Raw genomic sequence first — 113,002 nt, forward strand, 5'->3', positions numbered from 1 at the left:
CGGATAAAGTCGTCCCGGCAGCCGCTCTTCGCCTGCCTTGGCGTGCCAAGGAAGATGTCTTCGAATATCAGCCGGTTGCCCTCGATCCTCGCGCGGCCTTCAGTAACAATATCTTCCGGGGTCTGGTTGCCGCCTTCGACTTCAAAGCTGAAATTCCCGGTCGCCGGATCATAATCAAATGCTGCCCAGTAATCCTTGTAGACCTCGAACGGCGTCCAGGTCACTGACAGCTCGCCGCCGCCAGTAAAGACGAGTTCCTGAACCGCACTATTTGGCGGGCAGTTCTCATTATCCTGGCGCCAGTAGCCGACAAACGGGTTCTGCTCTGCACTGAAGACGGCGATCGGGCCGCCAATTGGGTGGCGGCCTCGATAAGTCCCCTCAACGCGAATGCGCGTACCCACGTCGAGATCTGGCGAAATAGTCAGCAGCGCTGCGCCAGCCTCGTCGCGCGAAAAGTGGCCAGCCTCTGCCGGAGCGACGTTGAGATTACCGATACAGCCCGCCGGCACCGAATTGTAGCCGCCAGGCATGTCGGCCCAATAAGGCTGAAGCATAATCGTCTCACCCGGTTCAGCCGACTTTGGCTCCATCCAGAAGAAGAAGACCTTGTCGCCTACCGCCGGACAGGCCTCGCCCGCCAACACGGCGCGCCGCGCTCCCTCCTGCGGGTCTACCGGGTTAGCCTGACAGGCCGGGGCGCTGATAACGCCACCCGCCGCTATTAGGCTAACGAAAACTGCGTGCTTCATACCCTGCCCCTCTCAACTCATGGCGAGACTACATCGCAGAGATGCCGCCATCCACCTTGAGCTCGATGCCAGTCACCAGCTTGCTCTCATCAGAGGCGAGATACAGCACCGCATAGGCGATATCATCTGGCTCCCCGACCTTGCCGAGCGGGATCTGGCGGCCGAGCTTCTTGAGGCCTTCTTCCTCACCAAACATTTCCTTGGTGCGGTCCAGGATCGGCGTGTTGATAAAGACGGGGTGCACCGAGTTACAACGGATCTGGCCGCCGGTCTTGGCGCAGTGAAGCGCGATCGATTTCGACATGTGGCGCACAGCTGCCTTGGCCGTGTTGTAGGCGATATAGTTGCCGCTCGCGATGATGCCGGCGATGGACGAGATATTCACGATCGAGCCAAGGCCATGATCGCGCATCAACGGGATCGCGTATTTGCAGCCATGGAATATCGAGTCGACATCGACTTCCTGGACCTTGCGGAACATCTCGTAATTCTCATCCTCGACAGAACCGAGCGAGCCGATACCCGCATTGTTGACGAGCACATTGAGCCCGCCCATCGCGTCATGCGCTTCTTTCAGAACGGTTTGCCAACGGTCTGCGTCGGTAACATCATGCTGCCAAGCGAATGCGGTACCATCGCCAAGCTCTGCATTGATTGCGGCGGCGACCTTGGTCGCACCATCGCCATTCACGTCTGTGACGGCGACCTTCGCACCTTCCCGGGCGAGCATCCATGCAGTTGCCTCGCCAAGCCCCTGCGCGCCGCCTGTGATGAATGCCTTCTTGCCTGAAACTCTGCCCATGATGCGCGCTCCTCTCGCCTTGTTTTATCTGCTGTAGGGCTTGCAGTTCCAGCTTCGCCACGCTGCGTCAAGGCAGAACCTCCCGGGTTCAAAACCTGCTTCTTCCGAACGTGAAGCTTTTTTAAATGATTTTGGGGTCTTCTCAGCGGCAAAAATATATGGGGAGAGGCGCTTGGCGCACCGCAACGAAATCAATCTGTCGCTCAATCAGGTCCTTGATGCCGTCGCGGGCATCGAGAACGGATTTGCCCTGCATGGCCCGAACTTCGAACTTCTCTTCGTGAATGAGACGGCCCGGCTCCACTTCCCGGAATTCTATGCTCAGCTCTCAGCGGGCAGGAATCTCGACGAAGCCATGCTCGCCAGTACGCGCTCGATCATCGAAGACAGCGAGAGGTTCAGCACGGTCGATTATTCACGCCAGCTGGTCGAAAAGATTCGGTCTTTCGGCACGATCGACGTACAGACAAGCGAAGGCAATACGATCAAGGCAAGCTTCTCGCCCATGCCGGACGGCAACGTCCTTTGCCTCAGCCACGACATCACCGACATTCAGGAAAACCAGCGCAAGCTGCGTCACGCCAAGCGCGAAGCACAGGCGGCAAGCGAGGCGAAATCTGAATTCCTGGCCTCGATGAGCCATGAGATCCGCACACCGCTCAACGGCATACTCGGCATGGCGCAGGCGCTGGCGTCCCGCCAACTCGATACTGATGAGCGGGAAATGGTCGGCGCCATCCTCGATTGCTCGAAATCGTTGATGACGCTTCTCAACGACATTCTGGACCTCTCGAAGATCGAGGCTGGCAAGCTCGACATCGCGCCGATCGCCGACGACTTTCGCCACAAGCTCAAGCGGACCGAGCGTTTCTACCGCCCGAAGGCCGAAGAGAAGGGCCTTTTCCTGCGTGTGATCGTGGACAAGTCCGTCCCCTCTGTCCTCGAATTTGACCCCGTTCGCTTCCGCCAGTGCATCGACAATCTCGTGTCGAACGCCCTCAAGTTCACGTCCGAAGGCGGCGTGATCGTTGCCGCGACGTGTGAGCCGACCGACAGGGAAGGACATGTCCGTTTGAAGATCCATGTGTCCGACACTGGTATCGGCATGGATGAGGGCCAGGTCGCGAGCCTGTTCGAGAACTTCCAGCAGGCAGATCGCTCCACGACCCGTATCTATGGCGGCACAGGACTAGGCCTTGCCATTACCAGAAAGCTCGCCCGCATGATGGGCGGCGATGTCAGCGTCGTCAGCAAGCCAGGCAAGGGCTCCATCTTCACGCTCAGCTTTGAAGCAACCCTTCCCGAATACGCAGCGCCGCCTCAGATCCCGGAAAGCTTCAAACCACACGAGGTCAAAGTCCGCGACGAACGCGTCGTCGACTTTCGTGGCAAGACGGCCCTCGTCGTGGACGACAACCGCATCAATCGCCGCGTTGCGCGTCTCTTTATTGAGCCGGTGGGACTGCACGTCCTCGAAGCATCGAGTGGCGAGGAGGCTCTCGAAGTCCTCCAGACTTCAAAAATCGACATTGTGCTACTCGACATACACATGCCGAAGATGGACGGGCCTGAAACCCTCAAACGCCTGCGCGAGATGGGCGGCGCCTTTGAAAGCGTACCTGTCATCGCGCTCACCGCGGATGCCATGGCCGGCGACCGCGAGCGTTACATGAAGATGGGCATGTCTGACTACGTGTCCAAGCCCATCGATGAGCGCGAGCTTATCGCAACCATGAGCCGGTGCATGTCAGCGGCAGGTCCCGAAGTCGCCGCACAGCGCAACGCCGAAGATGCGGAGACGCTGGGCGCCCTCGACAGCCTCATCCAGCGGATGAGCGCCTAGGCCAGCTTGGCGGCAAAGCCGTCCATCTTGTTGGCGAGGTCAATGTCCTTTTGCGTAACGCCGCCCGCATCATGCGTGGTCAGTGTAACCTCAACCGTATTATAGACATTGAACCACTCAGGATGGTGGTCAGCTTTTTCCGCTTGCGTCGCACTGGCGCTCATGAAGCCAAAGGCGGTCGAAAAGTCCTCGAACTTGAACGTCTTGGTGATCGCGTCCGTATCGCCGTCTGCGGCTTTCCAGCCTTGGACCTTGGTCAGGACGTCTTCGACTTTCATCTTGTCGGCCATTGCTATTCCTCGCCTGTTATCTCGTGAACGTAATAGAGCCAGCGGCCATCGTCGGCGATTGCCGTGCGAATCCCTGGATAACCGCGCCCTTCCCTGACCTGTGCAATCCCCGCCTCGCCGACCAGTTCCTCAAGCCGCGCCCTCTGGCTGAAGTTCAGCCTTTCCGGGAGGAGCGCCTCAGGCTCCAGCGCGGCAAGTTCTGGCCAGACATACCAGGTTTCCCCTGCCACCATCTTCACCCCGTACGGTCCGTCGAGCAACTCCTCGAGGCGAAGGATGGGGTCAAACCCGGTCCGGCGCAGCAAGTCCCAATGGTCACCATGCGACGCACCAGCGAAATTGGAGATAAAGCCAGACTGTGATCCGGCGAGCCGCGTCAGCTGGCGCAGCGAATTGCTTTCGATAATCCCGCGAAGCTGCCCGATCGTGCCCTGCGCAGGCGCACTCAGCACCGTGCGATCAGCCTCCGGCTCCCGGCTGGGCAACATATATTCAGGCGCTTGCTCGACCTGCAGCGTGACCGTCTCACGTACATCTTCCTCACCACAGGCGACCAGCCCGGCCATCAGGACGGCGCCCGTGAGGAGGCGGATTGAAGTCAGTCTGTAAGCATCCATCCAGTCGCGGCTTCCAGGTCAGACAGAAGCTGATCCTCATTCAGTACCTTGATCGTCGTCATCCCCATCGCCCGGGCAGGTTTCAGGTTGATGCCGAGATCATCGAGATAGACACAATTCTTCGGGTCGACATCCAGCGCTTCACACATCAGCGCATAAATCCGCGGATCAGGTTTGCGGATGCCGAGTTTCGAACTCTCGATCATCTCGTCGAACAGGCCGAACACCTTTTCAATCTCGCCTGCCCTGCCTTCATCGGCCTGCATGCCCGCGCCCTTACCGACCGGCGCATTATTGGTGATGCAGCCCACCTTCACCTTCGCCTTACAGCGCTTCAGCGCCTCGACAACGCGCGGGCGCAGATCGCCCGACAACAGGCCCAGTATGTCCTTGCCCGGCACCGAGTGACCCAGCGCTTCGGCTTCCTTGCGAAACAGCTCGTCAAACTCCTCCGCGGTTACCTTTGACTGCTCCAGCTTCGCCCAGGCATTCGTGTCGCCATTGACGGCATTCACACCGCGAATGAAGTCCTTGGGAAGGCCTCTTTCGGCCTCATAGCGATTGAACGCTTCGAAGGGCGAGGAGGTGAGCACACCGCCAAAGTCCCAGATCACGGCTTGGATATTGTCTGTCATGGCAAAAGCTGTAGCCCGCACTCCTGCGGCTGTCGACCATGCCGCTCCGACAAGACCAGGATCAATTTGTCAGGCGCCGATCAGCCGGGTTTTGGCCTTGGGCTGAGCAGTCGCGGTTTCTTCCCGGCTGGCATGCTCAAAGCCCATCGCGCCCAGCAGTGCCTCGTCCCGCGTCTCGCCTGGATTATCGGTCGTCAGCAACCGGTCGCCTACGAAAATCGAATTGGCCCCAGCCAGCATGCAGAGCGCCTGACCTTCCTCGCTCATCTCATCACGGCCAGCCGACAGACGAACCCAGCTTTTCGGAAAAACGATCCGGCAGACAGCGATGGCTCGCGCCATCTCGATCACGCTGACCGGCGGGCTTTCGCCGAGCGGCGTGCCCTTGATCGGCACCAGCATGTTGATCGGCACGCTTTCTGGATGAGGATCAAGCTTGGATAGCTCATGGATCAGCCCGATGCGGTCATCGCGCCCTTCGCCCATGCCCAGAATGCCGCCGACACACAGGTTCAGTCCTGCCTCCCGGCAATGCGCCAGCGTCTCCAAGCGGTCCTCATAAGTTCGGGTCGAGACGACGCTGGTATAGTACTCGCGGGAGGTATCGAGATTGTGGTTGTAATAGTCGAGGCCCGCTTCCTTGAGCGCGACAGCCTGTTGCGGTTCCAGCATGCCGGCGGTGACGCAGGTCTCCAGACCTTCTGCCTTCACGGCTGAAATCATGGCAGCGATCTTGGGCACATCGCGTTCTTTCAGATTCCGCCAGGCTGCGCCCATGCAGAAACGGTCCGCACCGCCTTCTTTTGCTTCGCGTGCGGCGGCGACCACGTCTTCAAGCGGCATCAGCTTTTCAGCCTTCAGCCCCGTATCAAAGTGCGCAGACTGGCTGCAATAGCCACAGTCTTCGGCGCAGCCGCCAGTTTTGATGGAGAGAAGCTGGCTCTTCTGAACTTTGCCATCCGCCCAGTTCGCGGACTTCACGGCCAGCGCCTGACCCATCAAGCTATCCAGAGGCAGGGCGTACAGATTCCCAATCTCTTCTCGTGACCAGTCATGCCGGGGTGTGAGTCCACTAAAAGCCATGAAAATATCTCTCCGTCTGGTGCCCGTTCGCTATGCAGAGAAGCATATGCGAGCGGCCTTCAGATGCGTTTTCAAGGTAAAGCAGGCGCGGTTCAACCCGCCACATCCATTGACGGCGCGATTTTTTGGGGTGCGTTACGCAGATGCGCGTGCAGGCGCGACATCCCAATCGGTCTGACGACTGACCGTCGCTGTCACTGGCAGCCAGCAGACAACTTCGGTTCCGCCGCCGGGGGTCGACTTGATACCGACATTACCGCCATGCAGGTCGACAAAGTTCTTTACGAGCGCAAGGCCAAGCCCGGCACCGCGCTGGTCAGACGAGGTAAAGCTGTCAAAGCTTGAGGCTTGATGCTCGGCATCAATGCCCTTGCCGGTGTCGCGCACGGACAGGATCGCCATGTTCTCGACGCGCGTCGCAGAGACAGTGATTTCGCCGCCCGGCTCGGTAAACCGCATGGAGTTCGAAAGCAGGTTAAACAGGATCTGGCGGATACGGCGCTTGTCGGCATGGATTGTGCCGAGATTGTCACCGATCTCCGCATGAACATTGATTTCGGTATCCGATGCCTTGCCGACAGTCAGGTCGATGCCCTCCTGCACGATTTCGACAAGAGCAAAGTCCTCAAGGTCAAGATCCATTCGTCCGGCCTCTATCAGGGCGAGGTCGAGAATGTTCTCAATCAGCTTGTTGAGATGGTCGGAGGCGGTCAGGATCGAATTCACATTGTCCATCTGACGCGAATTTAGTTCACCATTAGTTTCCGACTGGAGAAATTCTGCATAGCCGAGGATGGTCGTCAGCGGAGAGCGTAGCTGATAGCTGACATTCCGCACGAACTCTGTCTTCAACCTGTCAGCCGCCTCAAACGCCTCAGCGCGCCCACGGAGCGCGCCTTCAACGGCCCGCTGGGCCGTCTCGTCAGCAAAGGCGATCAGCGTGTTTCCATCCGGCAAAGGCTGGGTGATGTAGTGCAGCACAGTGCCATCCGCGCGCTGCATCTCGCCTTCGGTGGTCCGGCGTGCATTCGCTGAAGGGTCGGTGATATGGCCCTTGATCTCGCTCCAGCGGTTTCGGTCGCTGAAGAGCGGCAGGCATGCTTCGATGACATCATCATAGTCCGGCGTATTCTTCACGTCGCTCGCATCAAGATGCCAGAGCGATTCGAATGCCTTGTTGGAAAGCTTCAGTCGGCCGTCAGAACCGAACACCGCCACAGCCTGACGAAGGCTATCAAGCGTCGAGGTCTGCGTCTTGATCAACGCATTGAAGCGCGTCTGCAGGTCAAGCTCGCCGGTGATGTCCTTGAACAGCAGCAGCAGCCCGCCCATCGGGTGGCGCTGGCGCGTGACAGAGAGCGTACGCCCATCAGGCAGAGACCAGGTGTCTTCCTCGATACCGGTAATTTCACGGTAGTGAGACAGCTCATCGGCCCGCCAGGTCGCATATTCAGCCTGCGCCGGAAGCTTCCTGTCCTGACGCAGCCGGTCCAGCAGCTCACCATGGGTCGGCGAATCGAGCAGGTAGCTCTCATCGAGATCCCACATTTGGGAGAAGGCGCGGTTGTAGAATGTCAGGCGCCGGTCCGGGCCAAAGATGGCGACGCCATCGGCGACATGGTTCAGCGTCTCATCATGCGCGCGCACATGGCGGTTCAGCTCGTCGCGGGCAGCTTCCTGCTCTGACACATCAAAGGCAATCGCGCCTGCGCCGCCAGACAGCGGGAAGCTCAAGATGCGCATGGAGCGACGCTCGCCATCAATGACGAGGTTACGCACAGCATCAATGTCGCGCTGCTCGGTAATCGTGCGGCGCAATTGCTCATCAGTCTTGTCATCCAGCTTTAGCTGGCGATCGAGCGCTTGGTCCAACGACTTGCCGTCCACAGCTTTCAGATAGACGTCGTTCGCCCATTGCAGCCGCCCGACACCTGACACACGCCAGGCCGGGAAAGGCAGCTTACCCAGCATGTCGAGGAAGGCGGTCGGGTCGCGTGCGATGATCTGGCGGGTCTCTTCCAGCTTGCCGCGTGCAGAGCTTTCTTCCAGGCCCTTGATCGTCGAATCGGTAATCCAGACGACGGCCCGCGCGCCAGCCGTACGTCCATCTGCTTCAAGGAAGCGGCCTGATGGGCCGATCAGCGTCAGCGAGAAAGGCTGGCCATGCTCGCGCAGTTCACGCAGGCGTTCGCGCAGCGTGGTGTCCTTGCCAGCGCCGTCGCGCGCTTCAAGGTCGGCAAGCCCCTCAATGATCCGGATAGACGGGTCCTCGGACACCGCCTCATCGGTGAACTTCAACAGCCCTGCCAGCGCGACCGGGGAGCCATGTATCTGCGGCGGCGCAATATCGTCGTCTTCGTCCTCGAGCTCATCGCCCTGCCAGACAAGTATCACGCCGGGATGTGCACCAAGCACAGACTGGAGCGCAGCGAGATCCGTCTCAGCTTCGGCAGAGCGCTCGCGATACTTGCGCGCCGCGCCGCGCGCGCCGTCAGATGTCCGCAAGGCCCACAGGATGAAGGCAAGGCCAAGCGCCAGCGCACCGCCAGAGATGATCAGGGAGACGTTATCAGCAGTCATCCGTTACCTTCGCCACTTTCCCACAGGTCGCGCCACAATGCGCAAATGTTAACCGATTGACCCGTTCGCGTTAAGCCCGGGTTAACGCGGTGGTAACCCTTATGGCACGCGGCTCAGAAGATGTTCGGCGCCGGTGATGACCGCGTCGAGGTCGCCTTCCTCCCGGCCCTCTGCCGTTTCCAGCAGGATCGAGGCGAACGCCCGTATGTTTTTGCGACGCGCGTCAGCCTCGCCATCTGCGAGCGCATCCTGCCAGGTGTCATGCGGCGCAGGGTTTGCCAGCACCTCCATCCAGATCGCAATCTGCTCCTCGGTCAGCAGGCCGCGCTGCACCAGAAACAGGATCGGGCGGGCGAGGCGCTCTGGTTCTTCAAAGCTGAAGACAGGTGCCTCTTCCGCGCCGATCGCGTCAAACACCGCCTTGGCAATCATGAACGCCTCACCCTCACCGATTTCCGGGTTGAGGCTCAGCTGCATCAGAAGGTCCGCGCCATGCGCCACCCCGTGCCGCCAGCCCTCGCCTTCGATGAAGCCGCGATAGTCGCGCAAATTAGCCGTATAGTCAGCGCCAGCCGCCAGAAGCGTTCGCCGCTCGCCCTGGCTCATCCACGACTCGATCCGGTCCGTCCGCGCGACTTCAGCCAGAGCCAGCGCTGCGAAGGGACGCGAAAACCCAAGTGGGTCGTTTTCTGTATTCACCAGACGGGTCAGCAAACGCTGCTTCAGCTCGCGTAGCTCCGCTTCTTGCGCGCGGTCAGAGCGCAGAATGTCGGTAATGCCTTCATAGGCGATGCCATCGCGAATGTCGGGGTTGGGGTCGGCCAGACAATGCTCCAGCATCGAAAGATAGCCCGCCGAGCCCTCTCCATCCGAAAGAGGAAACCCGCTCTCTTTCCAGCGCAGCAGGATCTCATGGGTCCAGCCTTCTGGGATGCACTGCCCGCCATCCAGCAGCGGCTGTTCATCCGGGGCGGCATGCTCGGCCAGCTCATCCACCATTGAAAGGATCAGGGGCGCCGGCAGGGACCGCCCATCACCGGCCTGCGATGCATCCCAGAGACAGTCAGGATTGATGCCGAGTACAAATTCGGAAAGCCACTCGATGTCCGGCACCGCCTCGTCTCCTGCAAAGCCGTGGGGCGCGGCTTCATCGGCTTCAACATAGGCAGCAAGATAGCGCGACGCGGTTGGTATGTATGACCAGTGCCATCGTTCTGGCTCATAGCCCAGCTTGCGTCCGCTCGCCCGCGCTGAATAGACCTCGCAGAAGCCATATTCAGCCGCATGCGCCTTCAGCCAGTCATAGACGGGCTTGCCCTCTGGTGTGTCGAAATAAGCATTGTTGAAAGCGTTGAGGTCGACTTCAGTCCCCCAGTGATGGCGGGAGGTTCCCGGCATGGCGCTGTAGCGCATGATGTTGAGCGCAATATCTCGCGCGCTAACCCCGGGCAGTCGCTCATGCCGATCCTGCCACTTGCTCTCCCAGATAAAGCGCTGGTGCCTGAACGAGCGGAAGGCAGACAAGATGACGAGGTGAACGCCGTCACGCGCAGCGGCCTCGCGCATGCGTCCATACGCTTCCAACGTGTCGTGTTCGGCATACATGCCCCCGCGCACTGCCCAGCTTTCGGGGACTTCCCAGAAGACTTCATAAGGGTCGACATCCCCGCGCAAGATGCGGGTGCGGTCAGGATAATCCTCCGGCAGGCGCAGCTTCGGCCGGTCCATCCACGCACTGGCCGACGCCATGACAGGTTCGCGGACCGTGTCCTCGTCGCCTTCTTGAGCGGCCTCGGATCGCAACGCCTCTTCCTCGACGGCTGCGACCTCTTCGGATTGACCAACCTCTTCAACGTCCGGCACTTCTTCAGCCGTCACATGCGCCGCATGCGAAAGCACCATAAAAGCCGCCGTCAGGGCCAGTTTCTGAAAAAGCGATGACGCCATGCTTTGACCCCAGCTGCGCGAACCCGCTGGCATCATGCGGCCAGCCGATCAGCGGGGCAAGCATACCTTCCTGTATTGAGCAGGCCTGCCCGCTATTTGAGCTGGCTGTCCTTTGAGCCGCGTCGATTGATGCCGCCGCGCGCACTGCGTTCGGCATCCAGTTCCCTCTGACACTCGATACAATGGCGCACCCCTGGGACCAGTTCACGACGCTTTTCAGGGATAGGTTCGCCGCATTCAGCGCAATGGGTCAGGCTCTCACCCGCAGGGCGGGTCGCTTGTATGCGCGCCAGCTCATCCTTGATGGAATCGTCGATCTGATCCTGCACCGCGCCGTCGCGCGACCATCCGCCTGCCATGAAAACCTCCTGTCGAGTGTAGGGACTCAACAGTCAGGCGGTAGGCGGGTTCCGAGCCGGGTAGACTTCCGACCCGGCCTTCAGTTCTCCGAGGGCATGTCCTCAATCCACGCCCGGACGAGTTCAACGCCCGCATCATCGATCAAGGCGCGGCCAAGTTCCGGCATGGCGACACCTGCCTCGGCCGAATCCATACGGTACACCATGATCGACGCCTCCGGCGCCCCGGGCTCAATCACCACAGTCCCACTGCCTGATCCGCGACCTGCAGCCGTTGGATGCTTGCCGAACCCGATCCGTACGGCCTCCTGCTCCTCCCAGCCAAGCCATAGGCCAGAATTGGAGGCAGAGCCTTCGGCCCGGTGGCAATGGGCGCAATTGATATCGAGGTAGGCCCGCGCCCGCGCATTGAGCGGCAAACTCGCATCATGCATATCGGCAACCGCTTCGACGCTATCCGGCGCCACGGTCAGCATGCCGCGCGCCGTCCAGTCCTCGATCTGGCCGACACCCAGCGGCCCTTCATGGCTGAGATTGCGCGCCTTCGGACCGATCGGCGCGATGGCATCGCCGAGCTGGTGACAGGTCTTGCACTGGTTCTGGTTCGGGACCCGGTAGTCGATCTCGACAGGCATGCCCGACGGGTCGGTAAAGGCGAGATCGAGCCACGCCCCGGCGGGCGCATAGCGCGCTTCGGTCTCATCCTCGTTCCAGACATAGGGGTAAGCGGCCCAGCCTTCGGCCTTGTGAATCAGAAGCCGGGTTTCACGATAGCGCTCGCCTTCATCAGGCGTGCGCATGTCCGGTGCAAATGCGAACGTCTTGATGAGGACCGTGCCAACCGGAAAGTCGAGCACCTGTTCGCCGCCGCGATAGGAAGCCGCCTGCCCGTCGGGTACATAGACGAGCCGGTGCTTGCTCGCATGATCGGAAAAGAGCGGGTTGATCAGTTCGTAAGGGATAACGTTCGCTGCGGGCTCTCGCGCCGATGCATCCGTAAAAAGCCCATAATCGGCCAGCGTCTCGGCTGGCCCCGCCGCAAGAATGGCTTCCATGTCCGGCCCTGTCGGCACCTGTTGCTGCCCGCAGGCAGGCAGCAACAGGGCAAGACAAGCGGCGAGCGCTCTTCTCATTCGGCGTGAGAGAGCTTCACAGTTGGGATGGCCCCGATGCTTTCCCCGGCCGGGCGGTCCATGCTCGGCGAAGCAGCCGAGACATCCATCGGATAGGATCCAAGGCCAAGGTTCACGAAGCCAACACTCTCAGGCTCATTGATGAAGATGTTCACATCCGTCTCATCATTGCCGCCCCAGCTGGTGACCCCATCCCAGATGATCGGTGGCAAGTTGCCGCCAATGAGAGATGCCAGTTCACCCAGGTCGCCCTGCGGGTTGTAGCCGCTCTCGCCATAAGTGTTGTTGCGCACTTCGATATTGCGCGGCAGCGGGTTGTAATCCTCATCGCTGAAGTCCTGCGAGTAGGCAGTAATCAGGACATGAGCGGTCTGGTTGTTGGCAAAACTGTTGTCGCGCACCATGACCTTTTCATTCGCCATGATGATGACACCGGTGCCGGACGGAACGCTCGCCACGATATTACCAGGAGGGGCGAAGTTCCGGGTATTGTTGTCTTCGATCAGATTGTTTCTGATCAGGGTCGTGTTTCCGCCCATGACCGGCAGGTCTGGAAGGTCAAAGACGAGAATGCCGCCCGCATTGTTGCGAACGACATTGCCGTTGACGACGGCGTTCGAGGAATTCTCGATCTCGATACCGGCGACGTTGAATTCAGCGATATTGTCGCGAACGATGATATTATCGGACTGGCCGACATAGATGCCTGCATCGGACGCACCGCGCACATGGCTGCCTTCAACAAGAACGTCCGTGCTCTCGACAGGGTAGATACCGTAAGCGCCATTGTCTTCGCTCGGCTCGCCCAGCCACTCGACCTTCACGTTTGAATAGGTGATGCGGTCGGCGCCTTTTGACTTGATGCCGTCGCCTTTGGTGTCGCGGACGGTGAAATTTGTCAGCGTGACATCATCAGACGTGACAAGAAGCCCCTCGCCAGACCCCATCTGGTTCTTGAAGTCTAGAATGGTTTCGGACGGGGAGGCCCCGCGTAGGGTTACACCATCGACGTCCAGTGTCAGACCGTCCGTCATGGCGAACGTGCCAGCCGGCAGCGTGATCGTGCTGCCGGGTTGAGCTTCGATGAGCGCCGTCTGGAGGCGCAGTGCGAAGTCATCGCCCGCCTCGATGGTGCCGCCGGAAGCGCCGCTGGTGGTCCCATTTACAGACGACTGGTTGCCCGACGCGTCGCTGTCAGAGCCGTCCCCAGCGCCGCCGCACGCAGCCAGAACACTCACACTCGCTGCGGCGAACAATAGTTTGCGCATAACTGATTCCTTCAACTGATAAATCGGTCTTCACTTTCGCTATTTCCGGCTGCTTCGGCAACCCGGCGTAAAAAAAGGGCGCCGGATTTTTCCAGCGCCCTCTTTCACGTGTCTGAACAGCTGCCGCCTAGTAGCGGTAGTGGTCTGGCTTGAACGGGCCTTCTGTGGTCACGCCAATATAGTCGGCCTGCTCGGTGGACAGTTCCGTAAGACCGAGGCCCAGCTTGCCGAGGTGCAGGCGTGCCACCTTCTCGTCGAGGTGCTTGGGCAGTGTGTAAACGTCGTTCTTGTATTCGCCCTGGTTCTTGTGAAGGGCGATCTGGGCCAGCGTCTGGTTGGTGAAGGACGCCGACATCACGAAGGATGGGTGGCCCGTCGCATTGCCGAGGTTCACGAGACGTCCTTCAGACAGCAGGATGATGCGCTTGCCATCCGGGAAAGTGATCATGTCGACTTGCGGCTTGATGTTTTCCCATTTGAAATTGCGCAGGCCTTCGACCTGGATCTCATTATCGAAGTGACCGATGTTACAGACGATCGCCATGTCTTTCATGGCGCGCATGTGATCGACCGTGATGATGTCCTTGTTACCGGTTGCGGTGACAAAGATATCAGCCTCGCTGACATAGTCTTCCAGCGTCTGGACGTCGAAGCCGTCCATGGCCGCCTGCAGCGCACAGATCGGGTCAACTTCGGAGACCGTGACGCGTGCGCCGGAGCCTGCGAGCGACGCTGCAGAGCCCTTGCCCACATCACCATATCCAGCGACGAACGCCTTCTTGCCGGCCATCATGACATCGGTGCCGCGGCGAATCGCGTCGACGAGCGATTCCTTACAGCCATACTTGTTGTCGAATTTCGACTTGGTGACCGAGTCGTTGACGTTGATCGCCGGGAAAGGCAGCTCGCCGCGCTTGGCGAGTTGGTAAAGGCGGTTCACGCCGGTCGTGGTCTCTTCGGACACGCCGCGAATTTCCTTTTTCACCCTGGCGAACCAGCCCGGCGTTGCAGCGATACGCTTCTTGATCTGCTTGAAGAGGTAGATCTCTTCCTCGGATTTCGGATCGTTGAGGAGAGACGGGTCATTCTCGGCCTTCTCGCCAAGGATGATGTACATGGTCGCGTCGCCGCCATCATCGAGGATGAGGTTGATAAGCTCGCCATTCGGCCATTCGAAGATCTTGTCGCAGAAGTCCCAATACTCTTCCAGCGTCTCGCCCTTGTGAGCAAAGACCGGCGTGCCGGCATCGGCGATTGCCGCTGCCGCGTGGTCCTGCGTGGAGTAAATGTTGCAGCTTGCCCAGCGCACTTCAGCGCCCAGCGCTTCCAGGGTCTGAATAAGCACGGCGGTCTGGATGGTCATGTGCAGCGAACCAGCGATGCGCGCGCCCTTCAGCGGCTGCTCTGCGCCATACTCTTCGCGCGCAGCCATGAGGCCTGGCATCTCGGTTTCGGCAATTGCGATTTCCTTGCGGCCAAATCCCGCCAGGGAGAGGTCCGCGACGGCGTAGTCATTAGCCATATCAATGATCCTTTATATGATTTATTTTGCCACTTAACCCAGCGTCCTGCCGGGATCAAGCAGGCGAGCCGCACTAATGACGCATTCTGGTTGTGGTAATTCTGCAACGCCCACGCTAGTTTGTGTTCTGGGCTGGTAGATTGGAGACTTCATGCCCCGCTTTTTGAGCCTCGGCCTCATCGCTTTCGCCTGCGCCTTGCCTTCGCTCGCGCAGGACCGGTTGGTGGTCACTGAAGTCAGCACGGACGACGTTACCATCGAAGACGAGGACGCAATTGTCCGCCTGCCGGCCAATGGTGAAGTCCGCTCCCGGCGCGACCGGGAGCGCCTGCAGGCCGACAAGCTGAAGCTTGGCGGCGGCCTTCTTGCCTCTTTCGATACGAATGAAGACGGCATCGTAAGCCGCACCGATCTCTCAGCTGGCATCGAAGCGGCGTTCGCGGACGCCGATGCGAATGGCGATGGAGAGCTCACCGCACTCGAACAGCAGGCATGGGCGCGTAGCCTGCCGACCCGTGACAACTCTCTGGCCAACCCGGTCCGCTTCGACCCGAACCTCGACCGGCGCGTCAGCTTCGAAGAGTTTTCCGCCGTCATTACCGATCTCTGGAATGACTACAGGGCCGATGGCGATGATATGCTCAAGGTGTCCGCACTGAAGGCACCTGAAGAAAAGAAAAACCGCTTCCCCAACCTTCTCGACGGGGAACTGACCTCTCGGGCCGGATCAACCATCCCGCAGTTCAGGCGCTAATAGCCGTCCTGCGATGCGCCGGGATGGTCAGCTCAAGAACGTAACCTTCGGAACTGGAACTACGGGAGATGGCCGCCCCGATCCGCGAAGCTGCTGACTCCACGATCTTTGTGCCAAGCCCTGAGTTTCTCGACTGTCGGTCAGCGGCGTCTTTATGGCCCGACCAATCGTCACTTTCTCCAATGCCATTGTCCGCACATCGGATGACCATGTCATCCCCAGACCCGCGCACCTCGATCGTGATGCGGCCTTCGCGGTCATCGGGAAAACCATGCTTGACCGAATTGGCGACAAACTCGCTCACAATAATGCCCACAGCGCCTGCCACTTGCGATGTGACCTCGGCTTCGAGCGTCTGCAGATCAATTGAAATTCGCTCAGGCAGGCTATCGCGGATATACCGCACAAGGTCCTCCAGATAATCATCCAGCGGCACGACCTTTCCATCAGCGGATTTGTGAAGGGCACCGTGCAAGGCGGAAACCGCTTCAATCTTGCTGGCGACGGAATTCAGGACCGTGGCCGCGTCGATCTCGCCCTTTTTAAACTGTTTCGTGTAAACGCGGACATAGGACGCAACGGTCTGCAACGAGTTCTTCACCCGGTGGTCCATCTCATTGCGCAGGATCTCGTGCTCGCGCAGCGCCAGTCTTAGATCGAGCTCGCGCATAACCCGCCGAGCGAGTATGCCCAGGGCTTCCTTCTGATAGTCGGTCAGCTTACGCGGTTTGTGATCGAGCACGCACAGCGTCCCGAGCGGCAAACCATTCTGTGGCTTCAACAGGTAGCCCGCATAGAATCGCAGCCCGCCCTCCGGCGCCAGGCAAAGCTCATTTTCAGCGGTACGCGGGTCCTGCAGCGTGTCCGGAATCTCAACAAAGTCGGACTCCAGGATCACATGGGAGCAGATCGAGGTTGGCAGGGGGGTCTCGCGCGTCCCGAGGCCGATTTCCGCCTTGAACCACTGGCGGTGCTCGTCAATCATGTTGACCACTGAAATCGGTGTTTCGCAGATCTTCGCGGCAAGTTCGACGATCTCGTCAAAGTCTCGCTCTCGCGGCGTATCAAGGATTTCGTAGCGGTGCAGCGTTGCTATACGCTGGCGCTGTAGGGGGTGAGGCTGCGCGGACATATTCTTCGTTCTGACTTCGTTGAATTCCAAAGAGTTTCGGCGCGTCTACCACGCATTGATACCGTAGCACCATATACGTGGCGTCAGCCCTGCTGCATTGCGGTGCCCGGTTGCCCCTACCACAAGACGGCCTGGATCGCTAAACAATCGAGCTCAACAAGGATTCTGCCCATGCCAACCGCACCGATCAATGAAGACAGCCACCTCTACCTGATCGATGCGAGCGCATACATCTTCCGCGCTTTCCATGCCCTGCCCCCGCTCAGCCGCGCCTCTGACGGCCTGCCGGTCGGCGCGGTCGCAGGCTTTTCCAACATGCTCTGGAAACTGCTGGAAGAGCTGAAGGGCGATGAGCGCCCGACCCATTTCGCCTGTATCTTCGACAAGGGCAGCTACACCTTCCGCAATGACCTCTACCCCGACTACAAGGCCAACCGGGATGAGCCGCCAGAAGACCTTCGCCCACAATTCCCTTTGGTGCGCGAGGCCTCCATCGCCTTTGCCTGTCATGCGCTGGAAATCGAAGGCTATGAGGCCGACGACCTGATCGCCACCTATGCGCGCCAGGCCGCCGCAAAAGGCGCGCGCGTCACAATCGTGTCGTCCGACAAGGACCTCATGCAGCTGGTGACCGACAAGATCACCATGCTCGACACGATGAAGAACAAGACCCTCGGCATTGATGATGTCTATGAGAAATTCGGCGTCGGACCAGAGCTTGTGGTCGACGTCCAGTCGCTCGCAGGCGACAGCACCGATAATGTCCCCGGCGCCCCCGGCATCGGCGTAAAGACCGCCGCCCAGCTCCTCGGAGAGTATGGCAGCGTCGAAGAGCTTCTCGCCCGCGCCGAGGAGATCAAGCAGCCCAAGCGCCGCCAGACCCTGATCGACCATGCCGATCAGGTCCGCATCTCCAAGAAACTCGTCCAGCTCGACGAGAATGTGCCTGTCGAAGTCCCCGTCGAGGACCTTGCCGTCTGCGACCCGGACCCGAAAACCCTCATCGACTTTCTCGAAAGGATGGAGTTCCGCACCATCACCCGCCGCGTTCGCGAGACGTTTGAGGCTGACGGCGTCATCGAGGAAACGACCACCGCCGATATCGGCTTCGACCGCGAGGCCTATACCTGTATCCGCGACTTCAAGACCCTCGAGGACTGGATCGCCCGCGCCTATGAGGCCGGGGTCGTCGGTGTCGACTGCGAGACCAACAGCCTCGACTGCCAGACCTGCGACCTTGTCGGCGTCTCTATCGCCATCGCGCCGAATGAAGCCGCCTATATCCCGCTCGGCCATATCGACCCGGATCATTCCGGCGGGGACGACATGTTCGATGCCGCCCCGCCCCGTCAGGTCCGCAAGGAAGACGCGCTCGCCGCGCTCAAACCCCTGCTCGAAGATCCTGCCGTCCTGAAAGTCGGCCAGAACTTCAAATACGATCTCACCGTCTTCCATCGTAACGGCATCGACGTCGGGCCCGTCGATGACACGATGCTGATCTCATTCGTGCTGCACGCCGGCATGCACGGCCACGGCATGGATGAGCTGTCCGAACGCTATTTCAGCCACACGCCCATCCCCTTCAAGGAAGTCTGCGGCTCGGGCCAGAAGCAGATCACCTTTGACCGCGTCCCTCTCGACAAGGCGACCGAATACGCCGCCGAGGATGCCGACGTCACCCTCCGCCTCTGGACCTACCTCAAGCCCTATCTCCACAAGGAGAAGGTCACCACCGTCTATGAAACGCTGGATCGCCCACTCATCCCGGTGCTGGCCGACATGGAGCGCCACGGCATCAAGGTGGACCGCGACTTTCTCTCGCGCCTCTCGGCAGATTTCCAGCAGCGCATGGCAGGCTATGAAGACGCCGCCTACAAGTCCGCAGGCACAGAGTTCAATATGGGCTCGCCCAAACAGCTGGGTGAAATCCTGTTCGGAGCGATGGGTCTGCCCGGCGGCAAGAAGACGAAATCCGGCGCATGGTCGACCGATGCCAGCCAGCTTGAAACCCTCGCCGCCGAAGGCCACGAACTGCCCCAGATCATCCTCGACTGGCGCACCCTCTCAAAGCTCCGCTCGACCTATACCGAGGCGCTGCAGGACGCGATCAACCCGAATACGAAACGCGTCCACACAAGCTACTCCATGGCGGGCGCACAGACGGGGCGTCTCTCATCGACCGATCCGAACCTGCAGAACATCCCGATCCGCACCGAGGAAGGCCGCAAGATCCGCGAAGCCTTCATCGCCGACGAAGGCAATGTCCTCATCAGCGCGGACTACAGCCAGATCGAGCTGCGCCTGCTTGCCCATATCGCAAACATCGACGCGCTGAAGACCGCCTTCAATGAAGGTCTCGACATTCACGCCATGACGGCCAGCGAGATGTTTGACACGCCCATTGAAGGCATGGACCCGATGGTCCGCCGCCGCGCCAAGGCGATCAATTTCGGCATCATCTACGGCATTTCTGCCTTCGGCCTTGCCAACCAGCTCGGCATCGATCGCGGCGAGGCATCCGACTATATCAAGGCCTACTTCCAGAAATTCCCCGGCATCCGGAAATACATGGATGAGACCAAGGAATTCGCGAAGGATAACCTCTACGTCCAGACCGCCTTTGGCCGAAAGCTGCATCTGAAAGACATGAACTCAAAGAACGGCGCCATGCGCGCCTTCTCGGAACGCCAGGCCATCAATGCCCCCATCCAGGGCTCTGCCGCCGACATCATCAAACGCGCCATGATCGAAATGCCGGGCGCGCTGGCGGCCAAGAAGCTCGACGCAAAGATGCTACTGCAGGTCCACGACGAACTCGTCTTCGAATGCCCAGAGAATCAAGCCGAAGACACCATCGCCGTCATCCGTCGCGTCATGCAAAAAGCGCCGCTTCCGGCGTTGGACCTCTCCGTCCCGCTGGACGTCGATGCGAACGCCGCGAAGACATGGGCGGAGGCGCATTAGGTGAGCTGGAAAAGCCTTCTCATTGCGATGGCACTAGGGGGGCTTTTGAGCGAGCAATTGGCAATTGCGCAATCTCAATCGCAACGGCATCCACAGCCGCAGTTGATAACTGAGATGGACGGACTGCTGCAGTCCAAGTCTTCGATGATGCGCCGCATCAAAGCGTGGTTTCCCGATGCCTATGCAGACTTTGTCGAGCAACTTGCATCTAGCGATGAAGTACCTTCTGAGACCGCAATCATGGAAATGGCAAACCAACTTGTCTCAAGAATTCGGCGCGATAAGGCCGACTTTATCAGACAGGCTTCAGACGGTCAGCTGAAGAGCCTGGTGCGAGCAGACCAGCTTATGCATGAAACCGTATTGGAAAAATATGGGCCGGTCACCTGCGCAGAATTTGCCCTCAGCGGTGTAAATTCGCTGACTAGGGAGCAAGCCGTGGGCATCCGGTACGTCCTTCGGATGCGCGGAAATTTGATGCTGGACGCAATTCGCGGAGGCCTGCAATCAAATAAATCTCTGGCTGAACCCTCGCCCCAGGATTGGCGTCTTCTGATCGACTATTGGTACTCCATAGGGGGAAGCGAGGCGAAGCTTGAGGCACTAACCGACAGGCAAAACGTATCGCCCGATCTGTGCGAGCTATCCATAAGCTTTTCCGATGCGATACACGAACTACCCGGTGAACCGGGGCAACGCATCAGGGCTGAGATCGCTGTTGAAGCCGCTCGGGACTGACGTCTAATCGACAGATCGCAGACCTTGCCATTCAGCCATGTCTGGGCATTCCGAACAAACTCCACCCTCCCGAAGACCCCTGTGTAGGCAGGGGTCCATGGTGGTAAATTTCGAATTTTTGCTGAGCTGTGAAGGAGCGCTATGGATACCTGCCTGCGCAGGTATCTCCGGAACGGTGTGGATAGAGCGCTAACACTCGCATCCCGCGTCACCCTCGATGGCGAAGCCATCTGAGGGTCCAGCTCCGGCGCACTCAATTTCGCGCGAACACCCATGGCCGAAGACGGACGCTCAGACCGCGGGCGCGGTCAAGCGTGACGCAAGATTGAGAACGCCCACTAAACCTTCCCCTCTCCCGCGGGAGAGGGGCCAGGGGTGAGGGGGACTGCCCTTGCGATATGGGCCCTGGCCAGCAGTGATACCCCGGCCCGACTCCTGCTTTGAGAGGGAGGCATCACTGCCGCCCTCGGTCAATTCTGTAGATGCCGCCCCCTCATCCCCGGCCCTTCTCCCAAGGGAGAAGGGAGAAGGATGGCTGCCCCCTCGAAGGCACCTGCATCGTCTTAAGATACGCCCGCAAGGCGTCGATCTGCTGCCGCTCGAATTGCCGGTGCAGCGTGCGCGGGGATGATCGGCACTTATGAAAAGGCGCTCATCCTGAGCGAAGTCGAAGGACGAGCGCCGCCCGCCTAGCCTTTTCGTCTCACTTGACCTCCCGCCCGAGGCTGCGAACACTCGCGGAAAGACGAGACGAGGAAACGCGAACCATGAAACGCAACGCACAGATCTGGCTCGCCGCCTGCCTTGGAAGCGCAGCTCTACTCGCCGGGTGTCAGTCCACCGGCGAGATGGCTGTTGAGGAAACGACCACCACAACAACCGCCGCCCAGCCCCTCCCCATTGCTTCGCCAATCGCGCTCACCCGCAGCTCGCCATTCGTGTCGGAAATGTACAATTTCCTCGTACAGGACGAAGTGTTGCCGCCCGCCGCTTGCAGCACTGTTTTCACAGGCAGTTCGAGCATCAGGTTCTGGTTCACACTTGAAGAGGACTTCCCGGCGCTCGATCCCGTCAATCGCGGTTTTGGCGGCTCAGGCATCGCCCATGCGACCGCGTATTTCGACCTTCTCATATCGCCGCATCAGCCGCGCGAGATCATCTTCTATTCCGGCGAAAACGACGTGAGCGCGGGCGCGAGCGCCGATGATGTTCTCGCATCCTTCCAGGCCTTTCTGGAGAAGAAGACGGCGGCGCTCGGCGACACGCCTGTCTATTTCGTCTCGATCAAACCCTCGATCGCGCGGTTAAGCCAACTTGAGACCCAGACCGCCGCGAACCGTCTCATCGCGGACTATGCCGCGACCCGCGACGACCTGATATTTATCGACATCACCGAACCGATGATGGACGGCGACACGCCGAAGGACCTCTTCATCAGCGACCGCTTGCACATGAACGCGGCAGGCTATGACATCTGGACGAAAGTCATCTCAGAAGCGCTGGCCGACCCGGAGCGTCCAACAGCGGCAGGCTGCGATTAGGCCTGCCGCACTAGCCGCCCGCACATTTCCATTGCATTCGCCCTCGCCCGGCCCGATATCTGAACCACGCCTTTTGCGGCCCACTTCACGCTAAAACCCGCAAAGCCAACCGGCGCTGTCCCTGCCTGATCGCGCATTCCGCGCGCCGGCCAACAGGGGCAATCCGCATCGCTGGCTGCGATGCAAAAGAAGTGACCAATTCGCATGGCTAAACAGCAGAAATCAAACCGCGAAATCCGGAAGCCCAAGCAGGAAAAGCCGAAGACCAACGCGTCGAACCCGTCCGTGAAGACTGGCGTCAGCAACGTCTTCGACCAGCGCAAGAAATAGGCGCCCCGCTCGCCCCATCCCCGCCGCGCGGGGATGGGGCATCAGCCGACCTCACCCCTCTTCCGGCACCTGCACGGTTTCCAGATAGGCCAGCAGCGCGTCGATCTGTTCTGGCTCGAACTGCCATTGCGGCATTTCGGGGTGGCCCACCATGATGCCTTCCCCAAAAGGTTCGGCCAGCACTTCGACCGGATAGTGCCACGAGATCTCCCGGAACGGCATGGCCTGCGCGTGTTGGCTTTCCCCGGTAAGGCCGATGGCGTGACAGCCCGCGCAGAGCGTTTCGGCAATCGCCTCGCCCTGCCCGACCAGCTCATTCGCCGGCATCGCTTCAGCCTGGCTTACCGGCTCACTGACAGCCAGGTTTGGCGCCTCTTCGACAGGTTCGGCCGCAGGCGTCCCCATCTCCTCGGACGTTCCGCAGGCCGCAAGCGGCAACAGCCCCGCCGCCAGAATACCCATCACGCGCCAGCTCGTCTTCATGCCCTCATCCCTCCAGACTTGCGATAGGTTTCCATCCTGATCCGCGCTGGCCGCCTTGTCCATGCGGGATGGCCCCAACTTGACGCGCGTACTTTTAACGAGAAGAACATCTCGACCAGAAATCGATGGCCGGGGGGACAAGATGCTGGAAGAGTACTGGATCAATCTGACAGATGCGCAGGCATCGCTGATCTCGACAGCGGTGCTGATCGTGGCGGGTGGGCTCGGCGTCCTGCTGGGCGCTGCACTGTTTGGGGGGCGGGTGAAGAACCTGAAATCCGCGCTGGAAGCCTCCAACGAAGCGATTGAGAAACATCAGGCAGAAACCCGTACGCTCCTCTCGGCAATGGAAGAGCAGATGAGCGCCACGCTCGGCGCTGTCAGCCAGTTACGCTCCAGCGTTTTCGACCTTCGTACCGATGTGGAAGAGAAGGTGACCGACGAAGCCGGCAGGATGCGGCAGACTTTCAAGAACCACTGGTATGCCATCCGCGACGAGCTTCAGCGCCGGGCCTCGAACCCGAATATCCATGGCCGTACCCGCACCCGCTATGCCGGCTTTTCCAACAATGAGATCGCCGCCCTGATCGAGGTGATGCAGAAGGATGGCGTCCTGCAGAGCAGCCAGGCGAACGCATTCAACGACGCGCACGGCCTCTGGACCTGGCACCGCAACGGCAAGCCCAGCATGACACAGGGCGACGTCCAGAAGATGCGCGAACTCGCCATAGACCTCGTCCCGAACTACCGCTCGGAATAGGCCCGCGCCCTTCAGTCCGCCTGCAACTCTTCCAGCGGGACATAGTCGAAATCGAAGCCGAAATGGCGCGGCCCGATCAGGTCAATCCCGCGCTCGCTGCGCCATGGGGCCGGTGCGGGAACGCCGACTAAGACCACGTGCTCACCGACGACATAACCGCCATAGCCCACCCCCAAAGTCGACTGCCCCGTCGCGGGATCCAGATTGTAGATATAGTCGGGCGAAACGGCATCCAGCTCACCATTGCGCCAGCCGACGATATTCTCATTCTTCACATAGACGCGGTAAGTCTCGCCCTCATAGGCGCCGGTCCCGGCGAATTCAGCTTCCACCCAGTTGAAGCCGCGCTCGCCGTGTTCCTCAGAGCTCGTGACAACGCCTTCAAACAGGCGGTAGCCGCCACTGATTTCGACAAGTGCCGCGATCGGGTCTTGGCCCGCATCAACCGCCTCACGCACCGTGCGGCCATAGGCTTCCGCTTCGCTGATGTTCCCGGCAAGGACGCCGCGCTCCAGGTCAGAGCCGCTCATCGGCGTCATTGTGATGAAGGCATCGCCGCCACTCGCCACGGCAATGGCGCGGGTCAGGTCCTCTACGCGATATTCATCGACCGCATGCCGGATGATGATCTGGTCGCCCCAAGGCGTGATGACGGCCGTCGGCACAGAGGCAATCTCGTTGATCCAGGGAATGGATTGCTGCACTTCCGGCACCGCCCGTCCGGTAATCCCGGCATCGAGTGTGGGGATACCAAGCTTTGCACCCAGCAGCAGCGCCGTCGCGGTTGCCCCGGCAGCTTCCGACCTTACCAGGGCGGTGACATCCTTGCCGATATGGTCGGCGAATAGCTCAACAACCGCCTGCTCCATCGCGGCATCATCCATCCGTGACAGGCCCTGCTCGGCTGTCCTGTCGATGACATGTTGCCAGGGACCGCCGCCACCAATCCCCTGCACGGCAACGACCACGCCGTCGTCCGGTACAGCCTGCGGGACAAGCAAACGGAATAATGCGCCGTCGGCGAGCGCCGCTTTCACCTGCTCGATCGATGCGGAGGGGTCGCAGTTGCGCGTAGACTGGATGCAGGAGCCGACAAGAATATCGACCAGCTCCTGCTCTTGAAGAATGCGTATGGTCCCGGGCGCCTCAGCAAGGGTGTCCAGAGGCGTCTCGGCCGTCATATTCGCCGCGCAACCACCTATCAGCGCTGCGGCACCAATTGCTGCCCAGCATTTTGCAATCAATCTCATGGTCGCCCCTCGCAATGTTGCCGATACGATAGTGTTACGCCGGAATAGCTCAAGGCGCAGGGCTTTCCTGATTTGCAGCCGCACAGAATATCCCACCCCTGCACCACCGGTGTACTGTTACTGCACCATGGGATGCACCGTCACCGACCTTTCCCCGTTGATTGCACGGGTCTGGCCGCGCCTCGTCGCGCTGGTCGCCGGTATTGCTGCAATGCTGGAAGGCGCTGGCGCCGATGACCGTGCCGTGCGCCTGCATGCCATGCGCCTGTTGCGGCCTGCCGAGGCCCTTGTCCGGCGGATCATCACTCTGCTCGCAGACAGGCTGGAGACCCGGCTGCTTCCTTCTGCGCCGGCAAGCCAGGCAATCCTGCCAAACCGCAATGGTCGCCGACATTCCGCAGGCTTCGCCCTGTTCGAACCGGTCGCGACCTGCGCCGCCGCAGTCGGCGGACCATTGCGCGGGATGCGCTTCCATGCCGGGCCGCGCATTGTGGACGTGCTTGGTCCGGGCACCGCCTGTTCCGCGGTAGAAGAAGCCCCGGCCAGGCCCCGGCTCAACGCCCGGCTTGCTGCGCTACAGAGCGCACTTGAAGCACCAGAACGCCACGCGCTGCGGCTCGCCCGTAGGCGTGCGCGGGCCCTGTCGAGTGACGGTCCCCGTCCGCGTCTGACACCGCTGCGTCCGGGCTGGCCACCCGGCATCAGGGGCCGAGAAACACCTGACTGGCTCAGCGCGACGCTGGACGATCTCAACGCTCAGATCAGGTGCCGGCCCCCGCCCCCTTTCTGAAAGCATTAGGCGCGCGCCTGCCATGTATGTTACCCGGCATACATGACCCGTATACGCATGCGCCAACTCGTTATCGCCGCCGAAAGTCTCGAGACGGCCGATCACCTCCGCACCGTCCTCGGCCTCGGCAAGCCATTTGCTGACCCCGGTGTGAAGGAGTTCGGCCTCGAGAACGCTGTCTTCTCCATCGGCGATCAGTTCCTAGAAGTCGTCGCCCCGACCACAGACGACGCGCCCGCTCGCCGCTTCCTCGATAAGCATGGCGAAGGCGGCTATATGGCGATCTTGCAGACAGAGGACCTCGCAGACGCGCGCGCCCGCCTCGACAATGCCGGTATCCGCCGCGTCTGGAATATCGACCTCGACGATATCTCCGCCAGCCATGTCCACCCGGCCGATGTGGGCGCTGCGATCCTCTCCCTCGATGAGGCACGCCCCTGGAACAGCTGGCGCTGGGCCGGCCCGAACTGGGAGAAACAGTCGGTCAGAGGGCATATTGCTGGCGCGATCTTCAGCGCCCCGGACCCGCGCGCGCTCGCCTCGCGCTGGACCGCTGCCATTGGCAAGCCGGTCACCACCAATAAGGGCCAGACCAGTATCCAGCTGGATGAGAATGAGCGGCTGATCTTCGAAGACGGCAAGCGCGAGGCGCTGTCGACCTTCTGCATCAGCCTCCACAACGCCATGAAAGCACTGGAGCGGGCCGACAGGCTGGACCTCCACAGTGACGGCGATGGTGTCGTCATCGGCGGGGTGCGGTTCGAACTCAACAATCTTGAAACGGCGAGCGCTGGCTAGCAACCCGGCCTGCCACAGCTTCTTTGGGGGAATATCTGATGGACTGGTTCAATGAGCTTTTCGACCTTGCAGCGGTCGCGTCTACAGCGGGTCTTGGCGGCGGGGTGATCAGCGCCATTGTCGTGAAAGCCTTCTCCGGTGCAATCCTGAAATTCCTGGTCCGCATCTTCGCGACGGCTGTCCTGACGGGTATCGGCTTCTACTACCTGCTTGGCTTCCTCGGCTTCGAGATCGTCCCGCGCAGCGAGGTCGCTGCCGCCGCCCCGAACCAGTCGCCATCGGTCTATGCACGCAGTGAAACCTATCTGCCCGGCGCCAGCGATGAAGCTGCAAGCTCCAGCTCTGAAACGCAGGAAGCAGAACGTGACCGCCGTCTCGTTGTCTCTTCGCCTTTCAGACGCGGCGACTAGACGAACTCCACCTCCAGATGGGTGCGTGTGCGTGAGGTCACCTCACATTTCGCATCCAAGCCATCGGCCTTGATAAGCAACCTGAATTCGTTCGGCACATCTGTTGTCGCGATCATGTCGAGGCCAGCGCCTTCCTGACCAAGCGTACGGACCGTACAGTCGATCGTTGAGCCGCCATTTCGGAAGCTGATCTTGCCTGCCTTCAGTACCCGCCGGCGCGCTGCGCGGACGGTAACATCACTCTTGCCGAAGGCGACGCAGCGGTTCCGCCCTTCCGACTTGGCCTGATAAAGCGCCGCGTCGGCCCGCTCCAGCAAACTGTCCAGATCCCGGGTCTCAATGTTGAACGTGCCGATACCAAAGCTCGCCGTGATGCCGACGGTCCGCCCACCAAACTCAAACCGGAGCGCGGAGATATCCCGGCGCAGCTTTTCGGCCGCCTCTAGCGCGCCCTGTCTGTCCGTCTCTGGCAACAGGACAGCAAACTCCTCGCCGCCCATGCGCCCAAGCAGATCGCTGGTGCGAAGCCGCGTCTGCGCAGCCTTCGCCATCTCTCGCAGGACCTCATCGCCAGCCGCATGGCCGAACGTGTCATTGATGGATTTGAAATGATCCAGATCGAAGCAAATCGCCGTGAAATTGTGGCGGTGCCGGGCAGCCAGCGAGGCGATCTGCACACCCTGCTCGCGAAAGGCGCGGCGCGAAAGCGTGCCGGTCAGCTCATCGCGCATGGCCACGCGCCGCAGCTGGAAGTTCTCGGCAACGATATCAGCAAAGTCCTGCAGGACGGCCAGTTGCCCCTCTGTAATCTTGCGAGGTTTCGTATCGACGGCGCAAAGCGTCCCGATCCCCTGCCCGTTGCTGGAACGCACGGGAACGCCAGCGTAGAAGCGGACATGGGGCGGTCCGGCGACAAAAGGATTGTCACGAAAGCGCGGATCTTCGAACGTATCGCTAACCACGAACGGGCCATCAATCGCCAGTGTGAACTGGGAAAAACTGTCGGCGTGCTGCGCTTCCGTTACCGGCGTACCGACAGCAGATTTCAGCCAGAAGCGGTGGCCATCCATGATGGAGATCGCCGCGATTTCGACCTTGAAGATCTTTTTGACCAGGCCAACAATCCTGTCATAGGATTTTTCGGCTGGCGTATTGATGATGCCAAGTTCGCGGACGGCCCGAAGGCGGGAGTTCTCGTCAGGAATGACACCTGTATTTGGGACGCTCTGTTTTGCGGGGTACCCTGGCATGGCCTCGCCTTCCGGTGTGTTTGTCCCCCCACCCTAATTCGGCTTATGACCAGTGTGGACAAAAGCGGTTATCTTGAGGTTAAGCCGCTGTTTTTGATCCGGATACGGCGCTTATTCCTGTGGGACAGGCTCCACCTCAATCGTGCCTTCAGGTGTGACATCCAGCGCATACATGTCGAGGGCTACTTCAAGCGTTATGAAGCCATAGACAGCCCAGACCGCAAACATGACGAGGATGGCGAGCGTGAACGGTCTGGCGAACCGGTCGGCGTTCCGCACCTGGTCAAACCCCCATGCAATCAGGAAGAGCATGATGCTGGCGAGGATCACTGCGCCGATGACATCGGTTGGCCAGTGGGCGCCGAGATAGACCCGCGAGAAACCGATCAGACCGATCAGCAGGATAAAACCAGCCACGGCTAGTTTCTGCACCGAGCCCTTCAGGGCATAGGCGGCGAAGATGGCGAGAGCGCCATAGATGACCGCCGAATTGGTCATGTGGCCGGATGGAAAACTGAAGCTCTCGACCCCGCCATAGAGATCGGCCGTCGGCCGGTCACGCGCGATCAGGAGCTTGATCAGCTTCACAATCAGCAGGGTGGAAATGAAGGCAATGGCACTCATCGCCGCTGGCCACCAGGCCCGACGCAGAAGGAGTGCGATCACGATTGTGGAGGCAATCAGCGTCAGCGCGACAGCATCACCGAACAGGGTGACCAGCACGACGACCCAGTCCGTTGCCGGGCTGCGCGCTTCCTGCACCGCATCACTGATCGCCAGATCGACAGAAACCAGCATCGCCTCATTCTTCACGGCAAGCGCGAGGGCGATGAAAGCGATAGCGGCCAGACCGGCCGGCAGGAAATGTGATCGTGTGTGACGCATACGGACGAAGTGGCGGGCCGGAGAAACTTTTCAAATACTAGCTGTGCGCTTCCCAAACGGGAAACGACAGCAAGATGGCCCGCCGAGAAAGCCTAGTCGCGCTGGAACTTCTTGAATTTGAGCTTCTTCGGCTCAACCGCATCAGGGCCGAGACGGCGCTTCTTGTCTTCCAGATAGGACGAGAAATCGCCTTCGAACCATTCGACGTGGCTGTCACCTTCGAAAGCGAGAATATGGGTCGCCATACGGTCAAGGAACCAGCGATCGTGCGAGATCACCACGACAGAGCCCGGGAAGCCGTCGAGGCCTTCTTCGAGCGCCTGCAGGGTTTCCACGTCGAGGTCGTTGGTCGGTTCGTCGAGTAGGAGGCAGTTGGCGCCCTGGCGCAACATCTTGGCGAGGTGGACGCGGTTACGCTCACCACCAGACAGCAGGCCGACTTTCTTCTGCTGATCGGAACCCTTGAAGTTGAAGGCGCCGACATAGGCGCGTGAGTTCACTTCAACGCCGCCAAGGTCGATGACGTCGAGGCCGTCGGAGACTTCTTCCCAGACATTCTTCTTGTCGTCGAGCTGGTCGCGGCTCTGGTCAACATAGCCAAGCTTGACCGTGTCACCGACGCGGATCGCGCCCGTATCCGGGGTTTCCTTGCCCATGATCATCTTGAACAGGGTCGACTTACCAGCACCGTTCGGGCCGATCACGCCGACAATGCCGCCCGGCGGCAGAGCAAAGGACAGATCATCGATGAGAAGGTTGTTGCCGAATGCCTTACGCAGGTCTTCCGCCTCAATGACAATGTTACCAAGGCGTGGGCCAGGCGGGATACGGATCTGCGCCGTGGACACTTTCTCACGCTCAGCCTCGGAGGCGCGCTGCTCATAAGCAGAGATACGGGCCTTGGATTTTGCCTGACGGGCCTTGGCGCCTGCGCGAACCCATTCGAGTTCTTTCGCGAGCGTGCGCTTCTTGCCAGCATCCTCGCGGGCTTCCTGCTCCATCCGCTTGGCCTTCTGCTCGACCCAGTCGGAATAGTTACCCTTGTAAGGAATGCCGCGGCCGCGATCGAGCTCGAGGATCCAGTCGGTTATTTCATCGAGGAAGTAACGGTCGTGGGTGACGAGGATCACACAGCCCGGGAAGTTGATGAGATAGTTCTGCAGCCAGGCCACCGTCTCGGCGTCGAGATGGTTGGTCGGTTCGTCCATCAGGATCATGTCAGGCTTCGAAAGAAGCAGCTGGCAGATCGCGACGCGGCGAATTTCACCGCCTGAAAGGTTGGTGACGGACGCATCGCCTTCAGGACATCCGAGGGCGACCATCGCCATCTCGATCTTGGAATCGATGTCCCAGGCGTCTGCCTGGTCGACCTGCTCCTGCAGGGCCGTCATCTCTTCCATCAGCTCGTCAGTGTATTCCTCACCGAGCTTCATCGAGATTTCGTTGAACTTGTCGAAGATCTGCTTTTCCGGGCATTGCGAGGCGATGTTCTCGAACACCGTCTTGCTTTCGTCCAGCTTCGGCTCCTGCGGCAGGTAGCCGACCTTGGTGCCGGGCGCCGGGTTGGCCTCGCCATTATACTCAGTGTCCTGACCCGCCATGATGCGCAGCAACGTTGACTTACCAGCACCGTTCACGCCGACAACACCGATCTTGGCGTCTGGCAGGAAGGACAGGTGGATGTTTTCGAATACCTTCTTGCCGCCTGGATAGGTCTTGGTCAGGCCCTGCATGTTGAAGACGTATTGTTGACCGGCCATGGGGTGAGAACGCTCGCTGATCTGGATTGGAAATCGGAAACCGCCGATGTAGTCGCTGGGGCCCCTCAAGATCAAGGTAGAAGGTGTGCGGACGGGTGTTCACCAAACGCTCAAATTCTGCGGCGACTACCAGTTGCGGGGGCTGACACCTGCCGGAACTACGCTAGGTATGGCCGTCATGCGCAATCTCGTTTCTGGCCTTGCTGCCGCCCTTCTTCTCGCCTCCCCCGCAATCGCACAGACCGGACAGGACACTATGGCCTCCAAAGAGCTGACGATCGAACGTCTCTATGCCTCGCCTTCGCTGAGCGGGCCTGCGCCAACGGGCGTGAAATACTCTCCCGATAGCAGCCGGGTGACCTTCCTCAAGGCGCGCGAGGACGATTCCAGCCGCTATGACCTCTGGCAGTTCGATGTGGAGACGGGCGCGCAGTCCATGCTGGTCGACTCGACCTTGCTGGAGCCTGAAGAGGTGGAGCTGTCGGAAGAGGAAAAGGCGCTGCGTGAGCGCCGCCGGATCGCTGGCCGCAAGGGTATCGTGGACTATGACTGGGGCACGGCCGATACCATACTCGTCCCGCTGGGCGGGGACCTTCATCTGGTGACGCTTGACGCTGACGGCGCGCAGACCCGCCAGCTGACGCAAACCGAAGCTTTTGAGTATGATGCCCGCGTCTCCCCGCGCGGCAATTATGTAAGCTTTGTTCGGGATGGCGCGGTCTTCGTGATCGAGCTGGCAAGCGGCGAGGAGCGCCAGATCACGCTGGACGCCGAGCCTGACAATGCGATCTCATACGGCGTGGCCGAGTTCGTCGCGCAGGAGGAGATGAGCCGGTATACAGGTTATTGGTGGAGCCCGGATGAGCGCCACATCGCCTTTACCAAGGTCGATGAAAGCACGGTCGACATCATTGAGCGCTTCGACATCAAGGCTGAGGAAACCACGGTCATTGACCAGCGCTATCCGCGCGCCGGGACGCCGAATGCGATTGTCGAGCTTTTCGTTCATGACCTGAAAAGCAGCGAAGATGCGCGCCTGATTTCAGTCGGGCCGGACACGTACCTTGCGCGGGTGAACTGGGCAGGTGGCAGCCTCTGGTTCCAGACGGTGAACCGCGACCAGACCGAAATCCGCTATAACCGCACCGATGGTAAGCCGTGGCGGGTCTGGTCTCCGCTCAAAGAGACGCAAGGCAACTGGGTCAATCTTTCGAACGACTTTGTCGGCCTCGATGAAGGCATCCTGCTGACCACCGAGGAGACCGGCTACCGTCATCTCGCCATCTCGCCAGATGGCAGCAATGCGAGCGAGCTGCATTTCCTGACCAGCGGCGAGTGGGCTCTCGATAGCCTCAAGAGCGTCGACCGGGACAATGGCATTGTCTACTTCACCGGCTATGCCGACACGCCGCTGGAGCAGCACCTCTATTCAGTCCCGCTGAGCGGCGGCGAACCCGTGCGCATCACCGAAGCGGGCAAGTCATGGTCGGTCAGCATGGCGCCCGACGCGCAGTCCTTTGTCGGGACGTCTTCGGCACCGAACCAGCCGCCGCAGACAGGTCTATATACGGCCAGCGGGGAGCTTATCGCATGGGTCGAGGAAAACGCACTCAATGCGGACCACCCCTACGCCCCCTATCTCGATGCCCATGCCGAGCCTGAGTTCGGCACGCTCGAGGCCGAGGATGGCCAGACGCTTTACTACTCCATCCTGAAACCCGCCGATTTCGACGCCTCGAAGACCTATCCTGCCATCGTCGAAGTCTATGGCGGCCCGCATGCGCAGACGGTCGACCGTGACTGGGAGAGCCTGTCTGACCAGTATCTTGCGCGTCAGGGCTTCATCGTCTTCCGCCTAGACAATCGCGGCATGGCGAACCGGGGCAAGGCGTTCGAGGATGTCATCTATCGCCAGACCGGCGGGCCGGAAGTGCGCGACCAGCTGAAAGGCGTCGAATGGCTGAAATCCCAGCCCTTCGTCGATGCGGACCGGGTCGCCATCCAAGGCTGGTCCTATGGCGGCTACATGACGCTGATGACCATATTGCAGGCGCCGGCAGGCACGTTTGCCGCCGCCGTCGCTGGCGCGCCCGTCACCGACTGGTCGCTTTATGATACCTTCTACACAGAGCGCTACATGGACACGCCGCAGGACAATGCGGACGGCTATGACAAGTCATCGGTCTTCTATCATCTTGAGCGTCTGGAAGCAGAACTGCCGCCGCTCCTCCTCGTCCACGGTATGGCCGACGACAATGTCACCTTCGACAATACGACAAGGCTGATGGCGGAGATGCAGGAGAAAGGCCTTCTGTTCGAGCTGATGACCTATCCTGGCCAGCGCCACGGCATCCGCGGCCAGGCCCTGCAGACCCACCTGATGAAGACCCGTATGGCGTTCCTGAACAGGCAGCTCAAGGAATAAGCGATTGGAGCAAGGGTTCGGCGGTTTTCTGGCGCACGGCGCAAGTCTTGTCGGCGCCGTCTTAACCGCTCTGCTCGCGGCACTCACACTTGTGCTGTTTCTGTGGGTTCTGCTCGCAACGCTCGCGATCTTCATGAGAGCGTTCGGGATGTCCTACTATCCACGCATTACCGGGTCGTACCGCCGCGTTTGGGTACTGGCCGTCCTGCCTCTCTTCTGGGTCTTCTACATGTATTGGGGAAGTGATCACGCAGTCGACTGGGTGACTGGAGAGCCGGGAAAGCCCGAATGGATCAGTCAGGTCGTCACATTCTCGCTGCCGGTGATGATCCCCATCCTTTTTGCAGTGGCCGTGTGGCTCAAAGGCGCCCGTGTCTTTGCGGTCAAGTATGGCTTGGCAAATCTCTGGCTCGCCTGCATCGCTGCTTTCGTAGCGCTCTACTAGTCGCGGGAGCCAGGCACCAACGTGCCAGCGATCACGTCGCTCAAAGACTGAGCGGACTGGCCAACACCTTGGCGCGTGCGCAAAAACTCATGTGAAATCGAACCTTTGGGGTTGATGCGCTTTCTTCCTTCGGCATCTTCAAGTTCCAGAAGGAAGGGTTTCGCATGGGCCGACTGATTGCCATCTCGAACCGCACCGCAGCTGATCCGAGTGCCCGCGCAGGCGGCCTCGCCGTCGCGGTCTGGGAGTCGCTGACATCGACAGGCGGCATGTGGTTCGGCTGGTCAGGGAATATTGTCAAAGGTGAGCCGGGCCCGCCCGAGCACATCACCGATGAGGGCGTCGACTTCATCGTTACCGACTTTACCGAGGCCGAGCATGACGGCTTCTATCTGCAATATGCCAACCGGGTCATCTGGCCGGTTTTCCACTATCGGGTGGACCTTGCCCATTTCGGCGACACCGATTTCGACGCCTATGAGAAGGTGAACAAGCGCATTGCCGACATGGTCGTGCCGCACCTCGAAAAGGGCGACAGCGTCTGGGTGCATGACTACCATTTCCTGCTGATGGGCGACTTTTTGAGGAAAGGCGGATGGGACGGCCCCATCGGCTTTTTCCTCCATATTCCCTTCCCCTCACCTGAGGTTTTTCGCGCCCTGCCCGAACATGAGCAAATCGCCCGCGCCATGTGCGAGTTCGATGTGCTTGGCTTCCAGTCAGAGAATGACCGCTCCAACTTCGTGCAATTCCTCGTGCGTTCCTGCGACGGGGTCGATGAGGGCGATGGCTGGATCAGTGTCTTCGGCAGGCGGATCAGAGCGAACGCCTATCCCATCGGAATTGAGGCAGAGAGTTTCGCAAAACTTGCGGTTGGTCAGCGTGCCAAGACGGCCGCCACCCGCATCGGTAAATTCCTTGGCGGGCGAAAGCTCGTCCTCGGCGTGGACCGGATGGACTATTCCAAGGGCCTGCCGCAGCGCTTCGAAGCGGTCGGCAAGATGTTCGACAATTTCCCCTCGACGCGCGGGCGCGTGTCCTTCACGCAGATCGCGCCGCCATCCCGCTCCAAGGTGGAAGAGTATCAGGACCTCCGCGTGCAACTTGATGAGCTGGCTGGCCGCATCAATGGCGACTATGGCGACCTCGACTGGATCCCGCTTCGCTATCTTGCGCGTTCCTACGACCGGAAAGAGCTCGCCGGGCTGTACCGCATCGCTTCGGTCTGCCTCGTGACGCCGCTACGGGACGGGATGAACCTCGTCGCCAAGGAGTTCGTCATGGCGCAGGACCCGGACGACCCCGGCGTCCTGATCCTGTCGCAGTTTGCAGGCGCCGCTGAGCAGTTGTCCGACACTCTGATCGTCAATCCGCATGACCGCTACCATGTCGCCGAGACGATCTACAAAGCGCTCGAAATGCCCCTTGAAGAGCGGCAGGAACGCTGGGAAAAACTGCGCCAGACCGTTGTCGAGCAGGACATCTCCTGGTGGCGACAGAAATTCCTCGATGATCTGGACGTCGATACTTGTTGATGAATACCCCTACTGACCTGCCAGATCTCGACCCTCGGCACGCTCTCTTTCTTGATTTCGACGGCACGCTCGCCCCGCTGCAGGACGATGCGGCGACGGTGAGGTTGCCGGACGGGCTCGCTGAAGAGCTGATCCGGCTGAAGAACACGCTTGGCGGCGCGCTGATCATTATCAGCGGGCGTGATGTGCGCGACCTCTCCTCCCGCGTACCGAACACGCTGTGGCGCGCGGGCACGCACGGTCTGGAGATTTGTGCACCGGGCGAGAGCCCCGAAGAGACGCGCTCTGTCGCCCCAGGCGCGCTGACGGCGCTTGCCGAGACAGCAATCGCAGGTCTGGACAGCGTGCACGCAGAGACAAAGGGCGAAGTGATCGCCTTTCATTATCGCCTGAACCCTGAAGCTGCCCCGACATTGCAGGCGCGGCTGGAGGCAGGGCTCGCCAACATTGACGGCTACAAGCTGCAGGCGGGCAAGATGATCTTCGAGGCCAAGCCTGTCGGCGCGAACAAGGGCAAGGCCGTCGAAAAGCTGCTCGTGCTGGCCAAGCTGGAAGACCGCATGCCCGTTATGGTCGGGGATGACACGACCGACGAGGACGCGTTCGATGTGGTCAACCGGCTCGGCGGGGTGTCGATAAAAGTGGGCAAGGGCGAAACACGCGCCACCTACCGGCTGGAAAGCCCGGAAGCGGTGGCAGACTGGATCAAGCGTCAGGGGCGCACATGAGTAATCTCGAACTCGGTATTATCGGCAATGGCACGGTCGCGGGCCTGATCAATGAGCATGGCGAATGCGTCTGGATGTGCCTGCCGCGTCTCGACGGTGAACCTGTCTTCAACAGCCTGCTTGGCGGACGCGGCAAGTTCGCAATCACGCTGCAGGGCCATTGCAAGAGCACGCAGCGCTATCGCCGCAACACAGCCGTCATAGAGACTGAGCTGGAAGCCGAAGACGGCTCTGCCATCCGCATTACGGACTATTGCCCGCGCTTCATGGACAAGGGCCGGATGTTCCGGCCTGCTTCCATGGTGCGCCGGATCACGCCGCTGCGAGGCATGCCGCGCATTCGAGTGGACCTGTTCGCGCAAAGCCAGCGCGGCGACTACAATATGGTCACCCGCCGGGGCGTGAACCACATCAAGTTCCTTGATGAGAATGCAGGTTTCCGAATCACAACCGACGCGCCCGTCTCCTATGTCATGGATGGGCGCGACTTCGTGCTAGACCGCGAAGTAAGCTTCTTGCTGGGCCCGGATGAAAGCTTGTCCGACCGGGTGGGCGTCATCGCGCTCGAATGGCTCGAGCGCACCGCCGACCAGTGGATGAGCTGGTCGCGCCGTCTCGCTACCCCGCCAGACTGGCAGGACGCGGTGATCCGCGCGGCCATTACGCTGAAGCTCTGCGTCTATGAAGAGACCGGCGGCATCGTTGCGGCATTGACCACTTCCATACCTGAACATGCAGGCTCTGAGCGCAATTGGGACTATCGCTTCTGCTGGCTGCGGGATGCCTATTTCACAGTGACAGCGCTCAACCGCCTGTCTGCGGTGGGAACGCTGGAATATTATCTCGCCTATCTTCGCAATACGGTGGCCCATACAAAGGGCGGGCATATCCAGCCGGTCTATGGCATCGCGCTGGAGCATGATCTGACCGAGGGCTTTGCCAATGCCCTGCCCGGCTATCGCGGCATGGGGCCGGTACGCTTCGGCAATCAGGCAGCCGAGCACATCCAGCATGATGTCTACGGCCATGTCGTCCTCGGCGCGAGCCAGGCCTTCTTCGACGACCGCCTGCACGCCAAGGCTGGCGAACTGGAGTTCGAGCACTTCGAAGGCGTCGGCGAGCGCGCCTATGCGGTCTGGAATACGCCAGATGCAGGCATCTGGGAGTTTCGCGGCAAGGCGCATATCCACACTTCTTCGGCCATCATGTGCTGGGCAGCCTGCGACCGGCTCGCCCGGATCGCCACTTTTCTCGGCAAGCCTGACCGCGCCAATTACTGGAACGCCAAGGCCGACGAGATGCGGACCGGCATTCTCGACCTTGCCTGGAATGAGAAGCGCCAGGCTTTCACCGGCGCCTTCGGTGAGGACGCCCTCGATGCGTCTGTCCTGCTCATGGCCGAGATCGGCTTCATCGATGCCATGGATGAGCGCTTCATCAAGACCGTCGAACGCATCGATGAGGAGTTGCGCGACGGCTATCATGTCTATCGCTACCGGGTGGAAGACGATTTCGGCCTGCCGCAGACCGCCTTCACCGCCTGCACCTTCTGGCACATCGATGCTCTCTCGCGAATTGGCCGGATAGAGGAAGCCCGCGCCATGTTCGAGGATGTCCTTGCCCATAGAACGCGTCTGGGGCTGCTCTCGGAAGACATCGACACGTCGACGGGTGAGCTCTGGGGAAATTTCCCGCAGACTTATTCCATGGTCGGCATTATCAATGCGGCGAACAGGCTCAGCCGCGACTGGGATGAGGTTGTCTGAGACCTCCTGATCAGCGATGGTTGGCTGAAAAGGGAGTGACCGATGCCAGCCGTACAGCCGAACACCGACCAGATGACCCGCTTCGCCAAGGACGCGCATGACGGGCCGATCGTCATGATCAACCTGCTGAAATTCAAGGACAAGGCCGAGTATCCGGCTGACGCGCCGGAGGCCAAGGAGAGCCTAAGCGGCGAGGAAGCCTATAACCGCTATGGCGATGGGCTCGTCGAACTGGGCAAAGACCCGCAGATCGGCGTAAACCCCATCTATACGGGCAGTGGCCAAGGCTATCTCATCGGTGGCGGCGAGGAATGGGACCGTGTTCTGGTCGTGCATTATCCCTCGCGCCAGCACATGCTGCGCATGATGCGCGACCCGCGCTATCAGAAGGCCCATCGCCACCGCGAGGCGGGCCTGAAATATCAGGAACTGATCGAAACACACCCAACGGGCTAAGCGGCCCTGCCGCGATCTCAAAGGAGCAACGCATGAATGCCTGGACACTCGTAAAGGCCTCTTTGGCCGCGATCGCGCTGACCGCTTGCGCGACGCCGTCCACCACCCCTCCGGTTCAGAGCGATATTGCGCTCAGCGAAGGCGTTGACTGGGTCGCGAACAATCCTGAATGGGGCGAAAAGGCAGGGGAAGTCTTCGCGCTGGCCACCGACTATGTCGCAGAGGTCGCCGCAAGCAGGGAGGCTGGCACCTGGGCGGTCGCGCTGGATATTGATGAGACCGTACTCAACAATGTCGAATACCAGATCAGGCGTGAGCGCATCGGCGAAACCTATACGCCGGAAAGCTGGCATGAATGGACCTCAGAGAAATCCGCAACGCTGGTGCCCGGCGCAAAACCATTCATTGAACGGGTCAACGAACTTGGCGGCCATGTCGCGCTGGTGACCAACCGGGCCGACACCGAACAGCTTTGGACCGAGGAAAACCTCGCCAGCGTCGGGCTGGAGCGTAATGAGGACTTCCGCGTCCTGCTGACCCGCGCACAGCCGAAGGGCGCATCCGACAAGACGCCACGCTTCGATGTAGTGCCTGCAGTGCTGGCCGCGCAGGGCTATCCGGGTGTCGAGATCGTCGCCTACATCGGTGATAACAAACATGACCGGCCGCAGCCGATCAGTGCGGATGACAAGTTCTTCTGCATCGATCAGGGCGCCATGTACGGCACACCCTGCGCGCAGCGGCCCCAGCCGGTGATGAACTGATGACCGAGATTTACAAAGTCCACGGCGCGCTCGGCTCGCCCTATTCCATGAAGGTGCGCGCCGCGATGCGCGCCAAGGGCCTGCCGCATGTCTGGGTACCGATGACCGCGGACATTCGCGGCGACGTGCTAAGCCAGGTGAAGGCGCCGGTCATCCCGGTGATCAGGACGCCGGGCGGCCAGTGGACGAACGATTCCACGCCCTTCCTTCTAGCGCTGGAGGATGAAGGCCGCGCCCTGCTGCCGCCAGACCCGGTCCAGCGTTTCGCCTGCCTGCTACTTGAGGACATGGCCGACGAATGGACCATGAAGGCGATGTTCCACTATCGCTGGCACTATGCAGAAGACGCCGAATGGTGCGCGAACTGGCTGATGTATGACAGTCTGCCACTGGCAGGCCGCGAGCAGGTTGAGCAGGCAGCAGCGATTATCCGCGAGCGCCAGATTTCTCGCATGGCGCTGGTCGGTTGCACGCCGGAGACAAAGCCCGTCATCGAAGGCTCTTTCAGACGCGTCACCGGCCATCTGGAAGAAGTCGCCCTCGGCAAAACGCTCTTCCTGTTTGGTAATCGCCCCTCACTCGCCGACCTTGCTTTCTATGGTCAGGTGAAAGTGATGAGCGTCGACCCGACGCCGATGGCCTTTCTGCGCAAGGAGCGGCCCTATTTCTATCGCTGGCTGGACATGGTCGATGACGCATCAGGCATAGATGGCGACTGGACTGGCGAGCCGTCAGCCGCAGCGAAGGCGCTGCTGGCGGTCGCGGGCGACACGTATCTGCCTTTCCTGAGCGCCAATGAGGAAGCGCTGAAGGCGGGTCATGAGACGTTCAGCCTCGAGCTTGATGGCAAGCCATATACGCAGGGTGTGTTCAAGTATCAGCTCCGCTGCCTGATGGCCCTCCGTGAAGCCTGGAAGGATCTGCCGGAAGAGGCACGGGAAAAGCTGGCCGCCATGATTGGCGAGAATGCTGAGCTTCTTAAGGCCTGACTTCGCACGACCCGGCCCCGTCATCCCGGAATTTGCGCCAGCAAATATCCGGGACCCATGGCGGTTGAGAGGGGCGCATCCAGCCGCCATGGGTCCCGGCTCTCCCTTCGGTTGGCCGGGATGACGGTGAGAGCGGTTGGGCGCTGAACCTCAAGCCGTCAGCAGGATCTTGCAGATCGCCTCGAGACCCTCGCGGTCAACCTCATCGAAGGCGTCGAATTCCGTGGAATCGACATCAAGCACAGCGGCGAGCTTCCCGTCTGCGTCGAAGACCGGCACGACGATCTCTGAATTGGAGCGCGAGTCGCAGGCGATATGGCCTGGAAAGACGTGCACGTCCGGCACGAGCTGCGTCTGACCTTCCGCCGCGCAGGCGCCGCAAACGCCCTTGCCGAACGGGATGCGCAGGCAGCCAAGCGTGCCCTGATAGGGGCCAACGACTAGTTCTTCGGGCTTTAGCGGATCGACCACATAGAAGCCGGTCCAGAAAAAACGCGGGCGGAAGGCTTCGGCCAGAAGACAGGCCGCGGACGCATAGCGGGCAGGCACATAGGTCTCGCCCGCGACGAGGCTTTCGATTTCCAGTTTCAGTTCTGCATAGCGTTCGGCGCGGTCCATTGGCGTCTCCTTGAATGTCGCGTCCCGCATATCGGTGATCATGGCCCTAATCTCAATGCCCCATGGACGCCGCGCTGCTGCTCTGAAATAGTCACAACGGTCTGGAGGGAATGGGCGCATGCAAACGACGCAAGAGGAGGCGATTGCTTGAAGTCCATTCTGCTTGGCGCACTCCTTACCGTCTTGGTGTTCGCTAGTCCTTTTCTTAACGCGCAGGCCATCGCACAGGCGGCCGCCAGCGACGAAGCCGATGTCGAGGCACTCGTTGAAGCGCACACGGCCAATGGCCGCATACAGTCCGAGCGCCCGACTTTCGAGCCGGAACCGGACGAGGGAACTCCGCGTCGCAATAACGGTATCATCGAAGCCATCGGCAAATTCTTCGCATGGATCTTCCAGAATTTTGGCTGGCTTATCCGGTATCTACTGATCGGGGCAGTGGTTGCCGTCGTAGCCTATGCCCTCTGGTACATGCTTGGCGGGCTGACCCTGCCCGGCCGGCGCAAGCGCGAACAGAAAGCCGAAGCAGATTTTTCCATCATCGATGAGGGCAGGCCCGCCAGGGAAGAGGCGGAAGCCCTGCTCCAACAAGCAGACGCTCTCGCCGCTGAAGGCCGCTATGCCGAAGCGGTCCACCTCCTCCTCTTCCGCTCGATTGCCGACCTCAATGCACGGCGCGCAGGTGGCGTGCCGCAATCGCTGACCGCGCGCGAGATCGAACGCCTTGGCGACCTGCCGGAACGCGCGCGCGCCGCGCTGTCGCCCATCATCCGTCTCGTCGAGAAGTCATTCTTTGGCGACCGGCCCGTAGACCAGAGCGGCTGGAAGGAAGCGCGGGCGTCCTATGAGGCCTTCGCCTTCAAGGCGGCACGCGCATGAGTGAACGCCTGCCTCAAGCGCGCACGCCCTTTACCGGCCGCGTCATCATTATCCTCATCATCGTCTCGCTGCTGTCGCTTGGCGCCGTGCTGACTCTCATGGCCTGGTCGCCGGACCTTGCCTCCCGTGACCGGGCCGGCCCGACCCCCTATTCGCGCTCCGCGACCGGGTATGAGGGACTGATCAACATGCTGGAGGCGCAGGGCCGCGATGTCAGCGTGTCGCGCCTGCCCCGCACTATGGAGACGGGTGGGCGGCGCATGGTTGTCGCAACGCTCGGGATTAGTGGACGCAGCCTCGACCCGGACGAGATCTCCGGTCCTGCCCTGATCGTGCTGCCGAAATGGAATTACCGCTCCAACCCCGCCAAGCGCAGCTGGGAGCTGACTTCAGACCTCGCCTCGACAGAACGCGTGCGCATCCTGCTGCGCGAGTTCGATGAGGATGGCGACATCGCGCGCGAAGAGAACCCGGGCGAAGTCACGACCGACTTCGGCACGTTCAACCCGGACTTTGAAGACGAATTGCAGGTCATCGAAGCCGACCAGCTCGAGCCGCTGATTTCGGTGCCGGGCGGCGTGCTCCTCGGCAAGGTCCCCGACCGCGAGCTTTATGTTCTGTCGGACCCTGATCTTCTCAACAATTTCGGCCTGTCGCGGCTGGAGAATGCCCGGCTTGGCCTCGGTATCCTCGCAGACCTTTCAGACAATGGCCGCCGCCCCATCGTGTTCGATGCGACGCTGCACGGGTTCGAGCATTCGACGAACCTCCTGAAGATCCTGCTCGACATTCCTTTCCTCGGCGCGACACTGATCGGGCTCGCCACGATGCTGCTGGTTGGCTGGGCGTCGGCAGTTCGTTTCGGCGCGCCGGAGCGCGAGACCCGCGCCATCCAGGCTGGCAAGCGCGCGCTGGCAGATAACTCGGCCGGCCTCATCGCGATGGCAGGGCGCGAGAAGCGCATGGCGCCCGGCTATCTCGCCCTTAGCCGCCGCGCACTAAGCCGGGAGCTTGGCCTGCCGCGCACCCTCTCGGAAGAAGAGTATCAGGCCCTGCTTGACCGGATGGCAGAGCAGCAGGGCATGGAGACGAGTTTTTCAAAGCTTCAGGCGGGGCTCTCTTCGCCTGCAAGCTCCCGCGATGACCTCAGGAACAAGGCCCGCGCGCTATGGCGCTGGCGCAAGGAGATGACACATGAGCAATGAGACAGTTCAGGGCCTCGCCGGCCGGATCAGGTCTGAGGTCTCCAAGGCCGTGATCGGACAGGTCGATACGGTCGACCTCATGCTGACGGCGCTATTCTCGGCAGGCCACATCCTGCTCGAAGGCCCGCCCGGTACAGCGAAGACGCTGCTGACCCAGTGCTTTGCCGCCGCTATCGATCTCGACTTCGGGCGTATCCAGTTCACACCGGACCTGATGCCGGGCGACGTGCTGGGCACGAACCTCTTCAACTTCCAGACCAATGAGTTCTCACTCACCAAGGGGCCGATCTTTACCGACATCCTGCTGGCAGACGAGATCAACCGCACGCCGCCAAAGACGCAGGCCGCGCTGCTGGAAGCTATGCAGGAGCGCAAGGTGACCATCGACGGCAAGGCGCACACGTTGAACGACCGCTTCATGGTCATCGCTACGCAGAACCCGATCGAGCAGCAAGGCACCTACCCGCTGCCGGAAGCCCAGCTCGACCGCTTCCTGTTCAAGCACGTGCTCGACTATCCGACGCGCGATGAAGAACTGGCCATTGTCACCGGCCATGGCAACCGCACCGGCATGCGTACGGCGGCCGCCTTCGGGGTCTCCGCTGTCGTGACCGCTGCTGAGCTGAACGAGGCCGTCGTTAGCGTCGCCAATGTCAAGGTGAAGGAGGATATTGCGGGCTATATCGTCGATATCGTGCGCGCGACGCGGGAGACGCCCGCGCTTGAAACCGGCGCCAGCCCCCGCGCAGCTGCGGCCATCGCAGCCGCATCGCGGTCGCGGGCCGCGCTCGACGGTCGCGATTTCGTCATCCCCGATGATGTGAAGACGCTGGCACGCCCCGCCTTGCGCCACCGCGTGATCCTTTCTCCGGCAGCCGAGATCGAAGGGCGCAGCACCGACGAGACCCTCGCTGCCCTCATCGACCAGACGCCCGCGCCGAGATGATCGCACCGACCCTGCGCGCCGTCTTTCTGATGCTGGCCGGTCTGCCCTTGCTCGTGGTAATTGCCATCGCCGCGCCGGGGCTCTGGACGCTTTCCGCTGGCTGGATCGCAGGGGTACTGGCGCTGATGCTGGCCGATACCGCGCTTGTCGCGCGCGCCTCCGACCTCAGCATCGAGGTCGACGCGCCGCCGCTTCTCTACATTTCGGGCGACGATCCGGTAGCGGTCACCTACCGCTTTCGCAGAGGCCCTCTGCCCCATCTTGTCGAGACGGAGATGGAGACCAATGAGCTGATCGAGCCGCCTGTGCGCAAATGGCTGAAAGGCTTTAACGACAATGCGCACACGGCTGAATATACGCTGACGCCGCTACGCCGGGGGACCGGACGCATCGAGCGGATATGGGTGCGCTGGAAAGGCCCGCTTGGCCTTGTCGCCATTCGCAAGACTGAAACGCTCGGCACCGAACTCGCGATCACGCCGAACACGCGTTGGGTAAAGGATGAAGCCGTGCGGCTTTATCAGCGCGACGCCGATTTTGGCATCAAGATGCAGATAGACCGCGGCGACGGGTCTGAGTTCGACGCCCTGCGTGAGTTCACCGCCGGCATGGACCGGCGGGCCATCGACTGGAAGCATTCAGCCCGTCACAACACGCTGCTCGCCAAGGAATTTCGCACCGAGCGCAACCACAATATCGTCTTCGCCTTCGATACAGGCCGCCTGATGAGTGAACCGCTGCGCGGCGTCCCCAAGATCGACCGGGCGATCAATTCAGCCCTGCTGCTCGCCTATGTGTCGCTCCGCTCTGGCGACCGCACAGCCATATTCGGCTTTGATGCCCGCCCCGGCGTCGCCTCCAGCCTGCTGACCGGGCCAGGCGCCTTCCCGCATGTGCAGAAGCTTGCCTCAGAGCTCGACTATTCAGCCGAGGACGCGAATTACACGCTTGCGCTAACCTCGCTCGCCGGGCGGTTGGGGCGACGCTCACTCGTCATCCTCTTCACCGATTTCGTCGACACGATCTCAGCTGAATTGATGCTCGAGAATGTCCGGCGCCTCACCGACAAGCACATCGTTATCTTCGCTACGTTCGAGGATGAGGCGCTTTCTTCCATGATCGACGCAGAGCCAGCCTCATCGGAGGATGTCAGCCGCGCCGTTGTCGCAGACACGTTGCTGCAGGAGCGGGAGGTCGTGTTGCGCAAGCTTCAGCGGATGGGCGTGCAGATCGTCGAGACCACGCCGGAGAAATTCGGCTCTGAGCTTGTCTCACGCTATCTCGACATCAAGCGGAGGGAGCTCCTTTGAACGACCGGGTGATGAAATCCTACCGCTTCCGTGAGGAACGCGAGGCCGACTGGCAGGCACTGGACCGTATCGTAACGCGGGCCGAAAAGCGCGGCGTCAAACGCCTTTCGGATGAGGACATGCTGGCCCTGCCCCGGCTTTATCGTCAGGCAGTCTCGTCGCTCTCGATGGCACGCTCGATCTCGCTCGACCAGAACCTGCTCGCCTATCTCGAGACGCTGTGTGCGCGTGCCTATTTCTTCGTCTATGGCACCCGCGCCAGTATGGGCGCGCGGATCGCCCAGTATTTCAGGCGCGACTGGCCGGATGCCGTATCGCGTGCCGTCCTGCCGACACTGCTGGCGGCGCTCTGCCTGTTTGGCGGCGGGCTTCTCGCCTTTATCCTGACCTTGCAGGACCCTGAATGGTTCTGGACGTTCAATTCCGGCTGGGACAGCCGCAACCCTGACGCGGGATACGACTATCTGCGCTCCACACTCTATACGGAAGAAACCAATATCGCGGACATGTTGGGCGCTTTCGCCGCGCAGCTATTCTCGCACAACAGCACGATTGCCGTGACAGCTTTTGCGCTGGGATTTTGTCTCGGCATCCCGACAACCATCCTCCTAATCTACAATGGCCTCAGCATTGGCAGCTTCATGGCGGTGTTCTTCTCGAAAGGACTTGGCGCCGAGCTGACTGGCTGGCTCTTCATCCACGGCGTCACAGAGCTATTCGCCATCGTCCTGGCTGGAGCGGCCGGTTTCATGATTGGCGGCGCCGTAGCCTTCCCCGGTAAGAAGACGCGCATCCAGTCCCTTCGCGACACAGGCAATCAGGCAGCGCTCGTCATCATGGGCGCGGTGATCATGCTTTTCCTGGCGGCACTGCTCGAAGGGTTTGGCCGCCAGCTCATCAATAACGATATGACGCGCTATACCATCGCAATCGGAACGCTGATCTTCTGGCTCGCCTATTTCTATTGGCCCCGCCGCACGGACGAGGCTGTATGATGGCAAGGCGCAAAGGCAAGAAAGACAGCCAAGCGATCGAGGCGCGACGCGAGGCGCTGCGCCGCCGAGATATGCGGGTGAAGGAACAGGAGCGACAGGCAAGGCGCATTCGTCCGCTCGTCACGCCGGAAGGCGCGGCACTCAATTTGCGAGTGGCCACAGCGTCAGAACGGGCGGGCGCCTTCCTTCTCGACTTCTCGATCTTGGTAATCACGGTCATCGCGTTCAGCTGGCTTGTCGCGATCGTCTTTTCGGAAATGGGTTTCCGCGGCTGGCAGATCGCGGGCTCCATCGCGGCGGTCGTCGTCTTTCTCCTCCGGGTCTTCTATTTCACCTTTTTCGAGATCGGCCGGAAAGCGGCAACGCCGGGCAAGCGCGCACTCGGTCTGCGGGTTGCCGCCCGAAATGGTGGTCGGTTGACGGCAAATGCCGTTCTTGCCCGCAATTTCATGCGCGAACTGGAAGTCTTTTTGCCGCTCACCCTGCTGGTCATGGGATCGGAAGACGCTGTCGGGGCGTGGACCCGCCTGCTTGCGCTAGTCTGGGCGGCTACCTTCGTTCTCTTCCCGCTATTCAACTCCGAAAAACTTCGCGTTGGGGACCTCATCGCAGGCACGATGGTCATTCATGCGCCGCGCGTGAAACTCAAGAAGGACATCACGTCCGCAGAACCGCTGGCAACCGCAGGCAATCACACCTTCACGCATGAGGAACTTGATGCTTATGGCATCCACGAACTGCATGTGCTGGAGGATGTGCTTCGCCAGTCCACGTCGGAGATCAAAGCCAAGGTCGCGGACCGCATTCGCAACAAGATCGGCCGCGAAGCGTCCCCGACATCTGACGACCTCGCTTTCCTCGAAGCCTATTACGCGGCGCTACGTGCACGTCTTGAACAACGCATGCTGTTCGGAGACCGGAAAGCCGACAAGTTCGACACACGCTGAACAGGTTTTTTTCCGGAACACCCACTCTTGCCCTGCGTTCGAAGCTCCGAAGGCTGGTCCCCGCCTCGTGAAGGCGGAGTCCCGTATAAAGACCGGAATGCCCAGGGAGAAGGACGATCAATTCGCAAAACGAAGATATTTGCGTCGAGGTAGACTCTTGTCTTGCCTCGAAACTTGAGAAACTCGCGCCGCTTTCACAGGAGCAGGCCGACCTTCTCGCCTCGCTGGAGAAAGACAAGGAAGATCTCGACAAGGACGACGTCCTGGCGAAAGAGGGCGAACCGCTCAACGAACTCTTCATCCTGAAGAAAGGATGGGCAATCGCGACACGCGAGGAAACGAACGGCCGTCCGCACATTCCAACTGTGTATCACCCCGGTGATATCATAGGCCTTGGCGACGCAGCCTTCGCTCGAACGCCAAATACCACGATCGCCGCGACGCGGCTCGTGGTCTGCCGCTTTCCACGCGAGCGGCTAACCGACGTTTTACGACAGTCGCCGCGCATCAGCGGACTGGTCCTCGCGCTCAGCATGATCGACCAGGCGATGCTGAATGACCGCGTCATTGTCTGCCGCCGTACCGACGGGCACCTGAGATTGGTCCTCTTCCTCCTTCAGACCATGTCGCGATTGCGCCTGATGGAACCCCTGCTGCATGACCAGTTCCACTGCCCCCTTACGCAGGAACAGATCGGGGCAGCGACGGGGCTGTCTGCGGTGCATGTAAGCCGGTCAGTCAAGAAGCTGCTGGAACTTGACCTGATCGAGCGCCACAAGCGTTTCTTCCGGCTGAAAGACGAGGCCGGGCTGAATGAGCTGGTCGGCTATGTGAACCGCTATGAGCGTCTCGACCTCAGCTGGGTCCCAGAAGACAGGTAGGCCCTTGGAACAAAGGGGTCATCAGGCAGAAAAGTGTCTGAAGTGGTGGGCCCGGAGGGACTTGAACCCCCGACCAGACCGTTATGAGCGGTCCGCTCTAACCAACTGAGCTACAGGCCCTGATCGCATCGGCTGCGCAATTTGCAACATGCCGCCGTCACGATGGTGCCGCAATGGCCTAATTGAATGAGGACTGCAAGTCAGCATTCCCTGCAGACCGACAAGGAGACGTAACAGATGAAGATACCATCAGCCCGCACCATGGTGACCAGCTCAATCGTTGCCGCCGCCCTCGCTGGCGGTGCAGCGATTGCACAGCAGTCCACCCCCTCCCAGGGCGTACCGAACCAGCAGGCCGTCCCGTCCAACCACGCAAACTCCATCCAGCCAGAAACCACGCTGTCGGTTTCGGCCTCTGGAGAAGTTTCACGTGCCCCCGACATTGCGACGATCACCGCCGGCGTTCAGACAGAGGCGGAAACTGCTTCTGCCGCGATGAGCCAGAATGCAGCCTCCATGGAGGGCGTGTATTCCGCGCTCGAGGCGGCAGGCGTCGCAGCGCGCGACATGCAGACATCGAACCTGTCGCTGCAGCCGCGTTATGACTATTCCAACCGCGATGGAGCGCCGCCGCGCCTCGTTGGCTATACAGCCAGCAACCAGCTCAGCGTGAAAGTACGTGATCTCAATAATCTTGGCCGCACGATGGACGCGATTGTCCAGGAAGGTGGCAATACGATTTCCGGGCTCCAGTTCAGCCTGGACAACCCAACCGAAGCGCGCAATGAGGCGCGCCGCCAGGCGATCCAGACAGCTGTGCGCCGTGCCAATCTCTATGCGCAAGAAACCGGCTACCGCGTCGCCCGTATCGTCACGATCAATGAGCAGTCGAGCGGCGGCTACCAGCCCCAGCCGATGATGGCGATGCGCGCCGAAGCGGCAGATGCATCGACCAAAGTTGCGCAGGGCGAAGTCAGTTATGCCGTGACGGTCGATGTGACCTTCGAACTCCGCCAATAGGCGCGGCGGCCAGCATGCCACATAGAAAAAGGGCGGGCCCGGTCGCGGGTCCGCCCTTCTACTTTCGAATATGTGGTCGCTGACCTAGTAGGCTGCGCTCGGCGTCTTCTGCTCATTGGCATCGTCCAGCAGAACGACCGTCGGCGCGTGCTGGCTGGCCTTTTCGGCTTCAATGGACGCGAATGCGGCGATGATCACCTTGTCGCCAACAGAAAAATGACGGGCCGCAGCGCCGTTCACGCCAATCGTGCGAGAGCCGCGCGGGGCTTCGATCGCATAGGTCTGAATTCGGGCGCCATTGGTCACATTCCAGATGTCGACGCGCTCATTCGGGAGGATACCCGATGCGTCCAGCAGTTCCTGGTCAATGGAAACCGAGCCCTCATAGTGAAGGTCGCACTGGGTCACAGTGGCCGAGTGCAGTTTCGCTTTCAGCATGTTGAGAAGCATTTCGGATCTCCAATGGCTCTCTGCATTTGCCCCAAATTATATATGGGCGCGATTGCCCCTACGTAAAGGTTATATGACGCGCCGCAACAAACTGCGCTTAAAGCATAATGGTCAGGGCGGGTGAAGGGTTTCACGGCGTCATGCCATGAAAATCTGCATGAACACCCCTGTTAGACGCGCGCCTTCAGCGTAGATATTCTTCATCCGAGACCCATGACAGCCATGGAAAACCGGGCGCAGAAGGACACCTCGGAACTTATGTTTCTAGCAGATTATTCCGAATGGGTCGCGATCGCGATCATTCTCGTCATGCTTGTGAGCTTCCTGCTCGAACGCCTGCCGCCAGCCGCCACGGCGATCGCAGGCGCCGCCGCTTTTCTCGCGCTTGGTTATGTCGGGGAACAACCCGCGCTTGGCGCGTTTGCCAACAGCGCCCCGATCACCATCGGCGCCATGTTCATCCTTGCTGCCGCCCTGCAGCGCACGGGCGTTCTTGAACATCTTGCCTCGCGCATCCTTGCGCTGGCCGACACATCACGGATAGGCGCGATTTTGCTAGTTGGCGTGGTCACGATTGCCGCGTCAGGTTTCGTGAACAACACCGCTGTGGTGGTCATCCTCGTCCCTGTCGTCATTGCACTGGCGCAGAAGCTTTCCGTGTCGAAAAAGCGTCTGCTCATCCCGCTCTCCTACATCTCCATCCTTGGCGGTACGCTGACCCTGATCGGCACCTCCACAAACCTCATCGTGGCCGGTGTTGCGCTGTCGCGGGGGCTGGAAAGGTTCAGCATCTTCGAGATTACCGGCATCGGCCTCGTGACGCTCGGCGTGACGCTTGGCTTCCTGCTCATTTTTGGACGCTGGTTGCTCCCGTCCGGCGAAGCAGAAGATGATGACGACGTCAGGCCGCAGACTTTCCTGACCGATATCTTTCCCAATGAGGACACCAAGGCGATTGGCGTCAGCCCCGACGACCTGTCAGCGCTGAAAGTGAAAGGCGTCAGGCTTGTCTCCCAGCGAAGGGGCAACCGTATCGTCACCTCGAAAGACGAAGATCGCGAACTTGCTGCTGGCGACCGGCTGACCATTCGCGCCACGCTGGAAGAACTGCTGACGTTCGCAGGTAGCGAAGCCTTCAAGACCGGTCTGCGCCTTCGCCGCCATCATGCAGATGAACCGAAACAGGTACAGGCAACCATTACGCCGACCGACTCCAATATCGGCCGTCCGCTGTCGCTTCTTTCCTACCTGTCGGATTATCAAATCACGGTGCGCGGTCTCGCGCGTCCTGGCAATCAGCCGGGGCCGACGCTCGCAAGCTGCCGCCTGCGCGCTGGAGACCGGCTGCTGCTTGAAGGGAGTGAGGCCACGCTGCGCTCGCTTGCCAACTCAACGCCGCTTGTTATCGAGCAGGAAATTGATGCTGTTCCCTTCCGCCGGGGACATGCCCCGATTGCGATTGGCACGCTGGCGGGGGTGATCCTGGCAAGTGCCTTGTTCAGCTTCCCGATTGTCCTGTCGGCGCTGATCGGCGTCGGCATCGTCATGGCAACGGGATGTATAACCGCAACCGATGCGTGGCGATCACTGCAGGCGAATGTGCTGGCGCTCATTATCGCCATGCTGATCGTTGGACAGGGGCTGGAGCAGGCAGGTGCCGTCGATGTGATTGTTTCGGGCGTGTCGCCGACCCTGCTGGCCGCTTCCCCCTTCATCGTTCTTCTGCTGATCTATGCGCTGACATCCGTCCTGACCGAGCTCGTGACCAACGCTGCCGTTGCTGTCATCATGACGCCTCTGGTCATTGAGCTTGCAGGCAGTCTGGGGATGGACCCGCGCGCGCTGGTGCTTGCGGTGATGTTCGGGGCGAGCGCGAGCTTCGCCTCACCCATCGGTTATCAGACCAATACGATCGTCTACACGGCGGGTGGCTACAGGTTTGCCGACTTTCTGAAGGTCGGCCTGCCGATGAATGTCATAGCAGGCCTCGCTTCATCTACGGCGATCTGGATGTTCTTCCTGTAGCCGTGGCGGCCTCAGCCTACCATTCGGCGACGATCTTGCCGAAATGCTTGCCCGCATGCTGATAGGCAAAGGCGTCGCCAAGCTCACCGAGACCGAAGCTCTTGTCGATGACAGGCTTAAGGCCGCCATGTTCGATGGCGCGGATAAAGTCCTGCTGGTCAGCGCGCGAGCCGACGATCAGCCCTTCGAGACGCGCCTGTTTCTGCATGAGCAGTGCGGTTGGCACATCGCCGCTGACCCCTGTCAGAACACCGATCAGGGCGATATGACCACCGACGCGGACCGCCTTGATCGACTGGGAGAGGGTGCCGGCCCCACCAACCTCAACCACGACATCTGCGCCGCGACCACCAGTCAGCTCTCCAACCGTGGAGCCCCATTTTTCGTCGCTCTTGTAATTGATCACATGGTCGGCGCCGAGCGCTTTGACCCGCTCCAGCTTCTCATCCGAAGACGAGGTCGCGATAACTTCGGCCCCCATCATCTTGGCGATCTGGACTGCGAAGATCGACACCCCGCCGGTGCCGAGCGCAAGCACGGTGTCACCGGCTTTCAGGCCGCCATCGACCACGAGGGCGCGCCAGGCTGTAAGGCCCGCCGTCGTGATAGTCGCCGCCTCAGCATGGCTCCAGCCCTTGGGCGCTTTGGTGAAGCTGGTCGCCTTGGCCACCACAGCGTCGCGGGCATAGCCATCAATTCCGTCGCCCGGTGTGCCGGAGAAGTCTGACACACGCGGCGGACCGGCGAGCCATTGTGGGAAGAAGGTCGACACAACATGGTCGCCTTCAGCAAAGTCGCGGACGCCTTCGCCAATCGCTTCAACGACCCCTGCCCCATCCGACATCGGGATACGACCGTCGGCTGGCTTGCTCTGGCCTGAGCAGACGATGAGGTCATGAAAGTTCAGCGAGGTCGCATGCAGCCGCACACGGATTTCGCCCGGTCCCGGCTGTCCCGCGTCATCAATGTCGACGAGGTTGAGTTTGTCGAAACCACCCGGGGCGGCAATCTTCACGGCTTTCATGGCAAGGCTCCTGCGATATCTGTCTGCGCCCCTGAGGTTGGCCCGCGCACCGCTATCGGCAAGCCCTGCCGCCGTGATTTACTAGATCCGCCAGGGCGGGAACCGGCGATACTCTCCGGCCTGATAGAGGCAGATACGGTTGTCGGCCGGATCTCTCAGATAGGCTTCACGCCAGCCCCAGCTCTGATCTTCGGGCGGGTTCAGGAAGCCGAGTCCTGCAACCCTCAGACGCTGATATTCGGCGTCGAGATTATCCACTTCGAAATAGATGAGTGGATCGTCACACCCCTGCCAGCCTTCCACATGGTGCAGCGAGAATGTCGCCGGCTCTCCGCCATCCGCATCCGGGCACTCAAAGCGCGCATAGCGGGGCGGACTGTCGACGATCTGGATCAGGCCCAGCGTCTTGTAGAAGGCCACGCTGGCGGCGTAGTCGATGCACGGCACGGTGACCTGATTAAGCTTCATAGACCCTATCCCCCAATGTGCAGGACGACTTCTCGCCGGTGCGGACGGTCGCGGTGCTCGAACAGATAGACGCCCTGCCAGGCACCGAGCATCATCACGCCATTCTGTACCGGGATGGAGAGCGATGTCTGCGTCAGCGCTGCCTTGATATGGGCCGGCATATCGTCAGGCCCCTCGCTATTGTGGCGCACCCAGCCCATCGAGGTCTCATCGGTATGCGGGACCAGCCTGCGGAAGAACTCGTTTAGGTCAGCCAGTACGTCCGGGTCGGCGTTTTCCTGAATGAGCAGCGAGGAGGATGTGTGACGCACGAAGAGGGTGAGCAGCCCCTCAGCGACACTGGCCTCGCTCAGCGCGTCTTCGACCCGCCCCGTGAAATCGTAAAGACTTGGCCCGTATGTCTGCAGTGTCAGCGTGGTGATCATAGCGGCTCCCTTCCTCAGAGAGTGCCGTGATCAGCCCCGGGAATGCAACAGCCCGGAAGCCTCAGGCCGCTTCCACTTCTTCTGGCGCCTCGAATGCCGATACAGATTGAGAGATGAGTTCGGCTTCGCCGAAGATGGTCATGAAGCTGATATCGGCCGCGTCACGCCCGCAGATAATGCGGACAAGCTTTTCACGCTCTGCCATGCCCGTCGGGTCTATGAGGTGCCAGTTGCCGTCCAGCCAGACATCGACCACGGCGTGAAAATCAGGCGGCGTCAGCCCCGGCGCATAGGCCGACACCATGCGCGCAGGGATACCCACCGCGCGGCAGAAGCTGATCAGGACGTGCGCATAGTCGCGGCAAACGCCCTGACGCGAAGCAAACGTGTCCGCCGCCGTCGTATCGGCATCGCTCGCGCCCGGCACATATTCGAAATTAGCGAAGATCCAGTCTGCCATTTTCAGCACCTGGTCGCCGCCCTGCACGTCAGACAGCTCGTTGCGCGCAAACGCCTCGACGTCAGCGCCGCAACAGTAATGGCTGGGCATCAGATAGGTGATGACGTCTGCAGGCAATTGCACGCGCGGTGGCACGTATTTGCCAGCAAGCTGGACGGGTCCGCGGCTTACATCGACGGTCGCCGTGTAGTGAATGCTGACAGGTCCGGTCGCCGTCATCCAGCAGCGCGTATCGGCCTCATCTGCGTCGATAAGAAAGCCAAGGTTTGCATTGCCCTGAATGTCCAGCGAATTCGAAACGAGAGTCTGGTCGGCCAGAGGTCGCGCCTTCAGCGCCAGCAGAACATCTGCGGGTTGCGGGAAATTATAGTCGAGCTTGGCGTCAATCTGGATGCGCATCGCGGTAACCTGATTTGAGGAGTATGCTGCCCTAGTCGCGGGCATCGCCGATATCAACACAACGTCAACATCGATATTAAGTTGCTTGTAGCTTGCGGCCAATCTGCGCAAGTGATCGGGCCGGAATGCCGACCTCGCCGACCTTGCGTTTCACATTCAGAAGGTGCGCGATACGGGTCCGCCCCGGTGCCCGCGTCATCATGTCTCCAGACATCGCCTGATCTCTTTAGACAAACCGAATTTGGGGCGATACGAAGCAATTTGAAACCTACACAAACACAAGAATTCAGGAGGGACACCATGTCAGACGCACCACAGGATTTCGGAACGCTCGCCATCCATGCCGGGACAGAGGCCGATCCAGCGACAGGCGCGCGCCAGGTCCCGATCTATCAGACAACGGCCTATGAGTTCCGCGATGCTGACCACGCCGCAGCGCTCTTCGGGTTGCAGGAAGTCGGCTATATCTATTCGCGTCTGACCAACCCGACGATCGCGGCCCTGCAGAACCGGATTGCCGAACTGGAAGGCGGCGCGGGCGCCGTCTGCACCTCGTCAGGCCACGCCGCGCAAATCATGGCGCTCTTCCCGCTGATGGCACCGGGCCGCAATATCGTGGCGTCAACGCGCCTCTATGGCGGCACGATCACCCAGTTCAGCCAGACCTTCAAACGCTTTGGCTGGTCTGCGAAATTCGTCGACTTTGACGACCTGGACGCGGTCAAGGCCGCCATTGATGACGACACGCGCGCGGTCTTCTGCGAGTCCATCGCCAATCCCGGCGGCTATATCACCGACCTTGATGCCATCGCGCCCATCGCCGATGCAGCTGGCGTCCCGCTTATCGTCGACAATACGACGGCCACTCCGTATCTCTGCCGCCCCATCGAGCATGGCGCGACGCTGGTGGTCCACTCGCTCACCAAATACATGACCGGCAATGGCACGGTGACCGGCGGCGTTGTCGTCGATTCCGGCAAGTTCGACTGGTCGGCCAGTGACAAGTTCCCGTCCCTCTCCCAACCTGAGCCAGCCTATCACGGCCTCGTCTTCCAGGATACGTTCGGCCCGGCGGCCTTCACCTTCCACGGCATCGCCATCGGCCTTCGCGACCTCGGCATGACGATGAACCCGCAAGGCGCGCATTATACGCTGATGGGTATCGAGACCCTGCCGCTACGCATGGAGAAACATGTCGCCAATGCCGAAAAGATCGCCGCCTGGCTGGAAGGTCATGAGGCCGTCGAGGGCGTCACCTATGCCGGCCTCGACAGCTCGCCCTACAAATCCCGCGTCGCGAAGATATGCCCCAAGGGGGCGAGCGGTCTCTTCACCGTGCAGCTGAAAGGCGGCTATGAGGCGTGCGTGAAGTTCGTCAGCGCCCTCAATCTCTTCAGCCATGTCGCCAATCTCGGCGATACGCGCTCACTGGTTATCCACCCGGCCTCGACCACCCACCGCCAGCTTACCGAAGAGCAACAGACCGCCGCTGGCGCCGCACCGAACACAGTGCGCCTCTCGATCGGCATCGAAGGCGCCGACGACCTGATTGCGGATCTGGATCAGGCGCTGAAGGCGGCAAGCTAAAACGCCCCTGTAGAGGCGAGACAGCGTCAAGGCGCTGGTCTCGGCACTCGATTGCCACCGCGAGGACTGAAACGCGCCGGACTAGGCCCGCCTTCCCACTCGCTTGATCAGTTCCTGCGCGGCCAGCGGGTCGCGCGCCTTGGCACCGGAAATGAAGAACGCATAGACCTCGCGGGTTTTGGCCCACTCCCCCAGCCTGCCTGCCCAGTCATCCAGTGCCGAAGGGGCATACCCGGCCTTATAGGTCTCACGGCTTTCCTGAAGCCGGGCATAGGCAAAGCCTGCGGTCTCGATATCTGGCATCGGCCAGTCTTCGGCGTCTGAATAGACCAGCGCGCAGCCATGCGCCCGCAGCATGTCGGTGAATTCTTCTGTCTTGAAGCTCTCATTGCGAACCTCGATGGCATGGCGGATGGCCAGCCCCTCATGCTCGGCGGGCAGCGCGCCCAGAAAGGCCGAGAAATAGTCGGCATCGAACTTGCGGCTCTCGGGAAACTGCCAGTTGATCGCGCCGAGCCGGGCACCGAGCTTCGTCACGCCGCCGCCAATAAACCAGTCGATGGCTTCCTTCATCTCGTCGGGCGTCTTGCGGGATGTCGTGAACCGCTGCGCCTTCACTGTGAACTTGAACCCATCGGGGGTCTGGTCCGCCCAGTTCTCGAATACGTGCGGCTTCTGGTTTCGGTAGAAAGTGGAGTTGATCTCGATCGCCGTCAGCTGGCGCGAGGCATATTCAAGCTGGCGCTTCCTGGCGAGATCGGACGGGTAGAACGTCTCTTCCCACGGCTCATAATTCCAGCCGCCGATGCCGATGCGGATAGGGTGGGTCATGGGACGCTCGCTTGTCTGTTTCGCGGCAAAGCTAGCTGACCACGCCGGGAGTTACGACCCAAATCTTGTGGCCAGCACTACTCGTCCTGCCAATCTTCACGACCGTGGCGGATCCGCAGAATGCGTACACCGGCATCCTCGGAGACATAGAAGATAAGGTGAGCCCCGTAGCGGCACACCCGTTGAGGCGGGAAAATCTCAAAGCGTTCTCGATAGGCTTGCGGAAAAGAAGCGATCCGCTGAAACGTTCGCGTCAGGCCTTTCAGATACGACCTCGTCTGGACAGGACCAAACCGAACGCGCCCTTCATCTGCCATGGACTGAATGTCGGCAGCCGCGGCATCGGAAACAAAATATGTCAAAGCCCCGCGCGCTTCATGACATTTTCCATGAAGCTATCGATATCATCCACCTCGACAAAGCCGCTCGCATAGGCCTCATCGATCTTCTCCTGCATCGCAGCAATCTTCTCGCGCTTAGTCAGCTCGCGGCGGATGAGGTCGCGCACGACATCGGACGAATTAGCGTATTTGCCATCCTTCGTCTGTTCCTCGACCCAGTCCTTCATTTGCTGCGGCAGAGAGATGTTCATCGTGGCCATGTGCAGTCTCCTTCATGGAGTAAATGCGCACTTTGGCAAAGTTTGTCAAACGAGATTTGGCGCAATTTCAATCTAAACGCTAGTCAGCACGAAACGCAAATGAGGCTAGTATCTGAAGGCAGAGTGGAGCTTAGCATGACGATTTTGAATGATGTCCGCCGCGCCATGTTTGACGCACGAGCACCTTGGTACGCGAAAGATCATGACGGGTACGTGCGGATTCTACGCGATCTATATCAAGTCCAATTGCAACCTCCCGGCCGTTGAGGTCCCAGAAGACGGGCTTCTTTATATTGGCATGACGCGGCGAGGCTTCAGCCAACGTGACCATTTCAATCCGCGCAGCGGCCACAGCGGAAGTTGCACATTCAGGCGTAGCCTGGGCGTCCTGCTGAAGGAGCAGTTAAGCTTGGAGGTGCGCCCACGCTCCCGACAATCTGCCGGTTGTCATTTCCGCTTTGACATTCGAGGCGAGCAAGCCCTCTCGTAATGGATGAAGGGCTCACTCTATCTGGCAAGGGTCCCATTCGGCGAAAATGTTGAGCTGGCCGAGCGCCAGCTCATCCGAGCCTTGCCACCATTGAACCTGCGGGGATGGGCCAATCCCCAAAGCTATTTGATCGACCGGCTACGCGCCAAATCCGCCTCTGAGGCACGCGCGTTCGCTAAACGCACCCAAAAGGCGGCATAAAAAAAGCAGCCCACGGGCCGCTTTTCCAATTTGTCTAAGTATCCAGGAAGCTCCGCAGCTTGCGGCTCCGGCTTGGGTGCTTGAGCTTGCGCAGCGCCTTCGCCTCGATCTGGCGGATACGTTCGCGGGTCACGCTGAACTGCTGGCCAACCTCTTCGAGCGTGTGGTCGGTGTTCATGCCGATGCCGAAGCGCATGCGCAGGACGCGTTCCTCACGCGGGGTGAGTGAGGCGAGCACGCGCGTCGTGGTCTCGCGAAGGTTGGACTGGATCGCGCTATCGACAGGCAGCAGCGCCATCTTGTCCTCAATGAAGTCGCCAAGGTTGGAGTCCTCGTCGTCGCCAATTGGCGTTTCGAGCGAGATTGGCTCTTTTGCGATCTTCAGAACCTTGCGGATCTTCTCCAGCGGCAGGCCGAGCTTTTCAGCGAGCTCTTCCGGGGTCGGCTCACGGCCGATTTCATGCAGCATCTGGCGCTGGCTGCGGACGATCTTGTTGATCGTCTCGATCATGTGCACCGGAATACGGATCGTGCGGGCCTGATCGGCGATCGACCTTGTGATGGCCTGGCGGATCCACCAGGTCGCATAGGTCGAGAATTTATAGCCGCGGCGATATTCGAACTTATCGACCGCCTTCATGAGGCCGATATTGCCTTCCTGAATCAGGTCGAGGAATTGCAGGCCGCGATTGGTGTATTTCTTGGCGATGGAAATCACGAGGCGGAGGTTTGCCTCGACCATTTCCTTCTTGGCGACGCGGGCTTCGCGTTCGCCCTTCTGGACGCGCTGAACGATCTGGCGGAAATCGTCGATCGGAATACCGATCTCCTGGGAAACGGCCGTGATCTCGTCGCGGATCTCGCCGATCTGCTCGCCCTGCGTCTCGAAGAAGTTTTCCCACTTCTTCTTGGACCTGGCGGTCCCAAGCGTTTCTTCCTGCCAGTTCGGGTTCAGTTCATTGCCGAAATAGCTGTCGAGGAATTCCTTGCGTGGCACGCCCTTGGCATCGGCCAGACGCATCAGCTTGCCTTCAAGGCCCATCAGCTTCTTGTTGATGGCGTAGAGCTGCTCAACAAGCGCTTCGATACGCGCATTGTTGATGTGCATCGTCTTGAGATTGTCGACGATGGACTGGGCCAGCGCATCATATTCGTCGCGGGCATCAGCGGTCAGCGCCTTGCCTGCCATGCGGTGCTCAACGAGCCGCTCCTGAAGCTTGCGGTACTGGCCGAATGCGAGGGCAATCTCATCCAGCTTGCCAAGGACACCGTCACGAAGCTCGGCCTCCATGGCGGACATGGACATGGCCTGACCTTCTTCCTCGTCCTCGCGTTCTTCGCGGGCAAGGCGTTCTTCGGTCGTTTCGTTCTCGCGCTCGCGGGCCTCGGCTTCTTTTTCTTCCTCGGTCTTTTCGCGCGGTTCTGGCGTCGGGTTTTCCGCGCCATAGGTCGTTTCGAGATCGATCAGGTCGCGCAGGAGGATGCGCTCATTCATGAGCTCATCGCGCCAGACCATCATGGCCTCGAAGGTCAGCGGGCTCTCGCAGAGGCCGCGGATCATCGCATCGCGGCCAGCCTCGATACGCTTGGCGATGGCAATTTCGCCTTCACGCGACAGGAGTTCCACCGCGCCCATTTCGCGCAGATACATGCGCACCGGATCATCGGTCCGGTCAGAGCCGCGGGCGTTGCCCTTCTTGACCACCGCGCCAGTGGTGCCGGTCTTGGTTACTGCCGTGCTCTTGGATGCGTTTTCCACTTCGTCTTCATTCTCGACGACCTGGATACCCATTTCTGAAAGAGCCGACATCGTGTCTTCGATCTGATCGGAGGACAGTTCCTCCGACGGAAGCACGTTGTTCAGTTCTTCATGCGTGACATAGCCCTTGGACTTTGCCTGCTTGATAAATTTCTTGATCTTCGAGTCGTTGAGATCGAGCACCGGACGATCGTCGGTCTCGACTTCGGCGCCGTCATTGTCACGCTTCTGGGCTTTCGCCATCTAACTCTCCCGCCTGTTGCAGCTTGCCCCCTGCAACATTCAAACAATCAACTGCCGATCAGTCCTGATCGGTTTGTTCTGCTGCCTCGTTGAGGCGCGCCACACGAGCCTCACGTTCCGCCACTTCATGCCGACGGCGCCGCCAGTTCTCAGGTGACGCGGTCACCTCAGCCTTGGCGACGTCGCCAGAAGCGCTGGCGTCGTCGCGGGCCACGTATTGCTCCAGGGCGATTAGCCATTCCCGTTCGTCAGCTCCATTCGGAGCTATAGCAGTTGTTGCGGGATAAGAATTGAGCAAGTCAGCAGCGCGCATGTTTCCAGACTGCACTAAATGGGTCGCGATTGCGCTGCGGTCAACACCTGCGCCTGCGTCAGGCGACGAAATGATCACATCGCGTAAAGTTGCGACATCCTCATCGAGGAAGATGGCCATGGACAACATCTCGAAACCGACGTCGATGAGGTGAGGGGAATCGACCGCCCGGACAAGCAGGCCAAGGCCCCGCGTCTTCGCTGGCGCGCTCGTCTGGTGCGCGCCTTTTACCGGCGCGTCAGAACGTCCTGCCGAGCCGCGCGCCTTGCGCCGCATCTGCCACAAATAGTCATTCTTCCTTGATTTCAGCTCCCGCTCATAGGCAGCGCGCACGCCTGCATGCTGGATCGTAGCGGCCGCCTGCATCAGCCGCGCTTCGAGCCCCGCCTGCCTTTCCGGCGTGTCGAGAGGTTCAGCATCGCGCTCGCGCTGCCAGAGCACTTCGATCAGCGGCACGGAATTCGAGAGCGCCTGCTTCATCGCTTCGGGTCCCGACTGGCGGATAAGGTCATCCGGGTCCATCCCGCCGGAGAGGAGGCAGAAGAAAAGCGTGCGTTCAGGCTGGATATGCGGCAGCGCCCGCTCGATTGATCGATAAGCTGCGCGCAGACCAGCTGCATCGCCATCAAAACAAAGCACCGGCTCCGGCCCGGCGCGCCATAACAGCCCGAGCTGATCCTCCGTGAGCGCCGTGCCAAGCGGCGCGACGGCATGGCCAATTCCGGCCTCTGCCATGGCGATGGCATCCATATAGCCTTCGGTGACAATCAGCCCGCCCTCGTTCGTGCTGCCGAAAGCTTCGCGCGCATCCTTGTAGCGATAGAGGACGCGGCCCTTGTGGAAGAGCTCCGTATCGTTGGAATTTAGGTATTTCGGTTTGGCGTCCGGCTGCAGCCCCCTGCCCCCGAAGGCGATGACCTGACCGCGCACATCCGTGATCGGGAAAATGACGCGGCCCCTGAACCGGTCATATGGGTCACCGCCGCCCTCTTTGACGACAGCGAGACCCGCATCGACGATTTCCTGCATGCCGAAGCTTTCGGCTTTCAGATGATCGATGGTCTTGCGCCAGTCGTCGGGCGCATAGCCAAGTCGGTGGCGCGCCCAGGCTGCAGCGCCCAGACTGCGGTTTTCAAGATATTCTCGCGCTTCGGTGCCTTCTGCCGCCCGCAACCGGTCCTCGAAGAAGCGGCACGCCGCTTCGCAGCAGGCATAGAGCCGCTTACGCCGATCATAGGTTTCTTCGTCCTGCGGCGTCGCCTTCGGCAGTTGCATGCCCGCTTCATCGGCGAGCTTTTCCACCGCCTCCATGAAAGAGAGCCGTTCGGTCTCCATGACGAAGGAGATGACATCGCCGCCAATGCCGGATGAGAAGTCCTTGAAGATGCGCTTCTGGTCATTGACGTAGAAGCTCGGGCTTTTCTCATTGGTGAAGGGCGACAGGCCAACCCATTCCTTGCCCTGCTTCTTCAGCTTCACCTTGCGCCCGATGACATCTGACGGCCGGATGCGGGCCTTCAACTCCTCGACGAAGCCATCTGGTATGCGAATGGAAGCTGACATGAACGCTCAGTGTAACGCAGATGCCGCCCCGAGGGCCACTCTCCAATGCGGCTATACACAGGCCCGCCCAAGCCTGTGGATAACTATGCTGGAACGGCTCCTGCCGCCGCCTCGTCCTCCACTAGAATAAAACCGTCGCGCGGCAAGAGCATCCAAGCGATAACCCCCGCCATGACGTCGACCGCCATATGGACAATGATGCCCGGCCAGAGCGAGCCGGAAAGAACATAGGTCAGGGTCATGATAATGGTGACCGGCAGGATACGCATGAGCCCCTGCAAACCCTGATATATGTGGGCGAGTATAAAAACGCCGACAGCCAAGACCGCAGCCGCCCAAAGCGGCATCAGAAGGGCCAGCACGCTGATCAGGAAGGCGCGAAAGATGACTTCCTCAGTGATCCCTGCCGTCACCGCGACCAGAAAGAAGCCCCAGCAATCGCGCCGCCGCCTGGGCATCAGCGCATCATAATCGCCAGAGCCGAACATGGACTGGCGCAACGTGCCCTGAAGCTCTGCATCACGGCGGATCGCTGACAGCTGGGCGATCTGAAGCGACATGAACCCAAGCGCGATCGCCCATGCAGCATAGACACCGAAACCCTCGCCCCACGCGAAGCCGAGCGCTTCCAGTGAGCGCCCCGAATTAAGCCAAGCCCAGAGACTGACGCCGCAAAGCAGCCAGAGAAGTGACGCCGTCACGATCCAGTGAATGAAAGGGCTACGCGTTGGCCGGACGGGCTTGCGGATGCGACGATGGACGTCCGACGCGATGCCGCAGACCCAGAGGAACATGATCGCCCCGAGGCCTATGACCAGTTCGGGTTCTGTCTGAATGAAAGTTTCCATGTGGCACCTATGGCGGCCGGGCTTCGCAAATTGGACGCGCGGCGATGTCATTGCAGCCCTCTGCTGCTTGAAAGTTCACTCACCCTCGCCTAAAATGAAAGTGAATTCACATTCACATACGAGAAAGTAAATCCGATGTCAAACAGCTTTGCCCGGCCGGCGATCCAGGCGCGGTCCATCAAGACTCAGAAAAAGCTGATGGACGCGCTGGAGGGGTTGCTTCGCAAGAAGGATTTCGACGCGATCTCAGTGCCCGACCTCGCGGCTGAGGCCGGTGTCGCGGTGGGCACGGTGTACCGGCGGTTTGAAAACAAGGAAGCGCTGATCCCGCTTCTTTTCGAACTCTGGAAGGCCCGCAGCGCGCTCCAGATGGAAACGGCCGCGGTCGAGGCTGATGAGGTCGCGTGCGCCGACCTTCGCCAGCTTCTCCGTAAACAGATGCGCGCGGCCTACCGCTTCATTTGCGAGCAAGCCCACATCCTGCGTGCGGTACACTTGCAGGGGCGGCTTCGGCCACAACTCATCGGTGAGGACTGGAAACAGCTCTGGCAGGACGCACTTGCGGGCAACCGGGCATTCCTGGAGCTGGTAAGAGACAAGGTCCGCCAGCCTGACCTCGACCGCGCGGCAGAGATGATGATCTATATCGCAAATACGGCGCTCGTTGAAAAAGCGCTCTTCAACGAGGACGGTCCAGGATACGTCGTGTCAGCAGCAGGCGATGCCTTCGCCGACGAGATTGCGGACATAGTGTTCGGGTATCTCTCGCTCAGCCCGGCCTGAAAGGCTAGCATCAGGACGGCCTAGACCAGAGCGCGGCGGACAGCCTTGCCGGCGGCACCTGTGTCAATACGGCCTGGATAGCGGCTTTGCAGCTCTGCCATACAGCGCCCCATGTCCTTCAGCTTGGTCGCTTCCAGATCGTTCACCACAGCATCGACAGCCTTTTCAAGCGCTGGGCCTTCAAGCGGCTGCGGCAGGAAAGACTGGAGAATTTCCATTTCCTCGCGCTCACGCTCGGCGTCTGTAATGCGACCGGAATCGTCAAACTCGCGTGCAGACACTTCGCGCTGGGCGACCATGATCTCCAGCAGCTTGCGAACTTCCGTGTCCTCGCAGCCAGCGCACTGGCCCTGTCCGCGGGCCGTGACATCACGGTCGCGCATAGCACAGCTTACCAGACGCAGCGTACGCGCACGGATGCCCTCAGCATCGTCCGCTTCAGCTTTCTGGAGTGCGACTAAAACACGGTCGCGGATCGTGTTAGCTGGAGAAACGTCTGTCTGTCCCATACCTGCTCTTTTTATACATGGACCTCGAACTTGACGCCCGGGTCACTGCACGCCTATCTCACGCCGCCGGAGGATGAGGTCGTAAAGTGACCGAATCCCTAATGGCGTCTGACAGGACGCGAGGAGATACGCCCATGACCACAGGAAATCAACCCGATTCACCAGCAACTGGCGCGATCGCGCTGGCAGATGGAACGGTTTTCCTCGGCCACGGTTCCGGCGCCGCAGGGGTTGCAGTGGGGGAGCTTTGCTTCAACACATCGATCACCGGCTATCAGGAAATCCTGACCGATCCGTCCTATGCAGGCCAGGTCGTGCTCTTCACTTTCCCGCATGTCGGCAATGTCGGCGCGAACCCCGAGGACCACGAAGAATCCTCCGCCGAGGCAGGCCGCGCCGCCACGGGCGCCGTCTTCCGCGAGCCGATCTCCCCGCCGTCAAACTGGCGCTCACGCGATCATTTCGACGCCTGGCTGGCAAAAAAGAACATCACCGCCGTCTCCAATGTCGATACGCGCGCGCTGACCCGCATCATCCGCGAAGGCGGCATGCCGAAATGCGCGGTCGCCTATGCCCCCGACGGCAATATTGATGTCGAAGCCCTGATCGAGGCCGCTCGTGCCTGGGAAGGCCTCGAAGCAGCTGACCTCGCGCTAAATGTTGTCGGCGATGCGGCGTACGACAATTCAGAGCGCCTCTGGGATCTTGTTACGGGCTTTGCCAATAACGACCAGACTGACTTCCATGTCGTCGTGCTCGACTTTGGCGTGAAGAAGAACATCCTGCGCAATCTCGCCCATGTGGGTGCCCGCGCAACCATTGTTCGCGGCGATACGCCGTTTGAAGAGATCATGAAGCTCAACCCGGATGGCGTCGTTCTGTCGAACGGTCCTGGCGACCCGGCAGCGACGATCAAACGCTGCGGTGACACGATTAATAAGCTGATCGATAGCGGCAAACCGTTGCTCGGCATCTGCCTTGGTCACCAGCTTCTGGCGCTTGCACTGGGTGCACAGACCAAGAAGATGCCTCAAGGCCATCATGGCGCAAACCACCCAGTGAAGGATTTCGAGACCGGCAAGGTCGAGATCGTGTCCATGAACCATGGCTTTACCGTCGACACGGCCACGCTGCCGGACGGCGTGGAGGAAAGCCACCGCTCGCTCTTCGACGGCACCAATTCGGGCCTTCGGGTCAAAGGAAAGCCGATCATCTCGGTCCAGCACCACCCTGAGGCGAGCCCCGGCCCGCAGGACAGCTTCTACCTGTTCCAGCGCTTCGCAGGCTTCATGAAGGACCAACAGAGCTGAACGCCATCTCCCCTCCCCCCGAAGCGCTATGCGTGGGGGACAATCGTATCGGCGCGATAGCCGACGATCTTGCAACCAAGGGATGGACCTGGCAGCCCCTCCTGCTCCCTGATGCGCTGACAGCAGCGCTACGCGCGGAACTCATTGCCCGCGACGCGGCCTCTGACCTTGGCCCCGCCGGTATTGGCCGCGAAGACGCCTTCCAAGTCGACCGCTCGGTCCGGCGCACGCGCATCACCTGGTTCGATGGCTCGACACCAGCACAGCAGGACTTCCGCATCTGGGCCGAAACACTGCGCAATGCGCTTAACCGGGAACTGTTGCTCGGCCTGTTCGAGATGGAAGTCTGTTTTGCCGTGTACCCACCGGGCGGCTTCTATGACCGCCACCTCGACAGTTTTGCAGGCGCGCGTAACCGTGTCGTCTCGCTCGTCGCCTACCTCAATGAGGACTGGGACGAGGCGCGGGGCGGTGCACTGGCGGTGTGGGCTGCAGGCGCGGGCGAAAAGGACGCCCCTGCCGCGCGCATCATCCCGCAGCCTGGCGGCGTCGTGCTCATGCTGTCAGAAGCCATTCCGCACGAAGTCGAAGTCACGCAGGAAACCCGTTACGGCCTTGCCGGCTGGTGGCGCGTCAACCAGTCCGGCCTGGGCCGCATCGATCCGCTGAGCTAACGCAAATGACCGACCCTTGCGAGGGCCGGCCACGGGCAAACGTGTCTGTTCGGATCTATTGCGGGTAGTTGACCGTTTCGGTGATGGTCGCGCCTTCGGCATCGACAGCAACTTTCACGACATCAAATGTCGGCATCCCGCGAAGTGCCGCCTGATTGCTCATCGCATAGCCTTCCTCTGGCCAGCCGTTCTCATTCATGTCGAACTCGCCATTGTCGTTGAGGTCATGCCAGACCGACACTGAATACTCGCCTTCAGGCAGGTCGAAGGAGACCGTCACCGTGCCAGCTTCCGGGTCCTCGACCTTCTCGCCGGCGATGCCGTCCCATTTCATGAACTGCTCTTCGGTCTGAACACCGACATAGAGCGGCACGCCGCGATCCTCGACGCCTTCAAGCGTAACGGTCAGCGGTGCGGCGACAGCCGGGGCCGCAACAGCGCCAGCGATAAGGGCAGTGGTGATAATTCGCTTCAACATGGCAGGTTCCTTTCTTTCTGCAATGAACTTTGTATTGCAAAGTCCTGATGAGCTGTCAAGAGCACTTTGTAAATCAAAGTTTTTGTCGATTAAGCGGTGGGTCCGGAGTCCCAGTCAAAGAAAAAGCGGTCCGCCATGGGGCCGCTTTTTGATTACTTGCCTGAACGCCGACTCTTACTCGCCGCCGTCCAGCTCCAGCACATCCTGAAGGAAGAGCGTTTCGGCCTCGCGCTGGAAATCGCGGTTGGACTTTTTACGAAAGCCGTGGCCTTCATCCATTGCCAGCAGGAACCAGGCCTCGCCGCCATTCTGGCGAACCGCCGCAAGAATCTGCTCAGCCTCCGACGCAGGCACGCGCGGGTCATTGGCGCCCTGAATGATGAAGAGCGGCTTGGTGATCTCGCTCGCATTGTTCAGCGGTGAAATCTCTTCGAAGAAGGCCGCAATCTCCGGGTCACGCTCATCGCCATATTCGGCGCGGCGAAGGTCGCGGCGATAGCCCTTGGTGTTCTCAAGGAAGGTCTTGAAGTCGGAGATGCCGACAATGTTGATGCCGCCCGCGAGGCGGTCATCGTAATCGACCATCGAAGCAAGAACCATATAGCCGCCATAGGAGCCGCCATAGACGAGCACGCGGTCGCTATCGAGGTCGCCCTGGCCGTCGATCCAGTCGAGCAGCGCGCCGATATCCTCGACCGATTTCTTGCGGTTTAGGCCATTGTCGAGGCTCACATAGGTCTTGCCATAACCAGCCGAGCCACGGACGTTCGGCACGACGACGGCGGCGCCAAGCTCATTCGCCCAGTACTGGTAGGTCGAAGAGAAATATGGCCGTGACTGGCCTTCAGGCCCGCCATGGATCGACACGATAACCGGATAAGGCCCCTCGCCTGCGGGGCGATAGATGAAGGCCGGAATGTCCATGCCGTCGGCGTTCGGATAGTCGAACATTTCAGGCTCGACGAAGGCGGCAGTATCGAGCCCGCCAACTTCGGCTTCGGTCCAGCGGGTAAGCTCCAGCGTCTCGACATCGAAGGACCAGGCATCGGCCGGGCTGGTCGCGCCGACAAAGGTGAAGCCGACACGGGCACCCGTGCTGTCAAATTGCGGGCCAGCGGCGATCCCCGTCGGAAGATCAGGGCCGTCCATGACCTCGCCGCTTTCGATATCGAGCAGCTTGATCGTGCCAAGACCGCCCTCATTGACCGTGAAGACGACCGTGCTGCCATCCGGCGACAGGTCATAGCCCTCAATGTCCCAATCGATATCGCTGGTATAGACGGTCATCTCATCAGACCCAGGCACGAGGCGAACGAGGTTCTTGAATTCGGAGCCAGCATCGGTGGAGGTCAACAGGCTGCCATCCGGCAGGAAATAGAGGCCATTATAGGCGACTTCTTCGCCGGGGCGGATTTCGGTCATCTCGCCCGTCGCGACATCGAAGGTGAAGATGTCGCTGTCCTGGACGGAGATATAACGCTGGATGGTCACCATGCTGCCATCGGCAGAGAAGTCGACCGGAAAGAGCGCGCCGGTGCCATTGCCTTCGAAGACGGTCTCAATGCTGGCTGGATTAGCCGCGTTGCCCATTTTCAGGTCGTAGTCGGCTTCGCCATCGCGCGCCTCATAAAAGAAGACCTGCGAGCCATCATCGGTCCAGGTATAGCCGCCATTGCGCGTGCCAGCTTCGGTGAACCGCGTGACGCCGCCGCTCGCCATGTCGAAGAGGTAGCCCTGATAGAACTCATCGCCGCCCGTATCCTTGGAGAAGACAAAGCTGCCGCCTGCCGGGCTGACAGAGGCGCCGCCAATCGGCTCATCATAGAAGGTCACCTGACGGCGCGCACCAAACGGCGTCTTCACCTGGTGGATCTGGCTAACCTCGCCAAAGCGGGTCGCGATCAGCACGCCCTCATCGGTCCAGTCGGCAAAGCCGTGCGTGCGCACATTCTGGTACTGGCGCAGCTTCTCGCTTACCTCTTCCGGGATGTTCGGAATGTTCTCCATGACAAGACTGCCTTCGGTCACGCGTTCGGCAGATGTCGGCGCCTTGGCCTCCTGCGCGCCAGCGAAAGGGGCCGAGATGAGCGCTGCAGCAGCTACGCCGACAAGGGCGGTCGTCTTGTAGAACATTGAGTGTCTCCTGATCGCGTGAAACGGCCAGCAGCGGACGCCGCCAACCTGTCAGGAAAGAGTATAGGCGCCTCGCCTCACTCGTGAAGGCTTGGGCTTTTCCAGAAAGCGGATTATTGACGCCGGCCGCTGTTGCTTGTTGAGCCGGGCTTGGGGCAGACAGATAGTAGGCCTGTTAGCGACTGGAGCGCCCCATGAGACATCCCGACCTGCCCGGCGAAGGTGGATGCCGCTGCGGCGCGGTCCGCTTCAGGGTTACCCAGCCCCCGCTGATCACAATGGCCTGCCACTGTACCGGCTGCCAGAAAATGTCGGCAAGTGCCTTCTCGACCAGCGTCGCCTTTCCCGCCGATGGCTTCGAAGTCATCAAGGGCGAGCCGGTCATTAGCGGGCTGAAGCAGGCTGACCTGCCCCATTATTTCTGCCCGGACTGCATGAGCTGGATGTTCACGCGCCCCGCCGCGCTCGACTTCATGGTCAATATCCGCGCGACCCTGTTCGATGAGACGGGCTGGTATGCGCCCTTTGTCGAAACCCAGACAGCCGAAAAGCTCAGCTGGGCCGAGACGGGCGCACCTCACGGCTTTGAGCGCTTTCCCGGCCCTGACGATATGGGCCCGCTGATCGAGGCCTACGCGAAAGCGACCGCAGCCACCTAGCGAAGCGGGCCGCAATTGGCCTCATACATCTCGATATATTCCGGCATCCAGTCGCGGAAGTTCTGCGCACGGGTTTCTGAGGCCGGGTGGGTCGACATCCACTCAGGCGGGCGCTGGCCGCCGCCGAGCGAGCCCATACGCTCCCAAAGCTCCGGCGCCTCACGCGGGTCATAGCAGGCCCGCACGAGCAGCTCGAGGCCGATGCGGTCGGCTTCAGTCTCATGCTGGCGCGAAAAGGCCATCATACCGCCCTGCGCCGCGACACCCATCGCGCCTAGCACCATCTGGCGCTGGCCGGGGTCCATATCGCCGACACCGACACTGACCGCCGCCATACCAAGCTGCGCAAGCTGGCTCTGGCTCATCCGCTTGGCGCCGTGATGCGCCATGGCGTGACCGATCTCATGCCCCATGACGACGGCCAGCTTGTCCGGATCCTCAAGGTCAGCCAACGTCACCTGCCCGTCGAAATTGCCGGTGACATCGAGGATGCCGGTATAGACGGCGACATAGCCGCCCGGCAGGCAGAAGGCGTTAGGCTGGTCCGACTGGATGACATTATAGGTCCAGGCAAAATCCTCTGACACCGGGGTGAAGTCCCACCCTTCAGCGAGGAGGTCGCGTTCATATTCTACAGCGGCGCGTTGCAGGCGCTCACCAATCACCCGCACATCGCTTACGACATCGCGGGCAACCTCGCTCTGGCAGCGATCAAGGCAGAGCACGTTCGGGCGTTCCTGCTGAAGGATCTGCGCATAGGATTGCGCGCCAAGTTCACTCGCCTGCGAGATCGAGATCGCATTGAATTCCCGCTCACCGGAGAACGGGTTTACTTCCTGATTGCTGAAATAGTAGAAGGCGAGGCCCGCCAGGCCGAGAAGAATGACTGTGAAACGTCCCAAGTGCGTCCCTCACTTTTTGCTGCGCGTGATGAGCTTCGGAACCTAACTAGTTCCAAAGCCTCCCTCTTGGAAGAGTTGAGGCTTGGAAGCGTTGACAAGGCCACAATGTCTGACAAGTCTCGCCCGCGATGACCGACACCCCTGATAAACAAACAAGCCGCACGCCGCTGCCCAGCAAGATCATCGACGTTGTCGCCGAATGGGCGCTCTACGCCTCGGTCGCGCTCATCATCATGGGCATCTCCCAGCCCTCCATCATGAAGCCGAACTATGTGGGCATCATGATTGAGTACAATCTCTGGGGCCTGGTTGAGACGCTGATTGAACTCGACCTCTTTTTCCTTGGCATGGTGGTGGTCTTCTTCTCCGGCGTCTTCCCGCTGGCAAAGACGTTTATCGCCGCCATCATCTTCCGGCGCGGCGCCCCGCCCAGCCCGAAGCTCGCTTGGTGGCTCAACGTGCTCGGCAAATGGTCAATGCTGGACGTCTTTCTCGCTGCCCTGCTCATCGGCCTGTCGCAGACCATGGCCTATGTCGGCTTTCATCCGCGAATTGGTCTCTATTATTTCGCGGCTGGCGTGATCCTGAACAATATCGCGACCATGCGGCTTTCCTTCGCGCGCTGGAAACCGGCCAGCTAAAGAAGCGGCTCGACCGCCTCCAGCGGCCCTGACTCGTCGCCATTGCCACTGCCTTCGTCATCAGATGCACTCGCGCCGCACTTGGCTGCCGCAATTGCAGCGAGGTGAGAGATGTCACGCGCCTGAAAGACACCAGCATAGCTGTACCAGATCAGCAGGAGCAGAACGACGGCCGCAGCCGCAATGCCGCCCAGCATGGCCTCGACGCCGGCATAGTCGAATGCTTCCTGCACGGTACCGGGAAAGAACTGGTTCAGGATCACGAGGAAGCCGACCGGGATGGTAATATTGGCGATCAGGCTGAGCCGCATCGCTGCCTCGGCCTGCTCCAGATTGATCCGTGCATAGGTCCGGAAGATGACAAGCTCCCTGTCAGAAAGCGCTTCCAGCTTCGGCATGAGCTCTCCAGCGGCTTTCGATGCCGTCAGGCGTTCGAGGCGTTTCGGACCGGTGCCGACGCTCAGCCCGCTCATCCACGACCTGTGCGGGCGCATGCCGCGAAAGTTCGAAAAGAGGTGCATCGCTTCGCGCCAAAGCCGATCGGCCGTGCTCACTGTGCATACGTCGTTTGCCATGGAAGCTTCCCGCCCCTGCTTGTCTCACATTGTTATCCACCCTAGCCTGATCACCTACCGCGCCGATAGCATTGCGCTTCAGCTCTCCATGACTAGATTTACCGCATGACAGACCAAGCCCAGAACAAGCCCAAGCTCGAAATCCGCGTCATTCCGACGACGCCCCTGCAACAGAACACCTCTCTCATCTGGTCGATCGAGAGCAAGGAAGGCGTCTTCGTCGATCCGGGCGGGGATATCGACAAGCTGATGGGCGCGGCCAAGGAGTTTGGCGTAAAGATCGTCGGCGTCTGGCTGACCCATGGCCATATGGACCATGCAGGCGCGGCCGCCGCCGTGAAAGAGCGCACCGGCTGTGAGATCATCGGCCCGCACAAGGATGACCAGTGGCTTCTGGACGAGATTGAGTCTTCCGGGCAGCGCTATGGCATCACCGATGGTAAGAACGTGACTCCGGACCGCTATCTAGAGGATGGCGATGAGCTGGAGCTCGACGGGGTGAAGTTTGGCGTGGCCCACACACCGGGTCACACGCCCGGCCATGTCGTGATTTATAATGAAAGCGGCGCGCTGGCCTTTGTGGGCGACGTCCTCTTTCGCGGCTCCATCGGGCGGACCGATTTTCCGCGCGGCAACCACACCCAGCTGATCGACTCGATCACCTCGAAGCTCTGGCCACTCGGCCCCGAAATCCGCTTCATCCCGGGCCATGGTCCGATGAGCACCTTTGGTCAGGAGCGTCAGGACAATCCATTCGTCGCGGACTCGCTCACCGGCTATGCGGGCGCAGCGAAGCAGGCGGCCAGCGAAATCGACCAGAAGCTGTCGAAGCGGTATAGCTAGCTACTCGCCCGACGGCAGAAGAACCACCGCCACGGGATGTTCCGCTAGCACATTTATGCCGCTCGGATCGTCTTTCTGGAATATCAGCGTTGCTTCGGTCGGCTGCGTCACATCGAAAGTGATCTCGCCCTCGAACGGCAAGAAGGCGAACGAGAAGGTCAGGGCAAGCGTGTTTGGGGGCATGCCTTAATTTCAGCATGGACGCGGCCACCGCTTGAATAATTATGGCACGGCTAGATCGACGTTTTTCGCCGACCTCTAGCGGAGGTTTGTCGATTAATTTACAGTCCATGCCATGAGCGATGATCGCTATGGACCGATGGAAGGCCTAACGCCCGACGAAACCCGTCGGCGGACCGCGATCCGCTACATCCTTCGCCGCCGTGGCCGCGCTCACAAGCAGCGCGCAAACTCTGGGACTGTGCAGAAAAGCTGGGCCGAATACAGCGAAGTCAATTTCAAGCCGACAGGCAGCCGCTCCGGCTGGATTGGGTTCGGCCTATTCCTGCTGTCGCTGGTCCCGATCTATCTCGCCCTCAAACATGTGCCTTGGTCGCAGACCATCGAGGGATCGACTCCATTCGACAATGGTCCCGCCACGCTGGTCACAAAACTACTGACCTTCGGTATTTTCCTACCGGTCATTGGCCTCACCGTGCTTGCCTTGATCTTCATATCCGTCTCTTCACTCTGGAAGATCCTGCGTAGCAATCTCAAGCGCTAGGCGGCGGACGTTACGTCATGGCTGACGTTGGCGGGCGCGTCAGCTATTGTCCCTCGCATGGACCTCAAGACAGACCCGAAGCTCGAGGATTTCCGCGCAGATGTGCGCGCTTTCTTCGAAAACGAATTTCCCAAGGACATTCTCGCCGAGACGGCGAAAGGCGCCTCGCTGACGACCGAAGAGGTGCGAAAATCTGAAGCCGCGCTCGGCAGCAAAGGCTGGCTCGCGGCAGGCTGGCCGGCAGAGCATGGCGGCCCCGGCTGGTCGCTTGAACAGCAATACGTCTTCGATGAGGAGCTGGAACGCGCAGGCGTGCCGACTGTCACGCCGATGGGCGTCGTCTATGTCGGCCCGATCATCTACACATTCGGCACTGACGAGCAGAAACAGCGCTGGTTGCCGGGCATCCGCGAGGGCCGCGAAGGCTGGGCACAGGGCTATTCAGAACCGGAAGCAGGCTCTGACCTTGCCTCGCTGCAATTCTCTGCGGTGAAGGAGGGCAATGAATACGTCCTCAACGGTACCAAGATCTGGACGTCCGCCGCCCAGCATGCCGACTGGATTTTCTGCCTCGCGCGGACTGACAGCTCCGGCAAGAAGCAGGAAGGCATCAGCTTCATCATCGCAGAGATGGACCGGCCTTGCATCACCGTGCTTCCCATCATCACGATTGATGGGAAGCACGCGCTCAACCAGGTCCATTTCGACAATGTCCGCGTGCCCGCAGACTATCTCATCGGCGAGGAAGGCAAGGGCTGGACCTATAGCCAGTACCTGCTCGGCCATGAGCGCACCTCCTATGCGCGCATTGGCGGCAAGCGAAAGCAGCTTGCCCATATCCGCAAGATCGCATCGTCTGTCCCGGATGGCGGCAATCATCGGCTGATTGACGACCCCGCCTTCGCGCGAAAGCTGGCGGAGGCCGACCTCGCCGTTGATGGTCTGGAAATGACGGTCCTGCGCGTGCTGTCTGCCGTGAAAGATGGCGGCGCGCCGGGTAAGGAAGCATCCATCGTCAAGATCCTGGCGACCGAGACGGCGCAGCAGATCACCACCCTCTATCTTGATACTGCAGGTTTCAACGCGCAGCGGGGATTCGCCGATTCAGTGAGCCCGGGCTGGCTGGAAGGTGGAATGGCGACCAGTCATGCTGCGCCTGGTGTCTCGACCTATTTCGGGACGCGTGCCCAATCGATCTATGGCGGCACAAACGAAATCCAGCACAATATCATCGCGAAACGCGTGCTCGGTTTGTAAACCCTAGCGGACAGTATACTAAACTCCATAAAATTTGAATCAGTCGGCTAGCGTCATCTTCAAATAATTGTGAGATGACCACAGGGTGAAACTCTGGTCGTTCCCCACTCCAATCAGGCAGTACCTCGCATGCGAACGTGCGAGCACGATGCCGATTTTCGCGATCAGCATCATGGCGATACTCGCTCTGGTTGCGGCAACGCTTGCGCTGGGCATGGATTCTCGGTCCGGCGCGAAAGTCCAGCAGGCTGCGGATTCAGCCGCACTCGGCGGAGCCACGGCATTCCTTAACTCTTCATCGCCGCGCGCCGCTGACAGACTGGAGGCTGCGCGCCAGCAGGCGAAGGCCCTCGCCGAACGAAACTCTGAATACGCCCTCGCCGACCTCGTTGTCGACGCCGTTACCGAAGACGCATATGGCCAACACACCCAATTAGCGGTTGAGCTTGAATTCCAGCCGGTCAATTTCTTTGCCCGCTTCTCCGGCAATAATGCCACCGCCCCGGTCCGGCGCCGCGCCGTCGCGTCTTCCACCTGGGGCTTCCCGCTCTGCATGCTGGCGCTCAGCCCAAATGAGCAGTCCGGCATCGCCATGAAACACCTCGCGCGGCTGATTGCCGATGGCTGTATCGTCTGGTCGAATGATAAGGGGCGCCAATCCATGTCCCTGGAGGGCGGCCGGGCCGAGGCGAAGAGCTTCTGCGCGGCAGGTCTGGTTGATCGCTCTCACCGCGCCAGCGTTTCGCCGCTCCCGGACCAGCACTGCGACCCTATTCCCGACCCGCTGGAAGACTGGACCCCGCCAACCGCAGGAACATGCGCGCCGACGCCGGATTTTGAACCACCGCTCAGCGTCGTGCGCCAGAGCGAACGCCAACTCGAGAAGCTTGTGCGCCGTCAGAACAGAATTGACCGCCAGAACGCAAACGGGCGCGACGATGATGATGATGACGATGACGATGACGATGACGATGACGACGATGACGACGACGATGAAAAACTGACTGGGCTAGAGAATGCCTGCAGCAAAAACGCTGGCAGCAAAAATCCGAACTGCCCAGCCGACCCTGCAACCGGCTCGGGCCTCAGCGACTTTGATCTTCTCGCGCTCACCGACAACCTGGTGAATGCGCTCTATGTTCTTGACCGCCAGTTCGACATGGAAACGGATACGCTGACGCCGGGCACCTATTGCGGCCTCGACATCGCGTACGGCCATGTTCGCATGCAGCCGGGTACCTATTTCATCAAGGGCGCCCCTATGACGGTGACCCGCAAGGCAACCGTAACGGCGGAAGGTGTCACAATCATATTTACCGGGCCAGGCGCCTATCTGCGTGTCAGTGACGAGGCACGCCTGGACCTGTCAGCCCCGACCGGTGGCCCGCTTGCTGGTATCGCCGTCGCAGAGCGCCGCAACACTGCGTTGAACGGCGCACCCGTCGTTTCCCGTCTGACCGGCCGCGGCGCGCTCAGCATTATTGGTCTGGTCTACCTGCCGACGCAGAACTTCTTCATCAGCGGGTCGGGCGCTGGTGATCAATCATCGCCACTTCTTCAGATTGTCGCCAATCGTATCTCCCTGCGCGATACGGGCATGCTGCGCATCGACTTCAATCCCGGCAAGACGGACGTGCCAGTGGCTATTCAGCCTGCGCGTATTGCCCGGCTTATAGAGTAGTAGCAGCACCCAATTCTGTTGTGCTCTGTTCATCTAAAGCATTTGTAACTCCGCATCGGACTTTTTCTCTGCCACGACTGGAACCCGCAGGTTTCGACTTCGTTTGATCTGCTCATATTTGAAGAGAAGGGGTCTACCCATGAATACGCTTCTTAAAACCACCGCGATCGCCGCAACCGGCCTTATGATGGCCGCTTGCACGCAGTCCGGTTACACCGAACGCAACGCCGCCGTTGGCGCAGGTCTCGGTGCCGCAGCCGGTGCAGTGATCGGCAATAATACCGGCGACGGCGATGCCGGGCGCGGCGCTGCAATCGGCGCAGCACTTGGCGGCGCAGCTGGCGCAGCAAAAGGTTGTACCGAAGCCGAGGACTGCGACATGCCAGGCGTTCGCGACCAGGCCGACGAGCAGGACTATGACGGCGACGGCTATGCAGACGCATATGATCGTTACCCGACCGACCCACGTCGCTGGTAATATCGGTCCCTACCATGATTGAAGAAGGCCTCCTGAGTTCAGGGGGCCTTTTTTCTTGCCACTGGCGGACTGCAACACCTTTGCTCCGGCCTGCCCCGTGCTAGTTTCCAGCCTGCGTAAAGGACGGGCCTGCAGACAATCGTCAGTTTTCCCTGCTTGCGGTCTTGCCCCCTGCCCTCAAGCGCCGCTATAGCGCACCCGTTTGACCATTGGTCATGAAATGACGAGGACATGAGATGCCAAAACGCACCGACCTTAAATCCATCCTCGTTATCGGTGCCGGCCCCATTATTATCGGCCAGGCCTGCGAGTTCGACTATTCCGGCGTTCAGGCGATCAAGGCCCTCAAGGATGAAGGCTACCGCGTTATCCTCGTGAACTCGAACCCGGCGACGATCATGACCGACCCGGACATGGCCGACGCAACCTATGTCGAACCGATCACCCCTTATTTCGTCGAAAAGATTATTGCGGCCGAAAAACCGGACGCGATCCTGCCAACCATGGGCGGCCAGACCGCGCTCAACTGTGCACTTGATCTCTACAAGGATGGCATCCTCGATAAGTATGGCGTCGAGCTTATCGGTGCGCGCGCTGAAGCCATCGAGATGGCCGAAGACCGCGGCCTCTTCCGCGAAGCCATGGACAGGATCGGGCTGGAAAATCCCCGCGCCACCATCGTCGCGGCGCCTGAAATCAAGAATGAGGCTGGCAAGATCACAGGCTATGACCGGATCGAAGGCCTGAAGCGTGCCATGGACGCGCTCGACTTTGTCGGCCTGCCAGCCATCATCCGCCCGGCCTATACACTCGGCGGCACAGGTGGCGGTGTTGCCTACAATGTTGAAGAGTATGAAGAGATTGTGCGCTCCGGCCTTGCTGCCTCCCCGGTTGCTCAGGTCCTTGTCGACGAAAGCCTCCTCGGCTGGAAAGAATTCGAGATGGAGGTCGTGCGCGACAAGGCCGACAATGCCATCATCATCTGCGCCATCGAGAATATCGACCCGATGGGCGTGCACACCGGCGATTCGATCACTGTTGCACCTGCCCTGACACTGACCGACCGCGAATACCAGATCATGCGCAACGCCTCTCTGGCAGTCCTGCGCGAGATCGGTGTGGAAACCGGCGGCTCGAACGTCCAGTTCGCAGTTAATCCGGACAATGGCCGTCTCGTCGTGATTGAGATGAACCCGCGCGTCTCGCGCTCATCTGCGCTTGCGTCCAAAGCCACCGGCTTCCCGATTGCAAAGATCGCTGCCAAGCTGGCTGTTGGTTACACGCTCGATGAACTCGACAATGACATTACCGGCGTGACGCCGGCCTCCTTCGAGCCGACCATCGACTATGTGGTCACCAAGATCCCGCGCTTCGCATTCGAAAAGTATCGCGGCTCAGAACCGACCCTGACGACTGCGATGAAGTCCGTTGGCGAAGCCATGGCCATCGGCCGCAACTTCCAGGAGAGCGTCCAGAAGGCGCTCTGCTCGCTTGAAACCGGTCTTACCGGCTTCAACGAATCTGAAGTTACCGGCAGCGAAGCGCTCCACTCCGCGCTTGCCCGCCCGACACCTGACCGCTTGCTCCACGTGGCGCAGGCCTTCCGCGAAGGCTTCAGCGTCGAGGACGTCTACAGGATCACCAGTATCGACCGCTGGTTCCTGCGCCAGATCGCTGGCCTAGTCGAGACTGAAGCCAATGTGCGCCGTGATGGGCTTCCAACTGACCGCTACAGCCTGACAGAGCTGAAGGCACAGGGTTTTTCAGATGCGCGCCTCGCTGAGCTGACTGGCCAGTCCGAAACCGCTGTCCGCGCAGCTCGTCACGAGATTGGCGTGCGCCCGGTCTACAAGCGTATCGACACGTGCGCCGCCGAATTCGCAGCCAAGACACCTTATCTCTACTCGACCTATGAACATCCGCCCTACGGCAAGACAGACGCCGATGATGAGGCCAACGTCTCTGATCGCAAGAAGGCGATCATCCTTGGCGGCGGTCCAAACCGGATCGGCCAGGGTATCGAGTTCGATTATTGCTGCTGCCATGCTGCGTTCGCAATGGAAGAAGTCGGCATCGAGTCGATCATGGTCAATTGTAACCCGGAAACCGTCTCGACCGACTACGACACCTCTGACCGGCTCTATTTCGAGCCGCTAACGCATGAGCACGTCTCCGAAATCATCGCCAAGGAACAGGGCAAGGGAGAGTTGCAGGGCGTTATCGTCCAATTCGGCGGCCAGACGCCGCTTAAGCTCGCGACGCCGCTTCATGACGCTGGCGTCCCGATCCTTGGCACCAGTCCCGTCAGCATTGATCTCGCCGAAGACCGTGAGCGCTTTGCCGCGCTGCTCGACCGCCTCGAGATCAAGCAGGCCCCGTCTGCGACCGTGCGCTCCGAGGAAGAAGCCCTGGAAATGGCACGCAAGCTTGGCTATCCGATCATGTTGCGCCCGAGCTTTGTGCTTGGTGGCCGCGCCATGGAAATCTGCCGCGATGATGATGATGTGCGGGCCTTCGCCAAGGAAGCGATGAAAGTCTCCGGCGACCAGTCGCTCTTCCTCGACCGCTATCTTTCTGACGCCATTGAGGTGGATGTCGATGCGCTCTGTGATGAGACCAATGTCCACGTCGCCGGCATCATGGAGCATATTGAAGAAGCGGGCGTCCACTCTGGCGATAGCGCCTGCGCCCTGCCGCCCTATACGCTTTCGGCCGACATCATCCAGCGCCTCTCCGATTCTGCAGCCGCGCTTGCGCGTGAACTGAAAGTCCGGGGTCTCATCAACATTCAGTTCGCTGTGAAAGATGATGAGATCTTCGTGCTGGAGGCCAACCCGCGCGCCTCGCGGACTGTCCCCTTCGTGGCGAAGGCCGTCAGCGCCCCGATCGCCAAGATTGCCGCCAAGGTCATGGCGGGCGCCTCGCTGACAGATTTCGACCTCAGCAATGCAAAACCGCGCCGCGTCGCGGTCAAGGAAGCGGTCTTCCCGTTTGCCCGCTTCCCGGGTGTCGATCCAGCGCTCGGCCCGGAGATGCGCTCGACCGGCGAGGTCATGGGCTGGGATGACGATTTCGGTGCGGCCTTCCTGAAGTCGCAGATCGCTGTGGATGTCTACCTGCCGCGCGAAGGCTGTGTATTCATCTCGGTGAAGGACAGCGACAAGGCCGCGGTCCTGCCGTCGGCGCGTGAGCTTGTCGACATGGGCTTCAGCCTTATCGCGACCAGCGGCACGGCCAGCTTCCTCGAAGAGAATGGCATTGCGGTTGATCGCATCAATAAAGTCATTGAGGGCCAGCCGCACATCGTTGATCGCATGATTAATGGCGGCGTCCAGCTCGTCTTCAACACGACCGAAGGCGCTCAGTCCCTCAAGGATTCGGCTTCAATCCGGCGAACGGCGCTGACCCGCAAGATCCCGTATTTCACGACACTCGCAGCCTCGATCGCATCGGTCCAGGGCATCCGCGCGCTGCGTGAACGCGAGCTTACTGTTCGCCCCTTGCAGCAGGCCTGACACAACCCCACTTGACGCAATTCGCGTTTAGACAGACGCTGACACGTTAAACAGACGGTTATTCTCGATATGCAAAGAACACCTATGACCGCCGAAGGGCACGCTGCCCTCGACGCAGAACTCAAGCATTTGAAGTCGGTTGAACGCCCGGCTGTCATCGCGGCCATCGCCGAAGCGCGTGAGCATGGCGACCTGTCGGAAAATGCCGAGTATCACGCTGCCAAGGAAAAGCAGAGCTTCATCGAAGGCCGTGTGGCTGAACTTGAAGACAAGCTCGCCCGTGCAGAAGTGATTGATGTGACCAAGCTCAAAGGCGACAAGGTCGTTTTTGGGGCCACCGTCACTCTCATTGACGCCGACACCGAAAAAGAAGTCACCTATCGCATCGTCGGTGAAGACGAAGCCGATATTTCCAAGGGCAAGGTGTCCATCCAGTCGCCGATTGCGCGCGCGCTGATCGGCAAGACGGTCGGCGACGAGGCAGAGGTCGCAGCACCCGGCGGCGCCCGCGTTTATGAGATCGAGAACGTCGAATTCAGATAGTCGGTGTGACGCAGAAAGTTTGAAAAGCCGGCAGGGTTCACCTTGCCGGCTTTTTCTTTTCCACATGAAAGCACGGGTGCATGCCTCTGCGAAAACTGGCACAAGATCAGCTTAACCATAACCGATCTGGAAAGGCGCACCCAGCATGGCTCCGGCCTCTCTTGCCGACGAACAGCTAGGCCCTTCGGTCTGGGGTGTCTCAGACGGACGCGCAGGCAATGCCGCGCAAGTCCGCGCCGTCATGCGCGCTTTGTCCAGTACTGGCCGTTGGATGCAGATTGCCCACATCGCCGGGCAGGGCCACCGTGAGACGCCAATCGTGCTTACGCCTCGCGCGCCATGGACGATGCTGCCGGGCGGGAACTGGCCCTTGCCCCTCGCTGCCCTGCCAAAAGACCAACGCAACCTGTTCCAGCCCCCCTTCCCTGATGTCTGGATCGCAGCAGGCCGCCGTAGCGCGCCATTCACTGCGCGCATGAGGGAACTGTCAGGCGGGCGAACACTGACCGTTCAAATCCTTGATCCAAAGACGTCACCAGACAAGTTCGACCTGCTCGTCGTGCCTCAACACGATGAGGTCAGCGGTTCCAATGTCATCCAGACGATTGGCTCTCCATCCCACTTTGCCGCCGATGATTTGGAAACAGCTGGTCAGGCGTTTGCCGATCTCGCCGACGAACAGGGCCAGTCCTGCATTGTTATCCTCGGCGGGAACTCGAAGGCCCATCGCTTCACCGAAGCCGTTGCAGATCGCCTCGAAGCCCAACTTGCGGCCCTCGCACAGCTGAAATGGCGCCTGCGCATCACCGCCTCCCGGCGTACCCCGGTTGAGATTATCGCCCGCTTCCGCGCATTCGCAAGGAAAGTGGGCGCCCGCTTCTGGTCCGGACCGCAGGACGGCCAGAACCCTTACCTAGCCTGGCTTCTCTATTCAGGGGCCGCCATCGTGACCGAGGACAGCGCCAACATGCTGTCAGACGCCGCCTGGCACGCCCTGCCAATCCACATCGCGCGCCTTGAAGGCTCCAGCCCGAAATTCGACCGCCTGCATGAAAGCCTCATCTCGCGCGGTTGCGCGCGCTGGTTCGATGGAACGCTCAGCCAGTGGCAGTACCCGCCGCTGCGCGAAGCAGACCGCGTTGCCGACGCCGTCATAGAAAAACTGATTGCCCGCCATCCACAGCCCGCGCTGAAAGACGTGAAAGATCAATCCATTGTCTTGCCAGAATGGTTGGAATGAGACGTAATCACATTCTCAACTAACTGTTTTTTCAGCATTTTTCTTGACTTCGACGCGAGTCCCACGATCTTGCAGGCATGGCCCACACGCATTCGCACGGCATTGGACACCACGAACACCGTCACCATCACGCGGTGACGGAGACGGCTGACGCACGCAAACGCGTCGCCATCGCTGCTTTCCTGACCTTCGCCTTCATGGGCGCAGAAGTTGTGGGCGGTATCATCTCCGGCTCACTGGCCCTTCTGGCAGACGCAGCGCACATGCTGACGGATGCAGGCTCGCTTGCCCTCGCCTGGGTCGGTTTCCGGCTTGCCGCGCGGCCTGCTGACGGCCTGCGCAGTTTCGGCTTTGCCCGCTTCAAGGTGCTCGCCGCCTTCGTGAACGGCCTCGCCCTGCTCGCTCTCGCCGTCTGGATTATCTGGGAAGCGATCAATCGCCTTCTTGAACCGCAGCCCATCCTTGGCGGCATCCTTCTAGGCGTGGCGATCGCAGGCCTCGTCGTGAATATCATCGCCTTCTTCATTCTGCATGGCGGCGATCATGATGACCTCAATATGCGCGGCGCCATCTGGCATGTCGCAGGCGACCTTCTGGGCTCCGTCGCAGCAATCGTTGCCGCCATTCTCATCCTTGCAACAGGCTGGACGCCAATTGACCCGATCCTTTCGGTTGTGGTTGCGCTGATTATCGCTGTCGGCGGTTGGCGGGTGACCCGCGAAAGCGCTCACATCCTGATCGAGGGCGTGCCGCCTGGCGTCAGCCCGGACGACATAAAAGAAGACCTCGAAGCCAATCTCGAGGACGCCGCCCGCGTCACGCACATTCATGCTTGGGCCCTGACAGAGCAGAAACCTCTCGTGACGCTCGAAGTGATCGCGCGCGAAGGGGCCTGTCTCGATACGGTTCGGCGCGCGGTGAAAACCCGGCTGCAACAACAGTTCGGCGTCGACCACGCGACGGTCGAGGTGCGCAAGGCGCCCAACCTGCCCTGACCGAGCGCACAGCTGCTACGCACCTAGGGGGCTTTATTCAGCGGCAAAGAATCCCCATACCTGTACCCCAGAACACAAAGACCGGAGCGGGTGATGAGCGAGACAATCCATTCTGAAATCCTGATCATCGGGTCCGGCCCGGCAGGCTGGACAGCCGCGATCTATGGCGCCCGTGCCCTGCGCGACACACGCGTCGTCGCGGGCCTCCAGCCGGGCGGCCAGCTGACCATCACCACCGAAGTGGAAAACTATCCAGGCTTCGCTGAAATCCAGGGCCCGGAGCTCATGGAAAAGATGCGTGACCATGCCGAGAAGATGGGCACCAATGTCTCCGAAGATCACATCGCCGAGGTCGATTTCGAGAGCCGCCCCTTCCGCGCCATCGGCGAGAGCGGCACGACCTATACCGGCGACGCGGTCATCATCTGCACAGGCGCACAGGCCAAATGGCTCGGCCTGCCATCAGAGGAAAAGTATCAGGGCTTCGGTGTCTCTGCCTGTGCGACCTGCGACGGCTTCTTCTATCGCGGCAAGGAAGTCATCGTCGTTGGCGGCGGCAACACGGCCGTTGAAGAAGCGCTCTTCCTGACCAACTTCGCCTCCAAGGTCACTGTCGTGCACCGCCGCGACAGCTTCCGCGCAGAGAAGATCCTGCAGGACCGCCTGTTCAAGCACCCCAAGGTCGAAGTGCTCTGGGATACGGTCCTTGAGGAAGTCCTCGGTGAAGACAATCCGCCCGGCGTTACCGGCGCGCGCCTGAAGAACGTAAAGTCTGGCGAAGAGGAAACGCGTGACGTGCACGGCGTCTTCATCGCGATCGGCCACGCGCCGCAGACCGAGCTCTTCAAAGGCAAGCTCGATATGAAGGCCAATGGCTACATCATTACCGAGGCGGGTACGACCAAAACGAATATTCCAGGCGTCTATGCCGCTGGCGACGTGACCGATGAGACCTATCGCCAGGCGGTCACGGCCGCTGGTATGGGCTGCATGGCCGCCCTCGAGGCCGAACACTGGCTGGAAGAACAGGTCGCCATCAACGAGGCCGTCGCCGCCGAGTAGTCGGCGCTATGAACGTAGTCGCCATTCCCACAGCAGACTAGTGACCTGCCACCCTTCAGCTATGCTCTGATCACATGCCCATTGCCGGGCGGCAGCCATGCTCCTAGTCTTTCTCGACAAAACGAGAAAGACGGGGAGGCAAGCGCCATGGCGAACGGCACGGTGCACGGAAAGGCTGACGAGAAATTCGCAGCGGTGCGAGAACAATTTGAGAAAAACCTGTCGAGCGGGGCCGATATCGGCGCGTCGTTCTGCGTGACCAAGGATGGCGAGACGATCATCGATCTCTGGGGCGGTCATGCCGATCCGGAAAAGACGCGGCCTTGGGAAAAAGACACCATCGTCAACGTCTATTCGACGACCAAGACGATGGCGGCGCTCGTCGCCCTCTATCTCGCCGACAAGGGTCTCATCGATTTCGATGCCCCTGTGGCTGAGTACTGGCCGGAATTTGCCGCCAACGGCAAGGAGAAGGTCAAGGTCTCGCACCTGATGAGCCATTCGGCAGGCCTGCCTGGCTGGACCGAGCCCACCGATAAGGACATGCTGTACGACTGGGACCTCGCGACCAGCCTTCTGGCCGCCCAGGCCCCCATGTGGGAGCCCGGCACAGCCCCCGGCTATCACGCGCTCTCGCAAGGCTATCTGGTTGGCGAGGTCATTCGCCGCGCCTCCGGCCGCACGGTTGGCACGGTCTTCGGCGAAGAGATCGCTGGCCCGCTTGATGCCGACTTCCATATCGGCCTGCCTGCCTCGGAAGATACCCGTGTCGCAGACCTGCAGCCGCCCCCTGCCCCGGCCGGCGGGATGAGCTTTACATCCGACATCAAGAAGGCGGCCTTCTCCAACCCGGCCATAGACGTCATGGAAACGCGCACGCGTGAGTGGCGCGGGGCCGAGATCCCGGCAGCTGGCGGCACCGGTAATGCGCGCTCTGTCGCCCAAATCCACACCATCCTCGCCAATGGCGGCATGTCCGGCGGAAAACGGTTCCTGTCGGAGGCCGGTTGCCGCAAGGCGCTCGAGTGCCAGGTTGAAGGAACAGACCTTGTGCTGGACATGCCCGTGCGCTTCGGCATGGGCTTTGGCCTTTCCGGGCCGATGTCGCCTGCCCTTCATGAGGAGGCGATGTTCTGGGGCGGGTATGGCGGCTCTATCGTGCTCATCGACATGGCCGCCCACACGACAATCGCCTACGCCATGAACCGCATGGAAGGCACGACCACCGGCGACATGCGCGCCATCGAACTTGCCGCAGCCACCTGGCAGGCGCTCGCCGCGACCTAGGAGTATCATGGAAACCCTTGAGGCAGACCTTGTCGTCATCGGCGCCGGCGTCATCGGGCTTGCCGTGGCCCGCGCCTGCGCCCGCAAGGGGCGCGATGTCATCGTGCTTGAAGCCGAAGACCTGATCGCGAGCCATACCTCCTCGCGCAATTCAGAAGTCATCCATGCCGGGCTCTATTATCCCCAAGGGTCACTGAAAGCGCGATTCTGCGTCGAAGGCCGCCGCAAGCTCTACGCCTATCTCCAAGACCACAGTGTCGAGTACAGGAATTGCGGCAAGCTCGTCGTCGCCCATCCTGAGGAAGAGGATCAGCTCTCAGATATCCTCTCCCGCGCCCGCGATAATGGTGTTGAGGACCTCAAAATCATCCCCGGCGTCGAAGCCCGGCGGCTGGAGCCAGCCCTCAGCGAAGACATAACTGCGGCCATCCACTCTCCGGTCTCAGGTATCTTCGACAGCCATGGCTACTTTCTCGCCCTTCAGGGAGAGCTGGAGGACGCAGGCGGCATGATCGCGTTCGGCACGCCCGTAACCGAAGGCGCGCGCACCGAAGAAGGCGTCGAGCTTATCACTGGCGGCAATGCTCCTTCAAAGATCACCGCCCGCACCGTCATCAATTGCTCCGGCCACCGTTCGATAGAGCTTGCCCGCCTGATCGACGCAGACATCGACCTGCCAGCACCGCACTATGTGAAGGGCAGCTATTTCAGCATACTCGGCAGGACGCCTTTTTCGCGGCTTATCTACCCGATGCCGGGCCGTGCCAGTCTCGGCCTGCACCTCACCGTAGACCTCGCAGGCCGCGGCAAACTTGGCCCCGACGCTGAATGGTTGGCGAACGATGCCAGACCTCCCTTCGACTATCAGGTCGATCCCGCACGCGCGCCACTCTTCTACGAATCTGCCCGCCGTTACTGGCCCGGCCTGCCGGATCGTGCGCTGACCCCGGACTATGCGGGCGTGCGGCCCAAGATCGTTGAGAAAGGCGCGCCCTCTGGCGACTTCATGATCCGCAAGGAAAGCGAACACCTCATTCACCTCATTGGCATAGAGAGCCCCGGCCTTACCTCTTCACTCGCCATCGCAGACCATGTCGCAGGCCTGCTGGATTAGGCGGTTGCACGAGCGAACGGCAATGTGTATTCAGCCCGCTTCGCAGCCCCTTATGTGGCAGGCCGCGAGACGCCCTATGGGCCCTATCGGTTCGGTAGCTCAGCTGGTTAGAGCGCACGACTCATAATCGTGAGGTCGGGAGTTCAAGTCTCCCCCGAACCACCACTTCATTTTCGTTTTATTTCGCAACGGTAGTCAGACGACCGACGCTCGTCGCTGCGCTTCAGGCTTTCGCGTAACGTGTCTTGCCCCAGTGTTAACTGGTCGCTTCACGCATACGCTTCGACTTCTGGCTCCGGGCAGGCTGCCAGAGGTATCGGTAGACCCCGAACAGGTTGATACCGAGCAGCACGATGTTCTGAAGCGCAAGTGGCGCCTCTTCCTGCATCGTGGAGGCCCAGACCCATGCGGCTGAGGATAGAGAGAAAATCAGAAAGCCGACACCAGACCATTTGGCCCCGGCATTCAAGGAAACCAGCAGTGCTGCGAGGATACATGAGAGCGAAGCAAACCATGTCAGGACATCAACCATGGTCTTGCTCCTCAGGCAGGAGTTCAAAGTCGATCGGCTTGTAGGTATGATTGTTGGACTGGCCTGCAGAGCAGGCGGTCAGCGCTACGATCATATCCATCTCGGCACGCAGCTGGATCGAATCTCCCGCCTTGCTCAGCGGGGGCCTGACTTCGATTTCGCCTGTGTCGCTATCTACCGCCACGCGCATGAAAATATTGAAGGCGATCGGCACCCGGTCTGGTTCAATGCCGTAAGGTTCCAGCGCCATCTCCAGATTGCCCTGACAGCCTGGCGGTGGATCGGTCTCATCATAGAGTTTGCGAAACATCTCACGCGAGCAGGGCGTAAGCGTGAAGTCATGGCGCTTTACGTCGTCGGCGATGATCTCGAACATCGGATTGCTCCGATTGGAGTAGAGAATGTCACCCGTCGTGAGAAACATCCTGCTCGCATAGTCGATGGAACGACCGGACGAGAGATACTCCTTCGTATCGGCCGCGCTGAATGCGACCATGTCCGAAACCTGTTCGCCCTGCGGGTCAGTGACCTTGAGGATTTCGCCTTTTTTCAGCGTGAAGCCCTTACCGGACCTCGGAGGGATTCTCACCGTCAACTTGCCAACTCCTTTTTCTCGAATGGACAGACCCAATCGGATTTGACCTCTCGGCCGCTATACTGCGCGGCGGCCGCGCCAAAACCGTGATCGGCCAGCATCGGATTGATCGACCCCGACAGCTCCTTGTCCCGCTCGCGAATGACGCTCTGCAATTTGTCGTACCGCCGGTCTTCCCGAAGCCGTTCGAACTGATCATGCGAATTGAAGACCAGCACAGGGTATTCGAACCGGCGCGCCGGCCGGGATGCAGCAGGATGCAGGCCAACCACGAAGAAGGGATGGCCGCCGAGGCTCATTGAAAAGTGGCTGGACTGAGGGTCCTCTGACACATTATCCGCCCAGGACCGACCGGCAGCGACGTCGAGATTGTGGAGCGACTGGAGCCGATCCCACAGCGCGCGCTCGAAGTCAGTCTCCGTCGGCGGTATTTCATCGGGAAAGATGGCGGCGAAGGATTGAACGACCGGGCTGTTCACATCGATGGCGCTGAGAAATTTCGTCAGCTCTCGCTGAAGCTCAAAATCGTCAGAGGTGCGCAGGATGGACCGGTAACAACGGGTTTCGAGCCCTTGGCGAACCAGTGCCGACTTGGCCCCAACGCAGGGAAAGTTGTCCGAAGAAATGAAATCTTCGAAGCGTTCTACAACCGGATCTTGGCCGTTTGTCATATGATGTCTCCATTAGACGAGCGCATCATAAACTCCGGCCGAAGTTTCATAGTTCCGATACCACCTCGCATTGAGGCGATTCATGGCACCGCAACTTATCCGAGGTTATTCGAATGAGTAGCTTTTCCGGCAAACAAGCCGGAAAACAGTTCCGCGTTCCCTTCTAGGGCCGCGCGGCGACTGCAGAAGAAGGCGTCGAAGACCGTTCTGACAGAAGGGGCCATACCATGAGCAGCAGACCTGCAATCATGAAGCATAGGCTGACAGCCCACACATGTGGCCACTGATAGCTTTCAGTGAAACGCACCGCGTGCACACCAACAGCGGCAAAGAATGAAACCCCCAGGCCAAATCGCATCCAGCGCGCTGTCTTCACCTGATCGCCCAGCACCAGCCCGAGCCCGCATAGCGCCACCGCTCCCAGCCAGAACAATCCAGTCAGGGTGACCATGCCGATACCGAGCAGGCTCACCGCCAGCGTTGCCGCCAGCAGGGCCGGGCTGCCCCAGACGAACGCCGCCCATGCCGCCTCAAGACGTGGCATGCCGCGCCCGGCTTCTGCCCGCTTCAGGAAGTAGATATTGAGACCTGCGGCCACCACGATGCAGAGGCCGACCCCCATTAGGAAATAGGCCACTTTCATGGCGAGCCCGCCAAAGTCGCCAAAGTGGAGCCGGTAGGTCGACATGGCGATCTGCTTGCCTGCTTCCCCGTCTGTATAGCCAGCCTTGCCGGTATAGGTGCCTGCTGCGTCAAACTCGTACATCTCGCCATAGGCCAGCCGGTCGGTGTGCTGGCCATAGATGGTGGTTTGCTGGCTTGCCGTACCGGGGTCGTGCACGATCGCAAGGAAAGGATTAACGGCAGGCGCCATCTCTTCCAGCGTGATCATCGCCGTACTGACATCGGCAAGCGGCGCCGGGCTCTCATCGATTTCGCCCTCGGCCCCGAAAATGGACTCGGTCAGCGCGCGAGGATCGCCGTCAAAGCTCGTCTGCGCGAGTACCATCGCCACCACAACGAACAGACCGATCATCGCACCGGTCAATGCGATCGCGATCGTGAAGGGCGCGGTCCAGACGCTGAGCCGGTTGTGCAAGTCGGCCTGCACCAGCCGAGCCTGGCCCTTTGTGCGCAGGCGGAATGCATCGCGGAAGATGCGCGGATGGGCCAGAAGGCCAGAGACCGCCATCGCGACCAGCATGACGCCCAGTATGGCGACCACGATCATGCCGAAACTGGTCGGCAGGCTGAGATAGTAGTGAAGATGGACAAGGAAGTCGTTCCACGGCGTCTCATAACCGCCCGTCATCGCCCCCTGCGCATTGGCCGTTTCCAGCCCGTCATCGCCGCCGACAACGAAACGCTGCCAGTTGTCGCGTGGCAGGTAGAGATAGAGATGGGTCGTGCTGGGTTGCGCCTCGAAGACATTATTGGCGGCCGCCTGCGCGACCTCTGGCGACACGGTCTCAACGGGTGCCTGAACCGGGTTTTCCCACCAGCCAATCTCGTCCTCGAACATCGCCACCGTGCCCGACAGGCAGACGATGAACATAAGCGCGCTGATCACTAGCCCCATAACCGAATGCGCCGACAGGGATCTGTCGACGCGCGCCTTGCTGGACTTTGGCCAGATGGAAGTCGCCATGAGAAAATTCCTTTCTAGAGCGGCGCGAAGGCGGCGATGAGACTGACGACGAGCGCGCCGCCCGCATAAGCAGAGCGCCGCCCTGCCCGCGGCACCATGAGAAGCAGAACGGATACGACGGCCCATATCACAACGGACGCGATAATGGTGGTCGCCCCCGCTGTCGCCACGCTGACCGATGCGGCGCGCATGAGTTTGAACAGGCCAGCTGCGCTGAATAGGGCAATGCCACCAGCGATTGGGCCGGTGAGCAGGAAGGTCCAGACACCCGCAAGCCCGCTCAGCGCGCGATTGGAGGACAGGACAGGCGTTTCACCGACCCCCGCACGCTGGCGAACACCCGCCACAGGAAGCGCCACACCTCTCATTATCGGTATGGCGAGGTAGATGCACGCGGTCACCATCACGATGACGCTGATCTGTGCCAGCCCGCGGTCACCATTCGCCACGAAACCAGAAACCAGCGCCGCGGCCAGCAGTCCCCAGCCGCCCGCTATGTGGAAGGGCCGGCCAGGCCGCTTCCACGCAGTGTACAGCAAGCAGAGACCGCCAAGCCCCGCAGCAGCGGCCAGAAGGAACAGGCTCCATTCAAACGTGCTCATGACGGACGGTCTCCCCTACTGGTTGGCTAGAAGTCGTGGCTGAGGCTGGCGACCACGGTGCGGCGCAGGCCCGGGAAACAGTCGCCACGCGTCAGACAGCCGGTGAGATAGTCTTCATCGGTGATGTTGCGCGCATTGATCGCAAAGTCCCACTCGTCCCACTCATAGCCGATCATAAGGTCGCCCAGCGTATAATCCGGCGTGGTGTAGGAGAGCGCCGCATTCTCGGACACGGTCTCGCCGACATAACGAATGCCCGCGCCCGCCTTGAAGCCTTCCCATGCCCCATCGGGGCGCCAGGTCGTCCAGACCGAAGCCTGCATTTCCGGGATTGCCGAGAGCTGGAAGCCATTCGGGTCTTCGGCATCAATTGTAGACGCCGCGGCCTGGAAATAGATCTCGTCGAATTGCAGGCGGGCTTCCGCCTCGAACCCTTTCAGCGTTGAGGTGCCCTGCTGCTGGGCAGCGTTCCCCGGCAGCGAATTCGGGTTCGGAAGGTTCGAAATCTCGATATCGTAGTACGACGCCGTGATGAGGCCCGGGATACCGCGCGGCTCATATTTGAAACCGACCTCATACTGGCGCGCCTCTTCCGGCTCCAGCTGATTGCCGTTGATGTCGGTGCCAACGACCGCCTCAAAGCTTTCGGCGTAGCTCACATAAGGCGAGAAGCCATTGTCGAAGCGATAGAGGATACCAAAGCTCGTGGAGACGGCGTCATCTTCCTGACTGACCGCGCCAGCCTCATTTTCGACGCTGTCAAAGCGGATGCCTGCCGTGAACCGCCATTTGTCATAGGCCATTTGGTCGGACAGATAGACGCCCGTATCCTTAGTCGTCTGCGTTGGCGCATCATTATAGATCGCGTCGAATACCGACTGATCGGGAGCGCCTGTGTAAACGGGGTTCTTCAGGTCCAGCACGTAGCGGAAATCACCGGCCAGCGCACCGCCTGCAAAATAGTAGGATGTGTTGCTGTCAGTTTCGACATCCTGATGCTGGACGCCCGCCAGCAGCTCATGCTCGAGCGCGCCGGTCGTGAAATCGGCCCGCAGGCGGATATCGCCGGCCAGCTGATCGAACGTGTTGTCGCCTTGATAGAAAGTGCGGGCAACAGTCGTGTCGGTGAAGAGATTCACGCCGAGCACGTCATTGATGTAGCGGGTACCGCCGATGAAGGCTGGCCAGGCTTGGTGATAGTCCGCTTCGCCCGAACGCCAGAGCGCCGTGCCTTCAATCATCAGATTGTCATTGATGCGGTGCTCACCAAGAAGGGTGACCTGCTCAGAGCTCGTATTGTAGCGGTTGAAATCTTCCTCGCCAGCATAGAGCTGCCAGTCGAGATAGCTTCCATCGTCGAGTGGTTCGAGCGTGCCTTTGATGGGAAGGAACTGGGCCGCCGTGTCGCTGTCAGTGTCCTGCACAAGGCCGATGAGCGTGAAGCGCGTGTCAGGCGTTGCTTGCCAGGCCAGAGACGGCATGAAGACTTTCGTCTCTTCATCGACCTGATCGACCTGCGTACCGGTGTCACGATAGAGACCAACGAGCCGGAACGAGAACGGGCTCCCGTCGCCGCCGACCGGGCCGGTGACGTCGCCAGCAACCTCATAGCGATCGAAATTGCCAACTTCACCGCGTATCTCGCCGCCAAATGTATCGCGCGGCGTCTTGGACACATAGTTGACGATACCGCCCGGCGAACCCTGCCCGTAAAGCACCGATGCCGGGCCCTTTAGGACTTCGATCTGCTCAACCGTGTACAGGTCGGCGCGGGTAGAATTATAGCTGCCGAACAGTTCCTGGATGGAGTCGCGATAACGTGGCAGTTCCAGCCCGCGCGACTGCGGGAAATCCCCGCGCGTCGAGAGACCATAAGGCTCTGCGGTCACGCCCGCCACATAAGTCAGGGCAGAGGCGAGGTTCAGCGCGCCCTTGTCGATGAACATTTCAGCTGTTTCGACAGACAGGGTCCGAGCGGTCTCGACAATCGGCGTATCGGACTTGGTCGCACCGAATGCGGTCGTGCCCGTTACGATGATGGTTTCCTGACGGCTGTCAGCGTCTTGAGCGGTCGCGGCCTGCTGCGCGACTGCGAGCGCGCTCGCGCTCACTGACATGACAAGCGCTGCTGCGAGTGTTCGATACCCCATGATCCCTCACTTTCGAGAATGCGAATGATTTTCAATCCCACGCGCATTAGTGAGGCCGCTTTTGCGAGTCAATCGCATTCGCAGTTATTTTTTTGAGGATCTGCGCAATCTGTCCAGAAAGCAGCAGCCCCATTTGCGTACGAAGCGTTTCGCCACTGGATTTCTGAAAGCAAGTAGTCTATGGAAGCCCTTGGTAGAGTATACCGCGTAGAGTGGATCAGGGAGACCTATTTGGTCTCCCTTTTTCGTTGCCTGACGACAGCCATGCTTTGACGTCTCTCCAGCCGTCTGCGACTATCGCTGCGCCGACTGGCAACACCCCTGCATAAAAATCTGGTATCCCATTTGCCTCAGCCTTCTCGTATTGCGCCCCTCGAAGTCTGGCACCATTCCGGGGCGACGCGGCTTCGCATTCATATCTGGAACGACGATGCGCCCGGTCGGCCTCTGATTTTCCTGAATGGCATCGGCTCCCCGCTGGAGCTTATCCCGCCCTTCGCGGCGCAATTCGGGGATACACGGCTGATCGCGATCGAAATGCCCGGCAGCGGTCAGACGCCGGAAACCGACATTGTCTACTCACCCATCTTCCTTGCCCGGCTCGTGGTGCAGGCCTGCGCCGCGCTGGGTGCAGAGCGATTTGATCTGATGGGTTTCTCGCTTGGTGGCGTGCTCGCACAGCAAGTGGCGCTCCAGTACCGCAAGGAAGTGGCAAACCTCATTCTCGCCGGCACATGCAGCGGCTTTACCATGCTGACGCATGACTGGCGCGAAGTCGGCCTGTTCTCATCGGCCTTCCCGTTCCTGAAGCTATGGAACGAGCTTGAGCACGATCTCGGCAAGCTACACCAGGCCACCAACGCGGCGACCTTTGCGCTGCCGGATGTCATGTCGCGCCAGCTTCTCGGCTTCACAGGCTGGTCCAGCCTTGCCTTCCTGCCCTTTCTGGCAACCCCGACACTGATCCTAGCTGGCACGCGAGACAGCATCATCGCGCCCTCCAACGCGCTTCAGCTCTCCACCTTCATTCCAGGGTCACGTCAGGAATGGATCGATGATGGCGGCCACCTCTTCCCGTTCCTGAAACCAGATCAGACGGCACAAAAAATCCGGCCCTTCCTGGGCCGGACTTCTGTCGTTGAAACGATGCCCGCTGCTGTTGAAAGCAGCGCCCTGCACTAACTAGGCAAGGTCCTTGCGGCTCGTGATGATGCTACCAACGAGGCCATAGGACACCGCTTCTTCTGCGCTCATCCAGTGGTCGCGATCGGTATCAGCCTTGATCTTCTCGAGCGGCTGACCCGTTGCTTCGGCAAAGATCTTGTTCAGGCGCTCACGCATACGCACGATCTCACGCACCTGGATATCGATGTCAGAGGCCTGGCCGCCAAAGCCGCCACGAGGCTCATGAAGCAGGAAGCGGGTATTCGGCAGAGCGTAACGGTTCTCTTTCTTGGCGGCCGAATAGATCAGCGCACCTGCAGAGGCGACCCAGCCAGAACCAAGGATTTTCACGTCCGCATTCACGAACTTGATCATGTCATGGATCATGTCGCCGGATTCAACATGGCCACCCGGCGAGGAGACGACGAGGAGGATCGGCTTGTCGCTTTCGGAATCAAGCGCGAGGAGGCGCTCACAAATCCGTCGCGCAAGTTTATCGTCCACACCGCCCGTAAGCATGATGGTTCTGGCCTTGAACAGCGCCTCTTCGAGAAAGGCGTTTGGCTCAGATTGAGGTTTCTGTTCGGTCTCATCGTCGAGGCGATACATGACGTCTCCCGTGCATTCAGTCAGATGCCATAGGTGAGGCGCACCAGCGCTATGGTCAAGCACCTCACTCACCTATTCCGGCGTATGTGTAACGCTGATCCCGAACTGTTCGACCAATGCCTCATTGTCATCGGCGCTTGCGAGCTGCTCAATGCGGTCCGGTGTCAGTGGTTCTGGCGGGTCGAGACGGAAATCAAGGCTGCCCCCAGACGTCTCGAAGTAAGATGCCACCGCCTCTATCCAGTCGACCGCCTGCGGGAACTCATCCTGCACACTGCCCTTCGCCGAACGGGTCATCACAGCAATGAACTGGCGCAGGTCTTCTGGTGGCATACCCGCCAGCGTCGCGCCCCACCCTTCGCTCTCATGCTGCTTGCCGAGCGCATGAAGATAGCCAAACAACTTGTCATAGCCGCCATCATCAGACTCGTAGAGGCGCGCGCCATTGAAGGTGAAGTGCGTCTTGAACAGGTCTTCAAACGCCGAGTCCAGTTCACCTTCATCAGCGGCGGCAGCGATCGGATCATAAGGCGGCAGATTGATGCCAAGCCGGGCAATGCGCTCACCAAATCCGTCAGACTGCGCTTCGAATGACCATTCCGTGGCGCCTGTGTCCTTATTCCAGGTCATCGCTGCCTGGATGTCCGCGGGGATTTCGCTGAAGCCATGCTCATCGAGAAGGTCGATGCCCGCTTCAATGTCGTCGCGAACGGCCTGCATCTCTTCATCGTCTCCGGATGGCAGGAACGACAGGACAGTTCCGCCAATCTCGCCCGGATAGACAGCCAGCCCTTCCATATCCACCATGATGGCTTCCGGCAGCAGCCATTCGAACTCGTCCGCCGTCACCCTCATCTCGTCGACACGAAACACTTCCGAGCCGCCTATATGGTAGGAATAATTGCTGACCCGGCTCCTGCCTAGGCTGATCAGGTCACGCTCGTCGAGACCTGGAAACTCGCTGCGCGCGAGAAAGCCTGCCAGCCTGTCGAGGCGAATATCCTCATAGGCCATGAAATCCGTTGTCTGCAGCTGGTCGATATTCAGTCCATGCGGATAGACGTCTTCGGCCTCCAGCGCTTCGCCATCAAATGACATGCCCTGCTGCTGGCGCATGCCCGAATAGTAGATCCCGCCGATGTCGTAGCCGGAGAGGCCTTCATAGCCATAGAAGTCGAGCGTGTAGGAAACGGTCTGGCTGACATCTGCACTGTCGATCTGAAGCGTCATGTCCATATTGCGGGCCGATCCGCGCTCAATCTCGACAGAGCGGCCAACCGCGATCACCTGCTGTGCAAGGCGAATGGCCTGTAGACCGTCGAAGCCCTCTTCTTCAAGTTCTCCGGACTCTATCTCAAGCATGTCCGTGAGTTGGGCGTACATTTCCTCGCTCAACGGGACATACTCGAATGGGCGAAGGGTCAGCGCGCCTGTCACAGTGCTCTCGACCGTCATATCAAATTGATTGACGCCGAAATCGACTTCGCTCGACGCCTCTTCGCCGATCTGCGCTTCCATCACATCGAACACGGCTTCCATCGCGCCTGCCGCGCCAAACAGCGAATATCCATCGGCTTCCAGCCGATCGAAAACCGTACCGGTTTCATCGAGGCGCTCACCATTCAGGCGCGCGATCAGCAGATCATCCTCAAAACCCCAGAGGCGCGCCTCATCCATTGCGACGCCAAAAGCTGGCTCGGTATTGATCGTGACCCGCAAATTCTCGAAAGCCGTGGCGCCCGTCGTTTCGTCGAATGACTGATCGTCCCAGCTGACACTCACGAACTCAGGCAGCAGGCCCTGAATATCTGAGAGGTCTGCCGCACCGCTTTCCGGGTCCGCATAGGCCTCAGCAACGAACGCTTCGAACGAAGCCAGCTTCTCGCTTCCGCTGGCGTCCTCTACAGTCGCTGGCGCGCTGTCAGTCGTTGCAGAACCCGACAGCCCACCGCTTTGTCGAAGTTCAGGAACGCGAGGAGGATTATCGCAAGCAGCCAGATAGCCCGACAGGACGAGTGTCGCCCCGAGTGAGATGCGTTTCATGATCAGTTGTCCCCCTTGAAACGGTCCTGTCAGTCTCCGTCGAAAGAGACCAGCGAATTGACTTCGACACCCATATTACGCACCCGGCGCGCCCCGCCAAGGTCAGGCAGGTCAACAAGGAAAACGGCCGATACGATATCGGCCCGTCCCCGACGAAGCAATTTCACGCCGGCCTCAGCCGTTCCGCCAGTCGCAATAAGGTCATCAACCAGCAAAACCCGCTCACCGGGCTTAACCCCGTCCACGTGCATATGAAGTGCATCGGAGCCATATTCGAGCTCATAGGGTTCGCTAAACGTGCGGTAGGGCAGTTTTCCCGGCTTGCGGAGCGGCAGAAAGCCAGCCTTCAGTCGCAGGGCGATGGCACCGCCGAGGATGAAACCGCGCGCGTCAATCCCGGCGACCTTTGAAATCTCGAACTTCTCGAAGGGGGCCGACAGCTTTTCGACGGCCGAAGAGAACGCCTTCGCATCTGCCATCAGTGTCGACACGTCCCGAAACATAATCCCGGTGCGGGGGTAGTCGGGAACAGTCCGGATGGTCGATTTGAAGTCCATCTCGACACTCTACCCGTTTTGGCGATGGGCGGAACGCCTTTTTGCTAGCGTCGACGGCGCCGACGACGGCTAGGTTGTGCGAGATCGCCTGAAAGCGGCGCAGGCGTTGGCTCAACAACTGTATTATCTACTACTGGTTCATGCCCAACCGAGGCTTCCGCAGCGCGCTGTTCGCCTTCGGGCGCAGGAAAATCATTCTCCGCGGGCGCCTCTTCAATCTCTGGCTCAGCAGCCATCTGGACCGGTTCGTCGGCTGGAGGGGCAGGTTCGACCTCTTCAGGGACACTTGCGACAAGCTCGCCCTGGGCCTCACCTCCGTCCCTTGCTGGCGTGCCGTAATAGGCCTCGGCTGTCATGCCCGGCTCGCTTGGCCGCAAAGGTATGCGCAACCGGCGCACGTCCTTGAAGACTTCATCTCGCAGCGCCATGCCCGGAATAAGCGCCTTCGTGAAACCGAGAGATTTCATCCAGTTACGCACGGCAGAGCGACTTGCCGACGGCGCCTTCTCCGGCAGGCCGCCCTTATTGTGTTCCCAGAGATACAGGATGGCGAGCGCTTCAATTGCGCTACGCCTGTACGCGCCAATCGTATCATCGGTCTGGCCGTGACGAACTTCGCTGCGCCTTGCTTCAAGGGTCTGATACGTTGCATCCAGACGCTCTAAAGAACGTCTGTCCTTGATCGCAGGCTGGGCAAGCAGGCCGGCGAGTTGTGGCCAGCCAAGCTGAACGGTCAGGTCTTCGCGGACATCACCGTTCGTATTCAGTTCTCGAAGTTCTGAGAGGACCCGCTGCAGGTTGAACCGGAATTCATGCCCCACCCCATCTAGCGCCAACTTCAGCGCTTGCCCGGTGGTTCGGCTATTCTTCCAGACAAACCACACGATCATCAGCAAGACGATGGCGGCGATGCCACCGCCGATAACAATCAATACTTCGAGATTTTCTTCTGTCATTCTACTCAACCCCTGCCCCGGTCAGACAAGATTAACCCAGTTGAAAGACGGGGTCGAACAGGTTCGCGTCTCAAGTGAATTCGTGACGCCGCTGTCAGGTATTCAATTGCTCTACAGGCCCCTTCGCGATGGCCGCCAGAGCGGTCTCAGGGCGCCCGGTCGAGGAATGAGATAATCCTGTCATGTGCATTGATCGCGGCGTCTTCATTATATTCGACGGCGACGAACCATTCAGAAAACGCGCTTGCCTGCACGCTCTGTCCGCCCCGGAACGCCTTATAGTCAAAGCCGTGATAGACGCCGGGATAAATCACCCAGCGGGCGCCATATTGCTCGCTCGTCGCACGGATGGCGTCGCATTCCGATAAAGGCGTCAGGTGATCATCTTCCCCGATCAGGACCAGATATCGGATATCTTGCGACAGCGATGCGAACGGGCTGCAGTCTGGATAAAGCGCGACAACGCGGTCCGCGCCGCTTCGATCACCGGCGAGAAAAACGCCAGAACCTCCGAGCGACCAGCCAATAAGCGACACTGGCAACGCCTCGCTGCTGCCTGCCTGCTTCAAGCCTTGCGCCGCGGCCAGCCTAATCGTCTCAGCCACTTCCTCCAGCCGCGCACCGCCATTGCAGGTATTCCGCATCCTGAATGCGCGCTCATAATCGGCGATCACGACATGCTGCCCGCTTGCGGCCAGACGTCTCGCGACAGGCCGCATGGGCTGGGTGTGCGCGCGTTCAGACACACCCCCGCATCCAGGTGCCAGAACGACGACGCTTTCAGCAGGGCCGACGGCATCGAAATGCTCGAAAGCAAAATCCTGCGGCGGCAACGAGGCCGAGGGCCGCGATGCACAAGCTGCCAAGTGGAGCAGTGCGAGAGCGACGCTACATCCGGGCCTCATGCGCAGCTCATGCCTTTAATGCCCGCCCCGCCACAGCGTCCAGCTTGGCAAGCAGGTTCGGATCCCTCGCATCCGGCGCCGTGATCAGCGCATAGTCGAGACACGTCTCAATCGCCTGCGGCGAGGCAGTACGCGGCACCCCGGACAGAAGCTTTGCAAGTTCCGTCAGCGCCTTCTTGGCCGCGGCCGTGTTCAACTGCATGATCTCCAGCACATTCGCGACAGACACCGCCTCGGTGGCATCGCGCCAACAGTCATAATCGGTCACCATTGCCATGGTCGCATAGGGCAGCTCTGCCTCGCGGGCGAGCTTGGCTTCCGGCATATTCGTCATACCGATCACATCGCATTCCCACTGGCGATAGAGATAGCTTTCAGCGCGCGAAGAAAACTGCGGGCCTTCCATGGCAAGATACGTCCCGCTGCGATGAACGGTTACGCCCGCTTTCTCTGCTGCATCACCGGCGAGCTGCGACAGCCGCTCACATACGGGGTCCGCCATCGAGACATGCGCCACCATGCCGGGGCCGAAAAAACTCTTCTCGCGCGCAAATGTGCGGTCAATGAACTGGTCCACCATGACGAACTCTCCGGGCGCATAGCGCTCCCTTAGAGACCCACAGGCAGAGATCGAGAGCACGTCCGTACACCCGGCCCGCTTGAGCGCGTCGATATTTGCCCGGTATGGGACATGCGACGGCGTCAGCCTGTGGCCGCGGCCATGGCGCGGCAGGAAGACAAAGCGGACATCGCCAATCCGGCCCGTGGTCAGCTCATCAGACGGGTCGCCCCAGGGTGTCTCGACCCGCATCGTGTCGCGGCCCTCGAAGCCTTCCACATCGTAAAGGCCGGAACCGCCAATAACGCCGATCACCCATTCGCTCATCGCTCTACTCCTTGATCCATCTATGGCTGAAAGCAGTCCCCCCGGCTTAAATCAAGCCTTGCCGCGCTCCGACGAAGGGGGAACGCCTCCCCCCGCCGCGCGTCATAGCAGCATGAGCGCAATCGATACTTCCCGGCCTGTTTCGGGCCCTCTCGCCCGGATCGGCCTTGGTGCACGGTCCTTTGTCTATTTCGCTGTCTGCTTCCTGCTCCTGAGAGCCGCCTTTACATCTGAGGCAGATGACGGCGCGACGCCGGGTGAGGCCTTCCGAATGATCGAAGCATCGGCGGGTGGGCGCATTCTTCTCGTCGCACTTGCGGCGGGTTTGTTCCTTTACGCGCTCTGGCGCTATCAGCAGGCGGCGCTTGATACAGACGATCAGGGCAATGACGCAAAGGGACTGTTGGCCCGGCTTGGCATGTTCTCTTCAGGCACGAGTTATGCACTCGTCGGCTTCGCGGCCGCGGCAGTGGCTTTCGATGCAGATGATGGCGGCGGAGGCGGCAAGACCGAGGAGACCGCCAAATGGCTGATGGAGCAGCCTTTCGGTCCGTGGATCGTCGGTTTTTCAGGCTTGGCACTCATCGGGATCGGCATCGCGCAGGTCTGGCGCACGCAATCCAATCAATGGAAAAAAAGCCTGGACCTGTCAGGCTGGCCCCAACACGTAAAGCCAGTGATCGAATTTGGCATGGCGGGACGCGGTGTATTGTTTGGCCTCATTGGCCTCTTCCTGCTTGCAGGTGCCTACGATGCCGACCCTTCCGACGTGAAAGGCCTCGCCGCAACGCTTGGCTGGATCCGGATACAACCTTTCGGCCTCCCTCTCTTCGTCGCCGCCAGCGCAGCCATCGGTGCCTATGGCATCTATTCTGGCGTCCAATCGATACGGCACCGCTTCCCGGACGGTTGACCCGCTCGCGATTGATTATGGCGGCACAAAGAAAAATGCCGCCCGGGTCTCCCGAGCGGCATTCTTGTATCAATTCGGGTTTGAAACCGGCAGGTGCCTAGTGCTTCACATTCCGCCAGATGCGGTGGAACGAGAACCAGAGCAGCACAGCGAAGATCAGAAGATAGATCATCACGGCAAGTCCGGTGGACTTGCGCTGGCTCTGCTTGGGCTCACCGGCCCACTGAAGGAAGTTCGCAATATCGATCGACATCTGCTCGACAGTCGCTTCAGTGCCATCCAGGTAGGAAACGCGGCCATCGGACAGCTGCGGTGGCATGGCAAGGAAACCACCCGGAGGGGTCTTGCGCGGATCACCGCGCCATTGTGCGGACACGTCGCCTGCCATGTATGGATTATAGTACTGGCCAACCGGCTGAACGAGCTCACCCTTGTACTTGCTGAAGTCGTAGTGCGAGGAGTCGATTTCCGAAACTTTCAGAACCGTTTCGCTCGTCGGGCCAGCAGGTGCCGCAGCCTCGGCCGCTTCCGTTTCGCCGCCGTCAACAGCTTCAGCGCCTTCGCCTTCTGCTTCCGCCTCGGACTCCGCAGCAGGCGTTTCTTCCGCGGGAATTTCGCGCGTGGAGAAGACGTCTTCTGACGGATAACCGGAAATCAGGCTGTAGATATAGCTGGCGCCGCCATGACGGGCTTTCGTGATAACCGAAAGGTCCGGCGGAAGTGCGCCGCCATTGGCCGCGCGCGCCGCCGCATCGTTTGGATAGGGAGACTTGAACGGATCAGAGGTACGCGCCGGGCGATAGTCGTAATCACCGACATCGTTTGGCTCCGTGCTCAGGATCTCGTCCTGTGCCGCGAAGGATTTCACCAGCGGGTTGTTGTTCGCGTTCGGATATTCCGGATCGTAGAACGGGCCGCCTGGCTCACCAAGGTTGCGGTAGCTGAGCAGGCGCATCGAGTGACACGAAGCGCAGACTTCACGGTAAACCTGATAGCCGCGCTGGACGCTGGCCATGTCGAGTTCGCCGACAGGGCCTTCAAATGCCCAGCCACCTTCAGGCTCGTGTGCGTGCAGCGAACCACCAGCGGCATGGGCCGTCGCAGCGATCGCAGCCGCACCGATACCAGCAGAGATAAAACGCAGGAATTTCATGTGCTTTGACCTCTTATTCGGCAGGGGCCGGGGCAGCGCGGTCATGACCGAGAACTGCCTTGTGGATTGAAGCGGGCTCATCCTTTGGATTCTCGCGCAGGCCGAGAAGCGGCAGGATCACCAGGAAGTAGGCGAAGTAGTAGAGCGTCAGCAGCTGTGCGAGGTGCACGAAGCGGAACGCTGCAGCTTTCTCCACGGCGATAGTCGCCTCGACGCCTTCGCTCATCTTCTGGTCGCGGAAGGTCGAAGCTGCCGCATACTCTTCATAGGTCTGCGTCGCTTCGTTACCGTTCGCGTCTGTATAGCTGACGACCAGCTTGTCAGACCCCATCGGAATAATCGGATCATCCGGGTTTGCGGCGCCGCACCAGCCAAGCAGAAGGCTTGCGACAACGAAACCGAAGAAGAACTGACGGGCAACCGGACGGTAGCGCATCGACTTCACTTTCGACGTATCGAGCCATGGTAAGAAGAACAGCACTGCAATCGCGCCGAACATCGCGATGACACCGAGAAGTTTGGCATCGATCGGACCGATATTGAAGGTGATGGCGCGCAGGATCGCGTAGAATGGCAGCAGATACCATTCAGGCACGATGTGTGCCGGCGTCACCAGCGGATCAGCTTCAATATAGTTGTCGGCGTGGCCGAGAACGTTCGGCATGTAGAAGACGAAGGCGGCGAAGATGATCAGGAAGACCACGATCGCGAAGCCGTCTTTCACCGTGTAGTAAGGGTGGAACGGGACAGTGTCCTGTTTCAGGCCTTCCTTGTCCTTGCGGGCTTCAACACCGGTCGGGTTGTTATTGCCCGGCACGTGCAGGGCCCAGATGTGAAGGATCACGACGCCGGCGATCATGAATGGCAGCAGATAGTGCAGCGAGAAGAAGCGCTGCAGCGTCTGGTTACCGATCGACGGCCCGCCCATCAGCCAGGCCTTGATGCCGTCGCCGACGACTGGGACTGCGCCGATCAGACCGGTGATCACGTTTGCGCCGTGATAGGACATCTGGCCCCATGGCAGCACATAGCCGAGGAAGGCCGTGCCCATCATGAGCAGGAAGATCACAACGCCCAAGATCCACAGGATCTCACGCGGCGCCTTGTAGGACCCGTAATAGAGGCCGCGGAACATGTGGATGTAGACCGCGAGGAAGAACATCGAGGCGCCATTCGAGTGAATGTAGCGGATCAGCCAGCCATAAGGCACGTCGCGCATGATGCGCTCGACGGACGCGAACGCGCCATCGACGGTTGCGGTATAGTGCATGGCCAGAACCACACCGGTGAGGATCTGCGTCATGAGGCAGACGGCCAGAATGCCACCGAATGTGTACCAGTAGTTCAGGTTCTTTGGCGTCGGGAAGTCGACAAAGCTGTCATAGGCCAACCGGACAACCGGCAGGCGCGAATCGAGCCATTTCGTGAAGCCGGTCTTCGGCTCGTATGTAGAGGCATGTCCGCTCATGGCTGTGTTACGTCCTCTTCCTTAAAGCGAAATGTTAATCACGGCCGGGCTGACCCAGTTATAGTCCGGAACCGGAAGGTTCGACGGAGCGGGCCCGCGGCGGATACGGCCGGAGGTGTCATAGTGAGAGCCGTGGCAAGGGCAGTACCAGCCACCAAAGTCACCCGTATTGCCTTGGGCTGGACCAACAGGAACGCAGCCGAGGTGCGTACAGCTGCCCGAAGTCACCAGGATCGCCCGGTTATATTCGCCGCTCTGCATCGGAACGAGGCGCTCTTCGTCGCTCTGCGGATCCGGCAGGGACGAAAGCTCAACATTCTGTGCCGCGCGAATCTCTGCTGAAGTGCGGTGACGGATAAAGAAAGGCTGACCGCCGATCAGAACCCGGATCTCACCGCCGACTGGCACTTTCGAAACGTCGACATCGAGGCTCGATGCCGCTTTCGTGTCACTGGCCGCATTCATCTGGTCGACGAATACATATGCCAGCGCACCTGCGCCTGCGACCGCGGTCGCTGCCGTAGCAATGTGGATAAAATCGCGACGATCTTCATCGACCGTCTCGTGTGGTTTGGTTTGCGCGTCGCTCACTCTTCCAGTCCTCTGACCAAGGATTTCTCCGAGAGAAATACATCATAAGTGGGGAAAATCATTGCGGCGCAACGCCGCGAAATGCACCTCCCCGCATATATCTGCGCTGCGGTTAGCGCGAGCGCGCAGGGTTTGCAAGGCGCGCATGTGCGTCATCGCGTGCGACGCAGCGGCGCGGGTAAGCGATCGAAAACTGTAGTGCGTCAATGAAGTCGGGCAAATGGCGGTTTGCTGACTGGTGCGCCTGTACTATGGCCTGCTGGCAAAGAAGGTGACCATGACTGATAAAGACCTCGAATCACAAAAGACCCTGGCTCGGACCTGGTTTGAGACCCTCCAGGGCGAAATCATCGACAGCTTCGAGGCCATCGAGGCCGAAGCCGAGCCGCCGCATTATACCGGCCCCGCCGGCACTTTTGTGCGCACGCCCTGGACACGCGGCGACGGTGCTGAAGACCTTGGCGGTGGCACCATGGCCATCATGAAAGGCAAGGTCTTCGAAAAGGTCGGCGTGCACGTGTCCTGTGTCTATGGCGACTTTTCAGAAGCCTTCCGCGCGCAGATCCCGGGCGCTGACAAGTCAGGCGGCCGCTTCTGGGCTTCCGGCATCTCGCTGATCGCCCATCTTCGCAATCCGCGCGTGCCTGCGGTTCATATGAATACGCGCATGCTCGTGACCAGCGAGAGCTGGTTTGGCGGCGGCGCAGACCTCACCCCGCTGCTGACCTATCAGCGCGAGCCAGACTATCCCGACACGGTCGACTTCCACGCCGCCATGAAAGAGGCCTGCGACCGTCACGACGCCAGCTTCTATCCGCGCATGAAGCAGCAGTGCGATGAGTACTTCCACCTAGCCCACCGCGACGAACCACGCGGCACAGGCGGCATCTTCTATGACCGCCACAATTCCGGCGACTGGGACGCGGATTTCGCCTTCACACAGGATGTAGGCCGCGCCTTCCGCGACATCTATCCGACCCTTGTCCGCCGCCGCATGAATGAAAGCTGGACCAGTGATGAGCGGGAGGAGCAACTCGTCCGGCGCGGGCGGTATGTGGAGTTCAACCTGCTCTATGACCGCGGCACAACGTTCGGGCTCAAGACCGGCGGCAACGTCAACTCGATCCTGTCGTCCATGCCCCCCGTCGTAAAATGGCCGTGACCAGCCGCCAGTCCCCTGATATGACGGCAGAATGAGCGAGACGAGCAAGAACAGTCCCTGGCGGATCATCATCACCATCATCGCGCTGACGGCAGCCGTCGCCGCGCTTGGCGGTCTGGTGTCGAGCGGCAGCCAGGACCCTTGGTATGCTGCCCTTGATAAGGCGCCCTACAATCCGCCTGACCGGGCCTTCGCCATCGTCTGGCCGATCCTCTATTCGCTCATGGCCCTCGGCGCGATCATCGTGCGTCTCAAGGCAAAGTCCTTTGCGGCTGCCAGCGCCGCTTTCGGCATGTTCTTCACCCAGCTCGCCGTAAACCTCTCATGGAGCTGGATATTCTTCGGCTTTCAGGCACCGCTGATCGCGTTCGTCATAATTGCGGTACTACTCGTCCTGATCGTGCTGATGATCCGCGCCTTCAATCGCCACTCGATCATCGCAGGCATCCTCCAGGTCCCGTATCTCGCCTGGGTCTGCTTTGCCGCCTATCTCAACGGTTTCATCGTCTACGCGAACTAGGCTTGTCGCCGCTCAGACTGGCTCGACATTCTCACGCAGCCAGCCGCCATACTGCTCGGGTCCAATTTCACCAGCGGCCAGCATCAGCGTCCATGCCAGACGATCAGCCATCGGCGCCGTCAATATAAAGCCGTTCACACGCAGGAAGGTGAGACAGGCAACATAGCCCGTCCGTTTGTTTCCATCGACGAAAGGGTGGTTCTGGATGACGCCAGCGCCATAAAGCGCGCCTAGCGTACAGATATCCCGCTCTGCATATGCGTAGGCGTTTAGCGCCCGCGCCAGAGCGCTGTCCAGCAGCCCCTCATCGCGTAGCCCTCTCGCCCCACCATGCAGCTCAAGCTGGCGGTCGTGGACATTGAGAATGAAGGACTTATCGAGCCAACGCGGCTCGCTCATTTGGCAAGTGCCCGCAGTACGGCGCGGTTCTCGGCCATGACCTCCTCAGCCATGGCCATAAGGTCGTCAGCTTCCCGGTCCACAACGGTCAGTTCGATGCGCCCGTCCTCGGACTGGACGACATCTACCGTGTCGCCCTCCTCAACACCGAGAGCAGCTAGCAAGTCGCGCGGCAAGATCACGCCGAGGGAGTTTCCAACGCGGCGCACTTTCATGCTGGCCGAAACCGGCGGCGAGAGTTGGCTGGCTCCGGTCTCCCGGACGCCTCTTTCTCTTTTCTGATCAGTCATAGAACGCTCCGCTGTTGGAACATAAGTTATAACAAACTCGCGCCCAACGGGCAATCACTGATCTTTCTCCAGCCGCGCCAGCAGCTCCTCGCGTTCAGGCTGGAAGTCCTGGCCCATCCACCACTCCTCGAGCGCGCGCAGTGCCTCGCCGATCTGTGGGCCCTTGAGGCCAGCCGCCAGCGCATCCTCGCCGCCGACCGGAAACTCCGGCCGCTTCCACGCGCGGATGGCATAAAGGTGGTCGCGCACATTCTCGCCAGAGGTAAGCGCCCGGTCCACCACAGCCTGCTTGCCATGCCAGTAGAGCGTGCGACGCAGCTCCACCCCAGTCATACCGGGGATCTTCGGAAGATTGTCGGCGGCCCACATGGTCAGCCGGTCAGCCTCCGCATTCGAAAGGCGCAAGCGCTTGCTCACCGCCATGACAGATGGCGCACTGCGGTCGATCAACGCCATCAGCCGCAGCATCGGGTCTGCCCCGACACCGGCCAGCGTCTCACTCACGCGCAAATCGTGCAGCCCGTCCAGCGTCTCGCATTCCGGCACCAGCAGCGCGAGTACGCCGCTTTCTTCCATGGCAAGAACAGCCTGCGTAGGGCCCGGCGCGGTGAGCAGCTTGCGCAGCTCTTTCCAGATGCGCTCAACGGCTATCTGGCGAAGCCCTTCCTTCTGGCGCTCGCAGGCGGCCTGGCCTTCGGCGTCGATCCCCGCACCATACCAGGCATTGAAGCGATAGAAGCGCAGGATGCGCAGATAGTCCTCACGCAGGCGCTCATCGGCGTCCCCGATAAAGATGACGCGGCCGGCCTCTGCATCCTCCAGCCCGCCGCCAATCGGGTCATAGAGCCTGCCGTCTGCATCCGCATAGAGCGCGTTCAGCCTGAAATCGCGCCGACCGGCATCCTCTGCCCAGTCATCGGTAAAAGCCACGACAGCGCGTCGGCCGTCTGTCTCTACGTCGCGGCGCAGGCTCGTAATCTCGAAAGGCTTGCTCTCGATAACGGCCGTGACCGTACCATGCTCTATACCGGTCGGAATGGCGCGGATACCCGCAGCCTCAAGCGCGTCCACGACCGCCTGCGGCTCCAGCTGCGTAGCGATATCAATATCGTCGACGTCGCGGCCCATGATGGAATTGCGCACGCAACCGCCGACAAAGCGCGCGCAGTCGGCGCGCACAGCGTGCAAGGCGTCGATCACGGCGCGCGTTGTGGGCGCGTCGATCCAGTCAGTCTTGGCAAGTTCAGTCATTGCGGGGCAGTGATCCTGTCTTGCGCGTCATCGCGCGCTTCGGGGTCCAGCGGGCCGGGAGGTTCATTTGGTCCAGCAGGGTCGGTGCCGCCCAGACCAGACGCGCGGCCACCAGGATCGCGGCTTGCTGGCAGGCCGAGCTCATCCCTGCGCTTTTCGCATGGCACTTCTCTCGCCGCCACGATGCGGCCTGTTTCCGGGTCTGTATAGGAACGCTGGATGCACATGTCGCGACCGCCCCGGTCCACGAAGATCAGGACAATCCAGGCAAGCACGGCCAGCCCCGCCCCGGTCGCGAACAGGATAGTGATCGGCCACGGTTTGCGGCCCTCCTCAATGGCTTCCTGCCGTGCCAGCCGCCAGATGCCATAGGCAAGGAATGGCAGCAGGAACAGCACAAGCTGAAACATGATCCTGTAAGTCAAACCACTTCCTCCCCGGGTTCGTACAGCCGTTCATATAAAGCGCGTATGATCCCTGCCGTCACGCCCCAGATGCGGTGGCCCTCATACGGCATCTCGTAATAATGGCGCATCTGCCCCTTCCAGCTGGTCTTCTGTCGCTGATGGTTTGCCGCCTTCATCAGGAAGGAGAGCGGCGTCTCGAACACGCTATCCACCTCGATAGGATCCGGCCTGGCGACGAAGCCTTCCGGCAGCACGCCGAGCACCGGCACAATGCGAAAACCTGTTCCCGTGATGTATGGCGCACCCCGCGCAATCAGCTTCACCTCATCCGGATTAACGCCCACTTCTTCTTCGGATTCGCGCAGCGCCGCCTCGATTTCGTCGGCATCGACCGGGTCGACCTTGCCGCCCGGAAAGGCAACCTGCCCTGGATGGGCCTTCATCGTCATTGGCCGATGGGTCAGCAGCGTGGTCGGGCCATGCTCTCTTGGAATGATCGGCACCAGAACAGCCGCCCGGCGAATGTTCGCAATGCCGTCGGCGTCCAGAAACTCGATATCGCCGCCTTCAGACAGGCGCTCCTCGCCCTCAACAGGGTCGAGGCGCAAGCGCGCACGCGCCAGAAAATCATCCAGGTCGACAAAGGCCATTTGCTTGATCAGTCCCCGGCCGGTCCGATGTCAAAGAACATCCCGTCTGACCAGACACCAAGCCGTCCTTCATCCTCGGGCGAGGTCACGGCCATCCCGGCAAGCTCATAGAAGACAGGTCGCGCCAGCTTGGCCTCCAGTCGCCCCCGCACCAGCAGATAGGGCGACGGCTCCAGCGTTTTCGGGTCGGTCTCGATCCGGAGCGGGTTGTCCACGCCAGCGATCACGACGTCGCCGACATTGGTCACAAAAGCCAGCGTCTGGTCCTTGCCTGCCTCGCCAGCCCGGTCCACGCGCGTCGCGATGAAAGGCGCGTCTTCGACATGAACGACGACCTTTTCATAAGGCGTCACCAGCCAGAATGAACCATCCTCATCCCGGCGCAGGATAGTGGAGAACAGCTTCACCAGCTTCTGGCGGTTGATTCGCCCACCCTCATGCCACCAGCTGCCATCGGCTCGGATTTCCATGTCGATATCGGCCGACCGCTCCGGTGACCATTGCTCGACAGGCGGCAGTTTGCGCCCGCTTGGGTCAGGGGCGATCACTTTAAGCAGGTCGTTCAAGCTGATTGCAGTGTTTTCATTGGATTTCACGTCGCGCTCCGCCATCATTTTGCCTAGACGTAGGTCTGAACTTGGCCGGAGCAAAGACGGAGACCTCATGGCAGACGATAATGACGCGGTTGTGCAGGAGGCTGAAGCCGCTGGCGAAACGCTGGAGAAGGTAAAAGCCGAGATCGCGAAAGCCGTATTCGGTCAGGACCGCGTGATCGAGGTGGCGCTTTCGGCGATCCTGGCAGGCGGCCACGCCCTGCTCATCGGCGCACCTGGCCTTGCCAAGACCCGCCTGGTGGAGGCGATGGGGACGGCCCTCGGCATCAACTCGCAGCGTATCCAGTTCACGCCAGACCTGATGCCGTCCGATATTCTCGGCTCCGAAGTGCTCGACGAAGGCGCCAGCGGTGAGCGCAGCTTCCGCTTCATCAAGGGCCCGATCTTCACCCAGCTCCTCATGGCGGACGAGATCAACCGCGCCTCGCCGCGTACCCAGTCTGCCCTCCTGCAAGCTATGCAGGAACGCCATGTGACCGTGGCCGGTGTGCGACATGACCTGCCAGCGCCCTTCCATGTGCTGGCCACCCAGAACCCGATTGAGCAGGAAGGCACCTACCCGCTGCCGGAAGCCCAGCTCGACCGTTTTCTTCTGAAGATCGATGTCACCTATCCTGACATCGACACTGAGCGCCAAATCCTTATCGAAACCACCGGTCTCTCGGACGCGACCGTCCAGCCCGCAATTGATGGCGAACAGCTGATGGCGCTCCAGCGCCTCGTGCGCCAGATGCCGGTTGGCGAAAAAGTACTGACCGCAATTCTCGCAACCGTCCGCGAAGCCCGTCCTGAGCAGAGCTCTGATGATCGCGTCCGCCGCTTCGTTGACTGGGGCCCGTCTCCCCGTGCAGGTCAGGCGCTCATGCTGGCCTGCCGCGCCCGCGCGCTGCTGCGCGGTCGTCTCGCGCCATCGCTCGAAGATGTCGAAGCGCTGGCAGAGCCTTGTCTCGGTCACCGTATGGCGATGCGCTACGACCCGACCGGTCAGGCGCCGAGCATGCGCGACCTGATCGGTGATCTCGCCAGATCGTCAGGCTGACATGAAGGCTGTGACACCACAGCTGGTGCGACTGGCCGCTGGTCTTGCATTCGGCGCGGCCGCGCTTGCCGCGTGCGAGCGCGATCCCGGCATGCCCACACCTTCTGGCAATGCGCTGGCGGAGTGCTATCGCATGATTGAACGGGCTGAACTGAACCTCAATGTAAGCGGCACTGGCCTGTCCGCATCCGATCGCCGTCTCGTCCGCGCAGAGCTGGATACTGCGCGCGTTCGGGTTTTGCATGCATGGTCGAACCGCGAAGGTGTTGGTCTTTCGGTTGGCGCAATCGAGGACGAAACTGCAGAGGCTGAAAGCTTCCTACTTGGCGTCAAGGCCGAAGCCGGCCTCAGCGATCAGGACCGCATGAGTGAGCGCACAGACGCCGCCAGCCAGCCGACCCAATGGCGCAGTAAGTTCGAAGCCGCCCTCGACTGCACTGACGAGGTCTCCGCGAATGAAGCTTGAGGCGCTCAGAGCAGAAGCAGAGGCCGTCGTGCGCGCCTTGCCGGGCCTCAATCTGAAGGCACGCGCCGCCGATGCGGCCCATCTTGGCGCAGCTGGCCGCAAGCGCGCAGGCACGGGTGAGCACTTCTGGCAGTACCGCCACTATACCCAGGAAGACACCGCCCAACGGATCGACTGGCGGCGTTCGGCGCGCGGGGACGATGTCTATGTCCGTGAAACAGAGCTCGAGACTGCGCGCACCATTCTTTTCTGGTGCGATCCCCAGGAAGGCTTTGACTGGAGCGGCACGCCCGAGCGCCGCACAAAAGCAGATACCGCCCGCATCCTGATGCTGGCCAATGGCCTGATGTTGTCCAAGGCAGGCGAGCGCATTGGCGTTCTCGGCAGCGCGCGCAAGGCAAGCTTCGGCAAGGCTGCCGCAGACAAACTTGGCGAGGACCTGCTCGCCTCTGACAACAGCCAGTTCCCACCACCGCCCCGTTCGCGTGCCATCTTTGCGCTCGCCAGTGATTTCTATGACCCGATCGATGTCTGGCGCGAAAGGCTCGCGCCGCTCGCCCGCGCATCGAAAGAAGGCATTCTCATCGCGCTCAGCGACCCGATCGAGGAAACTTTCCCATGGCAGGGCCGCGTCCGCTTCAGCCGTCCGGGCACGCGACTCTTCCGCCTCTTTGGCCGCGCCGAGACGATCCGCGATCAGTATCTCGAACGCTTCGCCGCCCAAGCCGCCGCCATTGAAAACCTCGCGGCGAGCTTTGGCTGGCAATATGTCCGCCACTCGACCGGAGACGACATTACGTATGGCGCTGCCGACCTGAAACAGGCCTTCGAAGCTTTCGGGGCGCGCCTATGAGCCTCGGTCCGTTTCTCTTCGGCGCACCGCTGGCGCTGCTCGGCCTCATCGCCCTGCCCGTCATCTGGTACATCCTGCGCGCGACGCCGCCCGCGCCGCAGGAGGCCGCCCTTCCGTCGCTTCGCCTACTCGATGATGTCGAGCCCGAAGACGAAACCCCGGCCCGCACGCCCTGGTGGATTCTCCTCCTGCGCCTGCTGGCTGCTGCCGCTGCCATCCTCGGCCTCTCCAACCCTGTCTATGCACCGGGCGCGCAGGTTGGTAGCGAGGATGCAGGCCCGGTCCTCATCGTTATCGACAATGGCTGGACCAGCACACCGCGCTGGGGTGAGCTGCAAGCCGCTGCCTCCAGCGCCCTCGATGGGGCCAGCCGCGATACCGCAGGCCACCTCCTTCTCACCGCCCCGCGCACGCTGAACGCAGACCCGGCCGACCGGCTGACCCGGACTGACCTGTCCGCCCGTATCGATTCGCTCGACCCCGTCTCCTGGGGCACCGACCGCGAAGATGCGCTGGAGCGTCTTGAAGCCTCCGGCATACAACCTGCCCGCATCCTCTGGGCCAGTGACGGATTAGGCAGCGAGGATGCCAGCGCCTTTGCCGGTGCCCTCGGCGAAATCGCCCCGCTCAGCATCTATGCCGCCGCGCCGCGCGGACCGTTCGCGATTACCAGCCTGGCTTCCGCTGCTGACGGGGCCGCCGTCACAGTCCGCCGTGTCGATACCTCCAACAGCGCGCAAATCTATGTCTCCGCCCTCACCCTCGATGGCGCAGCGCTCGCCACGGCAGAGGCAGATTTCGCCGCCGGTGAGGAAGAAGCCATCGCCCGCTTTGATGTACCCGCAGCTGCCCTCGCCCGCGTCGAACGCTTCGCCATTACCGGCGTGCAGGGCGCAGGCAGCGTCTGGCTCTGGGATTCGGCAGACCGCTCCCGCCGTGTTGGTCTTGTCTCCGGGGACTCGACCGCCCAGCCGCTTCTCTCCGACATGCACTATGTCCGTCAGGCGCTGGAGCCCTTCGCCCATATCACGGACGGCTCCATCGAGGAGCTGATCGCCGCCGACCCTGACGCCATCATCATGACCGATATCGGCCAGCTCGCGCCTGAGCTTGAGGAGCGCATGGCCGAATGGGTCGAGGGCGGCGGCGCGCTCATCCGCTTTGCAGGCCCGCGCCTTGCCGCGCAGTCCGACAGCCTCGTGCCGACACCGCTCCGCCGTTCCTCGCGTGCCATTGGCGGCGCGCTGACATGGGAAGACCCGCAAAGCATCGGCAGCTACCCTGAGACCTCGCCCTTTGCGGGCCTCTCCTCCCCTGCCGACATCAAGATCCGCCAGCAGGTCCTTGCCCGCCCGGCCCCGGAGCTTGCCAGCCGCACCTGGGCGCGCCTGCAGGATGGCTCACCGCTGGTGACAGGCGCGAGCCGCGGACAGGGCACGCTTGTCCTCTTCCATGTTACTGCGGGCCCCGACTGGTCCGACCTTCCCTATTCAGGCACCTTCGTCGAGATGCTGAGATGCGCCATTGCCGCTGGCCGCGGCGAAACCATGCAGGACGAGGAAGGCACCTATACGCCTGAGGTGACGGTGAACGGCTATGGCCGCCTTGTCAGCCCCGGCCCGAACGCCTCGCCCATCGCGGCAGCTGATCTCGCAGGCGCCGTCCCATCTGAATCCCACCCGCCCGGCCTTTATCGCGGCCCCGGTGGCACCCGCGCCATCAACACAGCCGCAAGAGGAGTCCCCGCCCTCGTCACCAACTGGCCGACCAGTGCGCGCCTCCTCGGTGACGCCGAAGCCCAGACCGTCCGTCTCGGCGGGCTTCTTCTGGGGCTCGCAGGCCTGCTGATCGCGGTCGACCTTCTCGTCGCGCTGGCGCTGGCCGGACGCTTCCCGTCGCTCCGGCGCGGCGCCCATGCGGTGATCCTCATCGCTGGCGCGGCAACGTTGGCACCGCTCAGTCAGCCGCCAGCCCACGCCCAGTTCGACGAGATCAGCCCCAACCCCTACAGCTACGCCATCTCGCCCGGCTATCGCGGCACGGAGATCGAGCAAAACGGCGAGATCGACAAGGCAATGGAAGCCCTGCTCGAGATGCGCCTTGCCTATATCGAGACAGGCGACAGCGAGGTCGACGCCGTCACCCGCGCGGGTCTTCGCGGCCTCTCCCTCACCCTCTTCCGCCGCACTTCGGTGGAGCCGGCAGAGCCACACACCGTCGACCCTGAAACCGA

113 protein-coding genes and 2 tRNA genes (2 of these 115 running past the window's edge) are annotated in these 113,002 nt (G+C 60.6%); 56 read left to right on the top strand and 59 right to left on the bottom strand.

From position 1 onward, the window contains the following. Both O4G74_RS10340 and O4G74_RS10345 read right to left on the bottom strand, forming a co-directional pair. Positions 1-752, bottom strand: partial view of a hypothetical protein gene (locus O4G74_RS10340; protein WP_269402531.1) — the 5' portion only. The gene continues 4 nt to the left of window position 1, outside the view; the window shows 752 of its 756 coding nt (coding positions 1-752); it begins with the start codon at positions 750-752; its stop codon lies off the left edge, out of view. A 28-nt stretch (positions 753-780) separates the two neighbouring features. Beyond that, positions 781-1,554, bottom strand: a complete 774-nt coding sequence (locus O4G74_RS10345) for an SDR family oxidoreductase (RefSeq protein WP_269402532.1) — start codon at positions 1,552-1,554, stop codon at positions 781-783. Between the two features lie 172 nt (positions 1,555-1,726). On the opposite strand from O4G74_RS10345, the gene O4G74_RS10350 reads away from it, so the two are divergent. Beyond that, positions 1,727-3,397, top strand: coding sequence for a response regulator (locus O4G74_RS10350; protein ID WP_269402533.1), 1,671 nt, complete (start codon positions 1,727-1,729; stop codon positions 3,395-3,397). Here O4G74_RS10350 and O4G74_RS10355 read toward each other — a convergent pair. From O4G74_RS10355 to ahcY, 10 genes are all read right to left on the bottom strand, one after another. After that, positions 3,394-3,687, bottom strand: coding sequence for a 4a-hydroxytetrahydrobiopterin dehydratase (locus tag O4G74_RS10355; RefSeq protein WP_269402534.1), 294 nt, complete (start codon positions 3,685-3,687; stop codon positions 3,394-3,396). The two genes, O4G74_RS10350 and O4G74_RS10355, sit on opposite strands and share 4 nt — an antisense overlap. A 2-nt stretch (positions 3,688-3,689) precedes the next feature. Then, positions 3,690-4,304, bottom strand: a complete 615-nt coding sequence (locus O4G74_RS10360; RefSeq protein WP_269402535.1) for a hypothetical protein — start codon at positions 4,302-4,304, stop codon at positions 3,690-3,692. Further along, positions 4,286-4,939 (bottom strand): HAD-IA family hydrolase, encoded by a 654-nt coding sequence (locus tag O4G74_RS10365; protein ID WP_269402536.1) that lies wholly within the window; start codon positions 4,937-4,939, stop codon positions 4,286-4,288. Before O4G74_RS10365 ends, O4G74_RS10360 begins: the two co-directional genes overlap by 19 nt. Positions 4,940-5,008: 69 nt before the next feature. After that, entirely contained in the window at positions 5,009-6,022 is a 1,014-nt protein-coding gene (bioB, locus tag O4G74_RS10370; RefSeq protein WP_269402537.1) for a biotin synthase BioB, read from the bottom strand. 135 nt (positions 6,023-6,157) lie between these two features. Further along, positions 6,158-8,602: a sensor histidine kinase gene (locus O4G74_RS10375; protein ID WP_269402538.1), complete on the bottom strand. Its 2,445-nt coding sequence runs from the start codon at positions 8,600-8,602 to the stop codon at positions 6,158-6,160. Between the two features lie 99 nt (positions 8,603-8,701). Continuing rightward, a complete protein-coding gene (locus tag O4G74_RS10380) occupies positions 8,702-10,549 on the bottom strand; it encodes a DUF2785 domain-containing protein (RefSeq protein ID WP_269402539.1) in 1,848 nt (615 codons plus the stop codon). 92 nt (positions 10,550-10,641) lie between these two features. Next, positions 10,642-10,908 (bottom strand): DksA/TraR family C4-type zinc finger protein, encoded by a 267-nt coding sequence (locus O4G74_RS10385; RefSeq protein ID WP_269402540.1) that lies wholly within the window; start codon positions 10,906-10,908, stop codon positions 10,642-10,644. A gap of 80 nt (positions 10,909-10,988) precedes the next feature. Next, positions 10,989-12,041, bottom strand: a complete 1,053-nt coding sequence (locus O4G74_RS10390) for an SO2930 family diheme c-type cytochrome (protein WP_269402541.1) — start codon at positions 12,039-12,041, stop codon at positions 10,989-10,991. Then, positions 12,038-13,309: a parallel beta-helix domain-containing protein gene (locus O4G74_RS10395; protein WP_269402542.1), complete on the bottom strand. Its 1,272-nt coding sequence runs from the start codon at positions 13,307-13,309 to the stop codon at positions 12,038-12,040. The genes O4G74_RS10390 and O4G74_RS10395 overlap by 4 nt, the downstream gene beginning before the upstream one ends. Positions 13,310-13,436: 127 nt before the next feature. Further along, positions 13,437-14,831, bottom strand: coding sequence for an adenosylhomocysteinase (gene ahcY / locus O4G74_RS10400; protein ID WP_269402543.1), 1,395 nt, complete (start codon positions 14,829-14,831; stop codon positions 13,437-13,439). 151 nt (positions 14,832-14,982) lie between these two features. Here ahcY and O4G74_RS10405 point away from each other — a divergent pair, with 151 nt between their 5' ends. Continuing rightward, positions 14,983-15,585: an EF-hand domain-containing protein gene (locus O4G74_RS10405; RefSeq protein WP_269402544.1), complete on the top strand. Its 603-nt coding sequence runs from the start codon at positions 14,983-14,985 to the stop codon at positions 15,583-15,585. Here O4G74_RS10405 and O4G74_RS10410 read toward each other — a convergent pair. Beyond that, positions 15,575-16,717, bottom strand: coding sequence for a histidine kinase dimerization/phosphoacceptor domain -containing protein (locus O4G74_RS10410; protein ID WP_269402545.1), 1,143 nt, complete (start codon positions 16,715-16,717; stop codon positions 15,575-15,577). The two genes, O4G74_RS10405 and O4G74_RS10410, sit on opposite strands and share 11 nt — an antisense overlap. Before the next feature lie 171 nt (positions 16,718-16,888). Between O4G74_RS10410 and polA the strand changes: the two genes are divergently transcribed. From polA to O4G74_RS10430, 4 genes are all read left to right on the top strand, one after another. Continuing rightward, positions 16,889-19,681 carry a DNA polymerase I gene (gene polA, locus O4G74_RS10415; RefSeq protein WP_269402546.1) on the top strand — a complete coding sequence of 931 codons (2,793 nt, stop codon included), beginning with the start codon at positions 16,889-16,891 and terminating at the stop codon, positions 19,679-19,681. Next, complete coding sequence (locus O4G74_RS10420) at positions 19,682-20,419, top strand: hypothetical protein (RefSeq protein WP_269402547.1); 738 nt, start codon at positions 19,682-19,684, stop codon at positions 20,417-20,419. It begins immediately after the preceding gene. 767 nt (positions 20,420-21,186) lie between these two features. After that, entirely contained in the window at positions 21,187-21,960 is a 774-nt protein-coding gene (locus tag O4G74_RS10425) for a GDSL-type esterase/lipase family protein (protein ID WP_269402548.1), read from the top strand. Positions 21,961-22,164: 204 nt separating this feature from the next. Continuing rightward, the gene (locus O4G74_RS10430; RefSeq protein ID WP_267897069.1) at positions 22,165-22,290 is read left to right on the top strand and encodes a hypothetical protein; all 126 of its coding nucleotides are present in this window, start codon (positions 22,165-22,167) and stop codon (positions 22,288-22,290) included. Between the two features lie 51 nt (positions 22,291-22,341). Here the strand turns inward: O4G74_RS10430 and O4G74_RS10435 are convergent, their stop codons facing one another. Continuing rightward, positions 22,342-22,836: a c-type cytochrome gene (locus tag O4G74_RS10435; RefSeq protein WP_269402549.1), complete on the bottom strand. Its 495-nt coding sequence runs from the start codon at positions 22,834-22,836 to the stop codon at positions 22,342-22,344. Between the two features lie 79 nt (positions 22,837-22,915). Here O4G74_RS10435 and O4G74_RS10440 point away from each other — a divergent pair, with 79 nt between their 5' ends. Further along, the gene (locus O4G74_RS10440; RefSeq protein ID WP_269402550.1) at positions 22,916-23,533 is read left to right on the top strand and encodes a hypothetical protein; all 618 of its coding nucleotides are present in this window, start codon (positions 22,916-22,918) and stop codon (positions 23,531-23,533) included. 11 nt (positions 23,534-23,544) lie between these two features. Here O4G74_RS10440 and O4G74_RS10445 read toward each other — a convergent pair whose 3' ends face one another. Then, on the bottom strand, positions 23,545-24,783 hold the full coding sequence (locus tag O4G74_RS10445; RefSeq protein ID WP_269402551.1) for a DUF917 domain-containing protein: 1,239 nt from the start codon (positions 24,781-24,783) through the stop codon (positions 23,545-23,547). 127 nt (positions 24,784-24,910) lie between these two features. On the opposite strand from O4G74_RS10445, the gene O4G74_RS10450 reads away from it, so the two are divergent. The 3 genes from O4G74_RS10450 to O4G74_RS10460 are packed head-to-tail and all read left to right on the top strand — an operon-like array spanning position 24,911 to position 26,781. Continuing rightward, positions 24,911-25,573, top strand: coding sequence for a hypothetical protein (locus O4G74_RS10450; protein WP_269402552.1), 663 nt, complete (start codon positions 24,911-24,913; stop codon positions 25,571-25,573). Positions 25,574-25,615: 42 nt separating this feature from the next. After that, positions 25,616-26,371: a VOC family protein gene (locus O4G74_RS10455; protein ID WP_269402553.1), complete on the top strand. Its 756-nt coding sequence runs from the start codon at positions 25,616-25,618 to the stop codon at positions 26,369-26,371. A gap of 38 nt (positions 26,372-26,409) precedes the next feature. Continuing rightward, positions 26,410-26,781 carry a hypothetical protein gene (locus O4G74_RS10460; RefSeq protein WP_269402554.1) on the top strand — a complete coding sequence of 124 codons (372 nt, stop codon included), beginning with the start codon at positions 26,410-26,412 and terminating at the stop codon, positions 26,779-26,781. On the opposite strand, the gene O4G74_RS10465 is transcribed toward O4G74_RS10460, so the two are convergent. The 3 genes from O4G74_RS10465 to ettA form a co-directional block, all read right to left on the bottom strand. Further along, entirely contained in the window at positions 26,778-28,031 is a 1,254-nt protein-coding gene (locus tag O4G74_RS10465) for a sensor domain-containing diguanylate cyclase (RefSeq protein ID WP_269402555.1), read from the bottom strand. The genes O4G74_RS10460 and O4G74_RS10465 overlap by 4 nt on opposite strands. A 111-nt stretch (positions 28,032-28,142) precedes the next feature. Beyond that, complete coding sequence (locus O4G74_RS10470) at positions 28,143-28,916, bottom strand: phosphatase PAP2 family protein (RefSeq protein WP_269402556.1); 774 nt, start codon at positions 28,914-28,916, stop codon at positions 28,143-28,145. Between the two features lie 92 nt (positions 28,917-29,008). Beyond that, the gene (gene ettA, locus O4G74_RS10475) at positions 29,009-30,676 is read right to left on the bottom strand and encodes an energy-dependent translational throttle protein EttA (RefSeq protein WP_269402557.1); all 1,668 of its coding nucleotides are present in this window, start codon (positions 30,674-30,676) and stop codon (positions 29,009-29,011) included. Between the two features lie 178 nt (positions 30,677-30,854). Here ettA and O4G74_RS10480 point away from each other — a divergent pair, with 178 nt between their 5' ends. The 8 genes from O4G74_RS10480 to O4G74_RS10515 all read left to right on the top strand — a co-directional run bounded on the left by O4G74_RS10480 (position 30,855) and on the right by O4G74_RS10515 (position 39,784). Then, complete coding sequence (locus tag O4G74_RS10480; RefSeq protein WP_269402558.1) at positions 30,855-33,101, top strand: DPP IV N-terminal domain-containing protein; 2,247 nt, start codon at positions 30,855-30,857, stop codon at positions 33,099-33,101. Positions 33,102-33,105: 4 nt separating this feature from the next. Further along, positions 33,106-33,546 (top strand): hypothetical protein, encoded by a 441-nt coding sequence (locus tag O4G74_RS10485; protein ID WP_269402559.1) that lies wholly within the window; start codon positions 33,106-33,108, stop codon positions 33,544-33,546. Positions 33,547-33,710: 164 nt separating this feature from the next. Next, entirely contained in the window at positions 33,711-35,081 is a 1,371-nt protein-coding gene (locus O4G74_RS10490) for an alpha,alpha-trehalose-phosphate synthase (UDP-forming) (RefSeq protein WP_269402560.1), read from the top strand. Continuing rightward, the gene (otsB, locus tag O4G74_RS10495; protein ID WP_269402561.1) at positions 35,081-35,809 is read left to right on the top strand and encodes a trehalose-phosphatase; all 729 of its coding nucleotides are present in this window, start codon (positions 35,081-35,083) and stop codon (positions 35,807-35,809) included. Before O4G74_RS10490 ends, otsB begins: the two co-directional genes overlap by 1 nt. Further along, entirely contained in the window at positions 35,806-37,575 is a 1,770-nt protein-coding gene (locus O4G74_RS10500; protein WP_269402562.1) for a glycoside hydrolase family 15 protein, read from the top strand. Before otsB ends, O4G74_RS10500 begins: the two co-directional genes overlap by 4 nt. Positions 37,576-37,617: 42 nt before the next feature. Beyond that, complete coding sequence (locus O4G74_RS10505; RefSeq protein WP_269402563.1) at positions 37,618-38,031, top strand: DUF1330 domain-containing protein; 414 nt, start codon at positions 37,618-37,620, stop codon at positions 38,029-38,031. Positions 38,032-38,063: 32 nt separating this feature from the next. Next, positions 38,064-38,795, top strand: a complete 732-nt coding sequence (locus tag O4G74_RS10510) for an HAD family acid phosphatase (RefSeq protein ID WP_269402564.1) — start codon at positions 38,064-38,066, stop codon at positions 38,793-38,795. After that, positions 38,795-39,784, top strand: coding sequence for a glutathione S-transferase family protein (locus O4G74_RS10515; RefSeq protein ID WP_269402565.1), 990 nt, complete (start codon positions 38,795-38,797; stop codon positions 39,782-39,784). Before O4G74_RS10510 ends, O4G74_RS10515 begins: the two co-directional genes overlap by 1 nt. Before the next feature lie 150 nt (positions 39,785-39,934). On the opposite strand, the gene O4G74_RS10520 is transcribed toward O4G74_RS10515, so the two are convergent. Next, positions 39,935-40,402 carry a GAF domain-containing protein gene (locus tag O4G74_RS10520; RefSeq protein ID WP_419715394.1) on the bottom strand — a complete coding sequence of 156 codons (468 nt, stop codon included), beginning with the start codon at positions 40,400-40,402 and terminating at the stop codon, positions 39,935-39,937. A gap of 147 nt (positions 40,403-40,549) precedes the next feature. Here O4G74_RS10520 and O4G74_RS10525 point away from each other — a divergent pair, with 147 nt between their 5' ends. The 7 genes from O4G74_RS10525 (at position 40,550) to O4G74_RS10555 (ending at position 47,565) form a co-directional block, all read left to right on the top strand. Continuing rightward, positions 40,550-41,281, top strand: coding sequence for a hypothetical protein (locus O4G74_RS10525; RefSeq protein WP_269402567.1), 732 nt, complete (start codon positions 40,550-40,552; stop codon positions 41,279-41,281). Then, entirely contained in the window at positions 41,278-42,486 is a 1,209-nt protein-coding gene (locus tag O4G74_RS10530; protein WP_269402568.1) for a DUF4350 domain-containing protein, read from the top strand. The genes O4G74_RS10525 and O4G74_RS10530 overlap by 4 nt, the downstream gene beginning before the upstream one ends. Continuing rightward, on the top strand, positions 42,476-43,432 hold the full coding sequence (locus tag O4G74_RS10535) for an AAA family ATPase (RefSeq protein ID WP_269402569.1): 957 nt from the start codon (positions 42,476-42,478) through the stop codon (positions 43,430-43,432). The genes O4G74_RS10530 and O4G74_RS10535 overlap by 11 nt, the downstream gene beginning before the upstream one ends. Then, positions 43,429-44,742 (top strand): DUF58 domain-containing protein, encoded by a 1,314-nt coding sequence (locus O4G74_RS10540; protein WP_269402570.1) that lies wholly within the window; start codon positions 43,429-43,431, stop codon positions 44,740-44,742. The genes O4G74_RS10535 and O4G74_RS10540 overlap by 4 nt, the downstream gene beginning before the upstream one ends. Continuing rightward, entirely contained in the window at positions 44,739-45,737 is a 999-nt protein-coding gene (locus tag O4G74_RS10545; RefSeq protein WP_269402571.1) for a stage II sporulation protein M, read from the top strand. The genes O4G74_RS10540 and O4G74_RS10545 overlap by 4 nt, the downstream gene beginning before the upstream one ends. Further along, positions 45,737-46,684, top strand: coding sequence for an RDD family protein (locus tag O4G74_RS10550; RefSeq protein WP_269402572.1), 948 nt, complete (start codon positions 45,737-45,739; stop codon positions 46,682-46,684). The genes O4G74_RS10545 and O4G74_RS10550 overlap by 1 nt, the downstream gene beginning before the upstream one ends. 224 nt (positions 46,685-46,908) lie before the next feature. Beyond that, positions 46,909-47,565, top strand: a complete 657-nt coding sequence (locus tag O4G74_RS10555; protein ID WP_269402831.1) for a Crp/Fnr family transcriptional regulator — start codon at positions 46,909-46,911, stop codon at positions 47,563-47,565. Between the two features lie 43 nt (positions 47,566-47,608). Here O4G74_RS10555 and O4G74_RS10560 read toward each other — a convergent pair. Further along, positions 47,609-47,685: transfer RNA gene (locus tag O4G74_RS10560), tRNA-Ile, on the bottom strand. Between the two features lie 117 nt (positions 47,686-47,802). Between O4G74_RS10560 and O4G74_RS10565 the strand changes: the two genes are divergently transcribed. Further along, positions 47,803-48,585 (top strand): SIMPL domain-containing protein, encoded by a 783-nt coding sequence (locus O4G74_RS10565; RefSeq protein WP_269402573.1) that lies wholly within the window; start codon positions 47,803-47,805, stop codon positions 48,583-48,585. 84 nt (positions 48,586-48,669) lie between these two features. On the opposite strand, the gene panD is transcribed toward O4G74_RS10565, so the two are convergent. Next, positions 48,670-49,035, bottom strand: coding sequence for an aspartate 1-decarboxylase (gene panD, locus O4G74_RS10570; protein ID WP_119378192.1), 366 nt, complete (start codon positions 49,033-49,035; stop codon positions 48,670-48,672). A 258-nt stretch (positions 49,036-49,293) separates the two neighbouring features. On the opposite strand from panD, the gene O4G74_RS10575 reads away from it, so the two are divergent. After that, a complete protein-coding gene (locus O4G74_RS10575; RefSeq protein WP_269402574.1) occupies positions 49,294-51,060 on the top strand; it encodes an SLC13 family permease in 1,767 nt (588 codons plus the stop codon). 16 nt (positions 51,061-51,076) lie between these two features. Here O4G74_RS10575 and O4G74_RS10580 read toward each other — a convergent pair whose 3' ends face one another. The 5 genes from O4G74_RS10580 to O4G74_RS10600 all read right to left on the bottom strand — a co-directional run bounded on the left by O4G74_RS10580 (position 51,077) and on the right by O4G74_RS10600 (position 54,050). After that, positions 51,077-52,084 carry a zinc-dependent alcohol dehydrogenase family protein gene (locus O4G74_RS10580; protein ID WP_269402575.1) on the bottom strand — a complete coding sequence of 336 codons (1,008 nt, stop codon included), beginning with the start codon at positions 52,082-52,084 and terminating at the stop codon, positions 51,077-51,079. Positions 52,085-52,165: 81 nt separating this feature from the next. Next, positions 52,166-52,552 (bottom strand): VOC family protein, encoded by a 387-nt coding sequence (locus O4G74_RS10585; protein WP_269402576.1) that lies wholly within the window; start codon positions 52,550-52,552, stop codon positions 52,166-52,168. A gap of 5 nt (positions 52,553-52,557) precedes the next feature. Then, positions 52,558-52,977 (bottom strand): secondary thiamine-phosphate synthase enzyme YjbQ, encoded by a 420-nt coding sequence (locus O4G74_RS10590; protein ID WP_269402577.1) that lies wholly within the window; start codon positions 52,975-52,977, stop codon positions 52,558-52,560. A 61-nt stretch (positions 52,978-53,038) separates the two neighbouring features. Beyond that, on the bottom strand, positions 53,039-53,836 hold the full coding sequence (locus O4G74_RS10595; protein ID WP_269402578.1) for a transglutaminase-like domain-containing protein: 798 nt from the start codon (positions 53,834-53,836) through the stop codon (positions 53,039-53,041). Between the two features lie 76 nt (positions 53,837-53,912). Further along, positions 53,913-54,050 (bottom strand): hypothetical protein, encoded by a 138-nt coding sequence (locus O4G74_RS10600; protein ID WP_269402579.1) that lies wholly within the window; start codon positions 54,048-54,050, stop codon positions 53,913-53,915. A gap of 86 nt (positions 54,051-54,136) precedes the next feature. Between O4G74_RS10600 and O4G74_RS10605 the strand changes: the two genes are divergently transcribed. Next, entirely contained in the window at positions 54,137-55,423 is a 1,287-nt protein-coding gene (locus O4G74_RS10605) for an O-acetylhomoserine aminocarboxypropyltransferase/cysteine synthase family protein (RefSeq protein ID WP_269402580.1), read from the top strand. Positions 55,424-55,504: 81 nt separating this feature from the next. Here O4G74_RS10605 and O4G74_RS10610 read toward each other — a convergent pair whose 3' ends face one another. The 3 genes from O4G74_RS10610 to O4G74_RS10615 form a co-directional block, all read right to left on the bottom strand. Next, entirely contained in the window at positions 55,505-56,254 is a 750-nt protein-coding gene (locus O4G74_RS10610; RefSeq protein WP_269402581.1) for a DUF72 domain-containing protein, read from the bottom strand. A gap of 77 nt (positions 56,255-56,331) precedes the next feature. Further along, positions 56,332-56,616 (bottom strand): type II toxin-antitoxin system RelE/ParE family toxin, encoded by a 285-nt coding sequence (locus O4G74_RS16450; protein WP_419715384.1) that lies wholly within the window; start codon positions 56,614-56,616, stop codon positions 56,332-56,334. Beyond that, positions 56,613-56,855 (bottom strand): type II toxin-antitoxin system ParD family antitoxin, encoded by a 243-nt coding sequence (locus O4G74_RS10615; protein ID WP_269402582.1) that lies wholly within the window; start codon positions 56,853-56,855, stop codon positions 56,613-56,615. The genes O4G74_RS16450 and O4G74_RS10615 overlap by 4 nt, the downstream gene beginning before the upstream one ends. A gap of 202 nt (positions 56,856-57,057) precedes the next feature. On the opposite strand from O4G74_RS10615, the gene O4G74_RS16455 reads away from it, so the two are divergent. Further along, on the top strand, positions 57,058-57,345 hold the full coding sequence (locus O4G74_RS16455) for a GIY-YIG nuclease family protein (protein WP_419715395.1): 288 nt from the start codon (positions 57,058-57,060) through the stop codon (positions 57,343-57,345). A gap of 3 nt (positions 57,346-57,348) precedes the next feature. Next, positions 57,349-57,546, top strand: a complete 198-nt coding sequence (locus O4G74_RS10620; protein WP_269402583.1) for a hypothetical protein — start codon at positions 57,349-57,351, stop codon at positions 57,544-57,546. 34 nt (positions 57,547-57,580) lie between these two features. Here O4G74_RS10620 and rpoD read toward each other — a convergent pair whose 3' ends face one another. From rpoD to O4G74_RS10635, 3 genes are all read right to left on the bottom strand, one after another. Next, positions 57,581-59,548: an RNA polymerase sigma factor RpoD gene (gene rpoD, locus O4G74_RS10625; protein ID WP_269402584.1), complete on the bottom strand. Its 1,968-nt coding sequence runs from the start codon at positions 59,546-59,548 to the stop codon at positions 57,581-57,583. Positions 59,549-59,606: 58 nt separating this feature from the next. Further along, the gene (gene dnaG, locus O4G74_RS10630) at positions 59,607-61,424 is read right to left on the bottom strand and encodes a DNA primase (RefSeq protein ID WP_269402585.1); all 1,818 of its coding nucleotides are present in this window, start codon (positions 61,422-61,424) and stop codon (positions 59,607-59,609) included. A gap of 83 nt (positions 61,425-61,507) precedes the next feature. Beyond that, positions 61,508-62,272 (bottom strand): CPBP family intramembrane glutamic endopeptidase, encoded by a 765-nt coding sequence (locus tag O4G74_RS10635; protein ID WP_269402586.1) that lies wholly within the window; start codon positions 62,270-62,272, stop codon positions 61,508-61,510. Positions 62,273-62,407: 135 nt separating this feature from the next. Between O4G74_RS10635 and O4G74_RS10640 the strand changes: the two genes are divergently transcribed. After that, positions 62,408-63,055 carry a TetR/AcrR family transcriptional regulator gene (locus O4G74_RS10640; RefSeq protein WP_269402587.1) on the top strand — a complete coding sequence of 216 codons (648 nt, stop codon included), beginning with the start codon at positions 62,408-62,410 and terminating at the stop codon, positions 63,053-63,055. A gap of 20 nt (positions 63,056-63,075) precedes the next feature. On the opposite strand, the gene O4G74_RS10645 is transcribed toward O4G74_RS10640, so the two are convergent. Beyond that, entirely contained in the window at positions 63,076-63,564 is a 489-nt protein-coding gene (locus O4G74_RS10645) for a GatB/YqeY domain-containing protein (protein WP_269402588.1), read from the bottom strand. Positions 63,565-63,698: 134 nt separating this feature from the next. Between O4G74_RS10645 and carA the strand changes: the two genes are divergently transcribed. Together carA and O4G74_RS10655 are read left to right on the top strand one after the other, a co-directional pair. Beyond that, entirely contained in the window at positions 63,699-64,874 is a 1,176-nt protein-coding gene (gene carA, locus O4G74_RS10650) for a glutamine-hydrolyzing carbamoyl-phosphate synthase small subunit (protein WP_269402589.1), read from the top strand. A 32-nt stretch (positions 64,875-64,906) separates the two neighbouring features. After that, positions 64,907-65,548: a 2OG-Fe(II) oxygenase gene (locus O4G74_RS10655; RefSeq protein WP_269402590.1), complete on the top strand. Its 642-nt coding sequence runs from the start codon at positions 64,907-64,909 to the stop codon at positions 65,546-65,548. Positions 65,549-65,603: 55 nt separating this feature from the next. Here the strand turns inward: O4G74_RS10655 and O4G74_RS10660 are convergent, their stop codons facing one another. Next, the gene (locus tag O4G74_RS10660; RefSeq protein ID WP_269402591.1) at positions 65,604-66,026 is read right to left on the bottom strand and encodes a DUF2141 domain-containing protein; all 423 of its coding nucleotides are present in this window, start codon (positions 66,024-66,026) and stop codon (positions 65,604-65,606) included. Between the two features lie 174 nt (positions 66,027-66,200). Beyond that, complete coding sequence (locus O4G74_RS10665; RefSeq protein ID WP_269402592.1) at positions 66,201-68,159, bottom strand: prolyl oligopeptidase family serine peptidase; 1,959 nt, start codon at positions 68,157-68,159, stop codon at positions 66,201-66,203. A 194-nt stretch (positions 68,160-68,353) separates the two neighbouring features. Here O4G74_RS10665 and O4G74_RS10670 point away from each other — a divergent pair, with 194 nt between their 5' ends. Further along, positions 68,354-68,818, top strand: coding sequence for a GFA family protein (locus tag O4G74_RS10670; protein ID WP_269402593.1), 465 nt, complete (start codon positions 68,354-68,356; stop codon positions 68,816-68,818). Here O4G74_RS10670 and O4G74_RS10675 read toward each other — a convergent pair. Next, positions 68,815-69,720, bottom strand: a complete 906-nt coding sequence (locus tag O4G74_RS10675) for a M48 family metallopeptidase (protein WP_269402594.1) — start codon at positions 69,718-69,720, stop codon at positions 68,815-68,817. The two genes, O4G74_RS10670 and O4G74_RS10675, sit on opposite strands and share 4 nt — an antisense overlap. A gap of 128 nt (positions 69,721-69,848) precedes the next feature. Here O4G74_RS10675 and O4G74_RS10680 point away from each other — a divergent pair, with 128 nt between their 5' ends. After that, positions 69,849-70,361: a paraquat-inducible protein A gene (locus tag O4G74_RS10680; RefSeq protein ID WP_269402595.1), complete on the top strand. Its 513-nt coding sequence runs from the start codon at positions 69,849-69,851 to the stop codon at positions 70,359-70,361. On the opposite strand, the gene O4G74_RS10685 is transcribed toward O4G74_RS10680, so the two are convergent. Next, positions 70,358-70,936: a hypothetical protein gene (locus tag O4G74_RS10685; protein ID WP_269402596.1), complete on the bottom strand. Its 579-nt coding sequence runs from the start codon at positions 70,934-70,936 to the stop codon at positions 70,358-70,360. The two genes, O4G74_RS10680 and O4G74_RS10685, sit on opposite strands and share 4 nt — an antisense overlap. Before the next feature lie 105 nt (positions 70,937-71,041). Between O4G74_RS10685 and O4G74_RS10690 the strand changes: the two genes are divergently transcribed. Then, a complete protein-coding gene (locus O4G74_RS10690; RefSeq protein ID WP_269402597.1) occupies positions 71,042-71,779 on the top strand; it encodes an MBL fold metallo-hydrolase in 738 nt (245 codons plus the stop codon). On the opposite strand, the gene O4G74_RS10695 is transcribed toward O4G74_RS10690, so the two are convergent. Continuing rightward, positions 71,780-71,962, bottom strand: a complete 183-nt coding sequence (locus tag O4G74_RS10695) for a hypothetical protein (protein WP_269402598.1) — start codon at positions 71,960-71,962, stop codon at positions 71,780-71,782. 112 nt (positions 71,963-72,074) lie between these two features. On the opposite strand from O4G74_RS10695, the gene O4G74_RS10700 reads away from it, so the two are divergent. The 12 genes from O4G74_RS10700 (at position 72,075) to O4G74_RS10755 (ending at position 85,840) form a co-directional block, all read left to right on the top strand. Continuing rightward, complete coding sequence (locus O4G74_RS10700; RefSeq protein ID WP_269402599.1) at positions 72,075-72,503, top strand: hypothetical protein; 429 nt, start codon at positions 72,075-72,077, stop codon at positions 72,501-72,503. 57 nt (positions 72,504-72,560) lie between these two features. After that, positions 72,561-73,760: an acyl-CoA dehydrogenase family protein gene (locus O4G74_RS10705; protein ID WP_269402600.1), complete on the top strand. Its 1,200-nt coding sequence runs from the start codon at positions 72,561-72,563 to the stop codon at positions 73,758-73,760. Between the two features lie 172 nt (positions 73,761-73,932). Further along, complete coding sequence (locus tag O4G74_RS10710; RefSeq protein ID WP_269402601.1) at positions 73,933-75,441, top strand: hypothetical protein; 1,509 nt, start codon at positions 73,933-73,935, stop codon at positions 75,439-75,441. Positions 75,442-75,580: 139 nt separating this feature from the next. Then, complete coding sequence (locus tag O4G74_RS10715) at positions 75,581-75,919, top strand: glycine zipper domain-containing protein (RefSeq protein WP_119378165.1); 339 nt, start codon at positions 75,581-75,583, stop codon at positions 75,917-75,919. A 236-nt stretch (positions 75,920-76,155) separates the two neighbouring features. Then, positions 76,156-79,434 carry a carbamoyl-phosphate synthase large subunit gene (carB, locus tag O4G74_RS10720; RefSeq protein ID WP_269402602.1) on the top strand — a complete coding sequence of 1,093 codons (3,279 nt, stop codon included), beginning with the start codon at positions 76,156-76,158 and terminating at the stop codon, positions 79,432-79,434. Positions 79,435-79,503: 69 nt separating this feature from the next. Further along, entirely contained in the window at positions 79,504-79,977 is a 474-nt protein-coding gene (gene greA / locus O4G74_RS10725) for a transcription elongation factor GreA (protein WP_269402603.1), read from the top strand. Between the two features lie 145 nt (positions 79,978-80,122). Beyond that, entirely contained in the window at positions 80,123-81,217 is a 1,095-nt protein-coding gene (locus O4G74_RS10730) for a mitochondrial fission ELM1 family protein (protein ID WP_269402604.1), read from the top strand. 77 nt (positions 81,218-81,294) lie between these two features. Continuing rightward, positions 81,295-82,212: a cation diffusion facilitator family transporter gene (locus O4G74_RS10735; RefSeq protein ID WP_269402605.1), complete on the top strand. Its 918-nt coding sequence runs from the start codon at positions 81,295-81,297 to the stop codon at positions 82,210-82,212. Between the two features lie 93 nt (positions 82,213-82,305). Continuing rightward, positions 82,306-83,274: a thioredoxin-disulfide reductase gene (trxB, locus tag O4G74_RS10740; protein WP_269402606.1), complete on the top strand. Its 969-nt coding sequence runs from the start codon at positions 82,306-82,308 to the stop codon at positions 83,272-83,274. A gap of 147 nt (positions 83,275-83,421) precedes the next feature. Beyond that, positions 83,422-84,561, top strand: coding sequence for a serine hydrolase domain-containing protein (locus O4G74_RS10745; protein WP_269402607.1), 1,140 nt, complete (start codon positions 83,422-83,424; stop codon positions 84,559-84,561). 7 nt (positions 84,562-84,568) lie between these two features. Further along, the gene (locus tag O4G74_RS10750) at positions 84,569-85,675 is read left to right on the top strand and encodes an NAD(P)/FAD-dependent oxidoreductase (protein ID WP_269402608.1); all 1,107 of its coding nucleotides are present in this window, start codon (positions 84,569-84,571) and stop codon (positions 85,673-85,675) included. Positions 85,676-85,763: 88 nt separating this feature from the next. Continuing rightward, a tRNA-Met gene (locus O4G74_RS10755) sits at positions 85,764-85,840 on the top strand. A gap of 91 nt (positions 85,841-85,931) precedes the next feature. Here the strand turns inward: O4G74_RS10755 and O4G74_RS10760 are convergent. The 6 genes from O4G74_RS10760 to O4G74_RS10785 all read right to left on the bottom strand — a co-directional run bounded on the left by O4G74_RS10760 (position 85,932) and on the right by O4G74_RS10785 (position 91,873). After that, a complete protein-coding gene (locus O4G74_RS10760) occupies positions 85,932-86,207 on the bottom strand; it encodes a hypothetical protein (RefSeq protein ID WP_269402609.1) in 276 nt (91 codons plus the stop codon). Next, positions 86,200-86,802 (bottom strand): DUF1989 domain-containing protein, encoded by a 603-nt coding sequence (locus tag O4G74_RS10765; protein ID WP_419715386.1) that lies wholly within the window; start codon positions 86,800-86,802, stop codon positions 86,200-86,202. The genes O4G74_RS10760 and O4G74_RS10765 overlap by 8 nt, the downstream gene beginning before the upstream one ends. Then, positions 86,799-87,473, bottom strand: a complete 675-nt coding sequence (gene gntA / locus O4G74_RS10770; protein ID WP_269402610.1) for a guanitoxin biosynthesis heme-dependent pre-guanitoxin N-hydroxylase GntA — start codon at positions 87,471-87,473, stop codon at positions 86,799-86,801. The genes O4G74_RS10765 and gntA overlap by 4 nt, the downstream gene beginning before the upstream one ends. A 163-nt stretch (positions 87,474-87,636) precedes the next feature. Next, positions 87,637-89,121 (bottom strand): PepSY-associated TM helix domain-containing protein, encoded by a 1,485-nt coding sequence (locus O4G74_RS10775; protein ID WP_269402611.1) that lies wholly within the window; start codon positions 89,119-89,121, stop codon positions 87,637-87,639. A gap of 14 nt (positions 89,122-89,135) precedes the next feature. Next, positions 89,136-89,723 (bottom strand): hypothetical protein, encoded by a 588-nt coding sequence (locus O4G74_RS10780; protein WP_269402612.1) that lies wholly within the window; start codon positions 89,721-89,723, stop codon positions 89,136-89,138. A 26-nt stretch (positions 89,724-89,749) separates the two neighbouring features. Continuing rightward, positions 89,750-91,873: a TonB-dependent siderophore receptor gene (locus O4G74_RS10785; RefSeq protein ID WP_269402613.1), complete on the bottom strand. Its 2,124-nt coding sequence runs from the start codon at positions 91,871-91,873 to the stop codon at positions 89,750-89,752. Positions 91,874-92,218: 345 nt separating this feature from the next. Between O4G74_RS10785 and O4G74_RS10790 the strand changes: the two genes are divergently transcribed. Then, positions 92,219-93,055 (top strand): alpha/beta fold hydrolase, encoded by an 837-nt coding sequence (locus O4G74_RS10790; RefSeq protein WP_269402614.1) that lies wholly within the window; start codon positions 92,219-92,221, stop codon positions 93,053-93,055. Here the strand turns inward: O4G74_RS10790 and O4G74_RS10795 are convergent, their stop codons facing one another. The 6 genes from O4G74_RS10795 to O4G74_RS10820 all read right to left on the bottom strand — a co-directional run bounded on the left by O4G74_RS10795 (position 93,056) and on the right by O4G74_RS10820 (position 98,993). Then, positions 93,056-93,646: an ATP-dependent Clp protease proteolytic subunit gene (locus tag O4G74_RS10795; protein WP_269402615.1), complete on the bottom strand. Its 591-nt coding sequence runs from the start codon at positions 93,644-93,646 to the stop codon at positions 93,056-93,058. It abuts the gene before it with no gap. Positions 93,647-93,718: 72 nt separating this feature from the next. Further along, positions 93,719-95,689, bottom strand: coding sequence for a hypothetical protein (locus tag O4G74_RS10800; protein WP_269402616.1), 1,971 nt, complete (start codon positions 95,687-95,689; stop codon positions 93,719-93,721). Between the two features lie 29 nt (positions 95,690-95,718). Further along, positions 95,719-96,246: an adenine phosphoribosyltransferase gene (locus O4G74_RS10805; protein ID WP_269402617.1), complete on the bottom strand. Its 528-nt coding sequence runs from the start codon at positions 96,244-96,246 to the stop codon at positions 95,719-95,721. 44 nt (positions 96,247-96,290) lie between these two features. After that, positions 96,291-97,202 (bottom strand): hypothetical protein, encoded by a 912-nt coding sequence (locus O4G74_RS10810; RefSeq protein ID WP_269402618.1) that lies wholly within the window; start codon positions 97,200-97,202, stop codon positions 96,291-96,293. Between the two features lie 146 nt (positions 97,203-97,348). Further along, a complete protein-coding gene (locus O4G74_RS10815) occupies positions 97,349-98,035 on the bottom strand; it encodes a dienelactone hydrolase family protein (RefSeq protein ID WP_269402619.1) in 687 nt (228 codons plus the stop codon). 79 nt (positions 98,036-98,114) lie between these two features. Continuing rightward, the gene (locus O4G74_RS10820) at positions 98,115-98,993 is read right to left on the bottom strand and encodes an S-methyl-5'-thioadenosine phosphorylase (protein WP_269402620.1); all 879 of its coding nucleotides are present in this window, start codon (positions 98,991-98,993) and stop codon (positions 98,115-98,117) included. Between the two features lie 112 nt (positions 98,994-99,105). Here O4G74_RS10820 and O4G74_RS10825 point away from each other — a divergent pair, with 112 nt between their 5' ends. After that, positions 99,106-99,906: a DUF1206 domain-containing protein gene (locus O4G74_RS10825; protein ID WP_269402621.1), complete on the top strand. Its 801-nt coding sequence runs from the start codon at positions 99,106-99,108 to the stop codon at positions 99,904-99,906. A gap of 97 nt (positions 99,907-100,003) precedes the next feature. Here O4G74_RS10825 and O4G74_RS10830 read toward each other — a convergent pair whose 3' ends face one another. Genes O4G74_RS10830 through petA form a run of 3 tightly spaced genes read right to left on the bottom strand, consistent with a single transcriptional unit; the run spans position 100,004 to position 103,118 of the window. After that, a complete protein-coding gene (locus tag O4G74_RS10830; RefSeq protein WP_269402622.1) occupies positions 100,004-101,059 on the bottom strand; it encodes a cytochrome c1 in 1,056 nt (351 codons plus the stop codon). A gap of 13 nt (positions 101,060-101,072) precedes the next feature. Then, the gene (locus O4G74_RS10835) at positions 101,073-102,527 is read right to left on the bottom strand and encodes a cytochrome b (RefSeq protein ID WP_269402623.1); all 1,455 of its coding nucleotides are present in this window, start codon (positions 102,525-102,527) and stop codon (positions 101,073-101,075) included. 21 nt (positions 102,528-102,548) lie between these two features. Next, complete coding sequence (gene petA, locus O4G74_RS10840; RefSeq protein ID WP_269402624.1) at positions 102,549-103,118, bottom strand: ubiquinol-cytochrome c reductase iron-sulfur subunit; 570 nt, start codon at positions 103,116-103,118, stop codon at positions 102,549-102,551. Between the two features lie 277 nt (positions 103,119-103,395). Here petA and hemF point away from each other — a divergent pair, with 277 nt between their 5' ends. Both hemF and O4G74_RS10850 read left to right on the top strand, forming a co-directional pair. Beyond that, positions 103,396-104,280: an oxygen-dependent coproporphyrinogen oxidase gene (gene hemF, locus O4G74_RS10845; RefSeq protein WP_269402625.1), complete on the top strand. Its 885-nt coding sequence runs from the start codon at positions 103,396-103,398 to the stop codon at positions 104,278-104,280. Between the two features lie 31 nt (positions 104,281-104,311). Continuing rightward, positions 104,312-104,800 (top strand): TspO/MBR family protein, encoded by a 489-nt coding sequence (locus tag O4G74_RS10850; protein WP_269402626.1) that lies wholly within the window; start codon positions 104,312-104,314, stop codon positions 104,798-104,800. 12 nt (positions 104,801-104,812) lie between these two features. Here the strand turns inward: O4G74_RS10850 and O4G74_RS10855 are convergent, their stop codons facing one another. Genes O4G74_RS10855 through O4G74_RS10880 form a run of 6 tightly spaced genes read right to left on the bottom strand, consistent with a single transcriptional unit; the run spans position 104,813 to position 108,393 of the window. Beyond that, entirely contained in the window at positions 104,813-105,199 is a 387-nt protein-coding gene (locus O4G74_RS10855; RefSeq protein ID WP_269402627.1) for a type II toxin-antitoxin system death-on-curing family toxin, read from the bottom strand. Beyond that, positions 105,196-105,489: an AbrB/MazE/SpoVT family DNA-binding domain-containing protein gene (locus O4G74_RS10860; RefSeq protein WP_269402628.1), complete on the bottom strand. Its 294-nt coding sequence runs from the start codon at positions 105,487-105,489 to the stop codon at positions 105,196-105,198. Before O4G74_RS10860 ends, O4G74_RS10855 begins: the two co-directional genes overlap by 4 nt. Before the next feature lie 54 nt (positions 105,490-105,543). Then, positions 105,544-106,740 (bottom strand): CCA tRNA nucleotidyltransferase, encoded by a 1,197-nt coding sequence (locus O4G74_RS10865; RefSeq protein WP_269402629.1) that lies wholly within the window; start codon positions 106,738-106,740, stop codon positions 105,544-105,546. Then, positions 106,737-107,165: a hypothetical protein gene (locus O4G74_RS10870; RefSeq protein WP_269402630.1), complete on the bottom strand. Its 429-nt coding sequence runs from the start codon at positions 107,163-107,165 to the stop codon at positions 106,737-106,739. Before O4G74_RS10870 ends, O4G74_RS10865 begins: the two co-directional genes overlap by 4 nt. Further along, on the bottom strand, positions 107,162-107,797 hold the full coding sequence (locus O4G74_RS10875) for a CoA pyrophosphatase (RefSeq protein WP_269402631.1): 636 nt from the start codon (positions 107,795-107,797) through the stop codon (positions 107,162-107,164). Before O4G74_RS10875 ends, O4G74_RS10870 begins: the two co-directional genes overlap by 4 nt. An 8-nt stretch (positions 107,798-107,805) precedes the next feature. Continuing rightward, complete coding sequence (locus tag O4G74_RS10880; RefSeq protein WP_269402632.1) at positions 107,806-108,393, bottom strand: DUF1285 domain-containing protein; 588 nt, start codon at positions 108,391-108,393, stop codon at positions 107,806-107,808. Positions 108,394-108,460: 67 nt separating this feature from the next. Here O4G74_RS10880 and O4G74_RS10885 point away from each other — a divergent pair, with 67 nt between their 5' ends. The 4 genes in view from O4G74_RS10885 to O4G74_RS10900 are tightly spaced (at most 1 nt apart) and all read left to right on the top strand, a layout consistent with a single transcriptional unit that may run on beyond the window. Then, entirely contained in the window at positions 108,461-109,450 is a 990-nt protein-coding gene (locus O4G74_RS10885; protein WP_269402633.1) for an AAA family ATPase, read from the top strand. A gap of 1 nt (position 109,451) precedes the next feature. Beyond that, positions 109,452-109,916 carry a hypothetical protein gene (locus O4G74_RS10890; protein ID WP_269402634.1) on the top strand — a complete coding sequence of 155 codons (465 nt, stop codon included), beginning with the start codon at positions 109,452-109,454 and terminating at the stop codon, positions 109,914-109,916. After that, complete coding sequence (locus tag O4G74_RS10895) at positions 109,906-110,769, top strand: DUF58 domain-containing protein (protein ID WP_269402635.1); 864 nt, start codon at positions 109,906-109,908, stop codon at positions 110,767-110,769. Before O4G74_RS10890 ends, O4G74_RS10895 begins: the two co-directional genes overlap by 11 nt. Further along, positions 110,766-113,002, top strand: the 5' portion of a protein-coding gene (locus O4G74_RS10900) for a DUF4159 domain-containing protein (protein ID WP_269402636.1). It continues 679 nt past the right edge of the window; 2,237 of the gene's 2,916 nt are visible here — the first part of the coding sequence; the start codon lies at positions 110,766-110,768; its stop codon lies off the right edge, out of view. Before O4G74_RS10895 ends, O4G74_RS10900 begins: the two co-directional genes overlap by 4 nt.

The organism is Henriciella marina (genome assembly GCF_027213945.1).
Taxonomy (GTDB): Bacteria; Pseudomonadota; Alphaproteobacteria; order Caulobacterales; family Hyphomonadaceae; genus Henriciella; species Henriciella marina_A.

Excerpts from the sequence above, each read along its gene's own strand:
- O4G74_RS10345 (WP_269402532.1), bottom strand. The coding sequence starts at position 1,554 with ATGGGCAGAGTTTCAGGCAAGAAGGCATTCATCACAGGCGGCGCGCAG.
- O4G74_RS10355 (WP_269402534.1), bottom strand. The coding sequence starts at position 3,687 with ATGGCCGACAAGATGAAAGTCGAAGACGTCCTGACCAAGGTCCAAGGC.
- O4G74_RS10360 (WP_269402535.1), bottom strand. The coding sequence starts at position 4,304 with ATGGATGCTTACAGACTGACTTCAATCCGCCTCCTCACGGGCGCCGTC.
- O4G74_RS10365 (WP_269402536.1), bottom strand. The coding sequence starts at position 4,939 with ATGACAGACAATATCCAAGCCGTGATCTGGGACTTTGGCGGTGTGCTC.
- bioB (WP_269402537.1), bottom strand. The coding sequence starts at position 6,022 with ATGGCTTTTAGTGGACTCACACCCCGGCATGACTGGTCACGAGAAGAG.
- O4G74_RS10375 (WP_269402538.1), bottom strand. The coding sequence starts at position 8,602 with ATGACTGCTGATAACGTCTCCCTGATCATCTCTGGCGGTGCGCTGGCG.
- O4G74_RS10380 (WP_269402539.1), bottom strand. The coding sequence starts at position 10,549 with ATGGCGTCATCGCTTTTTCAGAAACTGGCCCTGACGGCGGCTTTTATG.
- O4G74_RS10385 (WP_269402540.1), bottom strand. The coding sequence starts at position 10,908 with ATGGCAGGCGGATGGTCGCGCGACGGCGCGGTGCAGGATCAGATCGAC.
- O4G74_RS10390 (WP_269402541.1), bottom strand. The coding sequence starts at position 12,041 with ATGAGAAGAGCGCTCGCCGCTTGTCTTGCCCTGTTGCTGCCTGCCTGC.
- O4G74_RS10395 (WP_269402542.1), bottom strand. The coding sequence starts at position 13,309 with ATGCGCAAACTATTGTTCGCCGCAGCGAGTGTGAGTGTTCTGGCTGCG.
- ahcY (WP_269402543.1), bottom strand. The coding sequence starts at position 14,831 with ATGGCTAATGACTACGCCGTCGCGGACCTCTCCCTGGCGGGATTTGGC.
- O4G74_RS10405 (WP_269402544.1), top strand. The coding sequence starts at position 14,983 with ATGCCCCGCTTTTTGAGCCTCGGCCTCATCGCTTTCGCCTGCGCCTTG.
- O4G74_RS10410 (WP_269402545.1), bottom strand. The coding sequence starts at position 16,717 with ATGTCCGCGCAGCCTCACCCCCTACAGCGCCAGCGTATAGCAACGCTG.
- polA (WP_269402546.1), top strand. The coding sequence starts at position 16,889 with ATGCCAACCGCACCGATCAATGAAGACAGCCACCTCTACCTGATCGAT.
- O4G74_RS10425 (WP_269402548.1), top strand. The coding sequence starts at position 21,187 with ATGAAACGCAACGCACAGATCTGGCTCGCCGCCTGCCTTGGAAGCGCA.
- O4G74_RS10430 (WP_267897069.1), top strand. The coding sequence starts at position 22,165 with ATGGCTAAACAGCAGAAATCAAACCGCGAAATCCGGAAGCCCAAGCAG.
- O4G74_RS10435 (WP_269402549.1), bottom strand. The coding sequence starts at position 22,836 with ATGGACAAGGCGGCCAGCGCGGATCAGGATGGAAACCTATCGCAAGTC.
- O4G74_RS10440 (WP_269402550.1), top strand. The coding sequence starts at position 22,916 with ATGCTGGAAGAGTACTGGATCAATCTGACAGATGCGCAGGCATCGCTG.
- O4G74_RS10445 (WP_269402551.1), bottom strand. The coding sequence starts at position 24,783 with ATGAGATTGATTGCAAAATGCTGGGCAGCAATTGGTGCCGCAGCGCTG.
- O4G74_RS10450 (WP_269402552.1), top strand. The coding sequence starts at position 24,911 with ATGGGATGCACCGTCACCGACCTTTCCCCGTTGATTGCACGGGTCTGG.
- O4G74_RS10455 (WP_269402553.1), top strand. The coding sequence starts at position 25,616 with ATGACCCGTATACGCATGCGCCAACTCGTTATCGCCGCCGAAAGTCTC.
- O4G74_RS10460 (WP_269402554.1), top strand. The coding sequence starts at position 26,410 with ATGGACTGGTTCAATGAGCTTTTCGACCTTGCAGCGGTCGCGTCTACA.
- O4G74_RS10465 (WP_269402555.1), bottom strand. The coding sequence starts at position 28,031 with ATGCCAGGGTACCCCGCAAAACAGAGCGTCCCAAATACAGGTGTCATT.
- O4G74_RS10470 (WP_269402556.1), bottom strand. The coding sequence starts at position 28,916 with ATGCGTCACACACGATCACATTTCCTGCCGGCCGGTCTGGCCGCTATC.
- ettA (WP_269402557.1), bottom strand. The coding sequence starts at position 30,676 with ATGGCCGGTCAACAATACGTCTTCAACATGCAGGGCCTGACCAAGACC.
- O4G74_RS10480 (WP_269402558.1), top strand. The coding sequence starts at position 30,855 with ATGCGCAATCTCGTTTCTGGCCTTGCTGCCGCCCTTCTTCTCGCCTCC.
- O4G74_RS10490 (WP_269402560.1), top strand. The coding sequence starts at position 33,711 with ATGGGCCGACTGATTGCCATCTCGAACCGCACCGCAGCTGATCCGAGT.
- otsB (WP_269402561.1), top strand. The coding sequence starts at position 35,081 with ATGAATACCCCTACTGACCTGCCAGATCTCGACCCTCGGCACGCTCTC.
- O4G74_RS10500 (WP_269402562.1), top strand. The coding sequence starts at position 35,806 with ATGAGTAATCTCGAACTCGGTATTATCGGCAATGGCACGGTCGCGGGC.
- O4G74_RS10505 (WP_269402563.1), top strand. The coding sequence starts at position 37,618 with ATGCCAGCCGTACAGCCGAACACCGACCAGATGACCCGCTTCGCCAAG.
- O4G74_RS10510 (WP_269402564.1), top strand. The coding sequence starts at position 38,064 with ATGAATGCCTGGACACTCGTAAAGGCCTCTTTGGCCGCGATCGCGCTG.
- O4G74_RS10515 (WP_269402565.1), top strand. The coding sequence starts at position 38,795 with ATGACCGAGATTTACAAAGTCCACGGCGCGCTCGGCTCGCCCTATTCC.
- O4G74_RS10520 (WP_419715394.1), bottom strand. The coding sequence starts at position 40,402 with ATGGACCGCGCCGAACGCTATGCAGAACTGAAACTGGAAATCGAAAGC.
- O4G74_RS10530 (WP_269402568.1), top strand. The coding sequence starts at position 41,278 with ATGAGTGAACGCCTGCCTCAAGCGCGCACGCCCTTTACCGGCCGCGTC.
- O4G74_RS10535 (WP_269402569.1), top strand. The coding sequence starts at position 42,476 with ATGAGCAATGAGACAGTTCAGGGCCTCGCCGGCCGGATCAGGTCTGAG.
- O4G74_RS10540 (WP_269402570.1), top strand. The coding sequence starts at position 43,429 with ATGATCGCACCGACCCTGCGCGCCGTCTTTCTGATGCTGGCCGGTCTG.
- O4G74_RS10550 (WP_269402572.1), top strand. The coding sequence starts at position 45,737 with ATGGCAAGGCGCAAAGGCAAGAAAGACAGCCAAGCGATCGAGGCGCGA.
- O4G74_RS10565 (WP_269402573.1), top strand. The coding sequence starts at position 47,803 with ATGAAGATACCATCAGCCCGCACCATGGTGACCAGCTCAATCGTTGCC.
- panD (WP_119378192.1), bottom strand. The coding sequence starts at position 49,035 with ATGCTTCTCAACATGCTGAAAGCGAAACTGCACTCGGCCACTGTGACC.
- O4G74_RS10575 (WP_269402574.1), top strand. The coding sequence starts at position 49,294 with ATGTTTCTAGCAGATTATTCCGAATGGGTCGCGATCGCGATCATTCTC.
- O4G74_RS10580 (WP_269402575.1), bottom strand. The coding sequence starts at position 52,084 with ATGAAAGCCGTGAAGATTGCCGCCCCGGGTGGTTTCGACAAACTCAAC.
- O4G74_RS10585 (WP_269402576.1), bottom strand. The coding sequence starts at position 52,552 with ATGAAGCTTAATCAGGTCACCGTGCCGTGCATCGACTACGCCGCCAGC.
- O4G74_RS10590 (WP_269402577.1), bottom strand. The coding sequence starts at position 52,977 with ATGATCACCACGCTGACACTGCAGACATACGGGCCAAGTCTTTACGAT.
- O4G74_RS10595 (WP_269402578.1), bottom strand. The coding sequence starts at position 53,836 with ATGCGCATCCAGATTGACGCCAAGCTCGACTATAATTTCCCGCAACCC.
- O4G74_RS10600 (WP_269402579.1), bottom strand. The coding sequence starts at position 54,050 with ATGTCTGGAGACATGATGACGCGGGCACCGGGGCGGACCCGTATCGCG.
- O4G74_RS10605 (WP_269402580.1), top strand. The coding sequence starts at position 54,137 with ATGTCAGACGCACCACAGGATTTCGGAACGCTCGCCATCCATGCCGGG.
- O4G74_RS10610 (WP_269402581.1), bottom strand. The coding sequence starts at position 56,254 with ATGACCCACCCTATCCGCATCGGCATCGGCGGCTGGAATTATGAGCCG.
- O4G74_RS10615 (WP_269402582.1), bottom strand. The coding sequence starts at position 56,855 with ATGGCCACGATGAACATCTCTCTGCCGCAGCAAATGAAGGACTGGGTC.
- O4G74_RS16455 (WP_419715395.1), top strand. The coding sequence starts at position 57,058 with ATGACGGGTACGTGCGGATTCTACGCGATCTATATCAAGTCCAATTGC.
- O4G74_RS10620 (WP_269402583.1), top strand. The coding sequence starts at position 57,349 with ATGAAGGGCTCACTCTATCTGGCAAGGGTCCCATTCGGCGAAAATGTT.
- rpoD (WP_269402584.1), bottom strand. The coding sequence starts at position 59,548 with ATGGCGAAAGCCCAGAAGCGTGACAATGACGGCGCCGAAGTCGAGACC.
- dnaG (WP_269402585.1), bottom strand. The coding sequence starts at position 61,424 with ATGTCAGCTTCCATTCGCATACCAGATGGCTTCGTCGAGGAGTTGAAG.
- O4G74_RS10635 (WP_269402586.1), bottom strand. The coding sequence starts at position 62,272 with ATGGAAACTTTCATTCAGACAGAACCCGAACTGGTCATAGGCCTCGGG.
- O4G74_RS10640 (WP_269402587.1), top strand. The coding sequence starts at position 62,408 with ATGTCAAACAGCTTTGCCCGGCCGGCGATCCAGGCGCGGTCCATCAAG.
- O4G74_RS10645 (WP_269402588.1), bottom strand. The coding sequence starts at position 63,564 with ATGGGACAGACAGACGTTTCTCCAGCTAACACGATCCGCGACCGTGTT.
- carA (WP_269402589.1), top strand. The coding sequence starts at position 63,699 with ATGACCACAGGAAATCAACCCGATTCACCAGCAACTGGCGCGATCGCG.
- O4G74_RS10660 (WP_269402591.1), bottom strand. The coding sequence starts at position 66,026 with ATGTTGAAGCGAATTATCACCACTGCCCTTATCGCTGGCGCTGTTGCG.
- O4G74_RS10665 (WP_269402592.1), bottom strand. The coding sequence starts at position 68,159 with ATGTTCTACAAGACGACCGCCCTTGTCGGCGTAGCTGCTGCAGCGCTC.
- O4G74_RS10670 (WP_269402593.1), top strand. The coding sequence starts at position 68,354 with ATGAGACATCCCGACCTGCCCGGCGAAGGTGGATGCCGCTGCGGCGCG.
- O4G74_RS10680 (WP_269402595.1), top strand. The coding sequence starts at position 69,849 with ATGACCGACACCCCTGATAAACAAACAAGCCGCACGCCGCTGCCCAGC.
- O4G74_RS10685 (WP_269402596.1), bottom strand. The coding sequence starts at position 70,936 with ATGGCAAACGACGTATGCACAGTGAGCACGGCCGATCGGCTTTGGCGC.
- O4G74_RS10690 (WP_269402597.1), top strand. The coding sequence starts at position 71,042 with ATGACAGACCAAGCCCAGAACAAGCCCAAGCTCGAAATCCGCGTCATT.
- O4G74_RS10695 (WP_269402598.1), bottom strand. The coding sequence starts at position 71,962 with ATGCCCCCAAACACGCTTGCCCTGACCTTCTCGTTCGCCTTCTTGCCG.
- O4G74_RS10700 (WP_269402599.1), top strand. The coding sequence starts at position 72,075 with ATGAGCGATGATCGCTATGGACCGATGGAAGGCCTAACGCCCGACGAA.
- O4G74_RS10705 (WP_269402600.1), top strand. The coding sequence starts at position 72,561 with ATGGACCTCAAGACAGACCCGAAGCTCGAGGATTTCCGCGCAGATGTG.
- O4G74_RS10710 (WP_269402601.1), top strand. The coding sequence starts at position 73,933 with ATGGCGATACTCGCTCTGGTTGCGGCAACGCTTGCGCTGGGCATGGAT.
- O4G74_RS10715 (WP_119378165.1), top strand. The coding sequence starts at position 75,581 with ATGAATACGCTTCTTAAAACCACCGCGATCGCCGCAACCGGCCTTATG.
- carB (WP_269402602.1), top strand. The coding sequence starts at position 76,156 with ATGCCAAAACGCACCGACCTTAAATCCATCCTCGTTATCGGTGCCGGC.
- greA (WP_269402603.1), top strand. The coding sequence starts at position 79,504 with ATGCAAAGAACACCTATGACCGCCGAAGGGCACGCTGCCCTCGACGCA.
- O4G74_RS10730 (WP_269402604.1), top strand. The coding sequence starts at position 80,123 with ATGGCTCCGGCCTCTCTTGCCGACGAACAGCTAGGCCCTTCGGTCTGG.
- O4G74_RS10735 (WP_269402605.1), top strand. The coding sequence starts at position 81,295 with ATGGCCCACACGCATTCGCACGGCATTGGACACCACGAACACCGTCAC.
- trxB (WP_269402606.1), top strand. The coding sequence starts at position 82,306 with ATGAGCGAGACAATCCATTCTGAAATCCTGATCATCGGGTCCGGCCCG.
- O4G74_RS10745 (WP_269402607.1), top strand. The coding sequence starts at position 83,422 with ATGGCGAACGGCACGGTGCACGGAAAGGCTGACGAGAAATTCGCAGCG.
- O4G74_RS10750 (WP_269402608.1), top strand. The coding sequence starts at position 84,569 with ATGGAAACCCTTGAGGCAGACCTTGTCGTCATCGGCGCCGGCGTCATC.
- O4G74_RS10760 (WP_269402609.1), bottom strand. The coding sequence starts at position 86,207 with ATGGTTGATGTCCTGACATGGTTTGCTTCGCTCTCATGTATCCTCGCA.
- gntA (WP_269402610.1), bottom strand. The coding sequence starts at position 87,473 with ATGACAAACGGCCAAGATCCGGTTGTAGAACGCTTCGAAGATTTCATT.
- O4G74_RS10775 (WP_269402611.1), bottom strand. The coding sequence starts at position 89,121 with ATGGCGACTTCCATCTGGCCAAAGTCCAGCAAGGCGCGCGTCGACAGA.
- O4G74_RS10780 (WP_269402612.1), bottom strand. The coding sequence starts at position 89,723 with ATGAGCACGTTTGAATGGAGCCTGTTCCTTCTGGCCGCTGCTGCGGGG.
- O4G74_RS10785 (WP_269402613.1), bottom strand. The coding sequence starts at position 91,873 with ATGGGGTATCGAACACTCGCAGCAGCGCTTGTCATGTCAGTGAGCGCG.
- O4G74_RS10795 (WP_269402615.1), bottom strand. The coding sequence starts at position 93,646 with ATGTATCGCCTCGACGATGAGACCGAACAGAAACCTCAATCTGAGCCA.
- O4G74_RS10800 (WP_269402616.1), bottom strand. The coding sequence starts at position 95,689 with ATGAAACGCATCTCACTCGGGGCGACACTCGTCCTGTCGGGCTATCTG.
- O4G74_RS10805 (WP_269402617.1), bottom strand. The coding sequence starts at position 96,246 with ATGGACTTCAAATCGACCATCCGGACTGTTCCCGACTACCCCCGCACC.
- O4G74_RS10810 (WP_269402618.1), bottom strand. The coding sequence starts at position 97,202 with ATGACAGAAGAAAATCTCGAAGTATTGATTGTTATCGGCGGTGGCATC.
- O4G74_RS10820 (WP_269402620.1), bottom strand. The coding sequence starts at position 98,993 with ATGAGCGAATGGGTGATCGGCGTTATTGGCGGTTCCGGCCTTTACGAT.
- O4G74_RS10825 (WP_269402621.1), top strand. The coding sequence starts at position 99,106 with ATGAGCGCAATCGATACTTCCCGGCCTGTTTCGGGCCCTCTCGCCCGG.
- O4G74_RS10830 (WP_269402622.1), bottom strand. The coding sequence starts at position 101,059 with ATGAAATTCCTGCGTTTTATCTCTGCTGGTATCGGTGCGGCTGCGATC.
- O4G74_RS10835 (WP_269402623.1), bottom strand. The coding sequence starts at position 102,527 with ATGAGCGGACATGCCTCTACATACGAGCCGAAGACCGGCTTCACGAAA.
- hemF (WP_269402625.1), top strand. The coding sequence starts at position 103,396 with ATGACTGATAAAGACCTCGAATCACAAAAGACCCTGGCTCGGACCTGG.
- O4G74_RS10850 (WP_269402626.1), top strand. The coding sequence starts at position 104,312 with ATGAGCGAGACGAGCAAGAACAGTCCCTGGCGGATCATCATCACCATC.
- O4G74_RS10855 (WP_269402627.1), bottom strand. The coding sequence starts at position 105,199 with ATGAGCGAGCCGCGTTGGCTCGATAAGTCCTTCATTCTCAATGTCCAC.
- O4G74_RS10860 (WP_269402628.1), bottom strand. The coding sequence starts at position 105,489 with ATGACTGATCAGAAAAGAGAAAGAGGCGTCCGGGAGACCGGAGCCAGC.
- O4G74_RS10865 (WP_269402629.1), bottom strand. The coding sequence starts at position 106,740 with ATGACTGAACTTGCCAAGACTGACTGGATCGACGCGCCCACAACGCGC.
- O4G74_RS10875 (WP_269402631.1), bottom strand. The coding sequence starts at position 107,797 with ATGGCCTTTGTCGACCTGGATGATTTTCTGGCGCGTGCGCGCTTGCGC.
- O4G74_RS10885 (WP_269402633.1), top strand. The coding sequence starts at position 108,461 with ATGGCAGACGATAATGACGCGGTTGTGCAGGAGGCTGAAGCCGCTGGC.
- O4G74_RS10890 (WP_269402634.1), top strand. The coding sequence starts at position 109,452 with ATGAAGGCTGTGACACCACAGCTGGTGCGACTGGCCGCTGGTCTTGCA.
- O4G74_RS10895 (WP_269402635.1), top strand. The coding sequence starts at position 109,906 with ATGAAGCTTGAGGCGCTCAGAGCAGAAGCAGAGGCCGTCGTGCGCGCC.